We start from the raw sequence: 111494 nt of genomic DNA on the forward strand, positions 1-111494 counted from the left end.
AGTCCTACTGGGCGATACCGGCGGCCCAGGCGGCGCAGGTACAACGATCGTCACCTACCTCTACAAGAGCGCGTTCGTGGACAACCAGTTCGGGTACGGCGCTGCCGTCGGCTGGGCGTTGTTCGTCCTGATCGCGTTGTTCTCGATCATCAACTGGCGACTCGTCGGTGGACGGGAGAAGAGCTGATGACCCCCGAAAACACAGCAAGGACCCGGACGATCATCGGCCACGTGCTGCTGATGGCGGGAGTCGCGATCTCGATCTTCCCGTTCTACTGGATGGTCGTGATGGCCTCGAATACGACGGCCGATATCTTCGCCTATCCGCCAAGGCTGGTGATCGGCTCGCACCTGTTCGAGAACATGGGCCGCGTCCTCGACAACATCGACTTCTTCGGCGCGATGATGATCACGTTGATCGCCTCGACCGGTGTCACCGTGCTGGTGTTGTTCTTCGACTCGCTGGCCGCCTTCGCCTTCGCCAAGTACGAGTTCCCCGGCCGCAATCTGCTGTTCGGAATCCTGCTGGCCACGTTCATGATCCCGTCGCAGCTGGCGCTGGTGCCGTCGTTCGTGACGCTGGCGGAGTTCGGCTGGATCGGCTCGCTGAAGGCCCTCATCATCCCCGGCGCAGCCAACGCGTTCGGCATCTTCTGGATGCGCCAGTACGCACGCGGCGCCATCCCGGACGAGCTCATCCACGCGGCTCAGGTCGATGGCGCGGGCTTCTTCCGCCAGTACTGGACCGTGGGCCTGCCGATCCTGCGGCCGGGTCTTGCGTTCCTGGGTATCTTCACGTTCATCAGTGTCTGGAACGACTATCTCTGGCCGCTGATCGTGATGACCGACCCGAATCGGATCACCCTGCAGGTGGCCCTGCAACAACTCAATGGCATTTACAGCACCGACTACAGCATGGTGATGGCAGGCGCGCTGATGAGCGTCATCCCGTTGATCGGTGTGTTCATCATCGGCGGCCGGCACTTCATTGCCGACCTGGCCGCCGGTGCCATGAAGTTCTGAGGAGATCTCACCTGTGACAGATGCAAAACTGCGCTGGGGCGTACTCGGCACCGGCAATATCGCGGCCCGTTTCGCGAGCCAGGTCCCGCATTCGAAGACGGGCCAGGTCGTGGCGGTCGCGAGCCGACAGGCCGACAAGGCCGAGGCTTTCGGTGCCGAACACAACATCCCGCACCGGCACGCGTCGTACGACGAGTTGCTCGCCAACGACGAGGTGGACGCGGTCTACATCGCGACACCCCATCCGGCCCACGTCGAGTGGGCGATCAAGACGGCCGAGGCGGGCAAGCACGTGCTCTGCGAGAAGCCGCTCGGGATCAACCAGGCCTTGGGCGCCGCGATGATCGAGGCGGCCCGCCGGAACGACGTCTTCCTGATGGAGGCGTACATGTACCGGTGCCTGCCGCAGACCAAGGTCATCACCGACCTGATCCGCGACGGCGCGATCGGCAAGGTGCACCAGATCCAGGCCACGTTCGGCTTCGCGACCACCTTCCGGGCCGATGGCCGGCTCTTCGCCGACGACCTCGCGGGTGGCGGCATCCTCGACGTCGGCGGTTACCCCGTCTCGATGGCGCGGCTGATCGCGGGCACGGCGATCGGGCAGCCGTACGACAATCCGACCGGTGTGAGCGCCGTCGGTCACGTAGGCGAGACCGGTGCCGACGAGTGGGCCGTGGCCACACTGACCTTCGCGAGCGGGATCTCGGCACAGGTCTCGACGGGCATCCGGCTCGCGGATGAGAACCGGGTCCGCGTGCTCGGCAGCGAGGGCTATCTGGTCATCGAGGACCCGTGGTTCGGCGGCGACGGGAAGCCCACGCATGTGACGGTCCACCGGATCGGCGAGGACGCCCGCGACGTTGCGGCGGAGCCCGCGTTCATCTACGCGGCGGAGGCTGACGCGGTCGCTGCCGCGATCGACCAGCGGCAGGCGCCCGAGATGAGCTGGAACGACACCCTCGGCAATCTCGCCGTCCAGGACGCCTGGCGCGCCGCGATCGGCCAGCAGTACGCGAGCGAGCGCGATGACGCGGCCATCCCGACCGCGACCGGCCGTCCGCTGGCCCGACGGGATGACCACACCATGACGTACGGCGAGGTGCCGGGTCTGGCCAAACCCGCGTCCCGGCTCGTGATGGGCGTGGACAATCAGCAGACGCTGCCGCATGCCGCGATGGTCTTCGACGACTTCGTGGAGCGCGGCGGCACCACCTTCGACACGGCGTACATCTATGGCGGCGGTCGGGGCGAGAAGCTGCTCGGCCAATGGCTCAAGACCCGGGGCAATCGGGATGACGTGGTCGTCATCGGCAAGGGCGCGCACACGCCGCACTGCGATCCGGAGTCCATCACCAGGCAGCTGAACGAAAGCCTCGAGCGATTGCAGACCGACCACGTCGACATCTACCTGATGCACCGGGACAACGAGGACATTCCGGTGGGGGAGTTCGTCGACGTCCTGGACGAGCATCGCGCGGCCGGGCGCATCACGGCGTACGGCGGCTCGAACTGGTCGACGGCCCGGTTCGACGAGGCCAACGCGTACGCCGCGGCCAACGGCAAGAACCCGTTCACCGTGCTGAGCAATCACCTCAGCCTCGCTCGCGCGTACGACGTACCGTGGGCGGGTTGCCGGCATGTGAGTGATCCCGAGTCGCAGGCGTGGCTCCGGGAGCGGCAGATCGCGCTCTTCCCCTGGTCGAGCCAGGCCCGCGGCTTCTTCACCGGGCGGGCGAAGCCGGAGGACCGGTCGGACGAGGAGCTGGTGCGCTGCTTCTACTCCGACGACAACTTCGAGCGCCTCGAGCGTGCCCGGGAGCTCGCCCAAGCCAAGGGTGTCGAGCCGACGGCCATCGCGCTGGCGTGGTTGCTGCACCAGGAGTACCCGGTGTTCGCGTTGATCGGGCCGCGGCAGATCAGCGAGACGCGGACGTCGATGCCCGGGCTGTCCGTCCAGCTGACCCCCGAAGAGGTCAGCTGGCTGGATCTCACTTAAAGGACTCGGCGACGTCCTGCAGTTTGGCTCGGTAGGACGTCCAGTACGACTCGTCGCCCGGCGGCATGTTGGGGGCATCGACCCGCATGCCGACGGTGCCGTCGATCAGTTCGCGGAGGATGTCGGCGTGGCCGGCGTGCCGCTGCAGGTCGGCCGTCGTGTGCACGATGATCTGGTGCAGCACGACCTGGCCGCGCTCGGGGCCCCACCACGGCACGAAGCCCGGAGCGTCGAGCGGGAGGTCGTTGATGGTCGCGTCGGCGTGCGCCCAGACGCGCTTGTAAAGGTCGACCATGAACTCGCGGGACTCGTCGGCGGTCGCCCACATGTCGCTGTTGTTCTCGGCGTCCTCTTCGGTCCACGGCACGTGCTCGGGGTACGGCCGGTCGAAGGTGAAGGCGAAGTAGCCGATCTCCACGCCGATGGCGTGCTTGACCAGGCCCAGCAGGTTGGTGCCGGTCGGGGTGAGCGGGCGGCGGATGTCGTACTCGGAGAGACCTTCGAGCTTCCAGAGCAGGGCGTCCCGGGAGCGCTGGAGATAGGTCTGCAGGGCTTCCTTCTCGGTCATCGGCATGAGGCACACCCTAAACACGAAAAAGCCCGTCTGGTCCGGGGACCTGACGGGCTCAGTCGGAAGTACTACGTCAGCGCGTGACCTTACCGGCCTTGAGGCAGGAGGTGCACACGTTCAGGCGCTTCGGGGTTCGCCCGATCAGCACGCGGACGCGCTGGATGTTCGGGTTGAAGCGCCGCTTGGTGCGACGGTGCGAGTGGGACACGTTGTGTCCGAACTCGGGGCGCTTGTCGCAGACGTCACAAACGGCAGCCACCGGAACTCCTCAGGAAGATGAATCAGAATCAATAAGTACAGGCGCCACCACAGCACAGGTTCGCTGGGCAACCGGACAAGACTAACCGATGTGTAACTTGCAACGCCAATCAGGGCGGATAACCTTCGCGAGTGGCCGACGACCAGGTGACTCAGGTGCTGACGAGCGACGTGCTGCGGCGCTGGGCGCGGGCGGCCCTGACCGCGCTCGCCGAGGCGCGCGCCGAGATCGACGAACTGAACGTCTTCCCGGTGCCCGACGGCGACACCGGGACCAACATCTACCTCACCTGGCAGGCCGCCTGCGAGGCGCTGCCCGAGGGTGACCTGAGCTTCGCCGAGGTGGTGAGCGCCTTCGGCCGCGGCGCCCTGCTCGGTGCGCGCGGTAATTCCGGCGTGATCACGTCCCAGCTCATCCGGGCCGGCGGGATCCGGCTCGCCCAGGTCGAGCGCCCCGGGCCCGCGGATCTCGCCGACGCGATGGTCCAGGCGGCCGATGCGGCGTACAACGCGGTGGCCAAGCCGGTCGAGGGGACGATGCTGACCGTGGCGCGAGCCGCCGCCAACGCTGCCGCCGAGGCGTCCGCGGGGACCCTCGCGGACGTGTGTCTGGCGGCGGTCAGGGCGGGACGGGAGGCGCTGGCGAAGACCACCGGGCAGCTGGAGGCGTTGCGCAGGGCGGGCGTGGTTGATGCGGGTGGCGCGGGGCTGGTGGTGATCCTCGGCGCGATGGAGATGGTGGTGACCGGGCGGGCGCCGCGGCCCGGGACCGGCGTGCCGGCGCGGGTGCCGCCACCGGTCGAGGAGGCGCATGAGCTCGACCCGGACGGCCCGGCGTACGAGGTCATGTACCTGCTGGACACCACCGACGACGAGGTGGCGGACTTCCGGCGACGGCTCGACGGGCTGGGCGACTCGGTCGTGGTGGTCGGTGGCGACGGCCTGTGGAACGTGCACGTGCACACCGATGACGTGGGTGCGGCGATCGAGGCCGGGATCGGGATCGGGCGGCCGTACCGGATCCGGGTGACCCACTTCGCCGATCAGGGGCCGAAGGCGCCGAAGACTGGGCGGGCCGTCATTGCCGTCGCCGCGGGCGAGGGTCTGGCCGCGTTGTTCGAGGACGCGGGCGCGATCGTGGTGACGGGTGGACCCGGGCGGCGGTGTTCGACCGGCGAACTGCTGGCCGCGATCGACCGTTCGCACGCGCCCGAGGTGGTGCTGCTGCCGAACGACAACGACTCGATCGGGGTGGCCGAGGCCGCCGCGATGGCAGCCCGGCAGAACGGCGTACGCGTGGCCGTGATCCCGACGCGCGCCCAGGTCCAGGGGCTCGCCGCCATCGCCGTACATGACGCTCATCGCAGTTTCGACGACGACGTGGTGCAGCTGTCGGCCGCTGCCGGGCAGACCCGGCATGGCGCGGTCACGATCGCGGTCAAGGACGCCTGGACGATGGCCGGGACCTGCCGGATCGGGGACGCGCTCGGGGTGGTCGACGGCGATTTCGCGCTGATCACCGATGACCTGATCTCGGCCGCGACGGGCGTCGTGGACCGGCTGCTGGGCGGTGGTGGTGAGCTGATGACCGTGGTCCGCGGGGAGGGCGCGACGACCGAATTGGTCGACGCGCTGGTGCGGCACGTGCGGCGGAGTCGCCGGGATGTCGATGTCGTGGTGTACGACGGAGGGCAGCAGAGGTACCCGTTGCTGATCGGGGTGGAGTAGGTGAAGAAGAACGACCTGGACCGCAAGTTGCGGGACTTCGTCGGCGCGCGCACGGCCAAGACCTTCGAAGAGGTGCTCGGCATCGAGACCGTCGGCGAGCTCTTGCGGCATTACCCGCGGCGCTATCTGAAGAAGGGCGAGCTGACGCCGTTCGACGAGCTGGAGGTCGGTGACCAGGCCACGGTGCAGGGCCGGGTCAAGAAGGTGACGCTGCGACTGCTCGACACCAAGCAGGAGGTGTCCGTCACCGACGGCTGGCAGTACAAGCGGCGCAAGACGCTGACCAAGGTCGTCGTGACCGACGGGAAGCACGACATCGAGCTGGCGTTCTTCAACCAGCCCTGGCTCGGGTCCAAGCTGGCGCCGGGCACGTCCGCGCTGTTCTGGGGCGAGGTGACGATGTTCCGCACCACCATGCAGCTGAAGAGCCCCGGCTCGGAGGTGCTGGAGGACGACGACCTCAGCCAGGACGAGATCGAGCGCCGTGCCAAGCCGTACCGCCCGCTCTATCCGGCCACGTCCAAGCTCAACACCGCCACGATCGAGCGAACCATCAAGATCGTGCTGGACACGATCGAGGAGATCGACGACCCGATCCCTCCCGCGGTCCGGCTGAAGCACCGGCTACTCGACCTGCGCGAGGCGTTGCGACTCATCCACCTGCCGGCCGCTCCGGCGGACTGGGAGAAGGCCCAGGGCCGGTTGCGGTTCGAGGAGGCGCTGGTCCTCCAGACGATCCTGGCCCAGCGCCGTGCGGTCGCGGACGCTTTGAAGGCGGTCCCTCGGGAGCGTCAGCAGGACGGGCTGCTGGACGCGTTCGACGATCGGTTGCCGTTCACGCTGACCAGCGGCCAGACGGAGGTCTGCCACGAGGTCTTCGCGGATATGGCCCGGCCGCATCCGATGCACCGGCTGCTCCAGGGCGAGGTCGGTTCGGGTAAGACCGTGGTCGCCTTGCGGGCGATGCTCGCGGTGGTGGACGCCGGTGGTCAGGCGGTGCTGCTGGCGCCGACCGAGGTGCTCGCGACCCAGCACCACAAGACCCTGACGAAGATGCTCGGCGAGCTCGCGGAGCAGGGCATGCTCGGTGGTGCCGACAAGGCGACCCGGGTCGGCCTGCTGACCGGATCACTCGGCGCGGCGGCCCGTCGTACGGCGATGCTGGACGCGGCGAGCGGTGCCGCGGGCATCGTCGTCGGCACCCACGCGCTGCTCGAGGACAAGGTCCAGTTCGCGGATCTCGGCCTGGTCGTGGTGGACGAGCAGCACCGGTTCGGCGTCGAGCAGCGGGCCGCCCTCAGCCAGAAGTCGGGCGACGCGACCCCGCACGTGCTGGTGATGACCGCGACCCCCATCCCGCGGACCGTCGCGATGACCGTTTTCGGCGATCTGAGCGTGTCGACGCTGACCGAGTTGCCGGCCGGGCGATCGCCGATCTCGAGCTCGGTGGTGCCGGCCCGGGAGAAACCGGCCTGGCTCGATCGCGCCTGGGAGCGAGTCCGCGAGGAGGTGGACAAGGGCCATCAGGCGTACGTCGTCTGCCCCCGGATCGGCGATGACGTCAAAGGTGCTTCGGACGAGGAAGGCGAGTACGCGGACGGCTCCGAAGACGGCAAACCGAGGCCCGCGATCTCCGTGCTGGAGGTGGCGGACACGCTTGCCGAGGTCCTCGCAGGGCTCCGGGTGGAAGTGCTCCACGGGCGATTGCCGGCTGACGTGAAGGATGCCGTGATGACGCGCTTCGCGGCCGGCGAGATCGACGTACTGGTCGCCACCACGGTGATCGAGGTAGGCGTGGACGTGCCGAACGCGTCGACGATGGTCGTGATGGACGCTGATCGCTTCGGCATCTCCCAGCTCCACCAGCTGCGCGGCCGCGTTGGCCGGGGCAAGGTGCCCGGGTTGTGCCTGCTGGTCACCGACGCGCATCCGGCCTCGCTGTCGCGGGAGCGGCTGGCCGCGGTGGCCTCGACCACGGACGGCTTCGCGCTGTCGCGGATCGACCTCGAGCACCGGCGCGAGGGCGACGTGCTGGGGGTGGCCCAGTCCGGGAAACGGTCGAGCCTCAAGCTGTTGAGCGTGCTGGAACACGAAGACGTCATCATCGCCGCGCGGGAGATGGCCCACGAACTGGTCGCGGACGACCCGGACCTGAGCCGTCATCCGGGTCTGCGCACGATCGTGGCGAGCGCGCTGCAGTCCGACCAGACCGAGTACTTGGAGAAGACGTGACCCGGATCGTCGGCGGACAGGCCGGTGGGCGGCGCCTCGCCGTACCGGCTGGTCAGGGCACCAGGCCGACCGGCGATCGGGCTCGCGAGGCACTGTTCTCGTCGCTCGACTCGACGTTCGGCGGGCTGGACGGATTGGCTTTCATCGACCTGTACGCCGGCTCCGGGGCGATCGGGTTGGAGGCGCTGTCGCGAGGCGCCTCACGGGTCCTCCTGGTCGAGTCCGACCGGAAGGCCGCCGACGTCGTCTCGTCGAACGTGCGGGCCCTTGGGCTGCCTGGCGCGAGCGTCGTGGTCAAGCCTGTCGAGCGCGTCGTCGCTGGGAAGAACGCGGGGGAGCCGTACGACGTGGTGTTCGCGGATCCGCCGTACGCGCTGGACACCGAGGTGCTGCAGAAGGTCGTGCTGGATCTCGGTGAGCACGGGTGGCTCGCGGAGGACGCGGTGCTGGTGATCGAGCGGGGGAAGCGGGAGCCCTGGGAGTGGCCTGCCGGCTTTGAGGCCCTGCGCGATCGGAAGTACGGCGAGGCGCGGCTTTGGTACGGTCAACGCGAGCAGGAGGTCTGAGTGAGCCGAGCGGTGTTCCCCGGGACTTTCGATCCGCCGACCAACGGGCATCTGGACATCATCGCCCGGGCCGCGGCCGCGTTCGACGAGCTGATCGTGGCGGCCGGCGTCAATCCGGCCAAGAAGCGGCTGTTCAGCGATGACGAGCGGGTCGAGATGCTGCGCGAGATCGCCGCGCCCTTCCCGAACGTGCGAATCGCGACCTTCAGCGGCCTGGTGGTCGACTTCTGCCGGACCGAAGAGGCGGGCGTGATCGTCAAGGGTCTGCGGTCCGGTGGCGACTTCGACTACGAGATCCCGATGGCCCAGATGAACCGGCGGATGACCGGGGTGGACACGCTCTTCCTGCCCACCTCACCCGAGCACGGCTTCATCTCGTCGAGCCTGGTGAAGGACATCGCTACGCTCGGTGGCGACTACGCCTCGTTCGTGCCGGCCACGGTGGCGGCCCGATTGGGCGAGATCGCGGGTTATTGCTAGAGTTGGTCCTCGGTCTCAATGAGGCTGAGATTTTGCCTGCCCCTGGCGAGAGAGGACACCCTGAGCGTCTTGGATCCAAAGTCACCACTCGTGCTCGATACGCATGAGTTGAGCAGACGTGCTGGATCCCAACGTGAGGTGTCCTTTGTCGCTGCGGCGCCGGCTGATCTCGGCATCGACGTGATCGGTGTTCCCGAAGGTGACCCCATCCAGTTCGATCTTCGGCTGGAAGCGGTTGTCGAGGGAGTGCTCGTCACCGGGTCGGCCGTTGGCCGCCTGGTGGGGGAGTGCGCACGGTGCCTGACCGAAATCGAGGACGAGTTCCTCGCCGACGTTCAGGAGCTGTACGTCTATCCCGAGAGCGAAGCCGAGCCCGACGAGGCCAGCCGGATGGAGGGCGATCTGATCGACCTCGAGCCGGCGTTGAGGGACCAGGTGGTGCTCGCACTGCCGTTCCAGCCGTTGTGCACGGACGACTGTCCGGGACTGTGCCCCGAGTGTGGGGCGCGCCTGGCGGACGAACCGGAACATCGGCATGAGGATGGCGTCGATCCCCGCTGGTCGGCTCTGGCCGGCCTGGTACCGCAGCAGCATGAGCAAGACCAAGACAACAGTGTCAGCCAGCCGGCCGGGTCGCGAGACCACGGCCGAACCGAGGAGTCATAACCGTGGCCGTTCCGAAGCGGAAGATGTCGCGCAGCAACACCCGAAGCCGCCGGGCTCAGTGGAAGGCCACTGCCGTGCAGCTCGTCACCTGCGTGAACCCCGCCTGCCGCTCGAAGCACCTGCCGCACACGGTCTGCCCTTCCTGTGGCCAGTACGGCCCGAAGGCGGAGCGTCGCCAGGTCGTCGAGATCTGATACTGCGATCTTGAACTCTGCCAACGAGACGGGGCTCTACGCCGAGCTGAACCAGCGGCTCGGCGTATCGCTGGCTGACCAATTGCTGGAGCACGCCTTCACCCATCGCTCATTCGCGTATGAGAACGGCGGGCTGCCGACCAACGAGCGCCTGGAGTTCCTGGGTGACTCGGTGCTCGGCGTGATCGTGACGGAGTCCTTGTTCCGTACCCATCCGGACCTCTCCGAGGGACGCCTCGCCAAGCTGCGCGCCGCTGTGGTCAACATGCGCGCACTGGCCGGCGTCGCCCGGGAGTTGAACCTGGGCAAGTACCTGCGCCTGGGTCGCGGCGAAGAGGCTACCGGTGGGCGGGACAAGTCGTCCATCCTGGCCGACTGCGTGGAAGCGCTGATCGGTGCCGTGTACCTGGACCGTGGCTTCGAGGTCGCGGGCCGGGTCGTGCACACGTTGTTCGACGACCTGATGGCCTCTTCCGCCCGGCTTGGTGCCGGACTGGACTGGAAGACCAGCCTGCAGGAGCTCGTCGCGCAGCTCGGTGTCGGGATCCCGGAGTATGTGATCTCCGAGTCCGGCCCGGACCATGCCAAGACGTTCGAGGCGCGGGTGCGGATCGGTTCCGACACCTACGGCCACGGCATCGGCAAGAGCAAGAAGGAAGCCGAGCAGCAGGCCGCCGAGACCGCGTGGAAGGCCCTTCGGGCAGCCCACCCGGAAAGCGGCGACCTCGACGGGCAAGCAGCCGGCTGACGTGCCGGAGCTGCCCGAGGTCGAGGTCGTCCGGCGCGGACTGGAGGAATTCACCACCGGCCGGACGATCAGTTCGGTCGAGGTGCTGCATCCCCGGCCGTTGCGCCGGCATCTCGCCGGACCGGCTGACTTTTCCGATCGCCTCGCGGGCCAGAAGTTCCTGGCACCCGCGAGGCGCGGGAAGTACCTCTGGCTGCCGTTGGCGTCCGGCGACGCCGTACTGACCCATCTCGGCATGAGCGGGCAGTTCCGGGTCCAGCCGGTTGGTGCAGACGACGAGAAGCACCTGCGGGTGCGGATCCGCTTCGAGGACGATGGCGGTGAGGTCCGGTTCGTGGACCAGCGCATGTTCGGCGGATTGTCGTACAGCGAGGGTGGCGCCGAATTACCCGCTGAGATCGCGCATATCGCTCGCGATCCATTCGATCCTCTGTTCGATCCCGAACTGTTCGTGACCGGTATGCGTAAGCGCCGTACCGGACTGAAACGGGCGTTGCTGGATCAGGCCCTGATCAGTGGGGTCGGCAATATTTACGCGGATGAGGCATTATGGCGCGCCAAAATGCACTACGCGCGTGCTACAGCTTCCTTGAAGCCCGTGCAAATACGGGAGATTCTGCGCCATGCCCATGAGGTGATGGCCGCCGCGCTCGACGTCGGCGGGACCAGCTTCGATGCCCTGTATGTCAACGTGAATGGGGAATCCGGCTATTTCGAACGCGGCCTCGCCGTGTACGGCCAGGAGGGTTCTCCCTGTCAGCGTTGCGGCCGGCCGATCCGGCGCGAGGCGTTCATGAATCGCTCATCCTTCCGATGCCCGAAATGCCAGCCCGCACCCCGTAACGCACGGTGGTAACCGTCGGTTAACTCTCCGGGTGTGCAAAGTGTTCGGCAACTCACCCGACGGCAGGTTGACCGGCCGCCAAGGCGGTGTCACCCTGAAAGACGGCACCCATTCCCGCACCCGGACCGATCAGGCCGGGCGCCCTTGCCAGACCCCTTCCGGAGGACAGCACAATGGCCAAGGCTCTTTTAGGGCATCTTGGAGGCACTGACCCGCGCATGCTGGAGCAGGTTCGTCTGCTCAACCGGCGTGTCGCCGACCTGGAAGCGCACGTGATGCGACTTCAGGCAGAGAACGATCATCTGGTCGCGGCGGTGCACGATGGCCGTCTCCTGACCGTCGACGAGGCTCTGCAGACTCCTGCCTCGGTCTGACGACCAGGCGGTCTCAGTAACGCCGTCCGTTTGGCCGGCGGAGGTCCTGTTCGGGCCTCCGCCGTTTGACGCACCTTCCCCAACCCCGCCCGGGTACCGGATCTCGGTGCCCTCGGTCGGTATTGTCTGTTCTCTACACGGGTTGGGAGCTCCGCTTTGTATCTGAAGAGCATGACGCTCCGCGGATTCAAGTCCTTCGCCTCGGCGACGACTATGCATTTCGAACCGGGGATCACCTGCATCGTCGGTCCGAACGGGTCCGGCAAGTCGAACGTCGTCGACGGTCTCGCCTGGGTGATGGGCGAGCAGGGCGCGAAGTCGCTGCGCGGCGGCAAAATGGAAGACGTCATCTTCGCCGGTACGTCGGGGCGCGCGCCGCTCGGCCGGGCCGAGGTCGCGCTGACGATCGACAACAGTGACGGCGCGCTGCCGATCGACTTCTCCGAGGTGACCATCTCGCGGACGATGTTCCGCAACGGTGGCTCGGAGTACCAGATCAACGGGCAGAACTGCCGGCTGCTCGACATCCAGGAGCTGCTCAGCGACTCCGGTATCGGCCGCGAGATGCACGTCATCGTCGGCCAGGGCCAGCTCGACTCGATCCTGCGCGCCACTCCCGAGGGCCGCCGCGGCTTCGTCGAGGAGGCCGCCGGGGTGCTCAAGCACCGCAAGCGCAAGGAAAAGGCCATCCGCAAGCTGGAGGCCACCGAGACCAACCTGCACCGCCTCGGCGACCTGATCACCGAGATCCGCCGCCAGCTGAAGCCGCTGGGCCGCCAGGCCGAGGTGGCCCGCCGGGCCGTCACGATCCAGGCCGAGGTGCGCGACGGCCGGTCCCGGCTGCTCGCCGACGACATCGTCCAGGCCCAGTCCGCGCTTGAGGCCGAGCTGAAGGACGAGGCCGCCCAGACCGAGCGCCGCGCCACCATCGAGGCCGCGCTGCGGGAGGCCCGGGAGATGGAGGCCACCCTCGAGGACGCGCTCAGCACTGACGCGCCCGCGCTGCAGGCCGCCCAGGACACCTGGTACCAGCTGTCCGGATTCGGCGAGCGGATCAAGGGCACCGCCCGGATCGCCGCCGACCGGATCCGCACCCTGAACGAAGGGGCCGAGGAGGCCCGCAGCGGCCGCGACCCCGAAGAGCTCGAGCTGGAAGCGGCCCGCGTTCGCGAGACCGAGGCCGTGATCGAGGCCGAGGTCGAGGCGCACGAGGAGGCGCTGGCCGAGGCGGTCGAGCGCCGCCAGACGCTGGAAGGCCAGCACGCCGAAGAGGAACGCCGGATCGCCTCGCTGATCCGCGCCGCGGCCGATCGCCGCGAGGGGCTGGCCCGGTTGACCGGCCAGGTGAACGCGCTGAAGTCCCGCGCGGCCGCCGCCGAGTCCGAGATCGGCCGGCTGGAGACCAACCGTCACGAGGCCGAGGCCCGGGCCGCGAAGGCGCAGCACGACTTCACCGCCCTGGAGACCCAGGTCGCCGGGCTGGACGCGGGGGAGCAGGGGCTCGACGCCGAGTTCGAAGGCGCCCAGGCCGTGCTGGACGACCTGGAGGAGCGCCTCACCAAGCTCCGCGCCGAGGAGCGGGACGCCGAGCGGGAACGAACCGGTCTGGCCGCCCGCAAGGAAGCCCTCGAAATCGGCCTCAACCGCAAGGATGGGGCCGGCGCCCTGCTGGCCGCCTCCGAGCAGGTCACCGGGTTGATGGGCACGGTCGCCGCACTGCTGTCGGTTCGCCCGGGCTTCGAGACGGCCGTCGCGGCAGCGCTGGGCGAGGCGGCGGATGCTCTCGCCGTCCACTCGACCGACGCCGCCGTGCACGCTGTCGGCCACCTCAAGGAGCACGACCTCGGCCGGGCAGGCCTGCTGCTCGGCGATGCCCCGGCGGACGACGGTCCCACTTGGCCGCAATTGCCGTACGGCGTTCACTACGCGGTCGACGTCATCGACTGCCCGGACAACCTCCGGCCCGCGCTCCGCCGCGTGCTGCGCAAGGTGGCCGTCGTCGAGGACGTGCCCGCCGCGCTCGCCTTGGTGCGGGCCCTGCCGGACATCACCGCGACGACGCGCGCGGGCGACGTGCTCGGCGCACACTTCGCGTACGGCGGCTCCGACGCGGCCCCGAGCCTGATCGAGGTCCAGTCCGCGGTGGACGAGGCCTCGCAGAAGCTGGTCGAGGCCACCGCCCGCAGCGAGCGCCTTCGCTTCGAGCTGGCGGCGCTGGAGCAAGAGCGCGAGTCGCAGAAGCAGACCGTCGACATCACCCTGGCCCGGCTGCATGAGTCGGACGCCGCGATGGCCGCCGTCGCCGAGCAGCTCGCGCACTTCGGCTCGCTGGCGAAGGCGTCCAAGGGCGAGGCCAACCGGATGGCCGAGGCGATCGCAGCGGCCGCGGCCGAGCGCGATCGCAATCTCGCGGGGCTGGCCGACCTGGAGAACCGGCTCAACGAGGCCGAGGAATTCTCCGACGAGGATGGCGACGAGCCCGACACGGACGCCCGTGACCGGCTCGCCGAGGCGGCCAAGCAGGGCCGTGCCGCCGAGATGGAGGCCCGCCTGCAGCTGCGTACGACCGAGGAGCGCGCGCGTGCTCTGGCCGGGCGCGCCGACTCGCTGGAGAAGGCCGCCCGCCAGGAGCGCGAGGCCCGCGCCCGTGCGATCGCTCGCGCGGCGCGACGCGCTCGCCAGGCAGAGGCCGCGCAGGCCGTACATCTTGCTGCCGGGCACGTGCTGGCCCGGCTGGAGCACTCGCTGCAACTGGCCGCCACCGAGCGCGCCGCGATCCAGTCCGAGCGGGCTGGGCGTGAGCAGCAGTTGGCGCAGGCCCGGTCGCAGTCGCGTTCGCTCGCGTCGGACCTCGAGCAGCTGACGAACACGGTTCACCGGGATGCGTTGGCCCGGGCCGAGCAGAAGATGCGGCTCGAGCAGCTGTACGAGAAGGCGTTGACCGAGCTCGGCACCGAGGTGGACGTGCTGGTCGCGGAGTACGGGCCGGACCAGCTGGTTCCGCCGCTGCCTTCGCCGGACGCCGATCCGTCGCAGCCCGGTTTGGAGCTCGAGGGCGAGCCGTTCGACCGCGCCAAGGTGGCCAAGCGGCTGAAGTCGGCCGAGCGCGCGCTGAACCAGCTCGGGCGGATCAACCCGCTCGCGCTGGAGGAGTTCGACGCGATGGAGGAGCGGCACCGCTTCCTGTCCGAGCAGCTCGACGACATCAAGAAGTCCCGTCGCGACCTGATGGACATCGTCAAGGAGGTCGACGAACGCGTCGAGCAGGTCTTCACCGAGGCCTATCGAGACGTCGAGGTCGCCTTCGAGCACGTTTTCAGCCGGCTGTTCCCGGGTGGTGAGGGCCGCCTGGTCCTGACCGACCCGAGCGACATGCTCACGACCGGCATTGACGTGGAAGCCCGCCCGCCGGGCAAGAAGGTCAAGCGCCTCTCGCTGCTCTCCGGTGGCGAGCGCTCACTGGTCGCGGTGGCCTTCCTGGTCGCGCTGTTCAAGGCCCGCCCGTCGCCGTTCTACATCCTCGACGAGGTCGAAGCGGCACTCGACGACACCAACCTGGGCCGGCTGCTGCAGATCTACGAAGAGCTGCGCGAAACCAGCCAGCTCCTGGTCATCACCCACCAGAAGCGCACGATGGAGGTGGGCGACGCCCTGTACGGCGTCTCCATGCGCGGCGACGGCGTCTCCGCCGTCATCAGCCAACGCCTTCGCGAGCACGAACCCGCGTAGCTATCTCGGAGGGGTGTCGTCGATCGTCGGCGGCACCGGGACGAGTACGACCGGGCAGCGGGCGTGGTGCGCGACGCGCAGGGCGACCGAGCCCACGATCGCGCCGGCCAGTCCGCCGCGGCCGCTGTTGCCGACGACCAGCAGATCCGCGCGCAACGCGTGTTCGAGCAGGATCGCGGCGGGCTCTCCTCGTCGGAGGTGCGTGTCCACTTGTACGCCGGACGCGTCGGTTCCTGACGGCGCCGCCTCGGCGAGCCAAGCACGTGCCTCGTCCTCGAAGTCCTGGTCCGAAACCGGCTCCATCGCGCCGGCGCCGAACTGCAGCGGCTGATGCCAAACCGCGACGGCCTGCACCTCCGCGCCGGCCTGCTGGGCGTACCCGATCGCCCAGTGCAGCGCAGCCCGGGACTGGGCAGAGCCGTCGATCCCGACAACCACCACCCGGCGTGTTCCAGGCGTGGTCCTTTGGTCGTTCATTCCATCCGGGTACCCGCAGAGTCCCCGCCGCAATCGAGGTTGTAGTTGAACCGGGGCGGCAGGAGCGACGTGTGGTGGGTGTTGAAGGGTCGCCGCGGTGGGCGGGACCACATTCGAGGGAGAACACCCATGAAGCGCTTCGCTGTTGTCATCGGTACGGCCGTTCTGGGACTGACGGCGTTGACCGCCTGTGGCGATGACGCGCCGGCGGGCGGAACCAGCACGACGCAAAGCACCGCCGGGCAGAGTGCGGAGGCCAAGCTCGCCACGGCGAAGTCCGACAAGTTCGGCGACATCGTCGTGGATGGTGCGGGCAAGACGCTGTACGTGTTCGACAAGGACACCGCCAACCCGTCGAAGTCCAACTGTGATGGGGAGTGCGAGGCGAAGTGGCCGGTGCTGAAGGCCGGTTCGGCCGCCCCGCAGGTGGAGGGGATCGACGCGTCCCTGGTCGGCACGGTCACCCGGACCGACGGCAGCAAACAGGTCACGCTGGCAGGGCTGCCGCTCTACTACTTCGCGAACGACGCCAAGGCCGGTGACGTCAATGGCCAGGCCGTCGGTGGGATCTGGTGGGTCGTCGGTCCCGATGGCAAGAAGATCACCGCCGAGAAGGCGCCGGGCACTGGCGAGACCTCGTCGTACAGCTACTAAGTCCAGCTCCCATATCCAAAATGACCACGGGCATGCTCAGTGTCGGGATCGTCCGGCCATCACCTAAGGTACGAGCCAAGGTGCGAACGACGGCGTTGGCAGACGATCCCAGGAGGACAGCGGTGGGCAGGACGGACCGCTGGTCCCGAACGGGTGAGCCGGGTGGTGACGAGGCCCTGATCCGCTCGCTGTACGACGAACACGGGCGTGCCCTGCTCGCGTACGCGACCCGGCTGACCGGCGATCGCGCCGCCGCCGAGGACGTCGTGCAGGAGACGTTGGTCCGGGCCTGGCGGCATGCCGATGACCTGGTCGAGTCGAAGGGCTCGGTCCGGGGCTGGCTGTTGACCGTCGCCCGGAACCTGGTCACCGATCGGGCCCGGGCGAAGGCGGCACGGCCGACCGAGGTGGCCGAGTCACCCAGTACGCCGCCGGTGCAGCGGGACCACTCGGAGGCGGTCGTCGACACCCTGGTGGTGCTGGACGCGCTGGATCAGGTGTCGCCGGAGCATCGGGATGTGCTGGTGGAGATCTATTACCGTGGCCGGTCGGTCGCGGAGGCGGCGACCGTGCTGGGTGTTCCGCCCGGTACGGTGAAATCGAGGTCGTACTACGCCTTGCGGGCCCTCCGGGGCGTGCTCGGCGGTGTCGGCGCAGGGGAGGTGGCCCGATGAGCACGCACGAGCTGGATCACACGCTGCTCGGGGCCTACGTGCTGGACGCGCTGGACCCGGCCGAAACGCGGCAGGTCGACGAGCATCTGGCGACGTGTGCCGACTGCCGGGCCGAGGTGGCGGAGCTGGCGGAGATGAAGGAGTTCCTCGGCGAGGTGCCGCCGGAGGCCTTTCTGGACGGACCGCCCGAAGGTGGCGACCTCTTGCTGCAGCGCACGCTTCGCCAGGTGCGCGACGAGTCGAAACCGACGGCCAAGCCCGCGCGCTGGATGGCGGCCGCCGCGGTGGCCGTGATCGCGGGGGCTGCGCTGGCTGGTGGTGTGCTGATCGGGCGGCAGACCGTCGATCCGGTGGCGACGCCGCCGGTGGCGACCGAGACGCCCGTGCCGGGGACGAGGACGGGCAACGGCTCGGGCAATGGCGCGACGCTGGCCGCCTCGGTGAAACCGCGGGCCGGCTGGGTCTGGGTGGACGTCGACATCAAGGGCATGAAGGCGGGGACGGCGTGCGAGCTGCGCGTCACCGATGCCGCCGGCAAGTCGTACGTCGCCGGGAGCTGGGTCATCTCGCCCAAGGCGGCTGCCGAGGGCGGCAAGTTCAGTGGCGGTGCGCTGGTGCCGATTGGCCAGGTGAAGTCGGTCGAGATCGTCACGCTCGACGGCAAGACAGTGGTATCGGCGCAGGTATGACCGACGACGACCTGCGGGATCGCTATGGCGCCGGTGGCGCGGTGGGGAAGCTGGAGAAGGAGGTCGCCGATCTATTGGGGAAACCGGCGGCCGTCTTCCTCCCTACCGGCGTGATGGCGCAGCAGGCGGTGCTACGGGCGTACGCCGACAGGTCCGGCTCCAAGCGGGTGGCGATCCACGGACTGGCTCACCCGCTGGTGCACGAGTTGAACGCGCTGGAGGAGGTCCACGGTCTCCGGCCCGAGCGGATGACCAGTGAGCCGCGGCAGCCTCGCCCGGACGAGCTGGCGGCCATACCGGGCAAGCTCGCGGCAGTGATGCTGGAACTGCCTCTGCGGGATGCCGGGTTCCTGCTGCCGTCCTGGGATGAGCTGGTCGTGTTCGCCGAGGCGTGCGCTGGACGCGACGTACCGCTTCATCTGGATGGGGCGCGGCTTTGGGAGAGTACGCCGTACCTCGGGCGTGACCTGGCTGAAGTGGCTGCACTCGCTAATACGGTCTACGTGTCGTTCTACAAGGGGCTGGGTGGTCTGGCCGGTGCAGCGCTTGCTGGACCCGAGGACCTCGTCGCGGAAGTACGGCGTTGGCAGCGGCGGCTGGGCGGCAACATGTTCACGATGGAGCCGTATGCGGTCGCGGCCCGCGAAGGCCTTCGCACAGTGCTGCCGCGGATGCCTGAGTTCTACGAGCGGGCGGTGGAGCTCGCACAAGGCCTTGCGGACAAGGGATTCCGGGTCTTTCCGGAGCCGCCGCAGTGCAACTCGTTCCGCGTTTACGCGCCGAAGCCGGTTGAGGAGATCAACGCTCCGCGCTGGTCGCGTGCGGATGTGCCGGGGTGGTCGTGGACCGAGGTCGTGGTGAACGCGACGAGCAAGTCCGTGCCCGAGACCCTCGCCGTTTTTGCGGAACTTCTCGGTGACTGAAATCGTAGTACCTGCGTAGTGAGTAATTCGCAGTCAATACGGGGAGTGATACCGACATGCTGACGTTCGTCGTCACCATGATCATCGTTCTGGCTCTGGCCGCCATGGTCCTGCTTGCAGTGGCCCGCGGTGAAGGCAAGGACTTCGCCGACCTTCGGGTCTTAGTGCACAGATCACCCAATGGCGGTGAGAAGCGCTCGTAGCACTGGCACTGCGACCGTCACGGTCGGCAGGACCAGCAACGCCGCAGCGCCGGTATAGGTGCTCGCGGCGAGCAGCGGGTGATTCGGCGCCGGTGAGGTGAGCCGCTCGACCCTGAGCAGGGTGGCCGACTTGGCCGCCGCCAGGCCGTCCGCCGGCGCCGGAGATCCCGCAAGAGCTACGAGCGCGCGTGCGAGTGGCGCCGGGCCTTTGCGGCGTCTGGCATCGTCGTCCGCCAGGAGCTCGACAAGTGTGCGTGCCTGCTCTAGCGCCAGGTCCGACCGGACCCAGCGAGGGAACGCCGTGTGCACCATCGTGAACGCCTCCAGCACCAGGTCATGCCTGGCGCGGAGGTGCGCTTGCTCATGCGCGAGCACTGCCCGCAGCTCTACATCGGACAGCCGCTCAAGCGCTCCCACGGACACAATGACCCGGGAGCCACGTAGAGCCGGCAGGCAGTACGCCAGCGGCGTCCGCTCGGCCAGTACCCGCAGGCCCGGCACAAGTCCATCCGGAGTCGCCAGTATGTCTACTAGATCGCGGTGACGCTTCCGCCGGGCCCTAGTCCCTACTGCCACCTTTGCGACGGACCACGCTAGTCGAACCGCCACTAGCGCCGTGAGCGCCAGTACGGCGGCCGCAGCCAGGTCTCGCCCAGACGACGGGTCAAACCGCGGCTGCCCGGGCTGACCGGCCGTGGAGTACGACAGAGCGATCCCAGCCCCAAGAGCAGCCAGTACGGCGGCCAGCGCGAGCGCCTGCCACAACGCGACAGCCGCACGCGGAATCCGGTACGGCCACTCCGAACGGGCGATGACCGCTGGTGCCGGACCAGCCAGCACAAGGGCGAGAGCGGCGAGCAGGATCGGGGTGATCACCCGTCCCGCGCCTCCAGCCGGGCCAACGCCTCCCGAAGCAGCGCGGCCTCTTCGTCACTCACCTGGTCCACGAACCGGACCAGGGCCGCCTGGCGATCCCCGGCGCCGTCCAGCGCATCCCGCATCAGGTCGGCCACCAGCTCCTCCCGAGGCGCTGCCGCGCGGTATCGCCAGGCCTTGCCGTCGCGCTCGCGAGAGGTCAGCGCCTTCTTCGCGAGCCGGTCCAGCACGGTCATCACAGTCGTGTAGGCCAGGTCGCGCTCACCGGTAAGACGCTCGTGCACCTCGCGCACGGTCAGCGCGTCGGGCGAGGCCCAGAGCTGCTCCATCACGAGTCGCTCGAGGTCGCCGAGTGGGCGTCGATTGGCGGTCACGTGACGAGTATAACTACAACGCGTAGTAGATGTCCGCTAGCATCTACTACGTAACGTCGTAGACGAACCGAAGGATGCTCTTGTGGACACCCTCGATCTGGCCCGCTGGCAGTTCGCCATCACCACCGTCTACCACTTCTTCTTCGTGCCGGTGACGCTCTCCCTGGTCGCGCTGGTGGCCGGGTTGCAGACCGCCTGGTACCGCACGGGCAAGGAGAAGTACCTGCGGCTGACGAAGTTCTACGGCAAGTTGTTCCTGATCAACATCGCGATGGGTGTGGTCACCGGACTCGTCCAGGAGTTCCAGTTCGGGATGAACTGGAGCGACTACTCGCGGTTCGTCGGGGACGTCTTCGGTGCTCCGCTGGCGTTGGAGGGCCTGCTCGCGTTCTTCCTCGAGTCGACCTTCATCGGGCTCTGGATGTTCGGCTGGGACCGGCTCCCTAAGGGCGTCCACCTGGCGTGCATCTGGATGGTCGTGCTCGGCACCCAGCTCTCGGCGTACTTCATTCTCGCGGCCAACTCCTGGATGCAGAACCCGGTCGGCTTCCGCTACAACGCCGAGCGCGGCCGAGCCGAGCTGACCGATATCGGTGCCGTGCTGACGAACAAGGTCGTGCTGGTGACGTACCCGCACACCATCTTCGCCGCGTTCATGGTCGGTGGCGCGTTTGTCGCCGGCGTCGCGATCTGGCACTTGTTCCGCCGGCCCGGCACCGACGTCGGTGCCTTCCGTACGGCGCTGCGGCTCGGCGCTGTCACCGTGTTGATCGCGGGTGCCGGCGTCGCGTTGAGCGGGGATCAGCAGGGCAAGGTGATGACCGAGGTGCAGCCGATGAAGATGGCCGCGGCCGAGGCGCTGTACGAATCGGAGCAGCCCGCGTCGTTCTCGATCTTCACGGTCGGCACGCTCGACGGCTCCCGCGAGGTCTTCTCGCTCAAGGTGCCGTACCTGCTGTCGTTCCTCGGCACGGGGTCGATCGACGGCGAAGTCAAAGGCATCAACCCGCTGCAGGAGTCGTACGAGAAGCTCTACGGACCGGGGTCGTACAAGCCGAACATCCCGCTGACCTACTGGACCTTCCGGTTGATGATCGGGGTCGGTATGGCCTCGACCGCGATCGCCGTCTGGGCGTTGTGGGCCACCCGCCGCGGCCGCGAGCCGAACAAGTGGCTCGCGCTGACCGCCCTGCCGCTGCCGCTGCTGCCGTTGGTGGCGAACTGCTTCGGCTGGATCTTCACCGAGACCGGGCGGCAGCCATGGCTGGTGTTCGGGATGTTGCCGACGTCAGCCGGGGTGTCACCGGGGACGACGTCGGCGGAGGTGATCACGTCGCTGGCCGTCTTCACCCTGCTGTACGGCGTACTCGCGGTGGTCGAGGTGAAGCTGATGTTCCGGTCGATCCGGGCCGGGCTGCCGGACGTCGATCCCGAACCGGTGGCCGACGAGCAGGCCTTGCCGCTCTCCTTCGCGTACTGAAAGGGCTGTCATGGAACTCACCACAGTCTGGTTCCTGCTGATCGCCGTGTTGTGGATCGGCTACTTCGTGCTCGAAGGGTTCGACTTCGGCGTCGGCATCCTGCTGCGCGTGCTCGGCCGCAACGAACCCGAGCGCCGGGCAGTCATCACCACGATCGGGCCCGTCTGGGACGGCAACGAGGTCTGGCTGATCACCGCGGCCGGTGCCACCTTCGCGGCCTTTCCCGAGTGGTACGCCACGCTGTTCAGCGGGTTCTACTTGCCCCTGCTGGCGATTTTGGTCGCGCTGATCATCCGCGGTGTGGGGCTGGAGTACCGGGGCAAACGCGATGATTTGGCCTGGCGGGATCGCTGGGATTGGGTCATCACGGTCGGCTCGGTCTTGCCCGCTTTCGTCTGGGGGCTGACGTTCGCGAACCAGGTGCGGGGTGTGCCGCTTGACGCTGGGTTTGAGTACGTCGGGAGTCTGGCCGACCAGTTCAACCTGTACGCCGTACTGGGCGGTGTCGCGTTCACGGCGATGTTCGTGACGCATGGCGCGATCTTCCTGGCTTTGCGTACGACGGACGACTTGCGCTTAAGGGCAAACCGGGTGGCCGCGTTGTCGGGTGGCGTGACCGTGGTGCTGGTGGCCGGGTGGCTCGGGTGGACGTTGGGGCTGCGTGGGACCGTTGCTTCCGGCATCGTTTCGGCTTTGGCGCTGGTCGCTTTGCTGGCTGGGCTGGTGGCGAATCGCGTCAGGCGTGAGGGCTGGGCCTTCGCGGGTACGGCGGCCGCGATCGCGTTGGCGGTGACGTCGCTGTTCGTGGCGATGTGGCCGGCGGTGTTGCCGTCCACGCTGGACCCGGCATGGAGTCTGACCGTCACGAACGCGGCCTCGACGGCGTACACGTTGAAGATCCTGACCGTGGTCGCGGCGATCTTCACGCCGTTGGTGCTGCTCTACCAAGGGTGGACGTACTGGGTGTTCCGCAAGCGGGTGATGGTCGCCGCATGAAGCCACTCGACCCGAGGTTGTTGCGCCGGGCCCGCGCCGCCCGCGTGTTCCTGGTCGCGTCGGTGGTGATCGGGATCGCGACCGGCGGGCTGATCATCGTGCAGGCGGTGCTGCTGGCGCAGGCGATCGCCGACGTGGTGGGTGGTCGGACGGACGGCGTGGAACGGGCGGCCTGGTTGCTGGGGGCAACGATCGTGGCGCGGGCGTTGCTGGTCTGGTCGCAGGAGGTGGTGGCTCAGCGGTCGTCGGCGGCGGTGAAGTCGGCGTTGCGGGGGCAGGTGCTGGCACACGCGATGAAGGTCGGGCCGGGGTGGCGGACCAGTTCGCTCACGACGCTCCTCACGCGAGGGCTGGATGATCTGGATCCGTACTTCGCGCGGTATCTGCCGCAGCTTGTGCTGGCCTGCACGGTTCCGGTCGGGGTGGCGATCTGGATGGCGCAGGCCGATCTGATCGCGGCCGGGACTGTGCTGGTGACGTTGCCGTTGATCCCGATCTTCATGATCCTGATCGGCCTTGCAACGCAGGCGCATAGCCGGCGACGGGCGCACGCGCTGGACGTGCTGGCGCATCACTTTGCGGATGTGGTTGCTGGGCTGACCACCCTGAAGGTCTTTGGCCGGGCTAAGGGACAAGCGATCTCCGTACGGCGAGTCACGGATCGCCATCGGGTCGCCTCGATGTCCAGTCTCCGGTTGGCGTTCATGTCGTCGCTGGTGCTTGAACTGCTGGCGAGTATCTCTGTCGCGCTAGTGGCGGTTGGAGTCGGACTGCGTTTAGTAGAAGGCCATATGGGGTTGGAGACGGCTCTGCTGGTTCTGATCCTTGCGCCCGAGGCGTACTTGCCGTTGCGGCAGGTGGGGGTTCACTACCACGCAAGTGCTGACGGGGTTGCTGCGGCCGAGGAGGTCTTCAGGGTGCTGGAGACGCCTGTGCCGGTTAGTGGTGCGCGTACGGATCTGCCGGTGCTGCCGCTGTCTCTGCGGAGTGTGAGCGTGCAGTACCCGGATCGGGCTTCACGGGCGCTGGACGCGTTTGACCTGGATTTGGACGCTGGGGAGATCGTGGCGCTTAGTGGCCGGAGTGGTGCTGGGAAGTCGACGGTGTTCGCTGTGCTGCTGGGGTTTGTCGAAGCTAGTGGTTCCGTTGTTGCGGGGGCTCATGAAATGGGGGAGTACGACGCGAGGGCGTGGCGGCGGTTGTTTGCGTGGGTGCCGCAGCGGCCGGTGTTGCTTGACGGGGATATCGCTTTTAACGTCCGGTTGGGACGGCCTGAGGCGTCTGACGTGGACGTACGTCGGGCGCTGGACCTGGCGGGCGCGGTTGAGCTCGACCCGGGCCAGGCCGTGGGGGAGCAGGGGCGGTCGCTGTCGGGCGGCCAGCGGCGTCGCGTGGCGTTGGCGCGAGCCTTGATCACGGATGCGCCCGTACTGCTGCTGGACGAGCCGACTGCCGGGTTGGACGCAGAAACCGAGGCGACCGTGTTGGAACACCTACGCGCGAGTGGTCGGACCGTACTGCTCGTGGCACATCGCCCGGCCTTGCTGGCGGCAGCCGATCGCGTAGTGACCGTGGGCGCGCGTGAGTTGGCGGTGGCGCGATGAAGTGGCGGTTGGCGCTTGCTGTAGCGGCGGGCGTGTTGGCGTCGGGGAGTGCCGTCGCATTGCTGGCGACGTCGGCGTGGTTGATCACGACGGCGGCGGCCCAACCACCCGTGCTGACGTTGATGGTGGCGATCGTCGCCGTACGCGCGTTTGGGGTGGGCCGAGGCGTCTTCAGGTACGTCGAGAGGCTCACCGGGCACGACGCGGCGTACAGGATCTTGGGTGATGCCCGGTCGCGGATGACGGCTCGCCTGGAAGCCGGCACCTTGAGCAGTGGGGACCTCCTTGCCCGGCTAGTCCTGGATCTGGACGCCGTACTCGACCTGTGGTTGCGGGTGGTTCTACCCCTGCTTGTGGCCGCCATTACCGCCACTGCCACGGTCATCCTCGTAGTAATCCTTCTACCGGCTGCAGGTCTTGCCGTTGCTCTGGCCGTCCTCATCGCGTGCACGGTGGTGCCATGGCTTACAGCCGCAGCAGCCCGCTCTGCCGAGAAGAACGTCGCGGCCGACCGTGGTCAGGCGTACGCCCTGGCGACGGCGACTCTGCAGGCCGCGCCGGATCTGATCGCGTACGACGCGGTGGACCGGGCGCTGGACGAATTCGCCCGCGCGGACGCACGACTGGCCTGGGCGGAGCGCAGGTCGGCCTGGAGCGCGGGCCTCGGTAATGCCCTGCTGGTCGTCTGCGTCGGCGCCGCCACCTTGTCCGGGTTGGTCCTCGGCAGCGCGAGCGATGTCTCCGGCCCGGTATTTGCCGTCCTAGTGCTCACCCCGCTCGCCCTGGCCGACGTACTCGGTGGTGTCCCGCTTGCGGCGCAGCTATCCCTGCGAGTCCGAGCTTCCCTCAAACGCGTCGAGGCCGTCTCGGAAGCGCCTAGCCCGGTTGTCGAGCCTGCAAGCCCTGCGGATGTGCCGAGTGGGCGGGACCTGGCTATCAACGGTCTGACGGCTGGTTACGGGGATGGGCCGGACGTACTCAAACACCTAGATCTCGAGTTGCCTGAAGGCTCACGGATGGTCCTGACGGGGCCGAGTGGCTCCGGGAAGAGCACGCTGGCCGCCGTACTGCTGCGGTTCCTAGACGCTCGTGCCGGGTCTGTGACCTTGGGCGGGGTAGACGTCACCACTCTCGCCGGGGACGACGTACGGACGGTTGTGGGGCTCATGACGCAGGAGAGCCACGTGTTCGACACCAGCATCGAGGAGAACCTCAGGATCGCCAGACCGGGCGCTACCGAGCAGGAGCTCATGGAGGCGCTAGACCGGGCCAAACTGGGCGACTTCGTCCGGGGCCTGCCGAAGGGCCTGCAGACGATGGTGGGGGAGCACGGCGCCAGGTTGTCCGGGGGCGAGCGGCAGCGGCTGGCGATGGCACGGCTGCTCCTGGCCGACTTCGAGATCCTGGTGCTGGATGAGCCAACCGAACACCTTGATACCGACACCGGGGAGGCCCTGCTGTACGACCTGTACGCCGCCGCGGGGGACCGCAGCATCCTGCTGCTGACGCATCACCCCGAGCAGGCCCCGTACGCGGATCAGCTGGTGGATCTCAGCTAGCACCCAGCCGTCTGAAAGGATGGGTGATCGTGTTGACCCCTCAGCTTGTTCCTCTGCTCACCGATCAGGTGCTGATCGCCATCATCGCGGTCGCCGTGATCCTCGTCGGAACGTCCGCCGGACTGGTCGTCTCCCGCCGCCACAAGGCGCAGGAGCTGCCCGCACCGGAGCCCAGTGCTGTAGAAGGCCGGGCCACGATTGAGCCGCAGGTCGGCGAGGACGCCGAGGAGCCGCGGGACACGCCCACCCGCACGCTCGAAGACACCGAGCTCCCGGTTTTCGAGAAGCCCGAGTCGGCGCAGGGCCGGCTGGTCCGGCTCCGGGCCCGGCTCGCCCGGTCGCAGGGCTCGCTCGGCAAGGGTCTCCTCGCGCTGCTCTCGAGCGACAAGATCGACGAGGACACCTGGGACGACATCGAGAGCACCCTGATCACCGCTGACGTCGGCGTCGGGCCCACCCAGGAGCTGGTCGAGCGGCTGCGCACCCGCGTCCGGGTCGAGGGCATCGCGAACGGCGAAGAGGCCCGGGCAGTGCTGCGCGCGGAGCTGGTCGCGCTGGTCGACCCGTCGATGGACCGGTCGCTGAACGTCCAGCGGGTGGGCAAGCCAGCCATCGTGCTGGTGGTCGGCGTGAACGGCACCGGGAAGACCACCACCGTCGGCAAGCTGGCCCGCGTTCTGGTGGCCGAGGATAAGGCCGTGGTGCTCGGCGCGGCCGACACCTTCCGCGCGGCGGCGGCGGACCAGTTGCAGACCTGGGGCGAGCGCGTCGGCGTCCACACCGTGCGTGGTCCCGAGGGCGGCGACCCGGCGAGTGTCGCGTTCGACGCGGTCAAGGCCGGGATCGAGTCCGAGGCGGACGTCGTACTCGTGGACACGGCGGGACGGCTGCACACCAAGACCGGCCTGATGGACGAGCTCGGCAAGGTCAAGCGCGTGATCGAGAAGGCCGCCGAGGTGGACGAGGTGCTACTCGTCATCGACGCGACCACCGGCCAGAACGGGCTCACCCAGGCGCGCGTTTTCGCCGAGGTGATCAACGTGACCGGCATCGTGCTGACCAAGCTCGACGGTACGGCCAAGGGCGGCATCGTGATCGCCGTCCAGCGCGAGCTCGGCGTCCCGGTCAAGCTGGTCGGCCTTGGCGAGGGCGCCGACGACCTGGCCCCCTTCGACGCGGAACAATTCGTCGACGCCCTGCTGGACTAGTTCTTGGAGAGATCCGTCCACCATTCGATCTCGCCGACGTCGGGATCGGGTGGTTTCGGCACCTCGGGCATCTGGCCGAGGCGTTCGACCTGTTCCGCGAGGGCGTCGAGGACGGATCGCAGCTGGACGTGCGCGACCTGGGTGAACGTGCGTACGTACTCCAGCTCCGCGGTCGGCGGCAACGGCCCTTCGGCCGCGCGAACGGCCGACTCGAGTGAATCGTGTGCCCGTTTGAGTACGTCGCGATGCTGGTCCCGGGCGGCGTCGACCAGGTCACGCGCGTACTGCTCGGCCTCCGCGACCAGGTCGTCCGCGATCTGCTGCGCCTGACTGAGCAACCCGACCGCGTGGGCGGTGATGTGCGCCCGCTCCTCCTCGTCGGAGCTACGGATGCGGACCCGCTCCAGCTCGGCCCGGAGCGCGGCCCGGTCGGCATCGGCGTACTCGACCTGCTCGGCCAGATCGCCGAGGAATTCGGTCACCTCCGCCGGATCGAACCCACGCCGGCGGGTGCTGAAGGTGTGATTGCGGATGGTGCTGGGAGACTGCGCGGGTCTCCGGCCAAAGGCGTCTTCGGGTGTCACTGAGGTCCCCCCACGAACTGTTCGGTGCGGATGTTCGCCGCCGGCAGGCCGGCCGCGGTCAGCTCGCTGACGGTGTGCGCCACCATCGCGGGCGAACCACAGACCAGCGCGACGCGATCGGCCCAGGTGCCGTACGCCGCGGCGACCGTCCCGACCAGTCCGCGCTGACCGGGATAGGACCCGTCGTCGGACACGGCCGGGGTGTACGAGAACCACGGCCGCCGGGTCAGCCGGGTGAGTTGCGTGTGCTCGTAGAGGTTCCACGGCATCCTGGCGCCGTGGAACAGGTGCACGTTCGGCGTCGTACCACCCCAGCCGTGGTCGAGCTGCTCCAGCATCGCCCGCAGCGGCGCCAGCCCGGTGCCGCCGGCCACCATCAGCAGGTCCCGCCCATCGGCGGGTAGTGCGAGCGCCTCGCCGACCGGCGCGCCGACGCGGATCGTGTCTCCCTCGCGCAACGACCGGACCGCCGCGCTACTGACCTGGCCGCCCGGCACCAGCTGGATGTGCAACTCGATCGACCCGTCGGAGCGTGGCGCGTTGGCCGGGCTGAAGTACCGCCAACGACGCGGACGTTGCGGGATCTCCACGGCGACCGACTGCCCGGCCCGGTACGGCAGCGGTTCGGCCGGACGGATGTGCGCCACGGTCACGTCCAGCGTGCGGCGCTCGACCCCGGTCACCTCCGCCGGCCACCAGGCGGGACTGGTCTCTGCCGATTCCTCCGCGGCCTGGACCATCACCGTCGCCACCAGCCCGTACGCCGCCGCCCACTCGGCTGCCAACTGCTGTGTCCAGGCGGGGCCGAGGAAGTGTTGCAAGGTCGCCAGCAGGGAGGCGCCGACGGCGGAGTAGTGCTCGGCGACGACCGCGAAACGGCGGTGGTCACGCCCGAGCTGCGCCAGCACGGGCGTGACCTGATCGAGTTGGTCAGCGTTACTGACCACGGCGCCGAGAGCCGCGACGAGTTTGTCGCGTTGAGCCGCCATCGAGACCGGGAACATCTCCCGGAGCTCGGGATGGCTGAGGAAGAGGTGCGAGTAGAAGAACAGGGGGACCTCGTCACCGGACTTGGCGACCAGCGCCCAGCTGTTCTTCAGTGTGTCCGGGTCCATCCGGGTCAGTGCGCGACGACGTCGTCCCGGGTCGTCGCCAGTGCCTCCACGACCCGGTCGATGATGTCCCTGCGAACCTCGTGCGCGTGCAGCGAGGTGATCAGGTGCTCGACCACGCGGCCGAAGTCGTCCGCTTGGATGTCCCGGCCGGCGTGGGCGGCGGCCAGGCTAGGCCCCTCGTAGCTCACCGGTCCGCCCATCACCTGGGAGACCAGCTGGACCTGGTGCCGCTTCAGCCGGGTCAGATCGGTCGCCGCGAAGTAGCCGACGAGCTGCGGATCGGCCAGCACCCGCTGGTAGAAGAGATCCACCACCGACGCGATCGCCGGTGCGCCCCCCACGGCGGCAAAGTCGCTCTGTGGAGCCTGTCTGTCGTTCGCCACGAAAATGTCCCCATCCCAAGTCACTTTTTCCGGCCCCGAGCGGTATCGATACGAGCACTTACCCACAGTGATCGTCGAGGTGTCGTGAAGATCTGCCCGAGATTGCCCGCAACTCGCCGCCAGGCGTTGACAGGCCTTGTACAGAAGGACAATCTGGGTCACTTCCCCTGCTCTCCGAGACGGTTGCCCACGGCAACTGTGTGTAACCGCTTCCCGTTCGCCGTCAACCCAGGGTTGACGCGGTCGGGCTGTCAACCTAGGGTTGACGACATGACACCTGGACCGAACCTGCAGGAACTCGTAGACACCATCCGCCAGGACGCCGGCAGCGATGACGAGCTGGCCCAGCTCGCCACGGCGGCGACCGAGATCAGCGAGCTGACCGCGACCGGGGACGCGGCCCTTGGCTACTTCGTCGACCGGGCTCGCGCGGCCGGCAAGTCCTGGGTCGAGATCAGTGCCGTGCTCGGCGTCAGCAAGCAGGCCGCGCACAAGCGATTCGCCGTCTCGTGGGCCAGCCAGCCCGCCTTCGACCGCTACACCGAGCGCACCCGCCGGGCCGTCGAGGCCGCCTCGGGGATCGCCGTCGCCGCGAACCACAACTACATCGGCACCGAGCACCTGCTGCTCGCGTTCTTCACCGAGCCCGAGTGCATCGGCGCCAAGGTGCTCGCGGCCGCGGACATCACCGAAGAGGCCGTCGGTACCGCCGTCACCGCGCTGATCCCGCCCGGCGCCAACCAGGTCCAGGGCGAACCGCCGATGACGCCGCGCGCCTCCCACGTGCTGCAAGGTGCCGTCGCCGAGGCGCTCGAGCTCGGCCACAACTACATCGGCACCGAGCACATCCTGCTCTCCTTCTACCGCGACTCCGGTGGCGTCGCCGCGAAGGTCCTCCGCGAGCTAGGCCTCTCCGACGAAGCCGCCCGCGCTGCCGTCATCGAGGCCCTGACCACCTAAAAGGCATCACGTCCGAATATGGCCAGACTTCGGGTCGGTGTGGGGAGAGGCTTGGGGGGTGACTGATAACGCAGCTGTTTTGCAAGCGCTACATCGAGAAGGACCGCTGGTTCTGCCGAATGCGTGGGACGCGGGTTCGGCGGCGGCGATCGAGGCGGCGGGGGCCAAGGCGATCGCGACCACCAGTGCCGGGATCGCGTGGGCGTACGGCGTACCGGATGGTGGTGGTCTGGATCGCGCGAGTGCCCTCGCCGCGCTCGCCCGGATCGTGCGGGCGGTCGACGTACCGGTGAGTGCTGATATCGAGGCCGGGTACGACGATGTGGCCGCGACCGTCGCGGACGTGATCGCGCTCGGGGTGGGCGGGATCAACCTCGAGGACCGGCATTCGGCGTCAGGCGGTCTGCTGGGCGCGTCGGCTCAGGCTGATCGGTTGCGCGTGGCCCGTTCCGTCGCCGCGGCAGCGGGTGTGGACCTGTGCATCAACGCCCGGACGGACGTCTATCTCGGCGGATCGGGCCAGTTGGCCGAGGTGATGGACCGGGCGGACGCCTACGCGGATGCCGGTGCGGACGTGCTCTTCGTGCCGGGTGTCGTTGATGCCGAGGCGATCAAGGTGCTCGTGAGCGGACCGCTTCCGCTCAACGTGATGGTCCATCCCGGCGCGTTGAGTGTTTCCGAGCTCATCGACCTGGGCGTCGCGCGGATCAGCGTGGGTTCCGCGATCGCGCAGGCGGCGTACGGGCTCGCGGCGGCCGCTGCCTGGGAAGTGCTTGCGGAGGGCACCTATACGCGGCTCGAGAATGGCATGGACTACGGCGAGCTCAACGAGCTACTGGTCTGAGGGTGCCGAGGCGGAGCGCGATCTGGTCGGCGGCCGTGGCGCTCACGCCTGGGATCGCGACCAGTCTGGCGATCAGGTCGTTCAGCGCCAGACTGCCGTCGAGCCGTACGTCGTCCCGCGCGACGGCCCGGGCGAGGGCGACGACCGTTTCGTTCTCGTTGCTGTCGGCAAGCACCTCCGCGGACGGAAAGGCATGCGTCAGGCCGTACGGCAGACCCGCGACCGGCTCGCCGTACGTGCTGGCCAACCGTCCGAGCGTGATGCGGTCGCCGACGACGGTCTGGACCGCGACCTCGAACGGCCCCCACACTCCGGGCACACCCGAGTCGATCCCGGCGAGCCGTGCCGCCCGCTCGGCCACATGGATTACGCCTTCCCAATAAGGGAGATGCGCCCGCAAAATCAGGTGATCGGCACCGCCCGGCCCGATCTCAAGCAGGCCCGGTGCGCCGTCGAGCGCGATGGTCCGCCGGTACACCCCGTCCTCGACCGACTCGACGCCGGGAATCGCCCGCTCCGCCAGGAAGTCGCGCATCGCGTCCCAGTCGTACGTCGGCCCGAACGGCATTCGCAACGCGAGCCCGCCATCCGCCACCAGCCGGTCGTTCCGGCGACGGCGATCGCGCAACTCCCGCGGCCGCGAGCGAAACACCTCCTGCATGGCGCGGTTGAACTGGCGCAAACTCCCGAATCCGGACGCGAAGGCGACATCGGCGATCGTGAGATCCGTGTCGTCCAGCAAGCGTCGGGCGAAATGCGCTCGCCGGGACCGGGCGAACTGGTCCGGCGTCACGCCCAGGTGATCGTGGAACAACCGGCGCAAGTGCCGTACGGACACGCCTAACCGAGCGCCGAGGGCCGTCTCGGTGCCGGCGTCGAGTGTTCCGGCGAGGATCAGCTGGACCGCTCGGCAGACCAGCTCGGGTGCTTCGTCGGCCACGCTGCCCACAACCCGGTACGGGCGGCACCGCAGGCAGGCCCGGTATCCGGCGGCTTCAGCGGCTGCGGCCAGCTCAAACGTCTGCACGTTCTCCGCGAGTGGTGTGGCGCTACAGCCCGGGTGGCAGTAGATGCCGGTGGTGCGAACGGCGGAGTAGGTCGTCACGCCTCATGGTCGGCCGACGGGGGTGCGGTGTCCAATGGATTCGGCATCTGTTGTGGGGCGGGAAAGTCGTGTATCTCTTGCGGCGGGAGGGACGATGCGCGAATACGTCGACCAGGAGTTCGCGGTCTACGTAGACACCCGGCAGGAACGGTGGCTGCGTGGGGCGACACTGGTTTGTCTGGACCCGGTCAAGGCCGGTTCGGCTTTGCGGGCGGCGTTTGCCCGCTTGGCGATGCGGTGGGGACGGGTGGATGACCCGGACGCCTACACGCTTCGGCTGCTCTACGAGCGGATTGCCCGGCGCAGGTTGCCCTGGAGCAAGGAACCGGCCAGTGAGCAGGGGGCGGTCCTGAGCGCGCTCGGCCAGCTCAGCCCGGTGCAACGCGCAGTAGTCGTACTAGTCGCGTATGAAGAACTCACAGTGGTTGAGGTCGGCAATCTGCTCGAGATGTCCCACATGGCCGTGCGGGAACAGCTGCAGGGCGCTCTGAGCAAACTGCAGGCAGAGCTCGGTACGTCGTCCAGTCGGATCCAGGATGTCCAGTTGATGCTGGCCGAGGCGGTGGACGGAGTCCTCTCACCTGGTCTCGCGGACGACGCCTGGGCGGCCGGAGCGGCGCTCGGCCGGCGCAGGCGTCGTACTGGCTACTGGGCGGCAGTAGCGCTCGTGGTGGCCGCGATTATCTCTCTGCTGTTGTTCGGTCTCGCACAGTAGTTGCCGCGTCCCCGCAAATGCCGAACAGGGTCATCCGGACCAGGGCGTCGACGTCCTCGACACCTGGCATCGGCTCACCGGTGAGGGCCCGCATGATCAGCACACCGGCGAGCCACTGGACCATCACGGAGATGTCCGCGTCGGGCCGGATGGCCTCACCCCGGGACCGGGCCCGATCGACGGCCGCGGCGGTCAGGTCGATCCGGTGCTGCAGGAAGCGGCGGTACAACGCGGCCGTCAGCTCGTCCCGGTTGATCTCGCTGATAGCGAGCCTGATCAGGGCCAAACCCTCTTTACTGCTGGCGAAAACGACCGCATCGGCATAGACCTGGGTCAGGTCGCCGGCGATCGAGCCGGTATCCGGATCGGGCACCTCGATGCTGAAGACCTCGGTCATCGCATCGTGCGCGAGTTCCTCCTTGCTGGCCCAGCGACGGTAGATCGTCGCCTTGCCCACCCCGGCCGCCTCGGCCACGTCGTCGACGGTCATGCCGTCGAAACCGCGCTCCAGCAACAATTGGATGGCGTGCCTGCGAATCCGCGGTTCCGCCTCGGGATCCCGCGGGCGGCCACGACGTGGCCGTTCCCCGTTGTTCGTCTCCATTTCGACTGCTCTCGGCTCGGACGGTCGCAGTGGCGCGGCTGCGGCCGTGTGGTGGAGCAAGAGTGCCACCCGGCGGCCGATCCGTCATCCGGATGTCACCTGGCGGGCCGGTTTGTCACATCCGCGAAACAAATGCCGCGATCGGTTGAAACGGCTCGACGCCAACGTTTGCCATGTGGCCGCACGCGGGCTCCCCGGTGTAGTGGAGCGACCGATGAGGACGACGGCCCGGTTCGTGATCGACGAAGGGACCACGATGGAGATCAACGCCGGCGATACCGCCTGGGTTTTGATCAGTGCTGCGCTGGTGTTCCTGATGACACCAGGCCTGGCTTTCTTCTACGGCGGCATGGTGCGCGTGAAGAGCGTGCTGAACATGATGATGATGAGTGCCATCACCATCGCCGTCGTCACAATTCTCTGGGTGGTGGTCGGCTACTCTCTGACATTCGGTGGTGACAACGGCGGGGTGATCGGCAACTTCTCGGCCGTCGGGCTGAAGGGGCTACTGGCTCCGGAGTCCGTCACCGGTGCCGAGGGGCATGCCATTCCGAGCCTCGCCTTCGTGGCCTTCCAGCTGATGTTCGCCATCATCACGCCGGCGCTGATCTCAGGTGCCATCGCCGACCGGGCGACGTTCCGCGGCTGGATCGTTTTCGTGGCGCTGTGGACCAGCCTGGTCTACTTCCCGGTCGCGCACTCGGTGTGGTTCTTCGACGCCGACGGTGGCGGCGGCTTCATCGGTGCCGGTATCAAGGCGCTCGACTTCGCCGGTGGTACGGCGGTGCACGTGAACGCCGGTGCGGCAGCCCTGGCCCTGGCGATCGTGCTGGGACGCCGGATCGGCTGGCGCAAGGACCCGATGCGTCCGCACAGCCTGCCGCTGGTGCTGCTCGGTGCCGGTCTGCTGTGGTTCGGCTGGTTCGGCTTCAACGCCGGTTCGGCGCTGAGCGCGGGTTCGACCGCGGCCATCACGTTCGTGAACACCCAGGTGGCCACGGCCGCCGCGGTGATCGGCTGGCTCATCGTCGAGCGTATCCGGCACGGCCGCGCCACCACGCTGGGTCTGGCCTCCGGCGCGATCGCCGGTCTGGTCGCCATCACCCCGGCCTGTGCCGCGGTGACGCCGATCGGCGCGATCTTCCTCGGCCTGGTCGCCGGTGCGATCTGCGCCTTCGCGGTCTCGCTGAAGTACAAGCTCGGCTTCGACGACTCGCTCGACGTGGTCGGCGTGCACCTGGTCGGCGGTCTGGTCGGCTCGCTCGGAATCGGCTTCCTCGGCAGTGCGGCCGCTCCGGCCGCGGTCGACGGCCTCTTCTACGGCGGCGGTGCGGGCCAGCTCGGCAAGCAGGCGCTGGCCAACCTGATCGTCGGTGTCTACAGCTTCGTGGTCGCCTTCATCCTGGCCAAGGTCATCGATCTCACCATCGGCTTCCGGCTCAAGGAGGACGACGAGGTCACCGGTATCGACCAGGTCGAGCACGCCGAGACGGCGTACGAGTTCACCTCCGGTGGCGGCGGTATCCGTAGCCACCTGGGCCGTGCGGTCGAGCCCAAGGCGGAGACTGTGGCGGACGAGTCCACTGACAAGGAAGAGGCGAACGCATGAAGCTCATCACCGCGGTGGTGAAGCCGCACAAGCTGGACGACGTCCGGGCGGCGCTCGAGACGTTCGGTGTGACCGGTATGACGGTGACCGAGGCCAGCGGCTACGGCCGGCAGAAGGGCCACACCGAGGTCTACCGCGGCGCCGAGTACGAGGTGGACCTGGTCCCGAAGGTCCGGCTCGAGGTCGTGGTCGAGGACGGCGACGCCGCCGAGGTGCTGGACGTCGTGGTGAAGGCCGCGCAGACCGGCAAGATCGGTGACGGCAAGGCCTGGGTCACCCCGGTCGAGACGATCATCCGGGTCCGTACCGGCGAGCGTGACGGAGACGCCCTCTAGATGTCGGCCCTTTGATGACGGAACGAGCAGAACAGCGGCGCGTGCGGGCCGAGGAGGCCGACGCGCTGCTGTACCTGCTCCTCTCCAAGGCCTGCGACGCCCTCGGTCTTCCGGCCGAGGGCGTCGCCCTGGTCGCGGTCGGCGGTTACGGCCGGGAGGAGCTCTCCCCGTACAGCGATCTCGACGTGATGCTGGTGCACGTCGACGACTATCCCCGGGTGGACGAACTCGCCGCCCAGATCTGGTATCCGCTGTGGGATTCGCGGACCAGGCTCGACCACAGCGTGCGGACGATCGCGGAGGCCCGTGCAGCGGCCGCTGACGACATCCGCGTCGCGCTGGGACTGCTGGACGCCCGGCACGTCGCCGGCGACTCACACCTCACACTGGAACTTCGGTCGGTCCTGATGGCCGACTGGCGCCGTACGGCGAAGAAGCGGCTACCGGCACTTGCCGAGGCTTGCCGCGATCGCGCCAGCAATGTCGGCGAGGTCGCGCACTTGGCCGAGCCTGACCTCAAGGAGGCGTACGGCGGTCTGCGGGACGCCGTGGTGCTTCGGGCCTTGGTGGCGTCGTGGTTGATCGATGTCCCGCATCCGGTGGTGGAACGCGCCCGGCGCGACCTGCTGGACGTACGGGATGAGCTGCACGCAGTGGCGGGTCGTGCCACCGATCGCCTGGTAGCGGACGTTGCGGCCGACGTGGCCCGCGGTATGGGTATGCCCGATCGTGAGGCGTTGCTGCGGCACGTGTACGCGACCGGCCGGGCTCTCGCGCATGTGTGCGACGTGTCTTGGCGTCGCGTCGAAAGCCTTGCGGCGAAGCCTTCGCGACCTAGGCGTCGTCGTACTGGTGGCGGGCCGCTACTGCTGGCACTGGATGAAGGTGTCGGGCAGCACGAGGGTGAAGTCGTACTGATGCCTGACGCGCGTCCCGAGCGGGATGCGGTCATTGGTCTGCGTGCGGCCGCTGTAGCCGCCGATCGCGGGTTGGTGTTGTCCCCGGCGGTCTGCGGGCGTTTGGCCCGGCATGCGATCGACCTGCCGACCCCTTGGCCGGGGGAGGCCCGCAGGCTCTTCTGCGCAGCCCTCGGTGCTGGGGAAGGCTTGCTGGAGGTCTGGGAGGCGTTGGACCAGTCCGGCTACATCTCTCGCATTTTGCCCGAGTGGGACGCCGTGCGGTTCCGCCCGCCTCAGTCCGCCGTACATCGCTACACGGTCGATCGGCATCTCCTGGAGACCTGTGTCGAGGCATCCCGGCTAGTGCGCGACGTACGTCGGCCGGACCTGCTCTTCGTGGCCGCACTCGTTCACGACCTCGGTAAGGGGGTTGAGGGCGACCACAGCGTTACTGGTGCCGTGATCGCCGAGAAGGTTTGTAGACGGCTTGGCTTCAACGAGGCTGACGTGGCGGCTGTCGCGTTGCTTGTGCGGCAGCACCTCACGCTGTCGCAGGTGGCGACCAGGCGCGACTTGGACGACCCGATGACGGTTGACCTGATCGCAGGGATCGTTGGCGACACGGACACGTTGGACCTGCTTGAGGCGCTCACGTACGCCGACGCGCGTGCGGCCGGTCCGGCTGCCGCTTCCCCTTGGCGGATGCGGCTGGTCGGTGAACTGGCTCGACGCGTCCGTGCCGAGCTTGCCGGGGGAGGCGCGTCTCTGTGGACCGATGCGCCGCCTATCCCGATCCCGTCGCTACACCAGGTTGCGGGCATCGGAGAGATCGGTGTCGCCGTATCGGATCAACACGGCGACTTGCGAGTTGTAGTCGCCGTACCGGATCAGGTGGGCTCACTGGCGACTGTGGCCGGGGTTATGGCGGTGGAGCGACTTGCAGTGCGTTCGGCGGTCATAACTTCTTCTGAGGGGCTGGGGATTTCGCAGTGGTCTGTGTCGGGTTCAGCGCCTGACCCGGTCCGGTTGCGGGATCGACTGGCAGTGGCGCTTCGGGACGACACTGATCTCGTACGACGCCTGACGGCCCGGGACTCGCCTGCCCGGGAGTTGGGACGCCACCAGCCGAGCCGGGTCGACTTGTTGCCGGGGGCATCCGAAACGGCCACTGTGCTGCAGGTGCGGGCTCACGACCGCCCGGCCCTGCTATACGACGTGACCTCGGCGATCGCGGCCGCTGGTGCGGACGTCCGTTCTGCCCATGCCAGCACGCTTGGCGCGGATTGCGTGGACGTGTTTTACCTCACCGACGCGGACGGTTCTCCGCTGGAGGACGAGGATTCGCGGATCCTGGTCAAGACCGTGCTGGACCGGTTGTCGTTCGGCGCCCTCGGGAGTATCGACGGGTGAAATAAAGTCAGGGGGTGAAGATCCTCGAGACTTTCCGGACCCAGGCGCGGGCTTGTGACGAGCTGGGTTCACCCCTGTACGGCGAGTTGTTGCGCAAGTTGGTCGACGACTACGAGGTCGGTGGTGCGTCGACTGCCGTTCTGGCCGGTCACGAGAACGACCCGGGCCCGTCGGCGTTGGCGCTGCGCCTGCTCGGCAGCGTGCACCGGTTGGTGCTCGCGGGGGAGGTGCCCGAGTTGGCGGCGTTCTACCCGAGCGTGGGTGGCGAGTGGGACCCGGTGCTCGGTTGGGAGGCGTTCGAGCAGGTGCTGCGCTCGCGTGGTTCGGAACTGCGCTCGCTGCTGAACCAGCCGCCGCAGACGAACGAGGTCGGCCGGGCTGCCGCGCTGTACGGCGGCTTGCTGCAACTGGCCGGCGACCTACCGGTTCGGCTTTTCGAGATCGGGTCCAGTGCGGGGTTGAACTTGCGGGCCGACCATTACCGGTACGACCTGGCCGACGGTTCGTCGTACGGCTCGATGGACAGTCCCGTGCGGATCGCGGACGCGTGGGCCGGTCGTACGTTGCCGTCCGTTGAAGTGCGGATTGCCGAGCGGGTCGGTAGTGACATCGCGCCGGTGGACGCGTTGAGCGAGGACGGGCGGCTCACGTTGATGTCGTACGTCTGGCCCGATATGACCGTTCGGCTTGCCCGGCTGCGGGGAGCGCTTGACGTGGCTCGCCTGGTGCCGGCCGATGTTCGGCGCGAGGACGCGGTCTCCTTTTTGCGTGCTGTCGAGCCGGCTGACGGGTTCCTGACCGTGGTCTGGCATTCGGTGATGTGGCAGTACTTGTCGGTGGAGGATCGGGCGGCGGGGGTCGCGGCGATCGAGCGGCTTGGCGCTCGTGCCAGCGCGTTGGCGCCGGTCGCGCATTTGTCGATGGAGCCGGCTCGTCGTACGCCATCTTCGCCGCACGAGTTCCTCGTGACGGCTCAGGTGTGGCCGACGGGGGAGCGGAGGATCCTCGGCGCGGCGGCACCCCACGGCGTACCGACTGTTTGGGAGTGACTCTCAGGCGATGTTCTTAGGGTAGCCTTACCTAAGTTTCTTCCTGAGGAGAGGACTTCCGCCCTATGACCAAAATCCTTCGTCGATCTGCTCTGATCGGCTCTGCCGCGGTGTTACTGGCCGCGGGTATCGCCGGACCGGCCTCGGCCGCGCCTGGCAGCGCCACGAACCTTGGTAAGACTCTGTCGGCGTCCAACGCGACCGGGCTGCCCAAGGCGGGATCGACCATCACTGTCACGGGTAGCGGGTACAACCCGTCGCAGGGGTACTACGTGGCACTGTGCGCTGTGCCGTCCGACTACAGCTATGGCACCAAGCCCAGCCCGTGTGCGGGTGGCGACGGCCAGGGCAGCACGGGCGTCGGCCCGTCGGCCTGGGTGACGAACTCGCCGCTCGGTGGCAGCGCGGCCGTGCCGATTGCGGCCAACGGGACCTTCACCGCGCAGATCTACGTCAAGGAGGCCGCCAGCGGTCTCGACTGCGGCAACCCGGACGTCACCTGCGCCATCGTGACCCGCCGCGACCACTTCGCCGCCAGCGACCGCACCGGCGACGTCTACATCCCGGTGTCCTTCAGCTGATCCGTCCGTTCACCTGAAGCGGGCTTCGCCGGGTGGTGGGGCCCGCTTCGGCTCATTGCAGGGCAGCGACCAGGGTGTCCGTGAGCTCGGTTGCGAGCCGGCCATCGGGATCGAGGTCGGGGTCGAAGATGCCGATATCGATGCCGACGCACTGGGATGAATGGACCAGCGGGCGGAGCAGCGCGACCAACTGGTCATAGTCGAGCCCGCCCGGGTCCGGGCTGTCGACGGCCGGCATCACCTCGGCGTCGAGAATGTCCACATCAAGGTGCACCCAGAACCCGTCAAGCTGCTCCAACCTCGCAAGCGCTGACGCGGCAGCCTTGCCAGGGTCGTCGATGATCTCGCGAGCACGGTGTACGACGATGCCGGCGGCAACCATCTCGTCGTAGTCCTCGTCGTCATCCCGGATCCCGAGCGAGACGGCGTCTTCATCCCGCACGTACGGCGCGAGCCCTTCCAGGTCAACGAGATCGGCCTGCCCACGCCCGGTCACCAGGGCGAGCGCCTCACCACCCGCGGCCCCGACGTACGGGCTATTGCCGACATGCCGAAAATCCGAATGCCCATCGAGATACGCCACCCCAAACCGCCCACGCCGCTTCAACGCCAGGGCCGGCCCGAGTAGCAAACTGCACTCGCCCCCCAGCAACACCACGAACTTCCCGTCCTCCATCAACGGCTGGACCCGATCCGCCACCTTCCGGCTGTACGCCGCGATCGCGCCCGCGTTGAACACGCCATCCCCGGGCTGCCAGTCGCCGCGGTCATAACGCGGCGGTACGACGTACCCGCCGTCTTCCGCCCCGATCCTCCGGACGATCCCGTTGTCCCGCAACGCCCCCGCCAACTTGTAACACCCCGGTACAGTCCGATCCGCAGGCGGCCGCAGCCCCAGATTCGTAGGCGCATCAACCACAACCAGCTCCCGCATCCCACGCTCCTCGCTTCATCCGCCGTCAGCCGCGACTGAACCCGCAGGGCCAACCGTTCAGCCTCAGTGGTCGCTGACGATCAATCCCGGTCGCGTCCAATCGGCTCAGTACGCGGCCCGACCGAACGATTCGCGCCAGTCTGAGCCCCCGAACTCCCACGCGACCCATCCCCAAGCTTCGGCACACTCTGCACCGCCCCCGCCGCAGGCGCCTGCCCCGCAAACGCCGCCCGCAACTCCGGCGGCACATCCCGCCCCTGCGCCCCATGCCCCGCCGCCACGGTCCCTTGCCCCGCAACGGACCCTTGCCCACCCGTCGTCCCTTGCCCCGCCTGCGCCGGCGCGTTCCCAGTCGGCGCGACCTGCCCTTGCTGCACCGACATCGGCTGAGCCGCCTGCCCATTGCCCTGCACCTGCGCAGGTGCCGCCGCCGGTCCCTCCAACCGAGCAGCCGCAGCAGGCGGCGGCAACTTCGTCAGATCAACCGGCCCCGGCTCACCCTGCCCCCGCTCAGCAGCCTCGGGTGCCGACGCCTCGAGCCGATTCTGTGGTGCGTCGAGGTTCGCGGCGGCATGGGGATTCGGCGCTGTCGCTGGGTACGGCTGAGCTGGCGAATCGCGATAATGCTGCTGGATCCTGTCCACAGCCTGGTCCATGCGCTCGACGCTGGTTCGGCCGACTTCCTCGCCCATGCTCGTCTCACGGGCTTCGTGCAGGCCGGCCCAGTTTCCGTGCGCCATCGCGTTGACCAGTTCGGCCCGTGCGGCCTGCTGATGCTGGGGATCCGGTGGTACGACATCGCCCAGCTTGTTGCGGACCACTTCGTCGGCGATGCTGTCCCAGCGCATCACCACGGGTTGGTCGACGGCTCGCCGGGCCAGCGCATCGGGGTTTCCATCCGGGCCCGCGGCATAGTCGAGTAGCTGACCTGTCGCTTCGACAGCAGCGCCGTACGCGGGCTGGTCCAGCTCCACTTGGTCGTAGCCGGCGGCGTCAGCGAAAGCGTCGAGGTCAAGCACAGTCCGGTGCTCGGTGAGTCCCTCGTCGAGCGATTTGGACGCGAACGCTCGATGCGCGTTCGGTTCGTTGGGTGCGTCGACCTCGGCGCGGGCGTGGCTCGTTTCGTGCAGGACCGTGGCCAATGCCTGGGCCTGATGTGCGGGAGATCCAGTGCTGCCGGGACCATTCAGATGGTCAAGGACGTTCTCCTGGGACAGCCGGATGGCACCGGACTTCGGGTCGAACGAACCCATCGGGCCGTGAGTCGTCGCGTACAGCTCGCGGTTCCATCGATCGGTATCGGATGGCTGCAGCTCCCGGGCGATGTCGTAAAGCCGGACGAACTCCTTGTAGGCCGGGGAGTTCGGATCTACGCGCTGACCCGGGTCACTCGCCATCTCAGGAACTCACAGCGGGCGGGTCGCCGAGTTCCCAGAACGGGTCGTCCAGTGCTTCCTCGAGGTGGTCGAGTGTGCGGGTCAGACCGACGATGTGTGCTGCCTCTTCAGTGGGGGCCCGACCGGCGATCTCGAGGATCTTGCGGCGTGCGTCGGCGATCGCGGCGATCCGCTCCTCGCGGCTGCCGGACACATGCGCGGTCTTCTCCACCGCAATAGCCTCAGCTAGGAACGGCCCAGGCGCGGGCGGTGGGGTGGCGCTGCGGGCGAGCTTCGCCACCAGGCGATGAGCCCAATCCCGGTCCTTCTGCTCAGCCAACCGGCCGGCAAGATCCGTCAGCGCGCGCTGCTCCTCGGCAAGAGTCGCACCCGCGTTCTTCCGCACCCGGGCGCGCGCGTCCGAGAACGCCACATTGAACTCGGCAACGCTGATCTGCTCACCCATACGCCGAACCCTATCGGGAGCGCCATCGGCCAGTGCCCAGATGGCGCGATGTGCTCCCTCGATCGCCACTACGCGCTGTTCGAGGGGATGCCCCGGGCGATCGGCCGACTCGAGGATTCGCACCGCTTTCGAGTAGAGCTCGGTCGGCGGGGCCGGAGGCGCCGTACGGCTGGGAAAGCCATCAATGAGGGTCTGAGCGATCCGGCGGTCGTGGTCGTCGGCGATCGAGGGCAACAGCTGCGAAAGCTCTGCCTGCGCGGCCTCGACGCCAACACCGCCAGCTGCCCGGACGCGTTCTTTCACCAGCACGTAGGTGTGTTGGGACCGGCTGGGCCGGTTTGGGCGCGCGAGCCGTTGCCTGGTTTGGGTGCGGCTTGTACGGCGCCCGCGGCGGGAGCTGGCCGGCGAAGGCGGCACGCATCTCGGGTGACGCGAACTGGCGCTGCTGGCCGGTCGGTTGGCTCATCCCCTGGCCGCTCGCTTTGGTGGTTGCCTGTGCTGCGGCCGGGTTGGGCGCTGTCGCCGCGTACGGCCGCTCGGTATTAAGTGCCCTGTGCCGGAGGCTCCGGCCAGGTCGGATCACGCAGTTCGTTCTCGAGATGTTCCAGAACCCTCGACAGGCCGCGGATGTTGGCTGCCTCCTTGGCGGGGGCGCGCTCGGCGATCTCCCAGATCTGTCGCATGGCGTCGGAGATGATCGCCAGCTTCTCCTCCGCGGTGCCTTGCGCGGCAAAGGCGACGCCCTGGATCGCCGACGCCTCCATGAACAATGGCCCGGGGGGCGGCGGTGGGATCGCGGCCTTCGGTAGATCGTCGATGAGGCTGTTTGCCCAGCGGTGGTTCTTGGCCGGCAACCGCTCGGCGAGTTCGCGGAGATTCCGTTGATCGGACTCGATGGTCGCCCCGGCGTTCTTGCGGACCTGTTCACGTGCCCGGTTGTGGGCGTGATTGAACTCAGCAACGCTGATCTGATCGCCCATACCCGAAACCCTATCCGCTCCCCAGCGCAGCCGTGCCCGTTTATCCACAGCCCTGGCCCGTCCAGCGGGTCCCGCCCAGCGCGCCGGGCGTCAGTCGCGGCCGCGGTCGGTTGGGTCGCGGGGGCCGAGGGATTTGGTCGGACCGGCTGGCCCGGTTTGGGCGCGCGAGCCGTTGCCCAGCTTGGGTGCGGTTTGTACGGCGCCCGCGGCTGGAGCTTGGCCCGCAAAGGGCGCCCGCATCTCGGGCGACGCAAACCGTCGCTCCTGTTCGCCGTTGACCTGCGGACCGGCCGCTTGGCTGATCGATTGGCCGCTCGTAGGGGCGATCCCTTGGCTGGGCGCCTGGAGTGCGGCCGGGTTTGGCGAGGCTGAGGGATATGGATGGTTGGGGAACTGCTGGTAATGCTGTTCGATGCGGCCGATCGCCTGATTGGAGGCCTCGATACTGGACGTGGCCGCCGCCTCGCCGATGCTCGAATAGTTGACCTCTTCGAGGGTGTGCCATGAGTTGTTCGCCATTGCGTTCACCAACTCGGCACGGGCCGCTTGCTGGTGCGCGGGATCGGCCGGTACGACGCCGTCGAGACGAGTCCGGACGATGTGATCTGCAATGACGTCCCATCGCATCACCACCGGCTGTGCCAGCGCCCGATCAACGAGGGCGTTTCGTTCGGTGGGGGAGTTGGCCGCGTAGTTCAGAAGGTCCCGCGTTGCGGCGTGGGCGGCTGGATACTCGGGCGCATTCGGGGTTACGTGGCCATAGCCTGTGCTGGCGGCGAAGATGTCGGTGTCCCGCACCGCGGCGTACTCGGTGAGTCCTTCGTTGAGGGCCTTCGACTCTCGACCCCGGAATGCGTTCGGTTCTAGAGGTGCGTCGATCGGCACGCGCCCGTGTAGCGCCTCGTGGTAGACCGTCGTCAGCGCACTGGCTTGCGCGGCCGACGGGCGCTGTGGGTCGAGATGGTTCAGAACGAGCTGCTCGTTGAGCCGCATCGTGCCATCCGGCGCGAGGCCACCCCATTTCCCGTCGACGGTTTCCAGATCGCCGTTCCACCGGTCGAGGTCGCTCGGCTGCAATTCACGCGCTGCTCGATAGAGCCGCTCGAACTCTCGGTAGACGTCGGAATCCCGGCTGACCGGGCGCCCGGTCGACATCAGTTCTGCGGGGGCTTCGGTGGGTCGGCGAAGTCCCATTGTGGGTCGGTCAGACTCTCCTCAATGTGTTCCAGCGGCCGCGTCAGAGCGCGAATGTTCGAGCTCTCGTCGGGGGCGGCCCGATCGGCGATCTCCCAGATCCGGCGGCGCGCCTCAGCGATCGCCGCAGCCCGGTCTTCGTTACTGCCGGCGAACGCAAAGGCGGCACGCTCGATCTCCAACGCCTCCAGGTACAGAGCGCTAGGGGGAGGCGGCGGCACGATGGCCGCGGGTAAGCCATCGATCAGTGCCGACGCCACGGCGCGATCCCGCTCAGTCGGCAATTGCGGTAGTAAGGCACGCAGATCCGCTTGCGCCGCAGCCAGCCCAGCACCGCCGTTATCGCGGAGCTCGTCCTTGGCCGCCGAGTAGCGATGGTTGAATTCCATCAGTCGCATCTGGACCTCCTGATGGAGACTTTATCGGGCCAGAGAGGGCGTCCTGGGCTTATCCACAGGGGCCGCTGAAATCTGAGTGCGGGGTGGGGGGACGGTCGTGTAGGGATGGGGCGTGGAGATCGAGATTCGGACGCCGGTGCGGGCTGAGATGGCCGGCTATTACCGGGCACTGCCGTATGCCAATGGGTTGCCCAGTTGGGAGCCGGCACCGGCGGCGTGGCATGGCGGGCCGGAGCCTTGGCCGCCGCCACGGCCGCCCGCTACGGCCGAGCAGCTCGAGGAATGGGCTGACGCCGATCTGGCTGATGCCGCGTTCCATCCGGTTGCGGCCATTGTCGACGGCAAGGTTGTGGGTGCCTCGGCCATGCTGTCGTTCGAGGTGACGGTGCCCGGGGGGCGTCCGCTGCCGATGGCCGGTGTCACCGGGACGGGCGTCATCGCCACCTTTCGCCGCCGAGGTCTGCTGCGTCGGATGATGCAAGCGATGTTCGATGCCGCGCTGCAGCGTGGCGTTCCGCTCGCCATGCTCAGCGCGAGTGAGGGCAGCATCTATGGCCGGTTCGGTTTCTCGCCGGCCACCTTCCGCACCCGGTGGGAGATCCGGCGTAGCGAGGCGGCCCTGCAACCGGCAGAGCCTGACGAAGGTTCCCTGGAGCTGGCTGATGCGGAAGCTGCCAAAGCCGCGTGGCCCGCGCTCCATCGCGCCGTACGTGCGACTCGGGTTGGCGAGCTCTCTCCGCTGGCAGGACGTTGGGACGGACTCACCGATGCGTCGTCAGGCACCGACGGACCTCTGCGCTACCTGATCCACCGCGGCTCGGACGGCACGGTGGACGGCATCGCCCATTACCGCCTGCCTTGGTCCAGGACTGTTGAGCAGGCCGGCTCGCTGATCGTCGAGGCGTTCGAGGCCACCAACGCGGCTGCCTACCGTGCGATGTGGGCGCTGCTGCTCGACTTCGACCTCACCCAGACGGTCATCGCGCCTGCTCGACCGCGAGACGAGCCGTTGAGGTGGATGCTGACCAATCCGCGCGCCTTCCGGGTCACTCGCCAGTCCGACAACCTGTGGGCACGCATCCTCGATGTCCAGGCAGCGCTTGAAGGTCGAGCCTACGAAGTGCCCGGCGACATCACCTTCACCATCGAAGACGACGCGATGTGCCCCGCCAATGTCGGCACCTGGCGCCTTCAAACAGATGGACCAGCGGCGAAGGTTTCGCGGGTGACCGGCCCGGCCGATCTCGTCATCGATATCCAGGCGCTCAGCTCGCTGTACCTCGGCGGAATGTCGGCTCACGATCTGGCCCAAGCCGGACATATTCACCCGTTGACCGGCGACGCGGTTGCGAAGCTCGCACGGATGTTCCGTACCGACCCAGAGCCCCACAACTCGTTCGGATTCTGAGGCGTCCACGAGGGCCGGTAGACTCGCGGGGTTGCATGGGGCACCTCGACTGGAACGGATCACACGTGTTCGACACGCTTTCTGATCGGCTTTCGGCCACGTTCAAGAATCTTCGTGGCAAGGGCAAGCTGACCGACGCCGATATTGACGCGACCACCCGGGAGATCCGGATCGCGTTGCTGGAGGCGGATGTCGCGCTGCCGGTGGTCAAGGACTTCATCGCGGCGGTGAAGGAGCGGGCCGCGGGGTCCGAGGTGCGCGGCGGGCTGAACCCGGCGCAGCAGGTGATCAAGATCGTCAACGACGAGCTGGTCCGGATTCTCGGTGGTGAGACCCGGGAGATCCGGTTCGCCAAGCGGCCGCCGACGGTGATCATGCTGGCCGGTCTGCAGGGTGCGGGTAAGACCACCCTGGCCGGAAAGCTCGCCAAGTGGATGAAGGAGAGCAAGCACCAGACGCCGCTGCTGGTGGCGGCCGACCTGCAGCGGCCGAACGCGGTGACCCAGCTCCAGGTCGTCGGTGAGCGGGCCGGTGTGCCGGTGTTCGCTCCCGAGGCCGGTAACGGCGTCGGCGATCCGGTCGCGGTCGCGCGGCAGGCGATGGAGGAGGCGCGGACCAAGCAGCACAGCGTGGTCATCGTCGACACCGCCGGCCGTCTCGGTGTCGATGACGAGCTGATGAAGCAGGCCGCCGACATCCGGGACGCGGTCAACCCCGACGAGATCCTGTTCGTCGTTGACGCGATGATCGGTCAGGACGCGGTCGTCACCGCGCAGGCCTTCCTCGACGGAGTCGGCTTCGACGGCGTGGTGCTGTCCAAGCTGGACGGCGACGCCCGCGGTGGTGCCGCGCTGTCGATCGCGCAGATCACCGGCCGCCAGGTGATGTTCGCGTCGAACGGCGAGAAGCTCGAGGACTTCGACGTCTTCCACCCCGACCGGATGGCCTCGCGCATCCTCGGCATGGGCGACGTACTGAGCCTGATCGAGAAGGCCGAGCAGAGCTTCGACGCGGAGGAGGCGGCCAAGACCGCCGCCAAGCTGCAGAAGAAGGGCGGCAAGGACTTCACCCTGGACGACTTCCTCGCCCAGATGCAGTCCGTGCGCAAGATGGGTCCGCTGACCAAGATCTTCGGCATGCTGCCCGGCGCGGCCCAGTTCAAGGACCAGCTGGAGAACTTCGACGAGCGCGAGATCGACCGGATCGAGGCCGTCATCCACTCGATGACGCCCGCCGAGCGGACCGATCCGACCATCATCAACGGTTCGCGCCGGGCCCGGATCGCGAAGGGTTCGGGGGTCGAGGTCGCCGCCGTCAGCGGTCTGGTCGAGCGCTTCTTCGAGGCCCGCAAGATGATGTCCGCGATGGCCTCCGGCAAGGGCATGCCCGGGATGCCGGGGATGCCGGGAATGCCCGGTATGGGTGCGGGCAAGAAGGCCAAGCAGCAGGCCAAGAAGGGCAAGGCCAAGCGTGGTTCGGGTAACCCGGCCAAGCGCGGCAACCCGGCCGCTGGTGCGCCCCAGCCAGTCCGGCCGGGCGAGTTGCCGGCTGCGTTCGGCGGTGGCGCGGGCGCCGGCGGCGACTTCGAACTGCCCGACGAGCTGAAGGGCCTGCTCGGCGGCGGGGGCTCCAAGAACTAGCCACTCCTATGCGCGAGTTACCGGTCGATGTCACGGGCGGTGACATTTCGGACCACGCCGAACCGGTTGTCAGAACGAAGCCGGCGGTTAAGATCGACCTTGCGCCCGAAGCACGATCGGCAACTGCGGGGGACGTGAGGCGGTAGTGAGGCACAAACTGAGCGGCACCGACAGCTGGCGTGGGAAAGTCACCGCCACCTGGATCTGGGTCGCGCCTCCGCTCGCCATGGTGGGCGTGGTCGTCGCGGGTAGTGGCGGTCCGTCCAACCTGTTCATCGTCGACAGCGCCGCTCTCGCCGCCGGGGCGCGTCAGGACTCCGTCTTCGACGACCTGGCCAAGGACGTGGACCCGTCCCCGGGCGCCAACGGACAGCTCGGGACCGAGAAGCCGTCGCAGGTCGAGATTCCGATCACCGGCACGGTCGATGGCAGGACAGACCTGGGTACGGCGCTGCCGGGCAGCGTCGCGGGTATTCCGAGCAGCGTGCTGCCCGCCTACCAAAAGGTCGCGCAGGACATCACCGCCGCCCAGCCGAATTGCGGGATCACCTGGCCCCTGCTGGCCGGGATCGGCAAGGTCGAATCGGCGCACGCGAGCGGTGGCCGGGTCGACGCGACTGGTACGACGCGTGGCGAGATCCTCGGGCCGCTGCTCGACGGTGGGCCGGGTATGGCCGCGATCAAGGACACCGATCAGGGCAAGTTCGACGGCAACACCCAGTGGGACCGCGCGGTCGGCCCGATGCAGTTCATCCCCGGCACCTGGGCGATGTTCGGCGCCGACGGTAACGGCGACACCGTGAAGAACCCGCACAACATCTACGACGCCGCGCGCGCCGCGGGGGAGTACCTGTGCTCCGGTGGCGCCAATTTGAAGGATCCACGCGGGCTCGTCGCCGCCGTACTGCGCTATAACCACTCGATGGACTACGTGTCCACCGTGCTGCGCTGGATGCAGACGTACAGCACGGCCGGCGTTGAGGTGCCCGACCGCGAGGGCTACGTGCCGCCGCCGACCGTGGACAAGGAAGGCAACGCCGAGCGCGACGAGAAGCCGCCGGTGGTGGACGACAAGACGCCGATCGTCGTGACCGTCTCGGTGACGCAGACCGTGACGACCCCGGCGCCGACGCCCTCACCGTCGAAGACGACCGCGCCGATCATCCCGCCGTCGACCCGGCCGACCACGATCCACCCGAGCCTGACTCCGCCGCCACCGTCGCCGAAGCCCACGATGCCGACGATCTCGATGCCGCGCCCGACCTCGCCGTCGCCGACCAAGTCGCCGGACGGGAGTCCGACGCCGAGCGTCACACCGAGTGTCACCCCGACCACGACGCCCACCACGACGCCCACCACGACGCCCACTACGACGCCGACCACCACGCCGAGTGTCACTCCGACCACCACGCCGAGTGATGAGCCCTCGACGACGGAGCCTCCTTGCGCCACGCCGACGGCGGACCCGAGTCCGACGGTCACTCCGACGACTTCCCCGACCACGACGCCGACATGTACGCCGGCGAGCTCGGGTGCCGACGCAACGCGTACTGGCGGACCCACTCCGGACGAGGCACCGCAGGCCGGCTCCTGACCTTTCGGTCATAACCCCACCGCTATGCATCCGCAGGCCGTGGAAACCGCCGTGCCCATTTTTTGAGACAACTTTCGGAACGCAATGTGACGATCCGCCCACGGACGGCGTACGTTGTGTGCCTGGGGATCTTCGCTTACCGAGATTGAGCTATCGCCTCAGGTAACTTAACGTCGATTTCAGGTAACTTTCTGGCGCCTGGTTCGTTGGTGGTTCTATGCGCCTAACCCGTAGTGGAAACCGTCGGGTCAAAATAATCATCGCTTCGTTGTGTGTGGCACCGCTCCTCGTGGGCGCGGTCGTGACAGTCGCCTCGGGAGGGTCCGGTCCGACCGGTCTGCTCTCGGTCGATCGTCCGGTCGCCCCTTCACCCGGTGCCGGGCTCAACAGCGGTGAGTTCGACGAACTGACCATGGTCGTCCCGCAACGTCCCGGAGTGGACGGCAGGATTGGATCTGACAAACCGGCTCGAGCTGACGTCCCCGTCCAGGGCGCCACCGATGGCCGTTCCGTTGTTCGCCCCGGCCGTCCCGACGCGATCAACGGAATCCCTCGCGGGGTCTTCCCCGCCTACCGCCGTGCCACCGCCAACCTCGGTGTGATCCGCCCCAACTGTGGGCTCACCTGGCCGTTGCTGGCCGGGATCGGCAAGGTCGAGTCCGGGCACGCGTCCGGCGGCCGGGTCGACATCGCCGGCACCACCCGTGGCCGCATCCTCGGCCCGGTGCTGACCGGCAAGGCCGGCACCCCGCTCGTGCTCGACACCGACAAAGGCCGGTTCGACCGCGACACCTTCTACGACCGGGCCGTCGGCCCGATGCAGATCATCCCCACCGTCTGGGAAGAGTACGGCGTCGACGGCAACGGCGACGGGTTCGACAACCCCAACAACGTGTACGACGCCGTCACCGCGGTCGCGATCTACCTCTGCTCCGAGAACGACGATCTGAAGAACCCGCACGACCTGGTGAAGTCCCTGTTGAGGTATCACCACTCCAAGGACTTCGTCGCCACCGTGCTGCGCTGGATGCGCGTGTACAGCCGCTCGGCCGTGCTGATCCCGAACAAGTCGGGCGAGGTGCCGAAGGCCAAGCGAGCCGGTAACGCCGAGCGCAAGATCGACCCCACCAAGGTGCCTGAGATCGAGGACGACGACGACAAGGGCAACCAGACCACGAAGCCGACGCCGGGCAAGCCGAGCACCTCGCCGACGAGCCCGTTGCCGACGACGTCGCCGGTCACGCCGGATCCGATTCAGACCACGCTCCGCCCGACCCGGCCCACGCACACGCCGACGGTGACGCCGACGATGCCGACGGTCAGGCCGACCAAGCCGACGCCGACCCCGACGCCGACTCCCACCCCGACGCCGACTCCGACGCCGACGCCGACCCCGACCACCACCCCCACAGCGAACCCGACCGACGACCCGACGCCGACCCGGACGCCCGCGTCCGAAACGCCGACCCCGACGTCCACCTCGCCGTGCCCGGCAGGCACGTCCACCACCGAGAACGACCCGAGCCCATGCCCGCAGAGCGCGGGGACCGAGGCGTACGGCGCACCGGGGGCGGCTCCCGCACCGGCCGGCGGCCACGAGCCACTCGATCACTAGTCATCAAACCGGTTACGGTCAGGGCATGACCTCAGTAGTCAGGCTGACCGGTGTGGTTCTGCCTTCTGGCGAACAGCAAGAGCTCTACCTCAGCGGCGGGCTGGTCATCGACCGGCCCGCCGCCGGTAGTGGTGCCGACATCACCACCGTGAGCGAGGGCGGCTGGATCCTGCCCGGGCTGGTCGACGCCCATTGCCATATCGGGCTCGACCAGCACGGCGCCGTCGATGCCGAGACCCAGGAGCAGCAGGCGCTCCAGGACCGGGCCATCGGCGGGCTGCTGCTGCGGGACGCGGGATCGCCCGCCGACACCCGCTGGATCGACGACCGGCCCGACCTGCCGAAGATCATTCGCGCCGGCCGGCACATCGCCCGCTCGAAGCGCTACATCCGCAACTACGGCTGGGAGATCGAGCCGCACGAGCTCGTCGAGTACGTCGAACAGGAGGCCCGTCGCAGCGACGGCTGGGTCAAACTCGTCGGCGACTGGATCGACCGCGACGCGGGTGACCTGACGCCGTGCTGGCCGGCCGAGGCCCTGAACGCCGCGATCGCCCGGGCCCACGAGCTCGGCGCCCGGGTCACCGCGCACGTCTTCGGCGAGCACGCGATGCCGGATCTGCTCGCGGCCGGGATCGACTGCATCGAGCACGGCACCGGCATCTCGCCGGACCTGATCGACCTGATGGCCGCGAACGGTACGGCGCTGGTGCCGACCCTGCTGCAGCTCGAAAGCTTCCCGATGTACGCCGACCAGGCCGAAGCGAAATTCCCGGACTACGCGGCCCATATGCGGCAGCTGTTCGACCGGCGCATCCCGACCCTGCGGGCGGCCGTCGAGGCGGGCGTGCCGGTCTTCGCCGGAACCGACGCCGGGGGAGTGCTCTCACACGGCCTGGTCGCCGCGGAGATCGCCGAACTCACCACCATCGGTATGACTGCCGCCCAAGCCGTCGCCGCCGGTTCCTGGGCCGCCAGGGAGTGGCTGGGCTTTCCCGGTGACCTGGCAGTGGACTCCCCGGCCGATATGGTCGTGTACGACGCCGATCCGCGGCTGGATGCGAAGGTCCTCGCGCATCCACGCCGGATCATCCTGCGCGGCGAAGTAGTGGCCTGAGCATTTCGACCCAGGCGCCTGGCCTTTCGACCCAGGCGAAAAGGCCCGCGCTCTTCAGGCGAACTAACGGAAAAAACTCACCTAACTACTGGCAGTGGCGGAACTTTTTGCCCTATCGTCACGGACAGCCGCTACTCGCGTGCTCCACGTCGCAAGGGAAGGAACCCCATGGGTAAGACCGCCCGACTGCCCAGAATGACCGCGGTTCTGGCCGCCGCAGCCGCAGGCGTGATCGCCTTCAGTGGCATGCTGCCCGGAACCGCCGCACCACTGCCACCCCAAGCGCCCGTCATCCCCGGTGCCGAACTGGCGAAGGCCTTTGCAGCAGCCGCCGACCAGTACGACGTACCGCGTGATCTCCTGGTCGCTCTCGGATATGCCGAGTCGCACCTCGACGGTCATAACGGCAAGCCGAGCCAGGCCGGCGGCTACGGCATGATGCACCTCGTCAGCAACCCCACCAACCGGACGTTGTCCGAGGCGACCAAGCTGACCGGCCTGCCGACCGAGCGCGTGGCCAAGGAGTCCGCGGCCAACATCGCGGGCGCCGCCGCCGTACTCGACTCGTACGCCGACCAGGCCGGTCTGACCGAGGCCCAGCGTGACGACGTCGACAACTGGTACCAGCTCGTCGCCAAGTACTCGCACTCCGCCGACCTGGCCACTGGCCGGCTGTACGCCGATGAGGTCTTCCGGCTGATCGGCGCGGGCCTCAAGGTCAAGTCCGGCGAAGGCGCGGGCATCACCGTCAGCCCGACGAAGGTCGCCCCCGTGCGCGGCAAGTACGCCGGGTCGACGATGGGCGCGATGGCCGTCGACTACCCGAGCGCCATCTGGAGTGCGGCCAGCACTTCCAACTACCAGGTCGCGAACCGCCCGACCAGCAACGTGATCGACCGGATCGTCGTCCACACGACGCAGGGCTCGTACGCCGGCACCATCAGCTGGTTCAAGAACCCGTCCTCGCAGGTCAGCGCGCACTACGTGATCCGCTCGAGCGATGGCCAGATCACCCAGATGGTCCGGGAGAAGGACATCGCCTGGCACGTGCGCAGCGCGAACAGCCGGTCGATCGGCATCGAGCACGAGGGCTGGGTCAACGACCCGTCCTGGTACACGGACGCGATGTACCGGGCGTCGGCCGCGCTGACCAAGAACATCGCCGAGCGCCGCGGCATCCCGAAGGACCGCACGCACATCGTCGGCCACTCCGAGGTGCCGAACAACGACCACACCGACCCGGGTCCGAACTGGAACTGGACCTACTACATGTCGCTGGTCAACGGTGGCGGCGATCCCGAGCCGGAGTACAACTTCACGACGTACGGCTCGGGTGTGAACGTCCGCTCCGACGCCAAGGTCACCGCGTCGATCGTCACCACGCTGCCCGGCCCGACACGCGTCTTCGTCGTCTGCCAGAAGGAGGGTGACCCGGTCACCGCCGAAGGTACGACGAACAAGTGGTGGTCGAAGCTGCGCGACCAGAACGGCTACATGACCAACATCTACATCGACCACCCGGATGCCCAACTGCCAGGTGTGTCGGTCTGTGGTGCGGGTCAGACGATCAACACCACCGGCACGAACGTCAACGTCCGTTCCGAACCCACCACGGCCTCTACCGTGCTGCGAGTGCTACCAGGCCCGACCACACAGGTAGCGCTCTGCCAGGCCGCCGGGCAGTCCGTAACCATCAACGGCGTCGCCAACAGCTGGTGGGCCAAGCTGCAGGCCGGCGGCTACGTAAGCAACCACTACGTCAGCGGAGCCAGCCCAAAGGTCGCAGGCCTCGCCGACTGCTAGTCCCCGCAACTGGCCGGCTCGTCCCAACGAGCCGGCCAGTAGCGGTTAGCCTGGTGCCGGCGAAAAGGTAGAGCCTGCTGTACTGCGCCGGGCGGGGTGTCCACGGGAGGATCGATGCCGACGACATCCTTTCCCGTGACGGAGACCGAGCAATGCTCACCACGATCCTGACCAGAGGCCTGCGGGCCTGCCAGCACCTGCTGGGCCGGTTCGCCCTTGGTCTGGCCGTACTCGCGCCGTTGCCGCTGTGGCTGCTGTTCGGCTGGGCGGTGCCGGAGGCCAGAGCGCTGGTGGTGCGCTTCGCGAACGCCGAGCGCGCCCGGGCCATGGCGTACCTCGGCCTGCCTCTAGGCCCCGAACTGCCTCCGGCCACCGAGCGTCGATTCGGTGACATCCGGGCCATCACCCAAGACCGTTCCGTACGACGTGCGCTGGCCGTGCTACCGATCGCCCTGCTGGGGATTCCGGCCCTGCTGGTCGGGATCTCCGCGGCCCTGGCGGCACCCGCGGCGATCATCGGCATTGCGTTGTGGTGGATCGATCCCGGCCAGTTCACCCTGCTCGGCGTCGGCGTCAACAGCTGGTTCGAAGCCGTGACTCTCGGGACCGGCCAGTTCCTGGTCGGCGTACTGCTGCTCGGCTGGGTCACCCCGGCGATCGCGAAGGCGCACGCCCGGCTGACCTCCGACGTATTGGCGCCGCGGCCGGACGACCTCGAGGCCGCTCGCCTTGCCGCCCGGGTGGAGGAGTTGACCCGCACCAGGGCCGGCGCCGTTGACGCGCATGGCGCCGAGCTGCGCCGGATCGAGCGCGACCTGCACGACGGTACGCAGGCCCAGCTCGTATCCCTGGCGATGCGGATCGGGATCGCGAAACAGACCATGCTCAGCGATCCGGACAAGGCCGCCGCGCTGCTCGACGACGCCCGCGATGGCGCCGAGCAGGCGATGACCGAACTCCGCGGCGTACTACGGACCATGTACCCGCCGATCCTGGCCGATCGCGGTCTGGCCGGCGCCGTCTCGGCGTTGGCCGCGCGCTGTCCCATTCAAACCCAGCTGCGCATCGGCGAACTCGGCATCGTGCCGGCCCCGGTCGAGGCGGCCGCCTACTTCGTGGTGGCGGAATCCCTGACGAACGTCACGAAACACGCCGCCGCGGGCCACATCGACGTACAGCTCGAACGTCGTGGACCCGAGCTCTACCTGGCCATCACCGACGACGGCATCGGTGGCGCGGCGATCAACACGGCCGACGACGGCACCCGGGGGAGCGGCCTCAACGGGATGTTGCACCGCGTCCAGGCGATCGACGGCCATCTGGAATTGGCCAGCCCCATCGGCGGCCCGACGACGATCGAGGTGATCCTGCCTTGCGAGTAGTGATTCTCGAGGACAACGCGATCCTGGCGGAGGGCCTCAGCCTGCTGCTCGGTACGGCCGGGTTCGAGGTGGTCGCCGTCGCCACCGAGACCGAGGCGTTCGCGAAGGCCGTCGACGAGCACCACCCGGACGTGACCGTGGTCGACGTACGCCTGCCGCCCACGTTCACCGACGAAGGCCTGCGCGCGGCGATCGAGGCCCGCCGGCTGCATCCGGGGCTGCCCGTGCTGGTCTTCTCGCAGTACGTCGAGGAGGTCTACGCCGCCGAACTGCTGGCCTCCGGTACAGAAGGCGTGGGCTATCTGCTCAAGGACCGGGTCTCCCGGGTGGACGAGTTCCTCGACGCCGTACGACGCGTGGCGGCGGGTGGCACCGTGCTCGACCCTGAGGTGGTGAGCCAGTTGATGGTTCGCCGGAGTAGTCCGCTGGAGCGGCTCACGCCGCGCGAACGGGAGGTGCTCGCGCTGATGGCCGAGGGTCTGGGCAATACCGAGATCGCCGAGCGGCTGGTGGTGACGGAAGGCGCGGTGCACAAACACGTCGGCAACGTCTTCCTCAAGCTGGACCTGCCGATGAGCACGGGCCATCGCCGCGTGCTCGCCGTCCTGGCGCACCTCGGCCTGTAGACCTTGTAAGCGGTTGCCGAGTTGCGCAACTGACAACGTCGGCATTGAACTCTTGACGCCCTGTGGCCAGTAACGCACGCTGTGTCCCGAGAGCGCTCTCACCGCCCCCGCCCGCAGGTGAAGGAGAGTCCCGTGCGTACAAGACGCAACAGTGTGCGGATCATCATGTCCGCAGTCCTCGTGATGACCCCAGCTCTCGGTCTGGCCACCCAAGCCACTGCCGCCCCCACCCCAGAAGCGAATGCTCTGGCCGCACCGCGCCAGCTGACCGCGATGCAGCAAGACCTCGGCCTCACCAAGGCCCAAGCCGAAGAACGGCTCAAGATAGAAGGCGCTGCCATCAAGGCGGCACCTCAAGCTCAAAAGGCGGCCGGTACGGCGTTCGGCGGCCTCTGGTACGACGAGACCCGTCAGAAGCTCGTAGTCGGCATAACCGACCAGAGCAAGGCCGCGGCCGTCCACGCAGCTGGTGCCGACACTGTCGTCGTGAAGTCCACAGCAGTTGCTTTGGACAAGCAGAAGACGAAGATCGACAAGCTCGCGGGTAAGAACGTTCCGCGCGCAGTAAGTGGTTGGGCGGCCGACCCGCGTACTGGCAGCGTGGTGATCAACGTCCAGGCCGGCAAGCGTTCGCAGGCGGTAGACGCCTTTGTGGCAAAGGTGAGCAAGTCCGGTCCGGTAGAGGTGCGTGAGGTCAACGCCAAGGCACCGCAGACCTTCGCGGCCGGAACGGTTGGCGGCGATCCGTACTACACCGGCAACGTTCGCTGCTCGATCGGCTTCTCGGTACACGGTGGCTTCGTCACCGCCGGGCACTGCTCGGGCGCCGGCGCCGCGGTGTACGGCTGGGACCGCTCGCGGATGGGCACGTTCCGCGGCTCGTCGTTCCCCGGTAACGACTACGCCTGGGTCCAGATCGGCTGGGGCTGGTGGACGGTTCCGGTGGTGCTCGGCTGGGGCCAGACCAGCGACAAGCTCGTCCGCGGCTCCTGGGAGGCGCCGATCGGTTCGTCGATCTGCCGCTCGGGATCGACCACTCACTGGCACTGCGGACATGTCCTCGCCAAGAACGAGACCGTCAACTACGGCAACGGCCAGCTCTTCTACGGCGCGACCAAGACCAGCGTCTGCGCGGAAGGCGGCGACTCGGGCGGTTCGTTCATCACCGGCGACCAGGCCCAGGGCGTCACGTCTGGCGGCTGGGGTAACTGCAGTGGCGGTGGCGAGACCTGGTTCCAGCCGGTCAACGAGATTCTCGGCGCCTACGGCCTGACTCTGCATACGGCCTAGAAAGGTACGGCCCAGAAAAGCTGCTGGCGTCCGAGGAGTCCTCGGGCGCCAGCAGGTTTCTCAGCAGTTCGGAACGCCCGGCAGTTTGTTGTCCGGATGATCGATGTAGATGTTCGTCATGTAGCCGTTCTGGTCGCGGAGCTTGGACCACCAGTTGTTGGTGACACCTTCCGCGGTGACGGTGTCGCCTTGTTTCTGGCAGAGCACCCAGACCGTGGTCGGCCCGTTGATCGTGGTGACGATCGAGGCACTGGTCTTCGCATCGGACCGGACGTTCACGCTCGATCCCCAGGTCTGGAACTGCACCCCCGCGCCACAAATGGGTACGCCGGGTAGCTGTGCCGCCGGATGATCGATGTAGATGTTGCTGATGAACCCGTTCTGGTCGCGCAGCTTGGACCACCAGTTGTTGCTGGTGCCTTCGGCGTTGACGGTGTCGCCCTGCTTCTGGCACTGCACGTAGACCGGTGTCGGGCCGGCGAGCGTGGTGACGATCGAGGCGGACAGCTTGGCGTCGGAACGCACGTTGATCCCCGAGCCCCAGGTGGTGAAGTTGGTGTTGCCAGTGCCGCCGCAGTTGTCACTCGTCAGGTGGTACGAACCGTAGGAGCTGGGGTACGCCAGGGCGACGCCGTTGATCCGGATGTTCTGCCCGACGCCGTTGTACAGCTGCTCGTAGTGCAAATGCGGGCCGGATGACGCGCCGGTCGAGCCGGTGGTGCCGATCTGCTGGCCCTGGTTGACGTGCTGGCCGTTCGAGATGGAAAAGCCCGACAGGTGGAAGTAGTACGTCTTCCAGCCGCCGCCGTGATCGATGACGACGTAGTTGCCGGCGCCACCGCCCTCGTAGTGACGAGTGGCCGTTCCGGCGGCTGACGCGACGGCCGGAGCACCGTTCGTCGTACCGCCGTCGGAGCGGATGAAGTCGAGCGCCCGGCGTACCTCTTGCGAGTGGTGGCTGTAGGTCCAGCGCTGGTTGCACCCGAAAGGTGCTTTGAAGTTCGGCGCGGCCTGGGCCGCCGTCGGCAGCGCGACCAAACACGCGGCGCCGACCACGATCGTGGCCAGTAACGAGATGAAACGTCTGAGCGGCACGGTGATCAGTCCCCTTGGAACGGTCACGAGCGGTGACGCTCGCGACTCCCACAGTGATAGTGGCAGCAAGCTAGCGCACCGCTCGTGACTTAGGAACCGCCTTCTGTTCGGTCGGGTAAATCCCTACCGTGAAGGCCGTTTACCTTTGCCGTACAGGGAAAACTAGGCCTCGTCCTGCACCGGGGTCAGCGGCTTCACGTCCGCGTCCTTGGTGCTGAGCGAGTCGATCAGCTGCTTGGCCAGCGCGAAGCCGGAACCACCCATAGTGATCGTCTTGACCAGGGTGTCCTCGATGCCCTGGGCACCATTCAGCACGACCATGTTGCCGACCTTCTCGAACGAGCTCGCCGCGGCGCGGACGATCTCCGGGTAGGCCTCGGCCAGCTGCTGCGCGACAACCGCGTCGGTGTTCGTGGCGAGCGCCTCGGCACGCGCCTTGATACCGGCGGCCTCGGCCTTGGCCTTCGCCTCGATGGCGGCGGCCTCCGCGAGACCCGTCAGCTCGGTCGCCTTCGCCTCGGACTCACCACGCAACTGCACCTCGCGGGCGTTACCTTCCGCGGCGGCGATCTGGGCGTCACGGGCGGCGGCCGCCAGCGTGCGCTGCTTGTACGCCTCGGCGTCGGCCGGCTTGAGCACGGTGGACTCGAACTGCTTCTCCGCGAGCGACGCGTTCAGCTTGGCGGTCTCCGTCTCGGCGATGACGACCTCCTGCTTGGCCAGCGCCTCGGCCAGCGGACCGGACTGGCCGGCCTTGGACTTCGCCTGGTCGACCTCGGCCTGGTAACCGGCCTGCGCGATCGAGCTCTCCCGCACGGCGGCGGCCTTCGCGGCGGCGGCCACCTGCTCGCGCTCGGTCGCCTCCCGGTCCCGCTCGGCCTGCGCGATCCGGGCCGCGGCCTCGACCGCGGCGGCCTGCGGACGGCCCAGGTTCTTGATGTAGCCGGACTCGTCGTCGATCTCCTGGATCTGCAGCGAGTCGACCACCAGGCCGAGCTTCTCCATGTCGCCGGCCAGCGAGCCACGGATGTTGGTGGTCAGCGTCTCGCGGTCGTGCAGCATCTCCTCGACCGTGGTGGAACCGACGATCGCGCGGAGGTGACCGGCGAAGAGCTCGTGGATCGTGCCCATCACCTGCTCATCGCTCTGCTCCAGAAAGCGGCGCGCGGCATTGGCGATCGAGCCGTAGTCGTCACCGACCTTGTACGCCGTTACGCCCTTGATGTGCAGCGGAATGCCCTGGCTGGACACGCAAGTGACGGTCAACGGCGTGGCGCGGATGTCCAGCGGCAGTCGCCGTACGGTCTGGAAACCGGGCAGCACGGCGGTGCCCCGGCCGACCACGATCTTGAAGCCGAGCGTCTCGTTGATCTGCTCCAGGCTGGAATGCGCGCCGAGGCCCGAGATGATCAGCGCCTCGTTGGGCTCGGCCACCCGCCAGACGAGCCGGAACATGAGAATGAAGACCAATAGCGCGGCAGCGCCCACACCGATGTACGTCCAGAGCATTACGGGCCCCTCCAGAGGCTAACGAACCACAGATCAGATTGCGCGAGCGACATAAACGGTGCGCGGTGGGTTGAACTCCACGACCACGATGGCCGTGCCCACCTCGATCACCTCGTCGATCGCCGGGTAAGCGTAGAAGGCCTCGGTGGCACCTCGCACCGGCAGCATCACCTCACCGACCTGCCCTGGCGCGATCCGCCCGATCACCCGCCCACGCTTCCCGACCATCAACGTCCCTCCGACGCAAGCCACCCCACAACAGTTCCCGCAGCCTATCGGGTGCCCAGGACAGTTTCGGTCAGCCGCGAATGGCCCCCTCCGTAGCGCCCTTGATGAACTGCCGGGCGAACGCCATGAACACGATCACCAGCGGAATCATCGCCATCAACGCACCGGTCATCAGCATGCTGTAATCCACGCCGTGACTGCGGTTCAGCTGCGAGAGCGCCACCTGCAAAGTGAGGTGATCCGGATTCGTCAGCACGATCAACGGCCACATGTAGTCGTTCCACGAGGCAACGAACGTGAAGATCCCGAGGAACGCCAGGGCCGGCCGGGCGGACGGCAACGCCACATGCCGATAGACCCCGAGGAAGCCACACCCGTCCAGGGTCGCCGCCTCCACCAGCTCGTCGTGGATCGAGTTCTGGAAGTACTGCCGCAGCCAGAAGATGCCGAAGGCGTTCGCGGCGCCCGGGATGATGAGCGCCTTCAACGAGCCGACCCAGCCGAACAACGCCATCGTCTGGAATTGCGGGATGACCGCCAGCTGCGCGGGCAACAACATCGTCGCGAGCAGGATCACGAAGAGCGCGTTCCGCCCCGGGAAGCGGAACTTCGCGAACACGAAGGCGGCCAGGGAATCGAAGAACAACACCAGCGTGGTCGTCGAGACGGCCACGATCAACGTGTTGCCCATCGACTGGAAGAACGCCACGTTGTCCAGCACGTGCCGGACGTTGTCGTCGAACTGTGACCCGAAGGTGAACTTCGGCGGGTAGCGGTAGATGTCCGCCGTCGTATTGGTCGCCATTACCAGCGTCCAGAAGAACGGGAACAGGCTGAGCAGCAGCGCCACCAGCAACAACAGATGCAGGGTGATTCCGCGCATTCGTTGCCGGGTCATCGCTCCGCCCTCCCACGCACGAGCCGCCAGTTGATTGCCGTGAACAACAACACGAGCATGAAGATGCTCAGGGCAATGGCCGCCGCATAGCCGTAGTCATTATCAAGGAAGGCCGCCCGGTAGAAGTACAGGACCGCGGTCAGCCCCGTCTGCCCGGGACCGCCGGAATTGCCGACCATCACCTGCGGCTCGGTGAAGGTCTGCAGCCCGCCGATGGTGGACAGGATCACCGTGAACAAGACGATCGGGCGGAGCTGCGGCAACGTGATCGAGAAGAACGTCCGGAACGGACCGGCGCCATCGACCTTGGCCGCCTCGTACTGCTCGGTCGGGATCGCCTGCAACCCGGCGAGATAGATGATCGTGTTGTAGCCGGTCCACTGCCACACGATCATCGTGGTGATCGCGATCCGGATTCCCCACGGCTGCCCGAGCCAGTCCTCGGTCGGCAACCCCAGCGAACGCAGAACGCCGTTCACCAGGCCGAAGTTGGTGCTGAAGACGGCCGCGAAGAAGATCGCCATCGCCACCAGTGAGGTGATGTTCGGAATGAAGTACGCGATCCGGTAGGCACCCTTGAACCGCACGGCCGAGTGCAGCATCACCGCCAGCACGAGCGCGATCGACAGGGTCGGCACGGTCGACATCACGAACAGCACGACCGTGTTCCACAGCGACAGCCAGAACGTGCTGTCCTCCATCAGGAACCTGAAGTTGTCCAGCCCCACCATCTGCCGCGGGCCGAACCCGTCCCACTTCTGGAACGCGAGCAGAATCGTCGAGGCGACGGGATAGAGCCCGAACACCCCGAAGAGGATGTAGAACGGCGACAACGCCAGGTAGAACCTCCAGTACGACCAGACCCCTCGCCCGGCTTGTACCGTCACTGCACGCCCTGGCGCTTGGCGATCTGCTTGGCCTTGCTGACTGCCTCCTGCCAGCCCTGGTCCGGCGTCTTCTTGCCCACCTGCACGGTCTTCAGTGCGTCCGAGTACGCCGTAGCGAGGGCTCCGTCGGCCGGAGCCTCGTAAGCGATCGGGATGTCCTTCGCCGCCGGGCCGAACACCTCGATCGGTACCTGTCCACCGAAGAACGGGTCCTTCGCCTTGAGCTCCGGCTTGTCGTACGCCGCCGGCGCCGCGGGAAAGATCGTCGCGTCGGCGTACGCCTTCGCCTGGTTGTCCGGGCTGAGCATGTACTTGATCACCTCGAAGGCCTTCGCCGGGTCGGCTGCCTGCTTGGTGATGGCCAGGAACGAACCGCCGTAGTTGGCCGGGCCGTCCGGCGTCGCGGCGAGCCGCCACTTCCCGGCGCTGGCCTTCGCGGCCGCCTTCATGTCGAGGGCCAGCCAGGCGGCGCCGATATTCGCCGGTACGGTGCCCTGGTCGAGGCCCGCGTTCCAGTCCGGCGACCCGCTGGGAGTGCGGCCGTCCACCTTGGTCGTCATCGCCTTGGTGGCGAGGTCCCAGGCGCGTTTGATGTGGTCGCCGTCGCCGATGAACTTGTTGTCCCTGTCGATGTACCGATCCTTGCCCTGGTTGACGATCAGGCTGTACAGATCGGTGGCGTCGGAAACGATCAGGGCCTTCGGGTTGGACTTCTTCAGCTCGAGCCCCGCGGCCAGGAAGTCCTCCCAGGTGCCGAGCTCGGACGCCACCTTGGCCGGATCCGTCGGCAGGCCGCCCTTGGCGAACACGTCCTCGCGGTAGTACAACGCCGTCGGCCCGATGTCGATCGGGAGGCCCAGCAGTTTGCCGTCCAGCGTGGTGGCCTGCTTGACCTTCCACTCCAGGTAGTCGCCGAGGATCTTGTCGGCGCCGAGCGTGTTGAGGTCGACGAACCGCTCCGCCTGCGGCAGGAACGACGCGATGTCCTCGCCCTTCAACCCGGTGATGTCGGGGATGTTGGTGCCACCGCTGAACGTGGTGATCAATTTCTGCTTGAAGTCGCCACCGATCTCCGAAGGCTTGATACCCGCCTCGGGGAAGTGCTGCACAGTCTCGTTCAGCACCGTCTTGCTCAGGCCGCCGGGCCAGCACCACAGCGCGAGTGAACCCGCGGCGTTCGTTTTGGTGGGACCGCTGCCCATGTCGGACGAGCAGCCCACCAGTGTGCTGCCACCGAGCATGGCCGCCATTCCCCCGATGAACGTGCGACGCGAAACAGTCATGCTGTGCCTTCTTTCTGACCTGATTGTTCGAGGAATGCGGCGAGCTCGTGCTGGTAGGGGGCGGCGTCGGCGCCGCCGAGGCGGGTGACGGACTGGGCCGCCAGGTGGTTCGCGAATCGGACCCGCTCGATCAGCGGGAATTGCCATAACGTCGCCGCGATGAACCCGGCCGCGAACACGTCGCCCGCGCCCGTGGTGTCGATCGCGTCGACCCGCTCAGCCGGTACGTCGACCCGCTCACCGGTGCCGGCGTCCATCGCGATGGCTCCGCGCGCGCCGTCCGAGATGACGGCCACGCCGACGCGCTCGGCCAGTGCGGCGAGGGCGTCCGCCGGGGTCGTCGTACGGGTGTAGCTCATCGCCTCGGTCGCGTTCGGTAGGAAGACGTCGACGTGGTCGAGTTGGTCCAGCACGGCCGGATCCCACTGTTCGGTCGGATCCCAGCCGACGTCGGCGAATACCAGACTGCCGTTGGCCCTTGCCTTGGGCAACCACTCGTTCGGCCACGGACCGATGTGCGCGGCGACCGCTTTGGTGTCCGGCGGTACGGCGAGGAGGTCGTCGGCGGAGAGCGGGGGAGTGCCGCCATGGGTGACGAGCGCCCGGTCGTCGTCGTACGCGAGGGCGACGGTCAGCGGGGTCGCCCAGCCGTCGATCCGGGCCGAGCGGCTGAGGTCGATGCCCTCGGTCTCGCGCAGGGTGCGCCAGAGCCGGTCGCCACGGTCGTCCGCGCCGAAGCAGGCGGCCAAACCGGTGGCGAGGCCGAGGCGGGAGAGGGCGACGGCGAAGTTCGCGATGCCGCCCGGGCTCTCGGTGTATCCGCTGGCCCAGACCTCGGTACCAGGGCGCGGTGCGGTGGGCAGGCCGAAGACCAGGTCCTGGAAGAGCAGGCCGGACACCATCACGTCCAGGTGCGGCTGGTGCTGGTGCTGGTGCGCCTCGTCGGCCGGAGGAGTCATCGCGTCAGGCTTTCGCATAGTTGATCAAACTCTTGCGAGCAGTTTGCTTCGGATGAGCAAACTACGCAATACCCACGCACGATTATGACTAAAAATGACGGAGTTTGCGTGATACGGTCTCTCTGTGTTGCCACAGCAAAGGCAGGATCAGATCGTGCGCGCGCTCCGGACCGACGGCGCGGGCGGTGTCAAAGTGCTCGCGGCCAAGCTCGGCGTGAGCGAGGCGACCATCCGCCGCGACCTCGAGCAGCTGCACGAACAAGGCCGCCTCACCCGGGTCTACGGCGGTGCGCTCGCGGTCGACGATGGGGATGAGCCCTTCGCCGAGGTGAGTGCGGTCCATGCTGCTGAGAAGGACCGGATCGCCGCGCGCGCCGCTCAACTGGTCGGCGATGGTGAGTCCGTCCTGCTCGACATCGGTACGACGGCGCTCCGGCTGGCGCAGGCATTGCACGGCCGGCCGATCACAGTGGTGACCAGCAACCTCGCCGTACTGGAGGAGTTGCAGAACGACGACGCGATCGAGCTGATCGTGCTGGGCGGTTTCGTCCGGCGCAGTTACCGGTCGCTGGTCGGCTTCCTGACCGAGGAGTGCCTCAAGCACATCCACGTGGACTGGCTGTTCCTCGGCACCAGCGGGATCCGTCCCGACGGCCGGGTGATGGACAGCACGATGATCGAGGTCCCGGTCAAGCGGGCGATGATCCAGGCGGCGGACCGGGTGGTGCTGCTGGCCGACGCGACGAAGTTCCCCGGCCACGGTGTCGCCAAGGTGTGCGAGCCGTCCGATCTGACCATGGTGGTGACCGAGCCCAGCGCGGACGAGACGACTCGCGCGCACTGGACCGAAGCGGGTGTGGAGGTGGTGCTGGCGTGAAGTTGACGATCCTCGGCGGCGGGGGATTCCGCGTTCCGCTGGTGTACCAGGCGTTGCTCTCCGATCGGGGCGAGGGCCGCGTCACCGAAGTCGTGCTGTACGACGCCGACCGGGCCCGGCTCTCGGCCATCGGTGACGTGTTGCGGCAGCAGGCTGACGGCGTGGAGAACGCGCCGGTGGTGACCGAGACGACCTCGCTCGACGACGCGTTGCGTGGTGCGGATTTCGTCTTCTCCGCGATTCGCGTGGGTGGGCTGGAAGGCCGGACCATCGACGAGCGGGTCGCGCTCGACCTCGGCGTGCTCGGTCAGGAGACGGTCGGCGCGGGCGGGATCGCCTACGGGTTGCGGACGTTGCCGGTGGCAACGGCTGTCGCGCAACGGATCGCGGAGCTGGCGCCGGAGGCGTGGACGATCAACTTCACCAACCCCGCGGGCATGGTGACCGAGGCGATGCTGCCGTATCTCGGCGACCGCGTGATCGGTATCTGCGACTCGCCTTCGGGCCTCGGTCGCCGGGCCGCTCAGGCGCTGGACCTGGATCCGTCGAAGGTCTACTACGACTACGCCGGGCTGAACCACCTTGGCTGGTTGCGCGGGCTGTACTACGACGGCATCGACCGGTTGCCGGAGTTGCTGGCCGATTCGGAGCGGTTGGGGTCGTTCGAGGAAGGCCGGTTGTTCGGCCCGGAGTGGCTGCGGAGCCTCGGCGCCATTCCTAACGAGTACTTGCATTACTACTACTTCGCCCGCGAGACGCTGTCGGCTGTTGCCGGGAGCAAGCAAACTCGCGGGGCATTCCTGCAGGACCAGCAGTCTGCGTTCTACGCGGAGGCCGAGCGTCATCCCGAGGTGGCGCTCAAGGCGTGGCAACGGACCAGGGCCGAGCGCGAGTCGACGTACATGGTCGAGAGCCGCGAGGTGGCCGACGCGGGGGAGCGGGACGAGCGGGACATGTCGGCCGGTGGTTACGAGCAGGTGGCGCTGAGCTTGATGCGTGCCATCGCGCATGACGAACGCGCCTCGCTGATCCTGAACGTGCGGAATCGGGGAGTGCTTCGTCACCTCGACGACGATGCGGTGGTGGAGATTCCGTGCGTGGTCGACGCGAACGGCGCTCGTCCGACGCCGCTGGACGGGTTGCAGCTGACCGACCACCAGGCGGGACTGGTCTGCTCGATCAAGGCGGTCGAACGGTCCACCATCGAGGCCGCCATGACCGGATCCCGCAGCGCCGCCATCCGCGCGTTCGCCTGGCATCCCTTGATCGACTCCGTGACCGCCGCGACGGCACTGCTCTCGGCGTACGCCGCGCATCATCCGGGGTTGACTGCCTTCCGGTCGTAATCTGGAGAGGTCATGCGCGCGACCTGTGCTCCGCCGGAATGTGACCTCGTCTTGCCGAAGGCGGAGGTCCCTCGAGATCGTCGCGCGGCGGCACTCGTCCTGCTCTCCTTCGCGATGCTGATCGTCTCGCTCGACCAGTACATCGTCGTGGTGGCCTTGCCGGAGATCGGCCGGGATCTCGGCTACTCGGCGCAGACGCTGCAGTCGGTGATCAGCGCGTACGCCGTGGCGTCGAGCGGATTCCTCCTGTTCGGCGGTCGCGCCGCTGACCTCCTCGGACGGCGCCGGATGCTGGTCACAGGTCTCCTGCTGTACGCCGTGGCGTCATTCGCCGGGGGCGTGGCTACGGGGCCGGAGGTCCAGTTGGCGGCTCGCGCGGTGCAGGGGCTTGGTGGTGCGCTGGTCTTCCCCAGCAGTTGGCGCTCATCAACACCACCTTCGCCGAGGGCCGGGAACGCAACCGGGCACTGGGCATCTGGGGTGGTTCCGGCGCGGCCGGGCTCGTCGTCGGGGTCCTGCTCGGGGGCATCCTCACCAGCACCCTCGGCTGGGAGGCGGTGTTCTTCGTCAATGTCCCGCTCACCGGTGCCGCGCTCTTGCTGGCCTTCCCGCTGATCGAGGCGGACGGGGCGCGAGATGGTGCCAGGGCGTTCGACCTGCCGGGGGCGCTGACAGTCAGTGGTGCCATCACGCTTCTGGTCTTCGCTCTGATTCAGGGGCCGGAGATCGGGTGGGTTTCACCGTGGATCCTCGGCGCGTTGGCCGCGGGACTCCTGCTGCTGGCGGCGTTCACCGTCATCGAGCGGCGCAGCAGTGACCCTTTGATTCCGCCCCGGCTCTTGGCGAACCGTGCGTTGACCTTGGCGGTCGTGATCGCCTTCATGTTCATGGCGACCTTCGGCTCGCTGCTGTACTTCCTGTCCATCTACTTTCAGGACGTTCGCGGGTACGACGCGCTGAAGACCGGCATGGGGTTCTTGCTGCCCACGGCCGGCGTCGTTGCGGGCTCGGCGCTGGCTGGTCGAGCCGTGACCCGGTTCGGTCTACGGCGCACCCTCATCGGTGCACTGGTGATCGGTGCGGCCGGGGCTGTCGCGCTTGGGCTGGCGATGTCGCCGGACAGCTCGTACGTCTCCCTCACGCCCGGGCTCGTCGCCGTCAGCATCGGCGACGGTGTTGTCTTCACGACAATGTTCATCGCCGCGTCCACAGGGGTGACCCACGAAGAGCAAGGCGTCGCCTCAGGCATCGTCTCGACCGGGTCCGGAATAGGTGCCGTGGTCGGTCTGGCGATCCTCGTCCTCGTGGCCAACGCCGGCACCGAGGGCGTCCTCGGCGAAGAACTGCAGGTCGCGACGGCCGACGGCATCAAAACCGCCGTGTTTGTCGTCGCCGGTGGCATCGTCGCGACGCTGCTGATTGCGCTCACCCTCCGGCGCGCTCCCTAGGCGGGAGCCGGGTTGGCCAGTTGGTGGGTGGTCTGGCAGAATGGCGGGCTGAGTCCGTTCGGATCTCGTGCAGCCCTCTAACTCCACGACCCGGCCGGCCCATCGAGTGGTTCTGGTGTTGTCCCCACGACGTCCAAGCCGCTCACCCAGACAGTATTCCAAGGGAGACCCCACAAACGTGGCAGTCAAGATCCGTTTGAAGCGCATCGGCAAGAAGCGTGCGCCGTTCTACCGCATCGTCGTGATGGACGCCCGTAACAAGCGGGACGGTCGCGCCATCGAGGAGATCGGCAAGTACAACCCGAAGGCCGAGCCGTCCTTCATCTACGTCGAGTCCGACCGTGCGCAGTACTGGCTCAGCGTCGGCGCGCAGCCGACCGAGGCCGTCGAGGCGATCTTCAAGGCGAGCGGCGACTGGCAGAAGTTCAAGGGCCTGGAGGCCCCGGCTCCGCTGCGGGTCAAGGAGCCGAAGCGGGACAAGCTGGAGATCTTCAACGAGGCCCTCGCGGAGGCCCACGGCACCGCGAAGACCGAGGCCGTGACCGCCAAGAAGGCTCCGGCCAAGAAGGCGGCCGCCGAGAAGAAGGCCGACAAGGTCGAGGAGACCCCGGCCGTCGTCGAGGAGACCCCGGCTGCCGAGGCTCCGGCCGCTGAGGCCACCGCGGACGAGGCCAAGGCCTGACCGTGGTGGAGACCGAGGCGCTCGAGCACCTGGTGCGCGGCATCGTCGACAATCCCGACGATGTTTCCGTTCGCGCCCGCAACCTGCGGCGCGGACGCACCCTCGAGGTGCACGTGCATCCGGACGACATCGGCAAGGTGATCGGCCGCAACGGCCGGACGGCGACAGCCATCCGCACCGTGGTGGGCGCGCTCAGCCACGAGTCCGTTCGGATCGATTTCGTCGACGAGTTCAACCGGCGTCCGCGCCGCTGAACTGCCGACAGCGTCAAACTGAGGGCCGCACCCGCTCGGCGGGTTGCGGCCCTCAGCCGATTGTTCTGAGTGCTTCTAGCTAGAGAGTGGGACCAGCGGTGCAGGTGACTGTCGGCCGGATCGGCCGGGCGCACGGGCTCAAGGGTGAGGTCGGGATCGAGGTCCGGACCGACGAGCCGGAGCGCCGGTTCGCCCTCGGCGCGCAGTTGACCACTGAGACCAAGCCGCCGCGGACCCTCACGGTCGAGGCGGTCCGCTGGCATGGCGAGCGTCTGCTGGTGCGGTTCGAGGGTGTGCCGGACCGGACCGCCGCCGAGCAGTTGCGCAACGTGATGGTCCTTGCCGACACGCCGGAGGGCGAGCGTCCCGAGGACCCGGAGGAGTTCTACGACCGCGACCTGGTCGGCCTGCCGGTGCGGACCACCGATGGCGTCGACGCCGGTGCGGTCACCACGGTCGTGCACCTGCCGTCGCAGGACCTGCTGGAGATCCGCCGCCCGAGCGGGCAGACCGTGCTGGTGCCACTCGTCACCGAGTTGGTGCCGGAGATCGTGCCCACCCTCGGACCGACCCAGGGGTACGTCGTCGTCGCCGACCGCCCGGGCCTGCTCGACCCGGAAGGCGCGGAGGTAGTCCCGTCTGATCCTGAGGCGTCGTCGTGAGGCTGGACGTCGTCTCGATCTTCCCGGAGTACCTGGCCGCGCTGGACATCAGCCTGGTCGGCAAGGCGGCGAAATCCGGCCTGCTGGACGTCCGGGTGCACGACCTCCGCGAGTGGACGCATGACCGGCACCGGACGGTGGACGACTCCCCGTACGGCGGAGGCGCGGGCATGGTGATGAAGCCCGAGCCCTGGGGTGAGGCGCTGGACGCCCTCGCACCGGTGGATGGGCCGTCGCAGCCCCGGTTGATCGTCCCGACACCCGCGGGCCGCCCGTTCACCCAGGAGCTGGCGTACGAGCTTGCCGCCGAGCCTTGGCTGGCATTCGCCTGCGGGCGGTACGAGGGGATCGACTCGCGCGTAGCGTCGTACGCCGCTGAGCGGATGCAGGTGGACGAGGTCTCCATCGGGGACTACGTGCTGAACGGTGGCGAGGTGGCCGTCCTGGTCATGGTCGAGGCCATCGCGCGACTGCTGCCGGGGGTGATCGGTAATCCCGAGTCCTTGGCGGAGGAGTCGCACTCGGGCGGAGGGCTGCTCGAGTACCCGGTCTATACGAAGCCGCCCGCTTGGCGTGGGTACGACGTACCGGAGATCCTCTTGTCCGGGAATCACGCGGCTATCGCTAAGTGGCGCCACGAGGAGTCTGTACGTCGTACCGCCGAGCGTCGGCCGGATCTGCTGGCTGCGTGGGGTAGTGCTGCCTCTTCGGTTGACGAGGTTCGGATCCTCCCAGCGACGGCTGACGACGCTGGGGAACTTCTGACGCTCCAGCGCGCGTGCTACCTCCAGGAGGCCCAGGTGTACGGCGAACTGGGCATCCCGCCGCTGGTGGACGGCGTGGCCGACGTACGGGCCCGTCTGGCCGGCAGTACCGCCTGGAAGGCCGTCGCGGGGACCAGGATCGTTGGCGCCGTCTACCTGGATGTGTCCGAGGACGGCGAGTCTGCCGAGATCAACCGGCTGATGGTGACTCCGGACTGGCAGGGCCGCGGGGTCGGGAGGCGGCTGCTCAAGCTGGCCGAGGACGCCGCACCCGCCTCGGTGACGACGTACAAGCTGTTCACCGGAGCGCGGAGTGAGGGCAATCTGCGGCTCTACGGCAAGGCCGGGTATCGCGAGACCGGGCGCGAGCAGCAGACGCCGCTGGTCGAGCTGGTCCACTTGGCCAAGCGGCGGCGCCGACGCTGATTTCGTCCGGTATGGGGCGGTGTGGCAAACTTGGTCGCTGTTGCCGAAAGGTGCTCCTGCCACAGGGGGTGACCACCGAGCGGCACGTCCTTTGAGACTCTCTCACCACCGAGCATTTCGTGGGTGACCTGTGGCACGCGCGAGAAAGAGACACCTGATGAGCAACATCCTGAACGAGCTCGACAACGCGAGCAAGCGCGACGATATCCCCGCCTTCCGCCCCGGTGACACCGTCAAGGTGCACGTCAAGGTCGTCGAGGGCACCCGGTCCCGCGTCCAGGTCTTCCAGGGTGTTGTGATCCGCCGGCAGAACGGTGGCCTGCAGGAGACCTTCACGGTCCGCAAGGTCAGCTTCGGCGTCGGCGTCGAGCGGACCTTCCCGATCCACACCCCGATCGTCGAGAAGGTCGAGGTCGTCACCCGCGGTGACGTGCGTCGCGCCAAGCTGTACTACCTGCGTGAGCTGCGCGGCAAGGCCGCCAAGATCAAGGAGAAGCGGGACATTCCCGCCTCCTGATCACAGCCGACGAACCCAGGATGTCGTCGCAGGCCGGGACCCGCCCGGCTGCGACCGGCAAGGGCAGGCACCGGCGAGCTCGCCGGCGCATGCGTCATGGCCGGTTGCTCAGCTTTGTGATCGAGACGGTCACCGTCACGGTCCTCGCGCTGGCCATCACCGTCGGCCTGCGACTGTTCGTCGCAGAGGCGTTTTACGTGCCCTCGGAGTCGATGTACGGCACGCTGAGGAAGGACGACCGCATCCTGGCGGAGAAGATCAGCTATCTGCACCGGGACGTCGAGCGCGGCGACATCGTCGTGTTCGCCGATCCCGGTAACTGGCTCAACGAGCAGCAGAAAGCGCCCGGGCCGCTGCGCAAGGTCGGCGAATTCGTCGGCATCCTGCCCAGAAGCGGCACCGGGCACCTGGTCAAACGCGTCATCGGTATCGGTGGCGACCGGGTGATCTGCTGCGATATCAAGGGCCGGATCACCGTGAACGGCATTCCCCTCGACGAGAAGTCGTATCTCGCCGAGGACGCGAAGCCGTCATTGCAGCGCTTCGACGTGCGGGTTCCGCCGAAGACGCTGTGGCTGATGGGCGACAACAGGGCTGCCTCAGCGGACTCGCGTTCGCATCTGGGCAGTCCCGGCGGGGGATTCGTTCCCGTCGACGACGTGGTTGGCCGGGCCTGTTGCGTAATCTGGCCCTCTGACCGGATGACGAAGCTGCGTCCTCCGGAAACCTTCGAGAACCCGGGGCTGAAGAAGTGACTGACACGGCGACGAAAGAACCGCCCAAAACCCATCGCTCCGGACTCGCGGCCGCCGCGCGCGAGTTCGTGCTGATCGTGGTCGGGGCGCTCATCGTCTCCTCGATTCTGCGCGCTTTTGTCGGCCAGATGTTCATCATCCCGAGCGAGTCGATGCAGAACACCCTGCTGGTCGGCGACCGGGTCGTGGTGGAGAAGATCACCGATGCCGAGCGCGGTGACGTGATCGTCTTCGAGGATCCGGGCGGCTGGCTCGGCGCCGAGGAGAGCGGTCAGAAGCGTGGCTCGGTCGGCCGGTTCTTCGAGGTCGTCGGCCTGCTGCCGGACTCGAGCCACGGTCACCTGATCAAGCGCCTCATCGGTATGCCCGGTGACAAGGTGGCCTGCTGTGACAAACAGGGCCGCCTGATGGTCAACGGTCAGCCGCTGGACGAGACGGCGTACCTGTTCCCGGGTGACGCGCCGTCCGCGATGGAGTTCCAGGTGACGGTCCCGGCCGGCAAGGTCTTCGTGATGGGCGACCACCGCTCCGAGTCCGGCGACTCCCGGGTGCACCTCACCGACACCGGCGCAGAGGGTACGACGCCCGGTGACGCCGCGTTCGTCCCGATCGACAAGATCACCGGTCGCGCGGTCCTGGTGGTGTGGCCCGCGAGCAACTTCAGCAAGCTGGGCCGCCCTGACACCTTCAAGACCGTGCCCCCAGCCGTGAACCCGGCCCCCGCCAAACCCGTCATCGCCCTGACCCCACCGCCCAAGTGACTTCACCAGTCGGCATAGTGAGCAATATGACGACCCCCACCACCCCAACCGCCCCCGGCACCCCAGACGTCACGTCGGCAGGTGTTGTGCCTGGTGCGATGGGCATGGTGTCGGGCACTGGTACCGGTGATGCGGGCGCGTCGCGCGTGGTGACCCGCTTGGCAGCGGGCATCGTGGGCATCCTGGCAGCCATGGTCACGGGCGTGTGTGGTCTCGTGGCAGGCGTGCTGGTGCGCACGGCAGGTGGTGGACAGGCTCGGGTAAGCGAGGCGTTCGGAGGTCGGCGATGACCGTGATGCCGCGAGGCAGCACGATCCGGCGTGATGCCGGCATCTACGGCTACGAGCGCGCCCTGCGCCGGGCCGGCCTGGACCCGATCGCCGGCGTCGACGAAGCCGGCCGAGGCGCCTGCGCCGGACCCCTGGTCGCGGCCGCGGTGATCCTCCCGGACGGCAAACGCGGCCAGGTCCCCGGTCTGGCCGATTCCAAGCTGCTCACCGCGAAGGCCCGGGACCGGGTCTACGAGGAAGTCCGCAAGCGCGCCGTAGCCTGGTCCGTCGTCGCGATCGAAGCGGCCGAATGCGACCGCCTCGGCATGCACGTGGCGAACGTCGAGGCACTACGCCGAGCCCTCTTCCGCCTCGACACCCGTCCGTCGTACGTCCTGACCGACGGATTCGGCGTCGACGGCTTAGGCGTTCCCGGCCTGGCCGTCTGGAAGGGCGACCGGGTCGCCGCCTGTATCGCCGCCGCCTCGGTCATCGCGAAAGTGACACGCGACCGGGTGATGGCCGAGATGCATGAGCTCTACCCGCAATACGACTTCGACATCCACAAGGGATATTGCACGCCTGAACACCAGGCCGCGCTGGACGAACACGGTCCGTGTCCAGAACATCGTCGGCGGTTCGAGAATGTCCGCCGCAGCCTGCGGCCCGATATGGGACAGAATGTGGGCAGTCCCGCCGGAGTGGAGAGCCGATGAGTGCTGACGACCTCGAGAAGTACGAGACCGATATGGAGCTGCAGCTCTATCGGGAGTACAAGGACGTCGTCGGGATCTTCAAGTATGTCGTGGAGACCGAACGGCGCTTCTACCTGTGCAACGCGGTAGACCTGAAAGTCCGGACCGAGGGCGGTGACGTCTACTTCGAGGTGACGATGGCCGACGCCTGGGTCTGGGACGTCTACCGCTCAGCGCGCTTCGTGAAGAACGCCAAGGTGGTCACCTTCCGCGACGTCAACATCGAGGAACTCTCGAAGTCCGACCTGGAAGTCCCCAAAGACTCCGACTTCGGCCGCTAACCTCACCGCGCCAACACCGGCCCGGGGTGAGACCGTCATCCCGGGCCGGTCGAGTCCAGCATTCCTGCAGTCGAGTCCAGCATTACGGCGGCAGCTCAGCACTCCGGCCCGGCCCCTTCAGGCTGCCTCCCCTCTGGCCGTCGCCGCCTGTTGGTCTTCGGCCACCGACGCTGGTGGATCCAGCCAGCGGACCACGGTCATACCGCCATGCCCATGGACGCGTATCACCGCCTCGATCGCCGGGAACACGGCCGTGCAAGGCGTCTCACCAGGCCAACGAAGCGCCACCGACCCATCGCTGAACTCGACCCCTTCAGCCACCTGGCCGACCCCACTAACCATCGACACATCCACCAACCGATCCAACACAAACCTCCGCCCCCGCCTACCAACCGCACCCACCGATCCGCCCACCTCCGTCCCCGCGTCATCCGGCCCACTCGTCGATCCGGCCACCTTCGCCGCCGCGTTATCCGGCGTACTCGTCGGTCTGCTGGCCGTCGTACCGGCCTTACCCGAGGCACCTATCGGTCCGCCCGCCTCCGTCCTGCCCGGGGCACTCATCGGTCCGTCCGGCGTCGCCTCCGTCTTGGCCGGGGCGCTCATCGGTCCGCCCGGCGTTGGGCGGATAGGCGCCAGCGGTTGGTTGTCTGCTCGACCAGGTCTGCGGCGGCGAGGTTGGTCAGGGCTGTCTGCACCACGGCGGGCTCTAGGCCTGCGGTTCGGGCGATGCTTGTGAGGGTTGCCGGGACGAGCACGGGCACGGCGTCGAGGACGCGTTGTTCGTCCAGGCTGAGACGGTCGGATGGACGTTCTCGACCGCGTCTGGGCTCGGTCAGGCGTGAGCCGAAGGGCGCGACGGCCTCCAGGATGTCGGCCGGACTGGTCGCCAAGAGCGCGTTTCGCTCGCGGACGAGCACGTGGGTCCCTTCGGACATGCCGGACGTGATCGGCCCTGGTACCGCGAGCACCGGACGGCCGCACTGCTCCGCCCAGCCGGCCGTGTTCAGGGCGCCGCTGCGTGCGGCCGCCTCGACGACGACGGTACCGAGGCTGGCGGCAGCGATCAGGCGGTTCCGCGAGAGGAACCTGAGTCGGGTGGGGGAGGACCCCGGTGGTAATTCGCTCACAAGCAGACCTTTCTCGAGAATGCGCTCGAACAACGCGTGATGACCCTTCGGATAGGTGACGCCCACGGCGCAGGCGAGCACGGCGACGGTCGTCCCCGCTGCCGCGAGCGCGCCGCGATGAGCAGCCGCGTCGACGCCATACGCCCCGCCGGACACCACGGTCATGCCCTTGTCGGCCAGCCCGGCCGAGAGCTCGCCCGCCACGTGCTCGCCGTACGGCGTACAGGAGCGAGCCCCGACCACGGCGACGGACTGCTCGATGACTTCTCGCAGGTTTGCCCCACCACGGACCCAAAGCCCGAACGGCGCCCCGCCTCGGCGGCTCAGCTGCCCCGCCTCGGCCAGCACGTCGATCTGGTCGGGCCATTCATCGTCGCCGGGAATGACGAAGCGGCTCTGCGTCGCGGCCGCCCGCTCAAGATCCTCCTCGGGCTTGGCCCCGGCCACCCGCCCGGACCACCGCTCCAGCAGGGGATCGCCAGTTTGCAAACGCAGCCAGATATCGACCGCAGCCATCCCGTCGAACGCCAGCGCTGCCGGATCCCCAGGCTCAACGACCCGCGACAAGCCCGCCCTCGCCACCCGCTCTGCCTCCCTGGTCATGCGGATCTCCGGATGTCGCGGTGGGTGCCGGGTGGGGTGAGGGGGGCGCCGGTGCGGAGTTGGAGGGCGGTGGTGACCGTGTCTCGGGTGGGTTGGGGCTCGTTGGCGAGGTCGGCGAGGGTCCAGGCGAGGCGTAGGGCGCGGTCGAAGCCACGGGCGCTGAGTTTGCCGGCGGCGTACTTTTCCTCGAGCTCCTCAAGGCCTGCTTGGTTTGGCGGGTGATCCCGGCGGAGGACTGGGCCGGGGACTTCGCTGTTGAGGCGCCAGTCGCGGCCTTTGAAGCGGTGTAGCTGGCGATGGCGGGCTTCGGCTACGCGGGCGGCGACCGTGGCGGTCGACTCGCGGTCGTCCTTGCTTCCGGCGAGATCGGCCCGCGTGGACGGCAGGATTGGGCGGACGATGTCGATGCGGTCTCGGATGGGGCCGCTGATGCGTTCGCCGTACCGTCGGATGGTGTGCTGGCTGCAGGAGCACAGGCCGCCGGGCACTCCCGCCATGCCGCAGGCGCAGGGGTTGGCGGCGAGCACTAGCAGGAACCGGGCCGGGAACTTGCCGACGGCAACGGCTCGGTGGATCTCGATCATGCCCGACTCGAGCGGCTGCCGGAGCGTGTCGAGGGTCAGCGGGTGCATCTCGGCCGCCTCGTCGATGAACAGCACGCCGCGATGTGCACAGCTGATGGCGCCTGGCCGGGGCATGCCCGAGCCGCCGCCGACGAGGCTCACCAGTGAGGCGGTGTGGTGGGGCGCTATGAAGGGCGGCCGGGTGACCAGTTGCGCGCCGCCTCCGGACATCAGCCCGGCAAGCGAGTGGACGGCTGACACCTCCAACGCGTCGGATGTGTTCAGGTCGGGCAAGAGGCCGGGCAGGCGCTCGGCGAGCATGGTCTTGCCCGCGCCGGGAGGCCCGTGCAGGAAGAGGTGATGACCACCCGCGGCGGCGACCTCGAGCGCCAGCCGACCGTCCTTCTGGCCGGCGACGTCGGCGAGGTCCAGATCGGGGATGCGGCGGGTCAGGGTTTCCGAGGTCAGGCGTGGCTCGGCTCGCGGCGGCTCCTCGTCGGGGATGTCCGCACCACGCAGCAAGGCGAGGACCTGGCGGAGTGAGCGGACCCCGAACACGGTGATGCCGGGCACCAGCTTGGCCTCGTCGGCATTGAGCTCGGGAACGATGATCGCCTCGAAGCCGGCGGCCGCCGCGGCCAGGGTCATCGCCAGCGTGCCGCGGATCTCCCGCACGCGCCCGTCGAGGCCGAGCTCGCCGATCAGCGCGGTGCGGTAGAGCCGATCCCCGGGGAGGACCCCGACGGCGCCCAGGAGCGCACACGCGATGGCCAGGTCGTAGTGCGAACCGGCCTTGGGCAACGTCGCCGGTGAGAGCCCGATCGTCAGCTTCCGGAACGGGAACTCTTCGCCCGTGTTGACGACCGCCGCCCGCACCCGATCCCGCGCCTCGGTCAAGGCGGCGTCAGGCAGCCCGATCAGGGTCGTTTTGGGCAGACCGCTGGCGATATCGGCCTCGACCTCCACGAGGTGTCCCTCCAGGCCGACGAGAGCGATCGCCCACGTCCTCGCGAGCGACATCAGGCGACGCTCCGCAGGTGCTCGACGACGACCTCGCCGTGTGGTGGCGTGATCACCCCGATGACGTCGATCCGGATCTGCTCCGGATGCACCTCGTGCTCCTGCAGCCAGCGGCCCGCGAGCTGCCGCAGCCGCGCCAGCTTGCGATAGGTGATCGTCTCCAGCGGATTGCCATAACCGAGGCCGCGCCGCGTCTTCACCTCGCAGATCACCAGGCATGACCCCTCGCGAGCGACGATGTCGACCTCGCCGAGGTCGCACCGCCAGTTCCGCTCGAGGATCGAGAATCCCTGGCCGACGAGATAACTCGCGGCAAGGTCCTCGCCGTACTGTCCGACCGCATTCTTGGTTTGCATCGAAAACCACCTCCGGCAGAGAAGATGCCGTTGTGGCGGTGTCCGTACACACCGATCTGCGCCTTGTGGATAAAGGCGAATCGCCGGCCGCGAGGTGCGCGGCCGGCGATTCGGTGGTGTCTGGTGTTGCTGTGGTCAGTGGCGCATGTGGCGGCCGCGGGGCTTGCCGTTGGGGCCGATGTTCTCGTTGCGGACTACGCGCAGGCCGCCGGTGCCTGGATCGGTGTCGGCGTTGTCGAAGTCCCACTCGTCCTCGTTGGCGAGGCGGCTGTGCCAGCGCCCGTACAAGCCGTAGATCGCCAGGCCGACGAGCATCCAGACGATGAACTTGACCCACGTCGAGGTGGCCAGGTTCAGCATCAGCCAGATCGTGGCGGCGAGCGAGAGCAGCGGGATCAGGGGCACCAGCGGGACCCGGAAGCCGCGCTCCAGGTTCGGCTCGGAGCGACGCAGGGTGAGTACGCCGACCGCGCAGAACGCGAAGCAGAACAGCGAACCGATGACCAGCAGCTCCTCGAGCTCCAGCACCTTCGGGTAGAGCGTCAGCGCGATGGCTGCCGCGCCGGCCGCGGTGGCTGCCCGAGCGGGGGAGGAGTAGACCCGGCTGACCCGGCCCAGCCCCTTCGGCAGCAGGCCGTCACGACCCATGTTGAACAGCACGCGGCTCTGGGCGATCAGGACCACCATGATCACGGTCATCAGCGCCAGCAGAGCGCCCAGGTTGACCACGTTGGCGGCCCAGTCCACCCCGACCGAGGCCATCGCCTCCGAAACCGGGGCGTCGCCGCCGAGCTGGCCGTACGGCCGGAGACCGACCAGCACGATCGCCATCGCGACGTACAGCACGGTGACCGCGCCGAGGCCGAGCAGCATGCCCTGCGGCACGGTCTTGCGCGGGTTGCGGGCGTCCTCCGAGGCGGTCGCGATCAGGTCGAAGCCGATGAAGGCGAAGACGATCGCGCTGGCCGCGGTGAAGATGCCCATGGTGCCGAACGGGCCGAACGACAGATCGAGGATCCAGCCCAGCAAGGTCGGACTGGACTCCGCGGGCGCCGCCTTGGCCGCCGGGATGAAGGGCTTGTAGTTCTCGGCCTTGACGTGCGTGGCGCCGACGATGACGACCAGCAGGATGACGGCCACCTTCGCGCTGACCACGATCGTGAGCACGCGCGCGGACAGCTTGGTGCCGGTCACGACCATGAAGGTCAGCAGCAACAGCAGCGCGGGCGCGACCAGGTTGACATTCGCCTCCGGGTCCGCGAACTTCGCGATGCCCGTGGGTATGCCTATCCCGAACCCGTCCAGGGTCGCCAGCAGATACGCACCCCAGACCCGGGCGACGATGGAGGCCGCGGTGACCAGCTCGAGCACGAGGGCCCAGCCGACCAGCCAGGCCCAGGTCTCGCCGAACGTCACGTAGCTGAAGGTGTAGGCGCTACCCGATACGGGAATGGTGGAGGACAGTTCCGCGTAACAAAGCGCCGCGAGCAGGCAGACGACCGCCGCTATCACGAACGAGATGATCACTGCGGGTCCGGCGACGGCTGCGGCCTGCCTGCCACTGAGGCTGAAGATGCCAGAACCGATCATCACTCCGAGGCCGAGCACCACCATGTCCCGCCGGCCGAACAGGCGCGGCAGACGGTGACGTGCGTCTTCGACACGGGTGAACGCCGACTCGACCGGAAGTTTCCGGCCTATTGTCTGTCCGCTCGCCGAGGGGGCCATGGTCAGGGGTGCCTCCGTTGCGACTTGGGCAATCGGGGCGAACAGTAGTCGCTCAGCGGCGCAGGGACCAGAGCTTCGGTCACATCCAAGGCGTGGTGACTTGTCCGATCGGTCCGTCTCGCGCATGGTCGAGGCATGGCCAACGTTGTAGAACCCGAAACCCCTGATTTGTCAGGAGATTTCGTTGTGTTACTGCGCGACTACGAACGGCACCTCAGTGCCGAACGGGATCTCACCGCGCACTCCGTTCGGGCCTATCTCGGCGATATCGGCGACCTGCTGGACCACCTCACCCGGCTCGGGCACCACGAGCTGGCCGGCCTCGACCTGCGCGGTCTGCGCTCCTGGCTGGCGAAGCAGCAGAGCCTCGGCAAGGCCCGGAGCACGATTTCGCGCCGGGCGACGGCGGCACGGGTGTTCACGGCCTGGGCGCACCGGACCGGCAGGATCGCTACCGACCCGGGCGCGTTGCTGGCCAGCCCGCGGCCGCATCGCACGCTGCCCGGCGTGCTCGGTGCGAGCGATACGAAGGCGTTGCTCGACGTGAGCGCGATCGCGGCCGATGACGGGCATCCGGTCGGTTTGCGGGATCTCGCCATCATCGAACTGCTCTACGCCACCGGCATCCGGGTCGGCGAGCTTTGCGGTCTCGACATCGACGACGTGGATACGGGCCGCCGGGTCGTGCGGGTGTTCGGCAAGGGGCGCAAGGAGCGGTCAGTCCCGTACGGCGTGCCTGCGGGGGAGGCGTTGGACGGCTGGCAGCGGCAGGGGCGACCGGCGTTGGCCCAACCCGGCAGCGGGCCGGCGTTGTTCCTCGGCGCTCGCGGTGGGCGGATCGACCAGCGGGCGGTACGGCGCCTCGTGCACGAGCGGGTCGCGTCGATCGAGGGCGCGCCTGAGTTGTCGCCACACGGTCTGCGTCATACGGCGGCCACGCACTTGCTGGAAGGTGGTGCGGACCTGCGCAGCGTGCAGGAACTGCTCGGGCATGCGTCGCTCGCGACCACGCAGATCTACACCCATGTCTCGGGCGATCGACTGCGACGCGCCTACGACCAGGCCCATCCACGCGCGTGACCGGTACCCCGATACGGCAGACTGCGTTGTATGCGGGTTTCGGCGAAGTCTGACTATGCGCTTCGGGCGCTGATCGAGATCACCAGGCGATCTACGGAGGACAACCCCGGCGTCATCTCGGCCGAGGAGCTCAGCCGCGCGCAGGGCATCCCGCACGGCTTCCTGCAGGGCATCCTGGCCGATCTGCGCCGGGTCGGCATCCTGTCCAGTCAGCGCGGGCAGTCCGGCGGCTGGCGAATGGCGATGGACCCGGCCGAGATCTCGGTCGCCGACGTCATGCGCGCCGTCGACGGTCCGATCGTGAGCATCTCCGGCGCCCGGCCCGAGGCGGTCAACTACAACGACCGCGCCGTCGTCCTGCAGCGGGTCTGGATCGCGGCCCGCGACAGTCTGCGCGACGTGTTGGAGAACACCACGCTGGCCGATCTCGGCTCCGGCAAGCTGCCCGCGGGAGTCGAACGCCGCGCCCGCGACGACGACGCCTGGCAAGCCCGCGTCCCCGGCAGCTAACCAACATCGCCGAACCGCCTGCCCGCTAGCCGCCAACAGCCGAGCGCCGTCCCCTGACCGCCATCCGGTGACGTCCATCCGACTGTCGTCGGCCAGCTAAGCGCCATCACCTGAGCGCCACCCGATGGCCTCGGCCAGCTAGGCGCCATCACCTGAGCGCCATGAGCTGTCGGCAATCGGCCGACGTTCATCGGTCAGTGCCTCCGGACCAGTACGGCACTACCGATCACCGCGGTCGCGGCCAACCCCACCGCCAACGCGCCAGCCGAACCGTCGCCACGGCCGCCCGAGCCCACCGTCCCCGAGCCGCCCGCAGCCCCCGAACCAGTCGAACCACCGTCACCCGACGCTGAGGGAACCGGCCCGGACCGCGCGACAGGCACCCCGTCCACCGGCGACAACGGTTCTCCGTCCAGCGGTGCCACCGGCTTCCCGTCCAGATCCAGCGGCGACACTGGCCTCCCGTCCAGCGGCAGCACGTGCTTCCCGTCCAGCGGTAACCCGGGCTTCCCGTCCGGCGCTGGCCCCGGCATTCCGTCAGGCGGTAGGCCCGGCTTTCCGTCAGGCGGTAGGCCCGGCTTTCCGTCTGGCGGGAGCAAGGGCAGTAGGCGTACGCCTTGGTGGCGTATGAGGGTGAGGGGGTCGACGTACTGCTTGCCTCTGAGCAGGCCCCAGTGGAGGCAGGTCGCGGGCGCGCAGTGGCTCCCGGCCGCGGATAACCGGCCGAGTGGTTCGCCGCGGGCTAGGACCTGGCCGACGCGCACCACGGCGACCACCGGCTCGTACGTCGTACGGCTGGAGCCGTGGGTGAGCACGACGACTCCGCGGCCGGCGATCGCGCCGGCGAACCGGACCGTCCCGGGAGCAGGCGCGAGCACGGCCTGACCGATGGCACCCGCGAGGTCGACACCGCGATGACCCGCCGCCCACGGCTCCGGCGGCGGCTCGAACGGGCGAACGACCGCCGGCCGCGGGCTGAGCGGCCAGCCGTCATCAGCCGTTGCCAAGGCACCAGCCGGTGCCGACGCATCAGCCGTTGACAAGGCGCCAGCCGGTGCCGAGGCAGCAGGCGGTGCCAAGGCGGCAGCCCACGCGGGGGCGGTGGCGGCTGCTTGGGCGGCGAAGACTGCGACGAGGAAGAGGCAGCACCGGGAAAGCGGCCGGAAAAAGGTGTCCATGCGGAGAAGATGCCGTCGGATCACCCTCTGTGAACAACTGATTCACCGCCTGTGGATAGCCGTCCCGGGAGCGGGCCTGTGGATGAAGGCGGGCCCGGTTCGACCTCGACCGGTTCAACCCCGTAGACTTCTGGAGGCGTCCCGTGTGAACGGGGCGACTTCGCACGCCCGCCGACCAAAGGCCGCACCTCGGTGCGGGACGGCGGACGCACCTCTCGGTCCTCGATACCGGCTCAGCCGGTCAGGGGATTGGTGCGTGCGGGCGTCAGGCACGACGGACCGACCCGGTCCGCCGTGGACAACCGAGACAGGCGTGCCCGGCTGAGCCGGGCCGCGACAGGAGGAACACCTCATGGCCGTCGTGACCATGAAGCAGCTGCTCGAGAGCGGCGTCCACTTCGGGCACCAGACCCGTCGCTGGAACCCGAAGATGAAGCGATTCATCTTCACCGAGCGCAACGGCATCTACATCATCGACCTCCAGCAGTCGCTGTCGTACATCGACCGCGCCTACGAGTTCGTGCGCAGCACCGTCGCCTCCGGCGGCGCGATTCTCTTCGTCGGCACCAAGAAGCAGGCGCAGGAAGCGATCGCCGAGCAGGCGACCCGCGTCGGCATGCCGTACGTGAACCAGCGTTGGCTGGGCGGCATGCTCACCAACTTCCAGACCGTCAACAAGCGGCTCCAGCGCCTCAAGGAGCTCGAGCTGCTCGACTTCGACGACGTCGCCGCTTCCGGTGTGACGAAGAAGGAACTGCTGCAGAAGCGTCGCGAGCACGACAAGCTGCTCAAGACCCTCGGCGGTATCCGTGACATGGCCCGCGTTCCGGCCGCCGTCTGGATCGTCGACACCAAGAAGGAGCACCTCGCCGTTGACGAGGCGCGCAAGCTGAAGCTGCCGATCATCGGCATCCTGGACACCAACTGCGACCCGGACGAGGTCGACTTCCCGATCCCGGGCAACGACGACGCCATTCGTTCGGTCGGCCTGCTGACCCGCGTGGTCGCCGACGCCGTCGCCGACGGTCTGATGTCGCGCGGTGGCCAGGGTGCTGCCGCCGCCGGCGAGGAGCTGGGCGCCGAGGAGCCGATGGCTGCTTGGGAGCGCGAGCTGCTCGAGAGCCAGGGCGCCACCGACACCCCGGCTGACGCTGCCGCTGCCGCGTCCACCGAGGCGCCGGCCGCCACCGAGGCCCCGGCCGAGACCGAGCCGGCCGCTGTAGTCGAGCCGGCCGCCGAGGAGACCCCGAAGGCTGACGAGACCGCCGTGGCCGATGAGGCCCCGAAGGCCGACGACGCCAAGGCCTGATCTACCCGAGGCCTGACCAGAGCCCCAGGCTCCGGTCAGGCCGCAGGCCAGCCCACCCAGCAGACGCTCCGACAAGACGAGAGATCGAGGAATGGCGAACTACACCGCCGCTGACGTGAAGAAGCTCCGCGACGCCACCGGCGCGGGCATGATGGACGCGAAGAAGGCGCTCGAGACCACCGACGGCGACTTCGAGAAGGCGATCGAGGAGCTGCGCATCCACGGCGCGGCCAAGGCCGCCAAGCGTGGCGCCGAGCGCTCCGCCACCAACGGCCTCGTGGCCGCGGCCGAGAACGCGCTGGTCCAGCTGAACTGCGAGACCGACTTCGTCGCCAAGAACGAGCAGTTCCAGCAGCTCGCCAACGACATCGTCGCGCACGCTTCGGCGAGCAAGGTCGGCGACATCGAGGGCCTGCTCAGCGAGAAGCTGGCCGACGGCAAGTCCGTCGCCGAGAACATCGAGTCTCTGGCCGCCGTCATCGGCGAGAAGCTGGAGCTCGGCAAGGTCGCCGTCTTCACCGAGGGCAACGTCGCCGCCTACATGCACAAGCGTGCGGCCGACCTGCCGGCTCAGGTCGGTGTCCTGGTCGAATTCGAGGGTGACAACATCGACGCCGCCCGGGGCGCTGCCATGCAGGCCGCCGCGATGCGTCCGCTGTACACCAACCGCGACGAGGTCCCGGCCGAGACGGTCGAGAACGAGCGCCGGATCGCCGAGGCGACCGCTCGCGAAGAGGGCAAGCCGGAAGGCGCGCTGCCGAAGATCGTCGAGGGTCGGGTGAACGGCTTCTTCAAGGAGGTCGTGCTGCTCGAGCAGTCGTCGGTCCAGGAGAACAAGAAGACCGTGAAGACGGTTCTCGACGAGGCCGGCGTGACCGTCAAGCGGTTCGCTCGCTTCGAGGTCGGGGCCTGACGGCAGCTCGATCCAGCCAGTCAACACAGCCTAACGAGGAGGCCGGAGTCGTGACGGAAACCGAAGGTACCGAGACGAATCCGGCCTCTTCGGCTGGAATCAGCACAGTGGCTGGAATCAGCACAGTGGCTGGGACCAGCGCAGTGGCTGGACAGGCTGAGGTGGAGAAGCGCCAGCGGGTGCTGCTGAAGCTGTCCGGCGAGGTGTTCGGCGGCGGCAAGCTCGGCGTCGACCCGGACGTGGTGAACTCGATCGCCAAGCAGATCGCCGAGGTCGTTCGCGGCGGTGTGCAGGTCGCGATCGTGGTCGGCGGCGGCAACTTCTTCCGCGGTGCTGAGTTGCAGCAGCGGGGGATGGAGCGCAACCGCGCCGACTACATGGGCATGCTCGGCACGGTGATGAACTGCCTCGCCCTGCAGGACTTCCTGGAGAAGCTCGGCATCGAGACGCGCGTGCAGACCGCCATCACGATGGGCCAGGTCGCCGAGCCGTACATCCCGCGCAAGGCCGACCGGCACCTGTCCAAGGGCCGCGTGGTGATCTTCGGCGCCGGTTCCGGCATGCCGTACTTCTCCACCGACACGGTCGCCGCCCAGCGCGCGCTGGAGATCGGCGCCGAGGCGTTGCTGATGGGTAAGCAGGGTGTGGACGGGGTCTACGACTCCGACCCCAAGAAGAACCCGGACGCGGTTAAGTTCGACGGCCTGTCCTACGACGACTTCCTCGCGCGCGGTCTCAAGGTGGCCGACGCCACCGCGATCAGCCTGGCGCGCGACAACGCTCTTCCGATCGTGATCTTCGGTCTGGAGGAGGGCAACATCGCCCGCGTCATCCGGGGTGAGAAGATCGGCACCATCGTGTCGGCCGGCCGGTAACGGTCCCGACACGCACAAAGCGTTGTTCCGGGCGTTGCACCGGTTGCGTTCATAGGGTTGGAGCGGCCGCACCGAGGCGGCCCCGAGGAAGCGAGGATTGTCGTGATCGACGAAGCACTCCGCGAAGCCGAGCAGAAGATGGCGAAGGCCGTGGAGGTCGCCAAGGACGAGTTCGCCGCGATCCGGACCGGCCGGGCGCACCCCGCCATGTTCGCGAACATCACCGCGGACTACTACGGCCAGCAGACCCCGCTCCAGCAGCTCGCCGGGTTCCAGATCCCCGAGCCGCGCACGGTCCTCATCTCGCCGTACGACAAGAGCGCAATGGTCGCGATCGAGAAGGCCATTCGCGACTCCGACCTGGGCGTGAACCCGGGTAACGACGGTTCGGTGATCCGGATCTCGATGCCGCAGCTGACCGAAGAGCGCCGCAAGGAGTACATCAAGCTGGCGAAGACCAAGGCCGAGGAGGCCAAGGTCTCGATGCGCAACATCCGCCGTCACGCCAAGGACGCCGTCGACAAGTCCGTCAAGGACGGCGACGCGGGCGAGGACGAGGGCAAGAGTGCTGAGAAGCGGCTCGATGCGTTGACGAAGAAGAACGTCGACGCCATCGATGATCTGCTCAAGCACAAGGAAGCCGAACTGCTCGAGGTGTGATGGGCCTCGACCAGAGCGCCCCCACGCCGAGCCGGGCCGGGCGCAATCTCCCGGCCGCGATCGGCGTCGGGGTCGTACTCGGTGCTGCCATCATCGGCTCGCTCTATTGGCAGAAGTGGCTCTTCATCGTTCTCGTGGTGGCCGTGATCCTGGTCGCGGTCGACGAGATGGGCAAGGCGCTGAAGGTCGGCGGCGCGTCCGTCGCCGAGGTGCCGATGCTGGCCGGATCCTTCGCGATGCTCGTCGCGGCCTATCTCGGTGGGCCACTGGCGTTGCTGACCGCGATGGGCCTCACCGTGCTCGCGACCGTCTTCTGGCGGATGCCGGGCGGCGCGCAGGGGTTCGTCCGCGATACCAGCGCGAGTATTTTCCTGATCGGCTATGTGCCGATGCTGGCCGGTTTCGCGGTGCTGCTGGTGCGTCCTGAGGACGGGCCCGGGCGGGTGATCACGTTCTTCCTCGTCGTGGTCGCCAGTGATGTCGGCGGTTATGTCGCGGGTGTGCTGTTCGGCAAGCACCCGATGGCGCCGACGATCAGCCCGAAGAAGTCGTGGGAAGGTTTTGCCGGTTCCACGATCGGCTGTGTGCTCGCCGGAACGCTGTCGGTCATCTTCCTGCTGGACGGTGACTGGTGGATCGGTGTGCTGATCGGCCTGATCTCGGTGGGTACGGCGACGCTGGGCGATCTCGGTGAGTCGATGATCAAGCGCGACCTCGGCATCAAGGACATGTCCAACCTGCTGCCCGGGCACGGCGGCATCATGGATCGCCTGGACTCGCTGCTCGCCACCGCGCCATTCGTCTGGCTGATCCTGCATCTCCTGGTGAAATGACCACCACCGCTCCGGACGGCCGGACCCTGACCGACGGATACATCCGCCTGGACAGACTGACGACCGAAGACATTCCCGAGCTGTACGACGCGATCGCGCATCCCGAGGTCTACGGGACCGGCTATGGCGGCATAGCCGGTCCGCCCCGGGATCTCGACCACATGCGCGAGCAGTGGACCAAGTACGCCGACAGCCATCTGATCTACGCCATCCGGCTGGTCGCGGACAACCAGCTCGTCGGGACTTCCAGCTTCGCCGAGATCGACGTACGGAACGAGAGCATCGAGGTGGGCGCTACGGCGTTCCGGCCGGCGTTGTGGGGGAGTGGGCTCAACCCGGCGGCCAAGCTACTCATGCTTGGGCATGTCTTCGACGATTGCGGATTCGGCCGGGTCGCGATCGGGGTGGACATCCGCAACACCAGGTCGCTCTGGGCCGTCGCCAAGCTGGGTGCGGTCCACGAGGGCACGATGCGGCGGTTCCAGCGTTGTTACGACGGGACGTTCCGGGACATGGTGCTGTTCTCGATCCTCGCGGACGAGTGGCCGGACGTTAAGAAAGGCCTGCAGGTCAGGCTAGGGCGCTGAGCTTCTCGTACGACGCAAGCAGCTCCGAACGGTCGAAGCTGTTCGTAGTCACCAGTAGCTCGTCCGCCTGCGTACGAGCGATCAGCCCCTGCAGAGTGGTTCCAACCTCGTCAGGCGTGCCGTAGACCTGGCCAGCGAGAGACGACTCGAAGAACCCGCGCTCCTTCTCCGTCATCTCCAGCGCGAGTACGTCGTCCACCGACTGCAGTGGCGGGAACACCCCACGCGTACGCGAATAGGCGCTAGCCCATGCCTCCGGCAACAACAGCCGCCGCGCGTCTTCCTTGCTGTCGGCAACTGCCACCGTCGACGCCAACACGACGTACGGCGCCTCGCCCCAGGCCGACGGGCGGAACTCCGAGCGGTACCGGTTGATCCACCCAAGGAGCTCGTCCTCACCACGGACGCCTGCGATGACCAGTGGCAGTCCTAGATCCGCCGCGAGCAAGGCGCCCTCTCCAACGGCCATGACGTACGTCGGGAGGCGCAGGCCCTCCCCAGGGCGTGCGTGCACCTGGGGATGGACCTGCTGACTGCCGTCGAAGTAGCCGAGTAGTTCGCGCAGTTGTGCCGCGAAGTCCTCCACGGCGTCCTTGTCGACGCCTAGCGCTCTACGGATGCCGTTGGTGAATCCGACGGACCGGCCGAGGCCCATGTCGATCCGGCCCGGGTAGAGCGACTCCAGGACGCCGAACTGCTCCGCGACCACCAGTGGCTGGTGGTTCGGCAACATCACGCCGCCGGTGCCTACGCGGATGCGCGAGGTGGCACCGGCGATGGCGGCCGCCAGTACTGTCGGTGCCGAGCCAACGACGCCGGGAACGCTGTGGTGCTCGGAGACCCAGAAGCGGTGATACCCGAGCTCCTCGGCCTGCTGGGCGAACCGAACCGTCTGCCGAAGGGCCTCCGGCTCGGACTCGCCCTGCCGGGTCCGAGACCGATCCAGGACCGAAAGCGGCACGCCCAGCACCGACTGCGGCACGCCCAGCACCGACGTACTGATCATCAGACGGTTACCGGCACCCGGTTGTCGGCGATCGCGCGGTCCTCGTGGCCGTTGTAGACGTCTTCGTCGAGGATGCCCTCACGCTTGGCGACCAGTACCGGGACGAGCGCCTGACCGGCGACGTTCACGGCGGTACGGCCCATGTCCAGGATCGGGTCGATGGCGAGCAGCAGGCCGACGCCTTCCAGCGGCAGGCCGAGGGTCGACAAGGTGAGCGTCAGCATCACGATCGCTCCGGTCAGACCGGCGGTCGCGGCCGAGCCGATCACGGAGACGAAGGCGATCAGCACGTACTCCTTCAGGCCGAGGTCGACCCCGAAAACCTGAGCCACGAAGATCGCGGCAATGGCCGGGTAGATCGCGGCGCAACCGTCCATCTTGGTGGTGGCGCCGAACGGCACGCTGAACGCGGCGTACTCCTTCGGCACGCCGAGGTTGTCGGTGACGACCCGCTGGGTCAACGGCATCGTGCCGACCGAGGACCGGGAGACGAAGGCCAGCTGGATCGCGGGCCAGGCGCCGGCGAAGAAGCGCAGCGGATTCAGCCGGGCGACGAACGCCAGCAGAGCCGGGTAGACGACGAGCAGCACCAGCGCGAGACCCAGGTAGATGGCGCCGGAGAACTTGGCCAACGGCGACAGCAGATCCCAGCCATAGTTCGCGACGGCCTTGCCGATCAGGCCCGCCGTACCGATCGGGGCCAGGCGGATGACCCACCACAACGCCTTCTGGACGAGCTCGAGCACGGCCGCGGACAAGGTGATGACCGGCTGCGCGGCCTTACCGACGGCCAGTGCAGCGGCACCGGTGACAGCCGCGAGGAAGACGATCTGCAGCACGTTGCCCTCTACGAAGGCGGCGACCGGGTTCGTCGGGATGATGCCGGTGAGGAAGTCGAGCCAGCTGCCGACGTTCTCGGGCCGTTCGGCGCCGGCGGTGTCGAGGCTCAGGCCCCGGCCCGGGTTGACGATCAGGCCGATCCCGATACCGATCAGGACCGCGATCAACGACGTGAGCAGGAACCAGCCGAGCGTGCGCAGCGCCAGCCGGGCGGCGTTGCTCACCTCGCGCAGGTTGGTGATCGAGATGACGATCGCGGTGAAGACGAGTGGCGGGACGGCCAGTTTGAGCAGCTGGACGAAGATCGAGCCGACAGTGGTGAGTGTCGTGGCGAGCCAGCCGACGTCACCGGCGCGGGCGATCAGCCCGAGGACGACGCCGAGCGCGAGGCCGAGCAGGATCTGGGCGCCGAAGGGAATGGTGAACCTTTTGGGCGCGACAGTAGGAGCGGATGACACGGGGATGACCTTTCGGAAGGACTGACCAGGAGTACGGAGGCGGTCAGCTTCGACAGGCGTGACTGGTCACGCGCTGCAGATCGACATGCAGCCGCTCGGTCAGGTTCCAGGGATTGGTCATCTCAGTGAGCAGTCAACAACGGGCGACGGTGAAATATTTCCGCGCCCGTGCAACCTTCCGACGCGGTCAGGCGTCCTTGGTCTGCTGGAGTCGGAAAAGGGGTGGGGATGAACGACGGGGAACGCGCTGCGTTCAACGAGTTCGTGCAGGCGCGGCTGCCGAAGCTGCTGCGTTTCGGGCATGCGCTGACCGGTGATCCGCACTCGGGGGCGGACCTGGTCCAGGACGCGCTCGAGCGGGCCATGTTGGCGTGGTCGCGGATCGATGCCAAGGACGATCCGGAAGGATATGTCCGGCGCATCATGGTGAACCGCAACGTGAGCATCTGGCGCCGGCACCGCAAGGAGCGGTTGACCGACCAGCCGCCGGAGAAGGCATCCGGCGAGTCACCCGGCAACGAACGCGACGACGGCCTGTGGGAGGCGATCAAACAACTGCCCGCGAAGCAGCGGGCGGTGATCGTGCTGCGGTATTACGAGGACCTGAGCGAGGTCCAGATCGCGGCGACCATGGGCGTCAGCACCGGCACGGTGAAGAGCCAGGCCTCCCGGGCCATGGCCAAGTTGAGGACTTTGATGGACGAGAAGAACCTGGTCGGAGGTGAGGTGCGATGAGTGACCTCGAGAACGACCTGAAGCGGGTCCTGCAGAACAAGGCCGACGGTGACTACGTGACCGGTGCGGACGTGATGCTGGACCGCGTCTCCAAGGGCGCCACCCGGCTGCACCGCCGCCGCATCGGCGCGGTCGCGCTGAGCACGCTCGCGATCGTCACCGCCGGTACGACGCTCGCCCTGAACCTCGGCGACATCACCGACGCGAACCCGCCGGTCGTCGGCAAAACCACCACGCCGCCTCCCGGTGTGTCCCCGACGACCACCCCGCAGACCGCGCCGACCTCGGCGCCGACCAAAGGCACGACCGAGGGACCGGCCATCGGCGGCCAGCCCACGAACACCGCCACCACAACTCCGACGATCACGCCCACCACTCCCGCGGTGACGCCGACTGTCGGAGTCACGGTGTCGGGTTTCAACTTCCGCGGTGCGGCGACCAACGGTGACAGCACGATCCGGGTTATCGGAGACGGCAACTGCAATGGCGCCGGCTGCTATCCGATCTTGCTCAGCACGGACGGCGGAAAGACCTTCCAGTACGAGGAGTCCGCTCCGGGGCAGGCGCACGATCTCGGTGTCTCGGGCGACTATTGGTGGACCTCTGGTGGTTCGCAGCGATCGATCCAGTCGAGCGAGGACGATGGCAAAACGTGGACCCCCCATCAGGCACCAGGGGTGATCCGGGCGGTCTACGGGCAAGGCAGTACCCCGATCTTCAAAATCGGCACGGGCTCGGACATGCACCTCTACCGAGGCGGCGGCTCGCCGTACTTCACCCGGATCGAGCCGGGTCTAGGCCGGGCGCACGACTACTCCGTCTGGGGCCGGGCCGTCGCGAGCGGCGACGTCAACGGCATGGTCGGAGTCGTGGTCAGCAACTCCGACCACAAACCCCGGATGACGCCCTGCAAGACCACCTCGATCGATACCCAGGTGTCCGCGGGACCGGGTGACGTGATCTGGCTGATGTGTCCCACCTCGGCCTCGGCCGGACCGACGTTGATGCTGTCGTCCGACGCGGGCAAGAGCTGGAAGACGGTCACCAGCAACGTGCCGCGGCCCGGCGCGGTGAACCACATCGCCGCGATCAGCGCGGACGCGGCGCTCTACTACGCCGGCCCGACCAGCAAGGCGACGCGGGTCCGGGTGGATGGCGGCACCCGCGAGGTGGTGATCACCGGCATGGCCGAGGTGGGTGATCTCTACTTCCAGACGTCGTCGGTGGGCTACGCGAGCAGCTATGGCCGGTTGATGCGGACGACCGACGGTGGTCTGACCTGGAACCGGGTGACATTCCCCGCTTTCGAGTAGGTGAATTTGTGAACGGAGGCCGGGGCAGGGACAATCGGTGAAGATGACTACCTCCCTGCCCTTGGTTTTCGATGAGCCGCGCCGTGCCAAGAAGCCGCCGCGGCACCTGGCCGACCTCAGTGGCGAGGAGCGCAAGACCGCGGTGACCGCGCTCGGGGAGCCCGCTTTCCGCGCGAACCAGCTGTCCAACCACTACTTCTCCCGGCTGACCGACGATCCGGCGCAGATGACCGATCTGCCGGCCGCGACCCGGGACAAGCTCGTCGCTGACCTGATGCCGCCGCTGCTGACCCGCGTGCGCGACATGGAGTGCGACAACGGCACCACCCGTAAGACCCTGTGGAAGCTGCTCGACGGCTCGCTGGTCGAGTCCGTGCTGATGCGCTACAAGGACCGGACGACGATGTGCGTGTCCTCCCAGGCCGGTTGTGGCATGGCCTGCCCGTTCTGCGCGACCGGCCAGGCCGGGCTGACCCGGAACATGAGCACCGCCGAGATCGTCGAGCAGGTCGTCGACGGCGCCCGCGCCCTGGCCCGTGGCGAGATCAACGGCGGACCGGGTCGGGTCAACAACATCGTCTTCATGGGCATGGGCGAGCCGATGGCCAACTACAAGGCCGTGATCGGCGCCGTCCGGCGATTCACCGAGCCGTCGCCCGAGGGCCTGGGCATCTCGGCTCGTGGCGTCACCGTCTCCACCGTCGGCCTGGTGCCGCGGATGAAGCAGCTCGCGACCGAGGGCATCCCGGTCACACTGGCGTTGTCGCTGCACGCGCCGGATGACGAGCTCCGCGACGAGCTGGTGCCGATCAACAACCGGTGGAAGGTCGACGAGGTTCTCGACGCCGCCTGGGGATACGCCCAGCAGACCAAACGCCGCGTCTCCATCGAGTACGCGATGATTCGCGATATCAACGACCACGCCTGGCGAGCCGACCTGCTCGGCGAGAAGCTCGCGGCCCGCGGCGACTGGGGGTGGGTGCACGTCAACCTGATCCCGCTGAACCCGACGCCCGGCTCGAAGTGGACCGCCTCCGACCCGGCCGATGAGCGCGAGTTCGTCCGGCGGCTCGAGGCGCACGGCATCCCCACCACCGTCCGCGATACCCGCGGGCAGGAGATCGACGGCGCCTGCGGCCAGCTCGCCGCCGCGGGCGACTGAGCCTTGCTGCGCCCAGACTTCGCCGTACGGCGGACCGGCGAGCGCTATGACCGCGCCGACGTCGATGCCTTCGTCAATCGCGTGCTGGCCGCCACCGAGCGCGGCACGCCGTCCGGCCCGGAGCTGACCCGGCCCGAGCTCACCCGCGCCGACGTTCAGAACGCCACCTTCGGCCGGCCGTTCTTCGGTCCGGGTTATGCGGCCGAACAGGTCGACGACTTCCTGTCGCAAGCGGTGAGCTGGCTGCCGGCGGACGAGCCCCCGCACCGCACGGCCCACAAGACGACCGACCACACGACCCACCGCCCAGAGCAGAGCGACCCGGTGCAGTTCGAGCCGCCGCAGTTCTCGCCGGTGCGGCTCCGGGCGGCGTACGACATGGACGAGGTCGATGACTTTGTCGACCGGGTGATGGCCACGGTCAATCGCCGGCCGGTCGATCGGCCGGTCACCGATCGCGACGTGCGAGAGGTCGCGTTCAGCGTGGTCCGGGTGCGCGAGGGCTACGAGATCGAGCAGGTCGACCTCTTCCTCGACCAGGCCGAAGACTGGCTCCGCCACCCCTGAGCGTCGTCCCACCGCTCATCCGCCCAGCAGGTCGGTATAGAACGCCCGGATCTCCGTATGCCCTGCCGCGATCCCTCCACCCGGCAGAGCCAGCACGGCCGTCGGCTCGTAGAGCGCGACAACCGCCTCCACGTCGCCGGCATTGATGTGCGCCACCAGCAAACGCGCCAAGTCTTCCGGTACGGCGGCAACCATCGGAACCTCCTTGCTCGACCTTGTCCGCCAAACCGTAGACAAGCCCACCGACAGTTCTCGAAAAGCGAGGAATCAGGCGAGCGCCGCCACGAGAAGTGCGGCCGCCGGCAGACCCTCCATGATCGAGTTGAGCCAGAGTTTTCGTTGCGACGCGACCAGCACGAAAGCTAAGAAGACGTGTTGTGCGGCCGTGAACACAAGGAGCGCTTCCCCCTGGGCGACATGGTCGGTTCGGACCAGTGCCACTCCGGCGAACAGGGCAACGGCGGTCGTCAGGTTATAGAAGCCCATGTTGATGGTCCACATCCGTACGGCATCGAAGTCGTCTGCGTCGATCAGGAAGAGCGGGTAGAGCTTCGGGTGGCGATAGAGGAACGACTCCATCACGAACACCGACACGAGCATCACCCCGATGAAAACCGCGAGCACCTGCGCCGTCGTACTCATGGCATCTCCCCGTTGATCGTCACGCCATGGCGAGCGATGACCACACGTAATGCCTCGAAATCCCCGGCCGGCGCTTTGTCCAGGTCGGCGAAGAACCGGCCCATGCTGTCGGTCAGGCTGATGGCGAGGAATTTGGCCGCGGGCGTCAGCACGGTGAACGTGTTGGTGGTGCCGGCCGGGATGGTGATCGACGATCCGGGTCCGAGGTCGTAGGCACTGTCATCCGCTTGCACGAGGATGCGTCCCTGGAGGACGTAGAACGCCTTGCTCCACGCCTCTTTGTGCGGTGGACCGGCCGGTCCGCGGGGTGCGTCGATCTCGAAGAGCTCGTACATCCCGCCGGTGTGCACGGCCGCGATCTTGACCGTGACCGTGGCGTCCGGCGCGACGTACTCGGTGCCGGTGCCGGGCGGACTGAATTTCACGGATGCCTTCATGGCAGATCCCCTCCTCAGCTGGTTTCGCCTCACGCTAGGAGCCGCTGACGACCGTCACCATCCCGTCCGGATGGGCTCGTGCGACGGCCGGGATCCCCACTTTTCAGGGATGGCCCCGAGGCGGAACCGGGCGCACACTGGCCACATGTGGGAGGGACAGGCACGTGCCGCCAGGCGGGAGATCGCGGCGCTCGCCACGGCGGGGCTCGACGTCGCGCAGTTGCACACGGCCGCGATCGACGTGGTCGACCGCGTCGTGGCCAGCGGGTTGACCTGCTGGGCCTCGATGGACCCCGACACCGTGGTGATCAGTTCGATGACCAGTGGCGTCAACCGCATCCCGCCGCAGTACGAGCCGCGCTTGGCCGAGGCGGAGTACGCCGGCACCGACCGCAACTCCTTCGCCGAACTGGCACGCAGGCCGTTCCCGGTCGCCCGGCTGTCGGACCTGCCGTACCGGGACGTAGTCGGCAACCGCCGGCTCAACGAGGTGTGGCGTCCGCTCGGGCTCGACCATGAGCTACGCGCCGCGTTCACCGTTGACGGCGCCTGTTGGGGTGCCGCGGGGTTGGTGCGGGATGGGACGGAGTTCACCGACCGCGAGGTGGAGTTCCTCGCCTCGGTATCACCAGTGATCGCGGCGGCCACCCGGATCGCGGTTCGTACGAACGCCCACGGGCATCGCGGCGCGCCAGGACCGTCGATCGTCGTGACGGGTCCGCGGGGGGAGCCGCGGGCCGTCACGCCTGCCGCCTCGGCCTGGCAAGACGAACTGGATCAGATCGCGCCCGGCCGATTCCTGGTGCTGCTGCGGGCCGTGGTCACCGGTGCTCTGGCGGCCGCGTCGGGCTCCTTCCAGGCACGCGTGCAGGCGGCGACCGGCGGCTGGGTGATCCTCCAGGCCAGCCGCCTGATCAGCGATGACGACGATCCTCAACTCGTCGTGACGATCGAACCGGCCAGCGGGCATCACCTGGTGACGATGCTGCTGGTCGCTTACGGGTTGACCTCGCGGGAGCGCGAGATCTGCCTAGAAGTGATCTCCGGTCACACCACCGGCGAGATCGCCGACCGCCTGTCGATTTCCCCGCATACGGTGCAGGACCACCTCAAAGCGGCCTTCCTCAAGGTCGGCGTCCGCAGCCGGGGCGAGCTCGTCGCCACCCTCCGACCGGACGACCTGACTCACAACTGACGGGGACTGTCAGAGTGGGGCGAGGCGGGTCTTGAGCAGGCAGAACTCGTTGCCTTCTGGATCGGAGAGGACGTGCCAGTGCGCCTCTGCGGGCTGACCGACGTCGACGAATTGGGCCCCGGCGGCCAGCAGACGCTCGAGCTCTGCGTCCTGATCGCGGTCGGTGGGGTTGACGTCGATGTGCAGCCGGGAATGCCCGTTCGTCTTCACATCCTCGGTGCGGATGAGAAAGATCGTCGGCTGCGCGCCACCGAACCCTTCGCGCGGGCCGATCTCGATACAACCCTCGGCCTCGCGTTCGAGCTCGACGAAGTCCAGGACCTCGCACCAGAACAGCGCCAGCGCCTCGGGGTCGAGGCACTTGAGCACGATCTGACTGAAACGACACGCCATTGACGAAACCTACTCTCAGCTTGGGAACTGCCGGGATGCTCTCATGAACTCCGGCAGCTCAGCCAACGAGTTTGGCGGCGTCCTCGATCGAGTCGACCAGGTGGATCGCGTGGGCCATGGCGCGGTCGGCGGAGAGGGACTGGAGGACGTTCCAGACCGGCAGATCAACGGACCAGTGCTCAACGCCGACCAGGATCAGTGGGATCTGGGTGGCGTCGTCGCCGTAGTAGTTCGGTGTAACCGCCTGGAAGATCTCCTGGACCGTCCCAGCCGCTCCGGGCAGGTAGACGATGCCCCCGCGCGCACGGCTGAGCAGTACGTCCTCGCGCAGCGCGTTGGAGAAGTACTTGGCGATACAGCCGGCAAAGACGTTAGGCGGCTCATGCCCGTAGAACCAGGTAGGCACCGCGACACCCCCGTCACCCGGGTACTGCCGCCGTACCTCCAACCCCACGCCCGCCCAGTCCGCCACTGACGGCCGGAACGACGGCACCACCGCCAGCCGCGCCAGCGCGCCATCCAGGGCCTCATCGTCGTACGTCGAGAGCGAGGCGCCGAGGTTGGCCGCCTCCATCGCGCCGGGCCCGCCTCCCGTCACCACGGTCAGGCCTTGCCGGGTTAGCTCGCGCCCGAGCAGGACAGCGTCGCGGTACGTCGCAGTGCCGCGAGCGATGCCGTGGCCGCCCATCACGCCTACCCAGCGGCGGTCCATCGGCTGTTCGGCCAGGGCGTCCGCGATCGCGTGGTCGTGCAGCGCTGCCGCGAGGGTGTGACTCGTATCGCCCTTGTCGTCGACCTGCCGGGACCACGCGTAGATGAGCGCGTCGGGCGTCGCGTCGTACCCCTGCTCGATACCGGCGTACAGCTCCTCCGCGCTGTAAAGGCTGCCGCGGTACGGGTCGAACGGCAGCGACGGGATGTTCGGGAAGATCAGGCCACCGCCACCGCGGATCCACTCCTCGGCCTCGGGCGCGAGCCGGTCGCCGAGGAAGAGCGAGCCGGCCGGGTCCAGTCGCAACAGCGCGGTCGTCCGGTCGGTGAGGTCTACCGATTGCACGCGCCACCCGGACATGGCCGTGGCGCCGGCCGCGACGAGCTGGTCGAACTGGGCCACGGACTCGATCTCGACGTGCGGCACGGCAGGTGTGGTCACGGCAAAACCATAGGCCTTCTACCGTCCAACCCCGGACATGTTGTTAGCTGGCCCCATGACACATGCGGAGCTCTGGGAGCGTCACAAGGCCGTCATGCCGAACTGGCTCGCGTTGTACTACGAAGAGCCGATCGAGATCGTGTCCGGCTCGGGCCGCCGGGTGACCGACGGTGAGGGCAAGGAGTATCTCGACTTCTTCGCGGGCATCCTCACCAACGCGATCGGTTATGACGTCGCCGAGATCTCCGACGCGGTCCGCGAGCAGCTGGCCACGGGGATCGCGCACACCTCCACGGTGTACCTGATCCGCCGCCAGATCGAGTTGGCCGAGAAGATCGCCGAGCTGTCGGGCATTCCGGACGCCAAGGTCTTCTTCACCAACTCCGGCACCGAGGCGAACGAGGCGGCCCTGCTGCTCGCCACCCAGAACCGCCGGTCCAACCAGGTGCTGGCGATGCGCAACTCGTACCACGGCCGCGCCTTCGGCACCGTGGCGATCACGGGCAACCGCGGCTGGTCCGCGAGCAGCCTGTCCCCGGTGAACGTGCAGTACGTCCAGGGCGCGTACCGCTACCGCAGCCCGTTCCGCGATCTGCCCGACGCGGAGTACATCAAGGTCTGCACCGACGACCTCCGCAACGTCATCGAGACCACCACCTCGGGCGATGTGGCCTGCATGATCCTCGAGCCGATCCAGGGCGTGGGCGGGTTCGCCTCGCCGCCTGACGGGCTGTACGCGGCGTTCAAGGAGGTCCTCGACGAGTACGGCATCCTGCTCATCTCCGACGAGGTCCAGACCGGTTGGGGCCGGACCGGCGAGCACTTCTGGGGTATTCAGGCGCACGACGTCGTGCCGGACGCGATGACGTTCGCGAAGGGCCTCGGCAACGGGTTCGCCATCGGTGGCGTGGTGGCGCGCGCCTCGCTGATGGACAGCCTCAGCGCGAACTCGCTGTCCACCTTCGGCGGTAACCCGATCTCCACCACGGCCGCGAAGGCCACGCTCGACTATCTGCTCGACCACGACCTGCAGGCCAACGCGGCCAAGCGCGGTGCGCAGCTGGCAGATGGCCTGCGCGGCATCGCCGAGGAGTATCCGGAGCTGGGCGATGTCCGCGGCAAGGGGCTGATGCTCGCGGCCGAGATCGTGAACCCCGACGACGCCAAGCCCGACGCGGCCAAGACCGCGAAGCTCCAGCAGGAGGCGAAGGATCGCGGCCTGCTCATCGGTAAGGGCGGTCTCTACGGCAACGTCCTGCGGATGGCGCCGCCGATGACCCTGACCGAGGACGAGACCACCGAGGCGATCGAGATCCTCCGCGACTCCTTCGGCACCCTGCGGTGACGGATCGCACTTGGGATGGCCTCGAGATCGCTGACGACGACCCACGCGGCACCACCGTCGTCGTACGACGTCCAGGTGGCGACGGGTTCGAGTACTTGCTACTGCACCGGGCCGAGCGTGGTGCCGACTACGAGGGGGACTGGGCCTGGACCGCGCCTGCGGGTTGTCGCCAGCCGGGGGAGGCGGTGTTGCCTGCGGCTGAGCGTGAGCTCGCGGAGGAGGCCGGGCTGTCCGGATTCACCCTGTGGCCGGTGGACCTGTCCGGGGGATGGGTGGTGTTCGGCTGCGATGTACCGGCGGATACGCCCATTGACCTGGTTGATCCCGAGCACGACCGGTACGAGTGGGTGTCGTTCGAGGAGGCGGCTGGACGGGTTGTGCCGGTCGAGATCTCGCGGGGGAACTTCTGTGCGGCTACGCAGGCCCCTGCGGCCGAGATCGCGTTCAAGCCGATCGAGTACGCCGAACTCCCGTCAGCGTCCACTGCCGCGGAGCAGGACTTCCTGGTGACGCTCGACGGTTCGACGCCGTACGGGCTCTACGTGGTCGAGGTAGACGGCCAGGCGGCCGGGTACATCGCGCACTACCCGGACGACGCGGAGACGGTCGGCCTGGCGGTTGCCCTGGACCACGAGAAGGCGGTTCCGACCACCGTCTGGACGTACCTCCGCGACATGGTCAAACCCGCCCATTCGGATGTACGACGCGTGCTCGCCGAGCCGACGCATGGCCTCGAAAAGGCCGGCTTCACCGACGGCACCTTCGACGTACCGCATCTCCTCGGCTGACAGTTCGGACCGCGTTCCAGCCTCACTGAGGCCTTCCCACCCAAGCGGCTAGCCACTGTGAGCGGGGGTTACCACCTCGGATTCCGGGGTGGTAACCCCCCACCACCGTCGCTAGCCACTGCCAGGGCGCACGAGTTCGCGGAAGCCGCGGCACCCCGCGACGCGGCAGCGTCCTAGCAACCACCACACCCGGTCAGACTCCACCCGTCCCCTGAATAGCCCGCTGTCCTTGGCCGGTTCGGTTCGCGTCAAGGGCGCGTGAGCGTCGGCGCTAGCCGATGAAGCCCTTGATGCGGGCCGGACCGGCCTGACAATTCGGAAGAACTCAGGGGACGGGTGCCAGCAATAGACGCGCGGGCCGGAAGCTCATAGTGGGCAGGCGTTTAGCGTTGATTGGTCCGAATCCGCCCGCCTACGTAGGCGACCAAACGAACTCGCCGCGCAAAGGGCGAGCGGATTCAGACCAATCAACGCAAAGGAGGAAGGGCCGCCATAGCAGCGGGCCCTTGTGACCGGAGTGGTCACAAGGGCCCGATGAACTGCGACACGCCCGGTCACAAGGGACCGATGCGTGTTGTTAGGCGGGGGGTCTTGCTTGGGCCGCGGCGATCTCGACGGCGGCCTGGTCGATTTGGTCGGGGGCGAGGGGGCCCCCGGCGGTGTGGCCGCGACGGCGGGTTCGCTGCTCGGCCTTGTTGGCGAGCACCGAGACGCCCCAGTTGATCAGGACGAACATCGCGGCGACGAAGATCAGGGCCGGTACGAGGTTCGACTTGTAGTTGCCGATCTGCTCCGCCTTACGCAGCAGTTCCTCGTACGTGATGATGTAGCCGAGGGCGGTGTCCTTCAGGATGACGACCAGCTGGCCGACGATCGCCGGCAGCATCGCCGTGACCGCCTGCGGCAGCAGCACCAGCCGCATCGTCTTGCCGGTGGTGAGGCCGACGGCGAGGGCCGCCTCGTTCTGGCCCTTCGGCAGCGAATGGACGCCCGAGCGGACCAGCTCTGCGACGACCGAACCGTTGTAGAGGGTCAGACCGGTCACCACTCCCGCCAGCGCGAGCTGGTCGGAGGGGAACAGGTTGTAGACCGCGTAGAGCTTGTAGGCGAACAGCATCATCAGCAGCACCGGGACGGCCCGGAAGAACTCGACGATGATGCTGCAGGGCCAGCGGATCCAGATCTGGGACGACAGCCGGCCGACGCCGAGCAGACCGCCCAGGACCAGGGCGAACGCCGTCGCGATGGCGGCCGCGGTCAGCGTGCCGATCAAGCCGGGAATCAGGTACTCGGTCCAGATCTCGGCCGTGAGGAACGGCTTCCACAGCTCCGGCTCAAGCTGCTTCTTCTCGTTCAGCTTGACCAGGACGAACCACAACACCGCCAGCAGGCCCGCGATACTCGCCAGACCGAGCAGCAGATAGTTCCGCTTCGCCTTCGGGCCAGGGGCGTCGAACAGAACGCTCGTCGTACTCATCGCTTCACCGCCAGGCGCTTCGACATCGAGGTGAGCAGGATGCCGACCGGCAGGGTGAGGATGACGAAGCCCAGCGCGAAGATGCCGAACACCACGAAGATCACGTCGGGCCGGTTCTCCATCATCACCTTCATCACCGCGGACGCCTCGGTCACACCGATCACCGAGGCGACGGTGGAGTTCTTGGTCAGCGCGATCAATACGTTGGCCAGCGGCGCGATCGCACCGCGGAAGGCCTGCGGCAGCACGACGTACACGAGCGTCTTCACGAACGGCAGGCCGATCGCGCGGGCCGCCTCCGCCTGACCGAGCGGCACGGTGTTGACGCCACTGCGGATCGCCTCCGCGACGAAGGACGCGTGGTACACGGCCAGGCCGAGGACGGCGAGCCGGAAGTTGTTGTCGACGAGAAAGGTCTCGGACGTCTTGCCGGCGAGCGTCAGCCCGAGCTGCAGGAAGAGGCCCAGGTTGCAGAACACGATGATCAGCGTCAGCGGCGTGTTACGCACGATGTTGACGTAGCCGCTGCCGATCAGCCGCATCACCCGGACCGGGGATACCCGCATGACCGCGACGAAGGTGCCGATCGCCAGGGCACCGACGGCCGACAGCAGCGTCAGATAAATGGTCATCTTGAACGCCCCGAGAATGTCGTACTCGGAGAACAGTTCGGAGATCAGATCCATGCTTCTCCTGCAGGGGAATGTGACGCAGACCTGACAATGGGGAGGAGCGCGAGGCTCCTCCCCATCAGTCGAGGATCAGGCGCAGGCGTCGAATGCCTTCGGCGGGTTGAGGGCCGGGTCGAGCGTCAGGCCGGCGGCACCGAGGTTCGCGTCGAAGGCCTTCTGCCAGTCGCCGGAGTCGACCATCTTCTTCAGGGCGGTGTTGACCTTCTCGCAGGTCTCCTTGTCGCCCTTCTTGATGCCGACGCCGTAGCGCTCTTCGGAGAAGGTCTTACCGACCACCTTGAACTTGCCCTGGTTCGCGGCCTGGGCGGCGAATCCGGCGAGGATGGTGTTGTCGGTGGTGACGGCGTCGATCGCGCCCGCGGCCAGCGCCACGACGCACTTCGCGTAACCGTCGTACTCCTGCAGCTGGACCGTCTTGGCGAACTTGTCCTTGACCTTCTGGGCCGACGTCGAGCCGGTGACCGAGCACAGCTTCTTGCCGTTCAGCGTCTCGGGTCCGGTGATGTCGGTGTTGTCGGCCTTGACCAGGAGATCCTGACCGGCGACCAGGTACGGGCCGGCGAAGGAGACCTTCTCCTTGCGGGCGTCGGTGATCGAGTAGGTCGCGAAGATCAGCTTGACCTGGCCGTTGGCCAGCAGGTCCTCGCGCTGAGCCGACGGGGACTCCTTGAACTCGATCTTGTCCTCGGCGAATCCGAGCTCCTTCGCGACGTACTTCGCGACGTCGACGTCGAGGCCGGTGTTCTTGGCGCCTTCCTTCAGGCCGAGACCGGGCTGGTCGAACTTGACGCCGATGACGATCTTGTCGCCGCCACCGCCGGAGCCGGTGCCTCCTTCGTCGCCGCAGGCCGTGAGGCCGGCGGTCGCCAGGGCGACGATCGCGCCCAGAGCAGCGATCTTGCGCTGTCGCATGGTGATTTCCTCCAGATATCGGGACTGCTCAGGTTCTGCGAAAAGGGCGGATCAGTGGGTGAGGATCTTCGAGAGGAAGTCCTGCGCCCGCTTGGTCTGCGGGTCGGTGAAGAACTTCTCCGGCTCGGCCTCTTCGACGATCTGGCCGTCGGCCATGAACACGACACGGTTCGCGGCCTTGCGGGCGAAGCCCATCTCGTGGGTGACGACGACCATCGTCATGCTCTGCTTGGCGAGGTTGATCATGACGTCGAGCACCTCGTTGATCATCTCCGGGTCCAGCGCCGAGGTCGGCTCGTCGAAGAGCATCACCTTCGGGTCCATCGCGAGCGCGCGGGCGATCGCGACGCGCTGCTGCTGGCCACCGGACAGCTGGGCCGGGTACTTGTCGGCCTGGACGCCGACGCCGACGCGCTCCAGCAGGGCGCGGGCGTGCTTCTCGGCCTCGGCCTTGGACTGGCCACGGACCTTCATCGGCCCGAGCGTGACGTTCTGCAGGATCGTCTTGTGCGCGAACAGGTTGAACGACTGGAACACCATGCCGACGTCGGCGCGCAGCCGGGCCAGCGCCTTGCCCTCTTTCGGCAGGTCCTTGCCGTCCAGGGAGATGGTGCCGGAGTCGATCGGCTCGAGCCGGTTGATCGCACGGCACAGGGTCGACTTGCCCGAACCCGACGGGCCGATCACCACGACGACCTCGCCCTTGCCGATGGACAGGTTGATGTCCTTCAGCACGTGCAGATCACCGAAATGCTTGTTCACGTCCGACAGCTGGACGAGACCGGTCGTCGCCACGGTTCCGGCGGCAGGGGAATCGCTCATGGCAGGAACCTAGCGGAGGCCGGGGGTGAGCCGTAGCGATCCGCGGTTCCACGGTGGTAACGATCTGTGGCCGAGTCGTGCGGGCTGTGACTGTCCGATCACAGCCCGCACGATTTCGTTCATTTGTGCGTACTTGGGCGGCTCCCGCAACAGCCACCCGCAGCGACGGCCTGACCCGGCTCCTGAACGGCGGCCTCCACGTCGGCCAGCATCCGCTTCCGCTCGGCTGAGCCGATCACACGTCCTGCGGCGACCACCGAGTCGATCCGCCGGGTGTTGCGGATGTCGGCCAGCGGGTCCGCGTCTAGGACCACCAAGTCGGCATGGTTGCCCGGAGCCACCTTGCCGGTCTGCTGGCCCAGGAACCGCGCGGGCTCGCGTGTCGCCGCCTGCAACGCCTGCAGGGGAGTGGCGCCGGCTGTGACGAGTAGCTCGAGCTCCTCGTGTAGCGCGAACCCTGGCACGGAGTACGGCGTACCGGTGTCTGTGCCGGCTAGTACGGGTACACCTGCGCGGAAGAGTTCACCGGCGAAGCGTTGGCGGTACTCCCACATCTGTTGCTGGTGGGCGATCTCGTCGGCCGGGCGGTTCGCCTTGTAGAGGTTCTCGAGCACCCACTCGAACGTGCCGATCGTCTCGGCGCTCTGGTACTTCTGCAGCGAGGGGTCAGGTAGAGCCGTGTCAGGCATGTCCAGCACCCGGTGCATCGTCAGAGTCGGTACGACGCGCGTGCGGTTCCGCCGGAGCTTCCCGAAGACCATGGCGGCCCTGACCGGGCTGAAGGTGTTCGCCGCCAACCACTCGGGCGCGTGGATCTGGCGGAACCACCCGTTGTAGTCGCCGGTCTCGACCTTGATGCTTTCTACAAGGCGTCGTACGTCGCGCTCGCGGCTGGAGACGGCCCAAGCGACAGCGTGCAGGTGTTCCAGACGGGCTCTCCCCGGTCGCTTACGGCCGTCACCCGTTCAGCCTCCGGGGCGAGCCCGGCGACAGTCAATCCGAGCCGCCGGGCCTCGTCCAGGAAGGCCAGTGCGCTATCGGACTCAGGCGCGAGTAGACCTTGTTGACGTCCTCCACCCGCCTGAACGCGGGGGATTCCAACCCACTACCCGGAGGTAGCGAGATGAGGTTCGCGGATCGTTGCCGTGCCCGACTGCGCAAGAAGGCTCACCGCGCTGCCACGGCCCGCCCGGCCGCAGTCATTGCAAGGTCAAACTGTCGTGCTGATGCAGGTCGCTTGGTTATCGCAGGCCAGCATCACGAAACCTACCCGACGCCACCGACAAAACCTGAATGGAGGAACCGGCGTATCCTCCCCGCCCTGAAGGACGGGGATTCCACGCCGGACAATCGATGAAGTTGCCACCTTTGTCCTTGAGCCGGCGTACGGCGGCCCGGGCGGATGCCTGAGACGGCATAACGGCACGAGTCAGGAGGGGCCCGCCGGTGACGATCGCGGCGGCCGCACCGGCGGTGGCAAGGAACTGGCGGCGGTGAAGTTTGGTCATGCCTCAGAGCCTCGCGTTCGCCGCTCGCCGCGTCAGGGGCCCCAGCGCCCGGTCCCAGGTAGGGAAATGTCTACTTACGGACGTACTCTTGGTGGCTGTCATGCGTACTTATGAGGTCCGCACCTACGGGTGCCAGATGAACGTCCACGACTCCGAGCGCCTGCGCGGGCTGATGGAGGACGCGGGCTATGTCCGCGCGCCCGAGGGGGACGAGGCTGATGTCGTCGTCTTCAACACCTGCGCGGTCCGGGAGAACGCCGACAACAAGTTGTACGGCAACCTCGGCCACCTGGCGCCGGTGAAGGCCCGCAAACCCGGTATGCAGATCGCCGTCGGTGGTTGCCTCGCGCAGAAGGACAAGGCGACCATCACCAAGAAGGCGCCCTGGGTGGACGTCGTCTTCGGCACGCACAACATCGGCGCGCTGCCGGTGCTGCTGGAGCGCGCGCGGATCCAGGAGGAGTCGCAGGTCGAGATCCTCGAATCGCTCGACGTCTTCCCGTCCACGCTGCCCACCCGCCGCGAGTCGCCGTACTCCGCCTGGGTCTCGGTCAGCGTCGGCTGCAACAACACCTGCACGTTCTGCATCGTCCCGGCGCTGCGCGGCCGCGAGAAGGACCGCCGCCCGGGTGACGTGCTCGCCGAGGTCGAGGCGCTCGTCGCCGAAGGCGTGCTCGAGGTGACCCTGCTCGGCCAGAACGTGAACTCGTACGGCGTCGAGTTCGGCGACCGGTATGCCTTCTCGAAGCTGCTGCGGGCCTGCGGCTCGATCGACGGGCTCGAGCGCGTCCGCTTCACCTCGCCGCATCCGCGCGACTTCACCGCCGACGTGATCGAGGCGATGGCCGAAACGCCGAACGTGATGCCGTCGCTGCACATGCCGCTGCAGTCCGGGTCGGACCAGGTGCTGAAGGCGATGCGCCGCTCGTACCGCCGCGACCGGTACCTCAAGATCATCGAGGACGTCCGGGCCGCGATGCCCGAGGCCGCGATCACCACCGACATCATCGTGGGCTTCCCCGGCGAGACCGAGGAGGACTTCCAGGGCACGCTCGACGTGGTGCGCGAGGCGCGCTTCGCGGGCGCGTTCACCTTCCAGTACTCCAAGCGCCCGGGCACTCCCGCCGAGTCGATGGAGGACCAGGTCCCGCGCGAGGTCGTCCAGGAGCGCTACGAGCGACTCGTCGCGCTGCAGGACGAGATGGCGTGGGCCGAGGCGAAGAAGATCGTCGGGCGTTCGGTCGAGGTGCTGGTCGCGGAGGGCGAAGGCCGCAAGGACGCGACCACTCATCGCCTCTCCGGCCGTGCCCGGGACAACCGGCTCGTGCACTTCGCCCTTCCCGAAGGCGTCGAGAAGCCGCGGCCCGGCGACATGGTCTCGGTCGAGGTCACGTACGCCGCCCCGCACCACCTCGTCGCCGACACCTTCGGCTCCGTCCGCCGCACCCGCGCCGGCGACGCCTGGCAAGCCACCCAAGACCAGCCGGCCCCCACCACTCCCGGCGTAATGCTCGGCATGCCCACGCTAGGCGCCAAACCCCTCGAGCCCGCTGGTGGTTGCCAAGTCGGCTAGGCCCCTCCGGATCGGTCGTGATCACGATCTCGCCACCCTTCTGGACACGCACCCACGACGCGCGCACCCTTCGATCAGGGACACGCTTCAATGGGGAGGCACCATGAACTTCAGTGTGCTCGGCGACCTGAACTGGCTCGCCGTCATCGTTGCCGCGGTCGTGTACTTCGCAATCGGCGGGCTGTGGTTCGCTCCGGTTGCCTTTGGCAAGCTTTGGCAGGATGCCATCGGCTGGACCGAGGCGGACGCCGCGCAGGCAACCCCGGCGAAGATGTACATCGTTCCGGCGGTCACCTGCCTGGTCGCTACCGTGGCGCTCGCGATGGTCTCCGAGGCGACCACCACCGACACCTTCGGCGAGGGCGTTGTTCTCGGCCTGGTCGCCGGTATCGGACTCGTCGGGTCGGGCCTCTTCGTCACCGGCTTCTTCGACCCCCGCAAACCCAAGCCACAGACCTGGATCAGCATCACCGCCGGCTATCACGTCGTTGGCCTGCTCGTCGCCGCTGTGATCCTGGCGCTGTGGACCTGAGGCTCAGGCGGTGAGGAACTCCCGGTCGGCGAGTGGACGGTTGACGATGCGGAGTTCGCCGATTTGGCCGGCGAAGGATTGTTCGATGGTGCGGTCGTAGTGGTTGGCGCCTAGGAGCCAGTGTTCGCCGGTGGTGGTGAGGCCGTTGGAGCGGGTGGCGGGGTTGCGGAGCACCGGGGACGAGTCGATGTACATCGTCGAGACGCGGCCGTCGTTGACCACGGCCAGGTGGAACCACTCGCCGGCGCGCATCTCGTGGCCCCAGTTGGTCCAGATGTCGTTGCGGTCCGCCGGGTACACCGCCCACTGGGCCTGCAAACCACCCGAGAAACCGAGGTTCACCACCGGCTCGGACGGATCGCCGCCCGTCTTGCCGGCATTCGCGCCCGTGCCCATCCGCGAGAGCAGACCCTGCCAGGCGTGATCCCCATCCGCGAGCTTCACGAACGCCTCGATCGTGTAGCCGTTCCGGAAAGTCAGCGCGTTGAGCGGCGCGTCGTCCGCCGTACGCAGGTACCCGCCGCGCGCAGGCCGTTTGCCACCACGGAACAACCAGCTCCCATGCCCAGGCTGATCCGGGTGATGCTCGTCCGACGGCACCGGCCCGCCATCGGCTGACAGCAATACGGGCGTGAGGTGGTTGCCCTGCCCGGAGTGGTCGACCACCCGATCCATCGCCGAACCGTCGAACCGCCAATACGCGACCGTCCCGGGCACCACCAGCCGGGCGGCCGGGCGCGAAGGCCGTACGGCGATCGGGGCGAAACCCGCGAAGCGCTGGTCGAAGTCGATCGGCACGCTGAAGCGGTTCGCGTCGTCGGTGAGCTCGATCTCGCCCTGCTCCAACGCCGTACGCCGTGACACCGGTTTGGCCAGGATCCAGGGGGAGATGGTCACGACGTCGATGATGTTGCGCGCCAGGTCGAAGTGGTACAGCCGGATCATCCCGCTGCCGCCGTAGTACCGGTCCTGGTAGTTCGTGATGTGCAGGTGTACGTCGTTGCGGGCCGCGTTCTGCTTCACCACACGTCCGGACGGCCAGAAGTGACCGTTGAGTGTGAGGAAGATCTGGTCGTTGCCGTCGACAAGTTGTTCCCACACCCGCTTGCCGTGTTCGGACAACTCGGCCGGGCCAGCATCGGCGTACACCAGATCGTGCGTGGTCAGGATGACCGGCAGCCGCGGGTGGTCCGCGATCACCTTGCGGGCCCACGCGAAGCCCTCGTCCGACGGCCGCCAGTCCATTGCCAGCAGCAACCACTGGCGCCCGCCGCCACGGAAGACGTGCCACGAGTTGTACCCACCCGGCGACGTCCCGCCGTACGTCGGCATCCGGCGGAACCGGTCCGGCCCGAAGGTGCGCAGGTACGGCGAATCGCCGCGCTGGTCGTTGGTCCGCGAGTCGATGTCGTGGTTGCCGGCCAGCACGCTGTACGGCGCACGGTGGTTGTCGAGCAGGCGGAAAACCGGATCGACCTGGGCGAATTCGCTGGCCAGGGCGTTCTCGACCACGTCGCCGAGGTGTGCGGTGAAGACGATGTTCTCGCTGCGCCGATTCTCCAGCAGGTACTTCATCGTCGCGACGAGTGGAGCCGAGTCGCCGCGATCCTGGTCGAACAGGTACTGCGTATCCGGGATCACCGCCAACGTAAACCGCGGATCATCCACGTCCGGACTCCCAACAGCCGACGCGTCCGCAGCCACAGACGCCGATGCGGCCGTCGCTGTGAAAGGGACCTGGCTGAGTCCGGCACCGAGCAATCCGGCCTGCAGCAACGTACGGCGAGTGGTCATCGTGGTGCCTCCGGGCGATAGAAGTCCCGCGCACCTTAGTCATTACATGATGTCCGAACGCAAGCCTCATCCCGAACTTCAGATGAACCCATGACTGATGACCGGCGGCACCGCGCCGGTGCGCAGCAACCGGAGCACTTCGGCCTCGTGCGGTACGACCGGATCCGGCAGGGCGTCGAAGGGGAACCACTCCAGCGACGCGGCCTTGTCGGTCTCCATCACTCGCGGTTCGCCGGTCCAGCGCTCGGCGGTGAAGAAGAAGTCGACCCGCTCGTCGATCGGATCGCCGTTGTTGCCGGTGCGGTGCATCGCCGTCAGCGGGCGCAGGTCGGCCGGGTCGATCACCACGCCGACCTCCTCCAGCACCTCGCGGGCGGCGGCTCGTTCGACGGATTCGCCGTGCTCGACATGACCGGCGGGCACAGCCCAGTAGCCGTCCATGTAACCGGTGTTCGCGCGCAGCAGCATCAGCACCTGGTCGTCGCGCACGAGAATGACATAAGCGGCCGGAATGACCTGGAAGCGATCCACTGCCTCACCCTAGAAGGCCCAACGCAAACCGGCGGCCGCGGGACCCCGAGAGGTCCCACCGCCGCCGGTTCGGTGGAGTCAGGCCGGCTGACCCGGCTGAGCCGGACCATCGTTGTTGATGTCGTCGTCCTGCCCGTCGAGACCGTCGAGCTTGTCCTTGGCGACATCGACGCCCTGGTCGATCTTGTCGCCGTACTTGCCGCCGGTCTTCTCGTCGACGAAGTCGCCGGCCTTGTCCAGGCCGTCGCCAACCTTGTCGCCGTGGCCGTCGACAAGGTCACTGGCCTTGTCCTTCAGACCCTCGGCCTTGTCCTTGAACTTGTCGAAGATGCCCATGGCGGGCCTCCGTTCCTTCGGTAGTGAGTCATGTACAGAGAGCTAGCGCTGCGATACTCCCACCGCGGACGCTCAATGTGTGGGACCCCACCGCGGCGTGGGACTACTCGACGTCGCCGCCGCTGTCCTGCGAGCCGCCGCCCGGAGGAGCCTCGACGTCGCCGCCGCTGTCCTCGGAACCGCCCGTGCCCGTACCCGTCGTACCGGTCGAGCCGCCCTCGACGTCGCCGCCGGAGTCGACGCTGCCGTCATCCTCGCCGGGCTTGGTGGGTTTGGTGGGGTCTTCGTCGAACTCGTTCGCCATCGATGTGCCTCCCGATTTGCCGGTCACTGGGCGGTCGCGGGATCGCAGCCGCCTGAGGGCAGGTATTCCCCTCAGGTCCTATCCAACCGCGCCGCGGGTCCACAAGGCTTCGAATACGCAGAGTTGAGGTCTGCGACCGATTCGCGGGGCGGGACTGTCACACTGGTCCGATGGTGGTACCTCTCGTGGTCGCGGTCGTCGGCCCCACGGCGGCCGGCAAGTCCGACCTGGCCGTTGCGCTGGGGCAACGGCTCGACGGCGAGGTGATCAACGTCGACGCCATGCAGGTCTATCGCGGCATGGACATCGGTACCGCGAAGATGCCGGCGGCCGAGCGTGGCGGCGTGCCGCACCACCTGCTCGACATCCTCGACGTGACCCAGACCGCGACGGTGGCCGAGTTCCAGCAGTTCGCCCGGGCCGCGATCGACGACTGCCTGCGCCGGGGCAAAGTGCCTGTGCTGGCAGGCGGTTCCGCGTTGTACGTGCGGGCCATTCTCGACGATTTCGTCTTCCCCGGCACCGATGACGCCGTTCGCCAACGGCTCGAGGCCGAGCTCGAGCGGGACGGCTCGGGCGCGTTGCACCGCCGCCTGGCCGAGGTCGATCCGGCCGCGGCCACGCAGATCCTGCCGAGCAACGGGCGCCGGATCGTGCGCGCGCTGGAGGTCATCGAGATCACCGGCGGGCCATACGTCGCGACGCTTCCCGAGCACAGGTACGTCTATCCCGGCGCGGTCCAACTCGGTCTCGACGTGCCGCGTCCCGAGCTCGACGTACGGATCGAACAACGCGTGGACCGGATGTTCGATCAAGGCTTTGCCGAAGAGGTCCGCCGGCTGCTCGGCGAGGGCCTGCGCGAAGGCCGTACGGCGAATCGCGCCCTCGGGTATTCCCAGGTGATCGCGTTGCTGGATGGCGAGATCACGGAGGCGGAGGCGCGGGAGCGGACGGCCCAGGCGACACGGCGGTTCGCGCGGCGGCAGGACTCCTGGTTCCGCAAGGACGACCGGATCACCTGGTTGCCGTACGACGCACCGGATCTGGTGGCGCAGGCAACAAAAATCCTAGGCAACCGGACGGGCTCGCAGAACGTAGTCGAGACGACGGGTTCGGGGATCACCGATGCGACCAGGTGACCGCGAGGCCGAGTTCCGTGAGTACCTGCTCGCGGACCGGACCAGACTGATGCGTACGGCGATGTTGCTCACCGCGGGTGACGTGCATACCGCAGAGGATCTGGTCCAGACCGCTTGCACCAAGGTGTACGTGCACTGGCACCGGATCCGCCACGAGGGGGCCGGGCCGTACGCGCACCGCACCCTGGTCAACGCCTTCCTCGACGACCGCCGCCGCGCGGGTCGCCGGCCGGAGGTGATGACCGCCGAGGAGTTCGAACCGAGACCGGTAGGGGAGATCGATCATGCCGACACACTCGCGGTCCGGCGTGCCCTGCTGGAGCTGGCACCCCGGCAGCGGGCGGTGCTCGTGTTGCGCTATTTCCAGGATCTCGACGTCGCGACCTGCGCGCGAATGCTGGACTGTACGGAGGGAACCGTGAAGAGCCAGACGGCGAAGGCGCTGAAACGCCTGCGTGACGTGATGACCGATCCTGCGACGGGAAGTGCCTGACGTGGACGAGGTCAAGAGACTGCTCGAGCAGTTCGCGGATCAGGCGATCGCGGACGCTCCGGCCGTGGACGTCGATGCCGACGTGGCCCGCGGCCGCCGGGCGCTGCGCCGGATCAAGAACCGGCGCCGGGCGACCGGTGTGCTGTGCCTGGCCGCCGTCAGCGCGGTCGCGTTGGTGGTCAACGAGAGCGTGGGACTGT

General features: G+C 67.8%; 120 protein-coding genes and 1 pseudogene (2 of these 121 cut by a window edge). 75 read left to right on the forward strand and 46 right to left on the reverse strand.

Going from position 1 to position 111494, the window contains the following annotated elements; all coding sequences use genetic code 11:
* The 3 genes in view from OG394_RS39195 to OG394_RS39205 are tightly spaced (at most 13 nt apart) and all read left to right on the forward strand, a layout consistent with a single transcriptional unit that may run on beyond the window.
* Nucleotides 1-187: the end of a carbohydrate ABC transporter permease gene (locus OG394_RS39195; RefSeq protein WP_328992425.1), read on the forward strand. 746 nt of this gene lie to the left of the window's left edge; 187 of the gene's 933 nt are visible here — the last part of the coding sequence; its start codon lies beyond the left edge, outside the window; its stop codon occupies nucleotides 185-187.
* The gene (locus OG394_RS39200; protein ID WP_328992427.1) at nucleotides 187-1023 is read left to right on the forward strand and encodes a carbohydrate ABC transporter permease; all 837 of its coding nucleotides are present in this window, start codon (nucleotides 187-189) and stop codon (nucleotides 1021-1023) included. The genes OG394_RS39195 and OG394_RS39200 overlap by 1 nt, the downstream gene beginning before the upstream one ends.
* A gap of 13 nt (nucleotides 1024-1036) precedes the next feature.
* Nucleotides 1037-3022, forward strand: a complete 1986-nt coding sequence (locus tag OG394_RS39205) for an aldo/keto reductase (protein WP_328992428.1) — start codon at nucleotides 1037-1039, stop codon at nucleotides 3020-3022.
* Here the strand turns inward: OG394_RS39205 and OG394_RS39210 are convergent.
* Both OG394_RS39210 and rpmB read right to left on the reverse strand, forming a co-directional pair.
* Complete coding sequence (locus tag OG394_RS39210) at nucleotides 3015-3596, reverse strand: DinB family protein (protein WP_328992429.1); 582 nt, start codon at nucleotides 3594-3596, stop codon at nucleotides 3015-3017. The two genes, OG394_RS39205 and OG394_RS39210, sit on opposite strands and share 8 nt — an antisense overlap.
* 70 nt (nucleotides 3597-3666) lie before the next feature.
* A complete protein-coding gene (rpmB, locus tag OG394_RS39215; RefSeq protein ID WP_328992431.1) occupies nucleotides 3667-3852 on the reverse strand; it encodes a 50S ribosomal protein L28 in 186 nt (61 codons plus the stop codon).
* Nucleotides 3853-3983: 131 nt separating this feature from the next.
* Between rpmB and OG394_RS39220 the strand changes: the two genes are divergently transcribed.
* The 10 genes from OG394_RS39220 (at nucleotide 3984) to smc (ending at nucleotide 15412) form a co-directional block, all read left to right on the forward strand.
* A complete protein-coding gene (locus OG394_RS39220; protein WP_328992432.1) occupies nucleotides 3984-5579 on the forward strand; it encodes a DAK2 domain-containing protein in 1596 nt (531 codons plus the stop codon).
* Nucleotides 5580-7811, forward strand: a complete 2232-nt coding sequence (recG, locus tag OG394_RS39225) for an ATP-dependent DNA helicase RecG (RefSeq protein WP_328992433.1) — start codon at nucleotides 5580-5582, stop codon at nucleotides 7809-7811.
* On the forward strand, nucleotides 7808-8377 hold the full coding sequence (gene rsmD / locus OG394_RS39230) for a 16S rRNA (guanine(966)-N(2))-methyltransferase RsmD (RefSeq protein ID WP_328992434.1): 570 nt from the start codon (nucleotides 7808-7810) through the stop codon (nucleotides 8375-8377). The genes recG and rsmD overlap by 4 nt, the downstream gene beginning before the upstream one ends.
* Nucleotides 8378-8857 carry a pantetheine-phosphate adenylyltransferase gene (coaD, locus tag OG394_RS39235; RefSeq protein WP_328992435.1) on the forward strand — a complete coding sequence of 160 codons (480 nt, stop codon included), beginning with the start codon at nucleotides 8378-8380 and terminating at the stop codon, nucleotides 8855-8857.
* Between the two features lie 18 nt (nucleotides 8858-8875).
* Nucleotides 8876-9523 carry a YceD family protein gene (locus OG394_RS39240; RefSeq protein WP_442914261.1) on the forward strand — a complete coding sequence of 216 codons (648 nt, stop codon included), beginning with the start codon at nucleotides 8876-8878 and terminating at the stop codon, nucleotides 9521-9523.
* 2 nt (nucleotides 9524-9525) lie between these two features.
* Entirely contained in the window at nucleotides 9526-9717 is a 192-nt protein-coding gene (gene rpmF / locus OG394_RS39245; RefSeq protein ID WP_328992436.1) for a 50S ribosomal protein L32, read from the forward strand.
* Nucleotides 9718-9727: 10 nt separating this feature from the next.
* Complete coding sequence (rnc, locus tag OG394_RS39250; RefSeq protein WP_328992438.1) at nucleotides 9728-10465, forward strand: ribonuclease III; 738 nt, start codon at nucleotides 9728-9730, stop codon at nucleotides 10463-10465.
* Between the two features lies 1 nt (nucleotide 10466).
* Entirely contained in the window at nucleotides 10467-11321 is an 855-nt protein-coding gene (gene mutM / locus OG394_RS39255; protein WP_328992439.1) for a bifunctional DNA-formamidopyrimidine glycosylase/DNA-(apurinic or apyrimidinic site) lyase, read from the forward strand.
* A 161-nt stretch (nucleotides 11322-11482) separates the two neighbouring features.
* On the forward strand, nucleotides 11483-11683 hold the full coding sequence (locus OG394_RS39260) for a hypothetical protein (RefSeq protein WP_328992440.1): 201 nt from the start codon (nucleotides 11483-11485) through the stop codon (nucleotides 11681-11683).
* A gap of 171 nt (nucleotides 11684-11854) precedes the next feature.
* Entirely contained in the window at nucleotides 11855-15412 is a 3558-nt protein-coding gene (gene smc / locus OG394_RS39265) for a chromosome segregation protein SMC (protein ID WP_328992441.1), read from the forward strand.
* Here the strand turns inward: smc and OG394_RS39270 are convergent, their stop codons facing one another.
* The gene (locus OG394_RS39270; RefSeq protein ID WP_328992443.1) at nucleotides 15413-15889 is read right to left on the reverse strand and encodes a universal stress protein; all 477 of its coding nucleotides are present in this window, start codon (nucleotides 15887-15889) and stop codon (nucleotides 15413-15415) included.
* A 129-nt stretch (nucleotides 15890-16018) separates the two neighbouring features.
* Here OG394_RS39270 and OG394_RS39275 point away from each other — a divergent pair, with 129 nt between their 5' ends.
* The 5 genes from OG394_RS39275 to OG394_RS39295 all read left to right on the forward strand — a co-directional run bounded on the left by OG394_RS39275 (nucleotide 16019) and on the right by OG394_RS39295 (nucleotide 19032).
* Nucleotides 16019-16543, forward strand: coding sequence for a hypothetical protein (locus OG394_RS39275; RefSeq protein WP_328992444.1), 525 nt, complete (start codon nucleotides 16019-16021; stop codon nucleotides 16541-16543).
* A gap of 122 nt (nucleotides 16544-16665) precedes the next feature.
* Nucleotides 16666-17217 (forward strand): sigma-70 family RNA polymerase sigma factor, encoded by a 552-nt coding sequence (locus OG394_RS39280; protein ID WP_328992445.1) that lies wholly within the window; start codon nucleotides 16666-16668, stop codon nucleotides 17215-17217.
* A complete protein-coding gene (locus tag OG394_RS39285; protein WP_328992446.1) occupies nucleotides 17214-17906 on the forward strand; it encodes an anti-sigma factor family protein in 693 nt (230 codons plus the stop codon). Before OG394_RS39280 ends, OG394_RS39285 begins: the two co-directional genes overlap by 4 nt.
* Nucleotides 17903-18829, forward strand: coding sequence for a threonine aldolase family protein (locus OG394_RS39290; protein WP_328992447.1), 927 nt, complete (start codon nucleotides 17903-17905; stop codon nucleotides 18827-18829). Before OG394_RS39285 ends, OG394_RS39290 begins: the two co-directional genes overlap by 4 nt.
* A gap of 56 nt (nucleotides 18830-18885) precedes the next feature.
* On the forward strand, nucleotides 18886-19032 hold the full coding sequence (locus OG394_RS39295; protein WP_328992448.1) for a hypothetical protein: 147 nt from the start codon (nucleotides 18886-18888) through the stop codon (nucleotides 19030-19032).
* Here the strand turns inward: OG394_RS39295 and OG394_RS39300 are convergent.
* Together OG394_RS39300 and OG394_RS39305 are read right to left on the reverse strand one after the other, a co-directional pair.
* Nucleotides 19003-19908 carry a M56 family metallopeptidase gene (locus OG394_RS39300; protein WP_328992449.1) on the reverse strand — a complete coding sequence of 302 codons (906 nt, stop codon included), beginning with the start codon at nucleotides 19906-19908 and terminating at the stop codon, nucleotides 19003-19005. The two genes, OG394_RS39295 and OG394_RS39300, sit on opposite strands and share 30 nt — an antisense overlap.
* Nucleotides 19905-20282: a BlaI/MecI/CopY family transcriptional regulator gene (locus OG394_RS39305; protein WP_328992450.1), complete on the reverse strand. Its 378-nt coding sequence runs from the start codon at nucleotides 20280-20282 to the stop codon at nucleotides 19905-19907. The genes OG394_RS39300 and OG394_RS39305 overlap by 4 nt, the downstream gene beginning before the upstream one ends.
* 82 nt (nucleotides 20283-20364) lie before the next feature.
* Here OG394_RS39305 and OG394_RS39310 point away from each other — a divergent pair, with 82 nt between their 5' ends.
* Genes OG394_RS39310 through ftsY form a run of 5 tightly spaced genes read left to right on the forward strand, consistent with a single transcriptional unit; the run spans nucleotide 20365 to nucleotide 27130 of the window.
* Nucleotides 20365-21762 (forward strand): cytochrome ubiquinol oxidase subunit I, encoded by a 1398-nt coding sequence (locus OG394_RS39310; RefSeq protein ID WP_328992451.1) that lies wholly within the window; start codon nucleotides 20365-20367, stop codon nucleotides 21760-21762.
* 10 nt (nucleotides 21763-21772) lie between these two features.
* Nucleotides 21773-22759 carry a cytochrome d ubiquinol oxidase subunit II gene (gene cydB, locus OG394_RS39315; protein ID WP_328992452.1) on the forward strand — a complete coding sequence of 329 codons (987 nt, stop codon included), beginning with the start codon at nucleotides 21773-21775 and terminating at the stop codon, nucleotides 22757-22759.
* On the forward strand, nucleotides 22756-24363 hold the full coding sequence (gene cydD / locus OG394_RS39320; protein ID WP_328992453.1) for a thiol reductant ABC exporter subunit CydD: 1608 nt from the start codon (nucleotides 22756-22758) through the stop codon (nucleotides 24361-24363). Before cydB ends, cydD begins: the two co-directional genes overlap by 4 nt.
* Nucleotides 24360-25922, forward strand: a complete 1563-nt coding sequence (cydC, locus tag OG394_RS39325; RefSeq protein ID WP_328992455.1) for a thiol reductant ABC exporter subunit CydC — start codon at nucleotides 24360-24362, stop codon at nucleotides 25920-25922. Before cydD ends, cydC begins: the two co-directional genes overlap by 4 nt.
* Before the next feature lie 29 nt (nucleotides 25923-25951).
* Entirely contained in the window at nucleotides 25952-27130 is a 1179-nt protein-coding gene (gene ftsY / locus OG394_RS39330; protein WP_328992457.1) for a signal recognition particle-docking protein FtsY, read from the forward strand.
* On the opposite strand, the gene OG394_RS39335 is transcribed toward ftsY, so the two are convergent.
* From OG394_RS39335 to OG394_RS39345, 3 genes are read right to left on the reverse strand one after another with little or no spacing between them, the layout of a single operon-like run.
* Nucleotides 27127-27714, reverse strand: coding sequence for a DivIVA domain-containing protein (locus tag OG394_RS39335; RefSeq protein ID WP_328992458.1), 588 nt, complete (start codon nucleotides 27712-27714; stop codon nucleotides 27127-27129). The two genes, ftsY and OG394_RS39335, sit on opposite strands and share 4 nt — an antisense overlap.
* A complete protein-coding gene (locus OG394_RS39340; RefSeq protein ID WP_328992459.1) occupies nucleotides 27711-28829 on the reverse strand; it encodes a globin domain-containing protein in 1119 nt (372 codons plus the stop codon). Before OG394_RS39340 ends, OG394_RS39335 begins: the two co-directional genes overlap by 4 nt.
* Before the next feature lie 5 nt (nucleotides 28830-28834).
* Nucleotides 28835-29170 (reverse strand): group I truncated hemoglobin, encoded by a 336-nt coding sequence (locus tag OG394_RS39345; protein ID WP_328992460.1) that lies wholly within the window; start codon nucleotides 29168-29170, stop codon nucleotides 28835-28837.
* Between the two features lie 312 nt (nucleotides 29171-29482).
* Between OG394_RS39345 and OG394_RS39350 the strand changes: the two genes are divergently transcribed.
* A complete protein-coding gene (locus OG394_RS39350) occupies nucleotides 29483-30172 on the forward strand; it encodes a Clp protease N-terminal domain-containing protein (protein WP_328992461.1) in 690 nt (229 codons plus the stop codon).
* Nucleotides 30173-30230: 58 nt separating this feature from the next.
* Nucleotides 30231-31016 (forward strand): isocitrate lyase/PEP mutase family protein, encoded by a 786-nt coding sequence (locus OG394_RS39355; RefSeq protein ID WP_328992462.1) that lies wholly within the window; start codon nucleotides 30231-30233, stop codon nucleotides 31014-31016.
* On the opposite strand, the gene OG394_RS39360 is transcribed toward OG394_RS39355, so the two are convergent.
* Nucleotides 30997-32121, reverse strand: coding sequence for a helix-turn-helix domain-containing protein (locus OG394_RS39360; protein ID WP_328992463.1), 1125 nt, complete (start codon nucleotides 32119-32121; stop codon nucleotides 30997-30999). The two genes, OG394_RS39355 and OG394_RS39360, sit on opposite strands and share 20 nt — an antisense overlap.
* A gap of 94 nt (nucleotides 32122-32215) precedes the next feature.
* On the opposite strand from OG394_RS39360, the gene OG394_RS39365 reads away from it, so the two are divergent.
* On the forward strand, nucleotides 32216-32836 hold the full coding sequence (locus OG394_RS39365; RefSeq protein ID WP_328992464.1) for a sigma factor-like helix-turn-helix DNA-binding protein: 621 nt from the start codon (nucleotides 32216-32218) through the stop codon (nucleotides 32834-32836).
* Here OG394_RS39365 and OG394_RS39370 read toward each other — a convergent pair.
* Nucleotides 32802-33440 carry a TetR/AcrR family transcriptional regulator gene (locus OG394_RS39370; protein WP_328992465.1) on the reverse strand — a complete coding sequence of 213 codons (639 nt, stop codon included), beginning with the start codon at nucleotides 33438-33440 and terminating at the stop codon, nucleotides 32802-32804. The genes OG394_RS39365 and OG394_RS39370 overlap by 35 nt on opposite strands.
* 214 nt (nucleotides 33441-33654) lie before the next feature.
* Between OG394_RS39370 and OG394_RS39375 the strand changes: the two genes are divergently transcribed.
* The 5 genes from OG394_RS39375 (at nucleotide 33655) to OG394_RS39395 (ending at nucleotide 39323) form a co-directional block, all read left to right on the forward strand.
* Nucleotides 33655-35049 (forward strand): ammonium transporter, encoded by a 1395-nt coding sequence (locus tag OG394_RS39375; RefSeq protein WP_328992466.1) that lies wholly within the window; start codon nucleotides 33655-33657, stop codon nucleotides 35047-35049.
* Nucleotides 35046-35384 (forward strand): P-II family nitrogen regulator, encoded by a 339-nt coding sequence (locus tag OG394_RS39380; RefSeq protein WP_328992467.1) that lies wholly within the window; start codon nucleotides 35046-35048, stop codon nucleotides 35382-35384. The genes OG394_RS39375 and OG394_RS39380 overlap by 4 nt, the downstream gene beginning before the upstream one ends.
* A gap of 14 nt (nucleotides 35385-35398) precedes the next feature.
* Nucleotides 35399-37693, forward strand: coding sequence for a [protein-PII] uridylyltransferase (locus OG394_RS39385; RefSeq protein WP_328992469.1), 2295 nt, complete (start codon nucleotides 35399-35401; stop codon nucleotides 37691-37693).
* Nucleotides 37694-37707: 14 nt separating this feature from the next.
* A complete protein-coding gene (locus OG394_RS39390) occupies nucleotides 37708-38742 on the forward strand; it encodes a DUF2332 domain-containing protein (protein ID WP_328992470.1) in 1035 nt (344 codons plus the stop codon).
* A 65-nt stretch (nucleotides 38743-38807) separates the two neighbouring features.
* The gene (locus OG394_RS39395) at nucleotides 38808-39323 is read left to right on the forward strand and encodes a hypothetical protein (protein WP_328992471.1); all 516 of its coding nucleotides are present in this window, start codon (nucleotides 38808-38810) and stop codon (nucleotides 39321-39323) included.
* A gap of 52 nt (nucleotides 39324-39375) precedes the next feature.
* Here the strand turns inward: OG394_RS39395 and OG394_RS39400 are convergent, their stop codons facing one another.
* From OG394_RS39400 to OG394_RS39425, 6 genes are all read right to left on the reverse strand, one after another.
* A complete protein-coding gene (locus tag OG394_RS39400) occupies nucleotides 39376-40257 on the reverse strand; it encodes an arginase family protein (RefSeq protein WP_328992472.1) in 882 nt (293 codons plus the stop codon).
* Between the two features lie 80 nt (nucleotides 40258-40337).
* Nucleotides 40338-41654, reverse strand: a complete 1317-nt coding sequence (locus OG394_RS39405) for a hypothetical protein (RefSeq protein ID WP_328992473.1) — start codon at nucleotides 41652-41654, stop codon at nucleotides 40338-40340.
* Nucleotide 41655: 1 nt separating this feature from the next.
* A complete protein-coding gene (locus tag OG394_RS39410; RefSeq protein ID WP_328992474.1) occupies nucleotides 41656-42408 on the reverse strand; it encodes a hypothetical protein in 753 nt (250 codons plus the stop codon).
* 233 nt (nucleotides 42409-42641) lie between these two features.
* The gene (locus OG394_RS39415; protein ID WP_328992475.1) at nucleotides 42642-43079 is read right to left on the reverse strand and encodes a hypothetical protein; all 438 of its coding nucleotides are present in this window, start codon (nucleotides 43077-43079) and stop codon (nucleotides 42642-42644) included.
* A 90-nt stretch (nucleotides 43080-43169) separates the two neighbouring features.
* Nucleotides 43170-44234, reverse strand: a complete 1065-nt coding sequence (locus OG394_RS39420; RefSeq protein WP_328992476.1) for a hypothetical protein — start codon at nucleotides 44232-44234, stop codon at nucleotides 43170-43172.
* Nucleotides 44234-44671 (reverse strand): hypothetical protein, encoded by a 438-nt coding sequence (locus tag OG394_RS39425; RefSeq protein ID WP_328992477.1) that lies wholly within the window; start codon nucleotides 44669-44671, stop codon nucleotides 44234-44236. The genes OG394_RS39420 and OG394_RS39425 overlap by 1 nt, the downstream gene beginning before the upstream one ends.
* Before the next feature lie 112 nt (nucleotides 44672-44783).
* On the opposite strand from OG394_RS39425, the gene OG394_RS39430 reads away from it, so the two are divergent.
* From OG394_RS39430 to OG394_RS39470, 9 genes are all read left to right on the forward strand, one after another.
* On the forward strand, nucleotides 44784-46079 hold the full coding sequence (locus OG394_RS39430; protein ID WP_328992479.1) for a GNAT family N-acetyltransferase: 1296 nt from the start codon (nucleotides 44784-44786) through the stop codon (nucleotides 46077-46079).
* Nucleotides 46080-46144: 65 nt separating this feature from the next.
* On the forward strand, nucleotides 46145-47719 hold the full coding sequence (gene ffh / locus OG394_RS39435; protein ID WP_328992481.1) for a signal recognition particle protein: 1575 nt from the start codon (nucleotides 46145-46147) through the stop codon (nucleotides 47717-47719).
* A 145-nt stretch (nucleotides 47720-47864) separates the two neighbouring features.
* Complete coding sequence (locus OG394_RS39440; protein WP_328992482.1) at nucleotides 47865-49313, forward strand: lytic transglycosylase domain-containing protein; 1449 nt, start codon at nucleotides 47865-47867, stop codon at nucleotides 49311-49313.
* 301 nt (nucleotides 49314-49614) lie between these two features.
* Entirely contained in the window at nucleotides 49615-50928 is a 1314-nt protein-coding gene (locus OG394_RS39445) for a lytic transglycosylase domain-containing protein (protein ID WP_328992483.1), read from the forward strand.
* A gap of 25 nt (nucleotides 50929-50953) precedes the next feature.
* Nucleotides 50954-52045: an amidohydrolase family protein gene (locus OG394_RS39450; protein WP_328992484.1), complete on the forward strand. Its 1092-nt coding sequence runs from the start codon at nucleotides 50954-50956 to the stop codon at nucleotides 52043-52045.
* 168 nt (nucleotides 52046-52213) lie between these two features.
* The gene (locus tag OG394_RS39455) at nucleotides 52214-53848 is read left to right on the forward strand and encodes an N-acetylmuramoyl-L-alanine amidase (RefSeq protein WP_328992485.1); all 1635 of its coding nucleotides are present in this window, start codon (nucleotides 52214-52216) and stop codon (nucleotides 53846-53848) included.
* A 152-nt stretch (nucleotides 53849-54000) separates the two neighbouring features.
* Nucleotides 54001-55230, forward strand: coding sequence for a sensor histidine kinase (locus OG394_RS39460; RefSeq protein WP_328992486.1), 1230 nt, complete (start codon nucleotides 54001-54003; stop codon nucleotides 55228-55230).
* A complete protein-coding gene (locus OG394_RS39465) occupies nucleotides 55221-55856 on the forward strand; it encodes a response regulator transcription factor (protein ID WP_328992487.1) in 636 nt (211 codons plus the stop codon). Before OG394_RS39460 ends, OG394_RS39465 begins: the two co-directional genes overlap by 10 nt.
* 132 nt (nucleotides 55857-55988) lie before the next feature.
* Nucleotides 55989-57146, forward strand: coding sequence for a S1 family peptidase (locus OG394_RS39470; protein WP_328992488.1), 1158 nt, complete (start codon nucleotides 55989-55991; stop codon nucleotides 57144-57146).
* 60 nt (nucleotides 57147-57206) lie between these two features.
* Here the strand turns inward: OG394_RS39470 and OG394_RS39475 are convergent, their stop codons facing one another.
* The 7 genes from OG394_RS39475 to OG394_RS39505 form a co-directional block, all read right to left on the reverse strand.
* Complete coding sequence (locus OG394_RS39475) at nucleotides 57207-58241, reverse strand: M23 family metallopeptidase (RefSeq protein WP_328992489.1); 1035 nt, start codon at nucleotides 58239-58241, stop codon at nucleotides 57207-57209.
* A gap of 162 nt (nucleotides 58242-58403) precedes the next feature.
* On the reverse strand, nucleotides 58404-59750 hold the full coding sequence (locus tag OG394_RS39480) for a flotillin family protein (protein WP_328992490.1): 1347 nt from the start codon (nucleotides 59748-59750) through the stop codon (nucleotides 58404-58406).
* Between the two features lie 33 nt (nucleotides 59751-59783).
* Nucleotides 59784-59978: a hypothetical protein gene (locus tag OG394_RS39485; RefSeq protein ID WP_328992491.1), complete on the reverse strand. Its 195-nt coding sequence runs from the start codon at nucleotides 59976-59978 to the stop codon at nucleotides 59784-59786.
* A 70-nt stretch (nucleotides 59979-60048) separates the two neighbouring features.
* Nucleotides 60049-60876: a carbohydrate ABC transporter permease gene (locus OG394_RS39490; RefSeq protein ID WP_328992492.1), complete on the reverse strand. Its 828-nt coding sequence runs from the start codon at nucleotides 60874-60876 to the stop codon at nucleotides 60049-60051.
* Nucleotides 60873-61763 (reverse strand): carbohydrate ABC transporter permease, encoded by an 891-nt coding sequence (locus OG394_RS39495; protein ID WP_328992493.1) that lies wholly within the window; start codon nucleotides 61761-61763, stop codon nucleotides 60873-60875. The genes OG394_RS39490 and OG394_RS39495 overlap by 4 nt, the downstream gene beginning before the upstream one ends.
* Complete coding sequence (locus tag OG394_RS39500; RefSeq protein ID WP_328992494.1) at nucleotides 61760-63046, reverse strand: ABC transporter substrate-binding protein; 1287 nt, start codon at nucleotides 63044-63046, stop codon at nucleotides 61760-61762. The genes OG394_RS39495 and OG394_RS39500 overlap by 4 nt, the downstream gene beginning before the upstream one ends.
* Complete coding sequence (locus tag OG394_RS39505) at nucleotides 63043-64005, reverse strand: carbohydrate kinase family protein (RefSeq protein ID WP_328992495.1); 963 nt, start codon at nucleotides 64003-64005, stop codon at nucleotides 63043-63045. Before OG394_RS39505 ends, OG394_RS39500 begins: the two co-directional genes overlap by 4 nt.
* A 124-nt stretch (nucleotides 64006-64129) precedes the next feature.
* Between OG394_RS39505 and OG394_RS39510 the strand changes: the two genes are divergently transcribed.
* From OG394_RS39510 to OG394_RS39570, 14 genes and pseudogenes are all read left to right on the forward strand, one after another.
* Nucleotides 64130-64882, forward strand: a complete 753-nt coding sequence (locus tag OG394_RS39510) for a DeoR/GlpR family DNA-binding transcription regulator (protein ID WP_328992496.1) — start codon at nucleotides 64130-64132, stop codon at nucleotides 64880-64882.
* Nucleotides 64879-66228 (forward strand): 6-phospho-beta-glucosidase, encoded by a 1350-nt coding sequence (locus OG394_RS39515; RefSeq protein ID WP_328992497.1) that lies wholly within the window; start codon nucleotides 64879-64881, stop codon nucleotides 66226-66228. The genes OG394_RS39510 and OG394_RS39515 overlap by 4 nt, the downstream gene beginning before the upstream one ends.
* Before the next feature lie 114 nt (nucleotides 66229-66342).
* Nucleotides 66343-66558: pseudogene (locus tag OG394_RS40205) on the forward strand (MFS transporter); the annotation flags it as partial.
* An 86-nt stretch (nucleotides 66559-66644) separates the two neighbouring features.
* Nucleotides 66645-67676, forward strand: coding sequence for an MFS transporter (locus OG394_RS39520; protein WP_442914262.1), 1032 nt, complete (start codon nucleotides 66645-66647; stop codon nucleotides 67674-67676).
* Nucleotides 67677-67854: 178 nt separating this feature from the next.
* Nucleotides 67855-68358, forward strand: a complete 504-nt coding sequence (gene rpsP / locus OG394_RS39525; protein WP_328992498.1) for a 30S ribosomal protein S16 — start codon at nucleotides 67855-67857, stop codon at nucleotides 68356-68358.
* A gap of 5 nt (nucleotides 68359-68363) precedes the next feature.
* On the forward strand, nucleotides 68364-68612 hold the full coding sequence (locus OG394_RS39530) for an RNA-binding protein (RefSeq protein ID WP_328996923.1): 249 nt from the start codon (nucleotides 68364-68366) through the stop codon (nucleotides 68610-68612).
* Between the two features lie 98 nt (nucleotides 68613-68710).
* On the forward strand, nucleotides 68711-69274 hold the full coding sequence (gene rimM / locus OG394_RS39535) for a ribosome maturation factor RimM (RefSeq protein ID WP_328992499.1): 564 nt from the start codon (nucleotides 68711-68713) through the stop codon (nucleotides 69272-69274).
* A complete protein-coding gene (gene trmD / locus OG394_RS39540; protein WP_328992500.1) occupies nucleotides 69271-70464 on the forward strand; it encodes a tRNA (guanosine(37)-N1)-methyltransferase TrmD in 1194 nt (397 codons plus the stop codon). Before rimM ends, trmD begins: the two co-directional genes overlap by 4 nt.
* A 157-nt stretch (nucleotides 70465-70621) precedes the next feature.
* The gene (gene rplS, locus OG394_RS39545) at nucleotides 70622-70981 is read left to right on the forward strand and encodes a 50S ribosomal protein L19 (protein WP_328992501.1); all 360 of its coding nucleotides are present in this window, start codon (nucleotides 70622-70624) and stop codon (nucleotides 70979-70981) included.
* 20 nt (nucleotides 70982-71001) lie between these two features.
* Nucleotides 71002-71736, forward strand: a complete 735-nt coding sequence (gene lepB / locus OG394_RS39550) for a signal peptidase I (protein WP_328992502.1) — start codon at nucleotides 71002-71004, stop codon at nucleotides 71734-71736.
* Complete coding sequence (gene lepB, locus OG394_RS39555) at nucleotides 71733-72497, forward strand: signal peptidase I (RefSeq protein WP_328992503.1); 765 nt, start codon at nucleotides 71733-71735, stop codon at nucleotides 72495-72497. The genes lepB (OG394_RS39550) and lepB (OG394_RS39555) overlap by 4 nt, the downstream gene beginning before the upstream one ends.
* Before the next feature lie 26 nt (nucleotides 72498-72523).
* The gene (locus OG394_RS39560) at nucleotides 72524-72787 is read left to right on the forward strand and encodes a hypothetical protein (RefSeq protein WP_328992504.1); all 264 of its coding nucleotides are present in this window, start codon (nucleotides 72524-72526) and stop codon (nucleotides 72785-72787) included.
* Nucleotides 72784-73482 carry a ribonuclease HII gene (locus OG394_RS39565; RefSeq protein ID WP_328992505.1) on the forward strand — a complete coding sequence of 233 codons (699 nt, stop codon included), beginning with the start codon at nucleotides 72784-72786 and terminating at the stop codon, nucleotides 73480-73482. The genes OG394_RS39560 and OG394_RS39565 overlap by 4 nt, the downstream gene beginning before the upstream one ends.
* Entirely contained in the window at nucleotides 73479-73802 is a 324-nt protein-coding gene (locus OG394_RS39570) for a DUF2469 domain-containing protein (RefSeq protein WP_328992506.1), read from the forward strand. Before OG394_RS39565 ends, OG394_RS39570 begins: the two co-directional genes overlap by 4 nt.
* A 117-nt stretch (nucleotides 73803-73919) precedes the next feature.
* On the opposite strand, the gene OG394_RS39575 is transcribed toward OG394_RS39570, so the two are convergent.
* From OG394_RS39575 to OG394_RS39595, 5 genes are all read right to left on the reverse strand, one after another.
* On the reverse strand, nucleotides 73920-74408 hold the full coding sequence (locus OG394_RS39575) for a hypothetical protein (RefSeq protein ID WP_328992508.1): 489 nt from the start codon (nucleotides 74406-74408) through the stop codon (nucleotides 73920-73922).
* On the reverse strand, nucleotides 74405-75535 hold the full coding sequence (gene dprA / locus OG394_RS39580; RefSeq protein WP_328992509.1) for a DNA-processing protein DprA: 1131 nt from the start codon (nucleotides 75533-75535) through the stop codon (nucleotides 74405-74407). Before dprA ends, OG394_RS39575 begins: the two co-directional genes overlap by 4 nt.
* On the reverse strand, nucleotides 75532-77118 hold the full coding sequence (locus OG394_RS39585) for a YifB family Mg chelatase-like AAA ATPase (protein WP_328992510.1): 1587 nt from the start codon (nucleotides 77116-77118) through the stop codon (nucleotides 75532-75534). Before OG394_RS39585 ends, dprA begins: the two co-directional genes overlap by 4 nt.
* Nucleotides 77118-77474 carry a YraN family protein gene (locus tag OG394_RS39590; protein WP_328992511.1) on the reverse strand — a complete coding sequence of 119 codons (357 nt, stop codon included), beginning with the start codon at nucleotides 77472-77474 and terminating at the stop codon, nucleotides 77118-77120. The genes OG394_RS39585 and OG394_RS39590 overlap by 1 nt, the downstream gene beginning before the upstream one ends.
* Nucleotides 77475-77609: 135 nt before the next feature.
* Nucleotides 77610-79202 carry an APC family permease gene (locus OG394_RS39595; RefSeq protein ID WP_328992512.1) on the reverse strand — a complete coding sequence of 531 codons (1593 nt, stop codon included), beginning with the start codon at nucleotides 79200-79202 and terminating at the stop codon, nucleotides 77610-77612.
* Nucleotides 79203-79337: 135 nt separating this feature from the next.
* Here OG394_RS39595 and OG394_RS39600 point away from each other — a divergent pair, with 135 nt between their 5' ends.
* Entirely contained in the window at nucleotides 79338-80282 is a 945-nt protein-coding gene (locus OG394_RS39600) for a tyrosine recombinase XerC (RefSeq protein ID WP_328992513.1), read from the forward strand.
* Between the two features lie 30 nt (nucleotides 80283-80312).
* The gene (locus OG394_RS39605; protein WP_328992515.1) at nucleotides 80313-80792 is read left to right on the forward strand and encodes an RrF2 family transcriptional regulator; all 480 of its coding nucleotides are present in this window, start codon (nucleotides 80313-80315) and stop codon (nucleotides 80790-80792) included.
* Between the two features lie 194 nt (nucleotides 80793-80986).
* On the opposite strand, the gene OG394_RS39610 is transcribed toward OG394_RS39605, so the two are convergent.
* Nucleotides 80987-81970 carry a M23 family metallopeptidase gene (locus OG394_RS39610; RefSeq protein WP_328992517.1) on the reverse strand — a complete coding sequence of 328 codons (984 nt, stop codon included), beginning with the start codon at nucleotides 81968-81970 and terminating at the stop codon, nucleotides 80987-80989.
* 352 nt (nucleotides 81971-82322) lie between these two features.
* Here OG394_RS39610 and rpsB point away from each other — a divergent pair, with 352 nt between their 5' ends.
* The 6 genes from rpsB to OG394_RS39640 all read left to right on the forward strand — a co-directional run bounded on the left by rpsB (nucleotide 82323) and on the right by OG394_RS39640 (nucleotide 87147).
* The gene (rpsB, locus tag OG394_RS39615; protein ID WP_328992519.1) at nucleotides 82323-83279 is read left to right on the forward strand and encodes a 30S ribosomal protein S2; all 957 of its coding nucleotides are present in this window, start codon (nucleotides 82323-82325) and stop codon (nucleotides 83277-83279) included.
* A 91-nt stretch (nucleotides 83280-83370) separates the two neighbouring features.
* Nucleotides 83371-84192, forward strand: a complete 822-nt coding sequence (tsf, locus tag OG394_RS39620) for a translation elongation factor Ts (protein ID WP_328992521.1) — start codon at nucleotides 83371-83373, stop codon at nucleotides 84190-84192.
* A gap of 161 nt (nucleotides 84193-84353) precedes the next feature.
* A complete protein-coding gene (pyrH, locus tag OG394_RS39625; protein WP_328996924.1) occupies nucleotides 84354-85067 on the forward strand; it encodes a UMP kinase in 714 nt (237 codons plus the stop codon).
* Nucleotides 85068-85172: 105 nt separating this feature from the next.
* Nucleotides 85173-85727, forward strand: coding sequence for a ribosome recycling factor (frr, locus tag OG394_RS39630; RefSeq protein ID WP_328996925.1), 555 nt, complete (start codon nucleotides 85173-85175; stop codon nucleotides 85725-85727).
* On the forward strand, nucleotides 85727-86560 hold the full coding sequence (locus OG394_RS39635; RefSeq protein ID WP_328992523.1) for a phosphatidate cytidylyltransferase: 834 nt from the start codon (nucleotides 85727-85729) through the stop codon (nucleotides 86558-86560). Before frr ends, OG394_RS39635 begins: the two co-directional genes overlap by 1 nt.
* A complete protein-coding gene (locus OG394_RS39640) occupies nucleotides 86557-87147 on the forward strand; it encodes a GNAT family N-acetyltransferase (protein ID WP_328992525.1) in 591 nt (196 codons plus the stop codon). The genes OG394_RS39635 and OG394_RS39640 overlap by 4 nt, the downstream gene beginning before the upstream one ends.
* Here OG394_RS39640 and OG394_RS39645 read toward each other — a convergent pair.
* Nucleotides 87131-88153: an LLM class flavin-dependent oxidoreductase gene (locus tag OG394_RS39645; protein ID WP_328992527.1), complete on the reverse strand. Its 1023-nt coding sequence runs from the start codon at nucleotides 88151-88153 to the stop codon at nucleotides 87131-87133. The genes OG394_RS39640 and OG394_RS39645 overlap by 17 nt on opposite strands.
* Nucleotides 88153-89451: a dicarboxylate/amino acid:cation symporter gene (locus tag OG394_RS39650; RefSeq protein ID WP_328992528.1), complete on the reverse strand. Its 1299-nt coding sequence runs from the start codon at nucleotides 89449-89451 to the stop codon at nucleotides 88153-88155. The genes OG394_RS39645 and OG394_RS39650 overlap by 1 nt, the downstream gene beginning before the upstream one ends.
* A gap of 228 nt (nucleotides 89452-89679) precedes the next feature.
* On the opposite strand from OG394_RS39650, the gene OG394_RS39655 reads away from it, so the two are divergent.
* The 4 genes from OG394_RS39655 to OG394_RS39670 are packed head-to-tail and all read left to right on the forward strand — an operon-like array spanning nucleotide 89680 to nucleotide 93228.
* Nucleotides 89680-90186: a SigE family RNA polymerase sigma factor gene (locus tag OG394_RS39655; RefSeq protein ID WP_328992530.1), complete on the forward strand. Its 507-nt coding sequence runs from the start codon at nucleotides 89680-89682 to the stop codon at nucleotides 90184-90186.
* Nucleotides 90183-91499, forward strand: a complete 1317-nt coding sequence (locus tag OG394_RS39660; protein ID WP_328992532.1) for a WD40/YVTN/BNR-like repeat-containing protein — start codon at nucleotides 90183-90185, stop codon at nucleotides 91497-91499. The genes OG394_RS39655 and OG394_RS39660 overlap by 4 nt, the downstream gene beginning before the upstream one ends.
* A 43-nt stretch (nucleotides 91500-91542) precedes the next feature.
* Nucleotides 91543-92661, forward strand: a complete 1119-nt coding sequence (rlmN, locus tag OG394_RS39665; RefSeq protein WP_328992534.1) for a 23S rRNA (adenine(2503)-C(2))-methyltransferase RlmN — start codon at nucleotides 91543-91545, stop codon at nucleotides 92659-92661.
* 3 nt (nucleotides 92662-92664) lie between these two features.
* Nucleotides 92665-93228 carry a DivIVA domain-containing protein gene (locus OG394_RS39670; protein ID WP_328992535.1) on the forward strand — a complete coding sequence of 188 codons (564 nt, stop codon included), beginning with the start codon at nucleotides 92665-92667 and terminating at the stop codon, nucleotides 93226-93228.
* A 15-nt stretch (nucleotides 93229-93243) separates the two neighbouring features.
* Here OG394_RS39670 and OG394_RS39675 read toward each other — a convergent pair whose 3' ends face one another.
* The 3 genes from OG394_RS39675 to OG394_RS39685 form a co-directional block, all read right to left on the reverse strand.
* Nucleotides 93244-93423 (reverse strand): nuclear transport factor 2 family protein, encoded by a 180-nt coding sequence (locus tag OG394_RS39675; protein WP_328992536.1) that lies wholly within the window; start codon nucleotides 93421-93423, stop codon nucleotides 93244-93246.
* A gap of 72 nt (nucleotides 93424-93495) precedes the next feature.
* Nucleotides 93496-93870, reverse strand: coding sequence for a DUF1304 family protein (locus tag OG394_RS39680; protein ID WP_328992537.1), 375 nt, complete (start codon nucleotides 93868-93870; stop codon nucleotides 93496-93498).
* The gene (locus tag OG394_RS39685; RefSeq protein ID WP_328992538.1) at nucleotides 93867-94307 is read right to left on the reverse strand and encodes a cupin domain-containing protein; all 441 of its coding nucleotides are present in this window, start codon (nucleotides 94305-94307) and stop codon (nucleotides 93867-93869) included. The genes OG394_RS39680 and OG394_RS39685 overlap by 4 nt, the downstream gene beginning before the upstream one ends.
* Before the next feature lie 145 nt (nucleotides 94308-94452).
* Between OG394_RS39685 and OG394_RS39690 the strand changes: the two genes are divergently transcribed.
* Nucleotides 94453-95502 (forward strand): helix-turn-helix transcriptional regulator, encoded by a 1050-nt coding sequence (locus tag OG394_RS39690; RefSeq protein ID WP_328992539.1) that lies wholly within the window; start codon nucleotides 94453-94455, stop codon nucleotides 95500-95502.
* Nucleotides 95503-95511: 9 nt separating this feature from the next.
* Here OG394_RS39690 and OG394_RS39695 read toward each other — a convergent pair whose 3' ends face one another.
* The gene (locus tag OG394_RS39695; protein WP_328992540.1) at nucleotides 95512-95895 is read right to left on the reverse strand and encodes a VOC family protein; all 384 of its coding nucleotides are present in this window, start codon (nucleotides 95893-95895) and stop codon (nucleotides 95512-95514) included.
* Nucleotides 95896-95953: 58 nt separating this feature from the next.
* Complete coding sequence (locus OG394_RS39700) at nucleotides 95954-96967, reverse strand: LOG family protein (protein ID WP_328996926.1); 1014 nt, start codon at nucleotides 96965-96967, stop codon at nucleotides 95954-95956.
* Nucleotides 96968-97103: 136 nt separating this feature from the next.
* On the opposite strand from OG394_RS39700, the gene OG394_RS39705 reads away from it, so the two are divergent.
* Complete coding sequence (locus tag OG394_RS39705; RefSeq protein ID WP_328992541.1) at nucleotides 97104-98393, forward strand: aspartate aminotransferase family protein; 1290 nt, start codon at nucleotides 97104-97106, stop codon at nucleotides 98391-98393.
* Nucleotides 98390-99181, forward strand: coding sequence for an NUDIX domain-containing protein (locus OG394_RS39710; RefSeq protein ID WP_328992542.1), 792 nt, complete (start codon nucleotides 98390-98392; stop codon nucleotides 99179-99181). Before OG394_RS39705 ends, OG394_RS39710 begins: the two co-directional genes overlap by 4 nt.
* Before the next feature lie 577 nt (nucleotides 99182-99758).
* On the opposite strand, the gene OG394_RS39715 is transcribed toward OG394_RS39710, so the two are convergent.
* The 5 genes from OG394_RS39715 to OG394_RS39735 form a co-directional block, all read right to left on the reverse strand.
* The gene (locus OG394_RS39715; RefSeq protein WP_328992543.1) at nucleotides 99759-100658 is read right to left on the reverse strand and encodes an amino acid ABC transporter permease; all 900 of its coding nucleotides are present in this window, start codon (nucleotides 100656-100658) and stop codon (nucleotides 99759-99761) included.
* Entirely contained in the window at nucleotides 100655-101344 is a 690-nt protein-coding gene (locus tag OG394_RS39720; RefSeq protein ID WP_328992544.1) for an amino acid ABC transporter permease, read from the reverse strand. The genes OG394_RS39715 and OG394_RS39720 overlap by 4 nt, the downstream gene beginning before the upstream one ends.
* 75 nt (nucleotides 101345-101419) lie before the next feature.
* Nucleotides 101420-102262: a glutamate ABC transporter substrate-binding protein gene (locus OG394_RS39725; protein WP_328992545.1), complete on the reverse strand. Its 843-nt coding sequence runs from the start codon at nucleotides 102260-102262 to the stop codon at nucleotides 101420-101422.
* Nucleotides 102263-102313: 51 nt separating this feature from the next.
* Nucleotides 102314-103084, reverse strand: coding sequence for an amino acid ABC transporter ATP-binding protein (locus OG394_RS39730; RefSeq protein WP_328992546.1), 771 nt, complete (start codon nucleotides 103082-103084; stop codon nucleotides 102314-102316).
* Nucleotides 103085-103203: 119 nt separating this feature from the next.
* On the reverse strand, nucleotides 103204-103773 hold the full coding sequence (locus tag OG394_RS39735; RefSeq protein ID WP_328992547.1) for an amidohydrolase family protein: 570 nt from the start codon (nucleotides 103771-103773) through the stop codon (nucleotides 103204-103206).
* Here OG394_RS39735 and OG394_RS39740 point away from each other — a divergent pair.
* Nucleotides 103772-103921, forward strand: a complete 150-nt coding sequence (locus OG394_RS39740) for a hypothetical protein (RefSeq protein ID WP_328992548.1) — start codon at nucleotides 103772-103774, stop codon at nucleotides 103919-103921. The genes OG394_RS39735 and OG394_RS39740 overlap by 2 nt on opposite strands.
* Nucleotides 103922-104325: 404 nt before the next feature.
* Here the strand turns inward: OG394_RS39740 and OG394_RS40210 are convergent, their stop codons facing one another.
* Nucleotides 104326-104592, reverse strand: coding sequence for a twin-arginine translocation signal domain-containing protein (locus tag OG394_RS40210; protein ID WP_442914263.1), 267 nt, complete (start codon nucleotides 104590-104592; stop codon nucleotides 104326-104328).
* Nucleotides 104593-104692: 100 nt separating this feature from the next.
* Between OG394_RS40210 and miaB the strand changes: the two genes are divergently transcribed.
* On the forward strand, nucleotides 104693-106165 hold the full coding sequence (miaB, locus tag OG394_RS39745) for a tRNA (N6-isopentenyl adenosine(37)-C2)-methylthiotransferase MiaB (RefSeq protein WP_328992549.1): 1473 nt from the start codon (nucleotides 104693-104695) through the stop codon (nucleotides 106163-106165).
* Nucleotides 106166-106268: 103 nt separating this feature from the next.
* Nucleotides 106269-106697: a DUF1761 domain-containing protein gene (locus tag OG394_RS39750; protein WP_328992550.1), complete on the forward strand. Its 429-nt coding sequence runs from the start codon at nucleotides 106269-106271 to the stop codon at nucleotides 106695-106697.
* Between the two features lie 3 nt (nucleotides 106698-106700).
* Here OG394_RS39750 and OG394_RS39755 read toward each other — a convergent pair whose 3' ends face one another.
* The 4 genes from OG394_RS39755 to OG394_RS39770 form a co-directional block, all read right to left on the reverse strand.
* Nucleotides 106701-108491, reverse strand: a complete 1791-nt coding sequence (locus tag OG394_RS39755) for a LamG-like jellyroll fold domain-containing protein (RefSeq protein ID WP_328992551.1) — start codon at nucleotides 108489-108491, stop codon at nucleotides 106701-106703.
* Nucleotides 108492-108569: 78 nt separating this feature from the next.
* Nucleotides 108570-109022: an NUDIX hydrolase gene (locus tag OG394_RS39760; RefSeq protein WP_328992552.1), complete on the reverse strand. Its 453-nt coding sequence runs from the start codon at nucleotides 109020-109022 to the stop codon at nucleotides 108570-108572.
* A gap of 78 nt (nucleotides 109023-109100) precedes the next feature.
* The gene (locus OG394_RS39765; RefSeq protein ID WP_328992553.1) at nucleotides 109101-109358 is read right to left on the reverse strand and encodes an antitoxin; all 258 of its coding nucleotides are present in this window, start codon (nucleotides 109356-109358) and stop codon (nucleotides 109101-109103) included.
* Between the two features lie 103 nt (nucleotides 109359-109461).
* The gene (locus tag OG394_RS39770) at nucleotides 109462-109662 is read right to left on the reverse strand and encodes a hypothetical protein (RefSeq protein ID WP_328992554.1); all 201 of its coding nucleotides are present in this window, start codon (nucleotides 109660-109662) and stop codon (nucleotides 109462-109464) included.
* Nucleotides 109663-109832: 170 nt separating this feature from the next.
* Between OG394_RS39770 and miaA the strand changes: the two genes are divergently transcribed.
* The 3 genes in view from miaA to OG394_RS39785 are tightly spaced (at most 1 nt apart) and all read left to right on the forward strand, a layout consistent with a single transcriptional unit that may run on beyond the window.
* Nucleotides 109833-110801, forward strand: coding sequence for a tRNA (adenosine(37)-N6)-dimethylallyltransferase MiaA (miaA, locus tag OG394_RS39775; RefSeq protein ID WP_328992555.1), 969 nt, complete (start codon nucleotides 109833-109835; stop codon nucleotides 110799-110801).
* Nucleotides 110788-111294: a SigE family RNA polymerase sigma factor gene (locus tag OG394_RS39780; protein ID WP_328992556.1), complete on the forward strand. Its 507-nt coding sequence runs from the start codon at nucleotides 110788-110790 to the stop codon at nucleotides 111292-111294. Before miaA ends, OG394_RS39780 begins: the two co-directional genes overlap by 14 nt.
* 1 nt (nucleotide 111295) lies before the next feature.
* Nucleotides 111296-111494, forward strand: the start of a protein-coding gene (locus tag OG394_RS39785; RefSeq protein WP_328992557.1) for a hypothetical protein. 503 nt of this gene lie beyond the right edge of the window; 199 of the gene's 702 nt are visible here — the first part of the coding sequence; the start codon lies at nucleotides 111296-111298; its stop codon lies beyond the right edge, outside the window.

This window comes from Kribbella sp. NBC_01245 (genome assembly GCF_036226525.1).
Lineage (GTDB): Bacteria > Actinomycetota > Actinomycetes > Propionibacteriales > Kribbellaceae > Kribbella.

Bases quoted from the DNA above. Each gene is read 5' to 3' on its own strand.
- OG394_RS39200 (WP_328992427.1), top strand. From the start codon at position 187: ATGACCCCCGAAAACACAGCAAGGACCCGGACGATCATCGGCCACGTG.
- OG394_RS39210 (WP_328992429.1), bottom strand. From the start codon at position 3,596: ATGCCGATGACCGAGAAGGAAGCCCTGCAGACCTATCTCCAGCGCTCC.
- OG394_RS39240 (WP_442914261.1), top strand. From the start codon at position 8,876: ATGAGGCTGAGATTTTGCCTGCCCCTGGCGAGAGAGGACACCCTGAGC.
- OG394_RS39260 (WP_328992440.1), top strand. From the start codon at position 11,483: ATGGCCAAGGCTCTTTTAGGGCATCTTGGAGGCACTGACCCGCGCATG.
- smc (WP_328992441.1), top strand. From the start codon at position 11,855: ATGACGCTCCGCGGATTCAAGTCCTTCGCCTCGGCGACGACTATGCAT.
- OG394_RS39270 (WP_328992443.1), bottom strand. From the start codon at position 15,889: ATGAACGACCAAAGGACCACGCCTGGAACACGCCGGGTGGTGGTTGTC.
- OG394_RS39275 (WP_328992444.1), top strand. From the start codon at position 16,019: ATGAAGCGCTTCGCTGTTGTCATCGGTACGGCCGTTCTGGGACTGACG.
- OG394_RS39285 (WP_328992446.1), top strand. From the start codon at position 17,214: ATGAGCACGCACGAGCTGGATCACACGCTGCTCGGGGCCTACGTGCTG.
- OG394_RS39290 (WP_328992447.1), top strand. From the start codon at position 17,903: ATGACCGACGACGACCTGCGGGATCGCTATGGCGCCGGTGGCGCGGTG.
- OG394_RS39295 (WP_328992448.1), top strand. From the start codon at position 18,886: ATGCTGACGTTCGTCGTCACCATGATCATCGTTCTGGCTCTGGCCGCC.
- cydB (WP_328992452.1), top strand. From the start codon at position 21,773: ATGGAACTCACCACAGTCTGGTTCCTGCTGATCGCCGTGTTGTGGATC.
- cydD (WP_328992453.1), top strand. From the start codon at position 22,756: ATGAAGCCACTCGACCCGAGGTTGTTGCGCCGGGCCCGCGCCGCCCGC.
- cydC (WP_328992455.1), top strand. From the start codon at position 24,360: ATGAAGTGGCGGTTGGCGCTTGCTGTAGCGGCGGGCGTGTTGGCGTCG.
- OG394_RS39340 (WP_328992459.1), bottom strand. From the start codon at position 28,829: ATGGACCCGGACACACTGAAGAACAGCTGGGCGCTGGTCGCCAAGTCC.
- OG394_RS39350 (WP_328992461.1), top strand. From the start codon at position 29,483: ATGACACCTGGACCGAACCTGCAGGAACTCGTAGACACCATCCGCCAG.
- OG394_RS39365 (WP_328992464.1), top strand. From the start codon at position 32,216: ATGCGCGAATACGTCGACCAGGAGTTCGCGGTCTACGTAGACACCCGG.
- OG394_RS39370 (WP_328992465.1), bottom strand. From the start codon at position 33,440: ATGGAGACGAACAACGGGGAACGGCCACGTCGTGGCCGCCCGCGGGAT.
- OG394_RS39375 (WP_328992466.1), top strand. From the start codon at position 33,655: ATGAGGACGACGGCCCGGTTCGTGATCGACGAAGGGACCACGATGGAG.
- OG394_RS39380 (WP_328992467.1), top strand. From the start codon at position 35,046: ATGAAGCTCATCACCGCGGTGGTGAAGCCGCACAAGCTGGACGACGTC.
- OG394_RS39385 (WP_328992469.1), top strand. From the start codon at position 35,399: ATGACGGAACGAGCAGAACAGCGGCGCGTGCGGGCCGAGGAGGCCGAC.
- OG394_RS39395 (WP_328992471.1), top strand. From the start codon at position 38,808: ATGACCAAAATCCTTCGTCGATCTGCTCTGATCGGCTCTGCCGCGGTG.
- OG394_RS39400 (WP_328992472.1), bottom strand. From the start codon at position 40,257: ATGCGGGAGCTGGTTGTGGTTGATGCGCCTACGAATCTGGGGCTGCGG.
- OG394_RS39405 (WP_328992473.1), bottom strand. From the start codon at position 41,654: ATGGCGAGTGACCCGGGTCAGCGCGTAGATCCGAACTCCCCGGCCTAC.
- OG394_RS39415 (WP_328992475.1), bottom strand. From the start codon at position 43,079: ATGGGCGATCAGATCAGCGTTGCTGAGTTCAATCACGCCCACAACCGG.
- OG394_RS39420 (WP_328992476.1), bottom strand. From the start codon at position 44,234: ATGTCGACCGGGCGCCCGGTCAGCCGGGATTCCGACGTCTACCGAGAG.
- OG394_RS39425 (WP_328992477.1), bottom strand. From the start codon at position 44,671: ATGCGACTGATGGAATTCAACCATCGCTACTCGGCGGCCAAGGACGAG.
- OG394_RS39450 (WP_328992484.1), top strand. From the start codon at position 50,954: ATGACCTCAGTAGTCAGGCTGACCGGTGTGGTTCTGCCTTCTGGCGAA.
- OG394_RS39455 (WP_328992485.1), top strand. From the start codon at position 52,214: ATGGGTAAGACCGCCCGACTGCCCAGAATGACCGCGGTTCTGGCCGCC.
- OG394_RS39460 (WP_328992486.1), top strand. From the start codon at position 54,001: ATGCTCACCACGATCCTGACCAGAGGCCTGCGGGCCTGCCAGCACCTG.
- OG394_RS39480 (WP_328992490.1), bottom strand. From the start codon at position 59,750: ATGCTCTGGACGTACATCGGTGTGGGCGCTGCCGCGCTATTGGTCTTC.
- OG394_RS39485 (WP_328992491.1), bottom strand. From the start codon at position 59,978: ATGGTCGGGAAGCGTGGGCGGGTGATCGGGCGGATCGCGCCAGGGCAG.
- OG394_RS39490 (WP_328992492.1), bottom strand. From the start codon at position 60,876: ATGACCCGGCAACGAATGCGCGGAATCACCCTGCATCTGTTGTTGCTG.
- OG394_RS39500 (WP_328992494.1), bottom strand. From the start codon at position 63,046: ATGACTGTTTCGCGTCGCACGTTCATCGGGGGAATGGCGGCCATGCTC.
- OG394_RS39505 (WP_328992495.1), bottom strand. From the start codon at position 64,005: ATGACTCCTCCGGCCGACGAGGCGCACCAGCACCAGCACCAGCCGCAC.
- rplS (WP_328992501.1), top strand. From the start codon at position 70,622: ATGAGCAACATCCTGAACGAGCTCGACAACGCGAGCAAGCGCGACGAT.
- lepB (WP_328992502.1), top strand. From the start codon at position 71,002: ATGTCGTCGCAGGCCGGGACCCGCCCGGCTGCGACCGGCAAGGGCAGG.
- OG394_RS39560 (WP_328992504.1), top strand. From the start codon at position 72,524: ATGACGACCCCCACCACCCCAACCGCCCCCGGCACCCCAGACGTCACG.
- OG394_RS39565 (WP_328992505.1), top strand. From the start codon at position 72,784: ATGACCGTGATGCCGCGAGGCAGCACGATCCGGCGTGATGCCGGCATC.
- OG394_RS39570 (WP_328992506.1), top strand. From the start codon at position 73,479: ATGAGTGCTGACGACCTCGAGAAGTACGAGACCGATATGGAGCTGCAG.
- OG394_RS39575 (WP_328992508.1), bottom strand. From the start codon at position 74,408: ATGAGCGCCCCGGCCAAGACGGAGGCGACGCCGGACGGACCGATGAGT.
- dprA (WP_328992509.1), bottom strand. From the start codon at position 75,535: ATGACCAGGGAGGCAGAGCGGGTGGCGAGGGCGGGCTTGTCGCGGGTC.
- OG394_RS39585 (WP_328992510.1), bottom strand. From the start codon at position 77,118: ATGTCGCTCGCGAGGACGTGGGCGATCGCTCTCGTCGGCCTGGAGGGA.
- OG394_RS39590 (WP_328992511.1), bottom strand. From the start codon at position 77,474: ATGCAAACCAAGAATGCGGTCGGACAGTACGGCGAGGACCTTGCCGCG.
- OG394_RS39595 (WP_328992512.1), bottom strand. From the start codon at position 79,202: ATGGCCCCCTCGGCGAGCGGACAGACAATAGGCCGGAAACTTCCGGTC.
- OG394_RS39600 (WP_328992513.1), top strand. From the start codon at position 79,338: ATGGCCAACGTTGTAGAACCCGAAACCCCTGATTTGTCAGGAGATTTC.
- OG394_RS39605 (WP_328992515.1), top strand. From the start codon at position 80,313: ATGCGGGTTTCGGCGAAGTCTGACTATGCGCTTCGGGCGCTGATCGAG.
- OG394_RS39610 (WP_328992517.1), bottom strand. From the start codon at position 81,970: ATGGACACCTTTTTCCGGCCGCTTTCCCGGTGCTGCCTCTTCCTCGTC.
- rpsB (WP_328992519.1), top strand. From the start codon at position 82,323: ATGGCCGTCGTGACCATGAAGCAGCTGCTCGAGAGCGGCGTCCACTTC.
- tsf (WP_328992521.1), top strand. From the start codon at position 83,371: ATGGCGAACTACACCGCCGCTGACGTGAAGAAGCTCCGCGACGCCACC.
- OG394_RS39635 (WP_328992523.1), top strand. From the start codon at position 85,727: ATGGGCCTCGACCAGAGCGCCCCCACGCCGAGCCGGGCCGGGCGCAAT.
- OG394_RS39640 (WP_328992525.1), top strand. From the start codon at position 86,557: ATGACCACCACCGCTCCGGACGGCCGGACCCTGACCGACGGATACATC.
- OG394_RS39645 (WP_328992527.1), bottom strand. From the start codon at position 88,153: ATGATCAGTACGTCGGTGCTGGGCGTGCCGCAGTCGGTGCTGGGCGTG.
- OG394_RS39655 (WP_328992530.1), top strand. From the start codon at position 89,680: ATGAACGACGGGGAACGCGCTGCGTTCAACGAGTTCGTGCAGGCGCGG.
- OG394_RS39660 (WP_328992532.1), top strand. From the start codon at position 90,183: ATGAGTGACCTCGAGAACGACCTGAAGCGGGTCCTGCAGAACAAGGCC.
- rlmN (WP_328992534.1), top strand. From the start codon at position 91,543: ATGACTACCTCCCTGCCCTTGGTTTTCGATGAGCCGCGCCGTGCCAAG.
- OG394_RS39675 (WP_328992536.1), bottom strand. From the start codon at position 93,423: ATGGTTGCCGCCGTACCGGAAGACTTGGCGCGTTTGCTGGTGGCGCAC.
- OG394_RS39680 (WP_328992537.1), bottom strand. From the start codon at position 93,870: ATGAGTACGACGGCGCAGGTGCTCGCGGTTTTCATCGGGGTGATGCTC.
- OG394_RS39685 (WP_328992538.1), bottom strand. From the start codon at position 94,307: ATGAAGGCATCCGTGAAATTCAGTCCGCCCGGCACCGGCACCGAGTAC.
- OG394_RS39690 (WP_328992539.1), top strand. From the start codon at position 94,453: ATGTGGGAGGGACAGGCACGTGCCGCCAGGCGGGAGATCGCGGCGCTC.
- OG394_RS39695 (WP_328992540.1), bottom strand. From the start codon at position 95,895: ATGGCGTGTCGTTTCAGTCAGATCGTGCTCAAGTGCCTCGACCCCGAG.
- OG394_RS39700 (WP_328996926.1), bottom strand. From the start codon at position 96,967: ATGTCCGGGTGGCGCGTGCAATCGGTAGACCTCACCGACCGGACGACC.
- OG394_RS39705 (WP_328992541.1), top strand. From the start codon at position 97,104: ATGACACATGCGGAGCTCTGGGAGCGTCACAAGGCCGTCATGCCGAAC.
- OG394_RS39715 (WP_328992543.1), bottom strand. From the start codon at position 100,658: ATGAGTACGACGAGCGTTCTGTTCGACGCCCCTGGCCCGAAGGCGAAG.
- OG394_RS39720 (WP_328992544.1), bottom strand. From the start codon at position 101,344: ATGGATCTGATCTCCGAACTGTTCTCCGAGTACGACATTCTCGGGGCG.
- OG394_RS39725 (WP_328992545.1), bottom strand. From the start codon at position 102,262: ATGCGACAGCGCAAGATCGCTGCTCTGGGCGCGATCGTCGCCCTGGCG.
- OG394_RS39730 (WP_328992546.1), bottom strand. From the start codon at position 103,084: ATGAGCGATTCCCCTGCCGCCGGAACCGTGGCGACGACCGGTCTCGTC.
- OG394_RS39740 (WP_328992548.1), top strand. From the start codon at position 103,772: ATGTCCAGCACCCGGTGCATCGTCAGAGTCGGTACGACGCGCGTGCGG.
- OG394_RS39735 (WP_328992547.1), bottom strand. From the start codon at position 103,773: ATGCCTGACACGGCTCTACCTGACCCCTCGCTGCAGAAGTACCAGAGC.
- OG394_RS40210 (WP_442914263.1), bottom strand. From the start codon at position 104,592: ATGACCAAACTTCACCGCCGCCAGTTCCTTGCCACCGCCGGTGCGGCC.
- miaB (WP_328992549.1), top strand. From the start codon at position 104,693: ATGCGTACTTATGAGGTCCGCACCTACGGGTGCCAGATGAACGTCCAC.
- OG394_RS39750 (WP_328992550.1), top strand. From the start codon at position 106,269: ATGAACTTCAGTGTGCTCGGCGACCTGAACTGGCTCGCCGTCATCGTT.
- OG394_RS39755 (WP_328992551.1), bottom strand. From the start codon at position 108,491: ATGACCACTCGCCGTACGTTGCTGCAGGCCGGATTGCTCGGTGCCGGA.
- OG394_RS39765 (WP_328992553.1), bottom strand. From the start codon at position 109,358: ATGGGCATCTTCGACAAGTTCAAGGACAAGGCCGAGGGTCTGAAGGAC.
- OG394_RS39770 (WP_328992554.1), bottom strand. From the start codon at position 109,662: ATGGCGAACGAGTTCGACGAAGACCCCACCAAACCCACCAAGCCCGGC.
- miaA (WP_328992555.1), top strand. From the start codon at position 109,833: ATGGTGGTACCTCTCGTGGTCGCGGTCGTCGGCCCCACGGCGGCCGGC.
- OG394_RS39780 (WP_328992556.1), top strand. From the start codon at position 110,788: ATGCGACCAGGTGACCGCGAGGCCGAGTTCCGTGAGTACCTGCTCGCG.